The organism is Aliikangiella maris, assembly GCF_040719265.1.
GTDB lineage: Bacteria > Pseudomonadota > Gammaproteobacteria > Enterobacterales > Kangiellaceae > Aliikangiella > Aliikangiella maris.
The window spans coordinates 1-115,343 of the sequence record NZ_JBFDAH010000014.1 but is presented as its reverse complement, the minus strand read 5'-3'; the positions used below and the strand labels follow the sequence as shown (position 1 = coordinate 115,343).

Sequence of the window (115,343 nt, the reverse complement as noted above, 5' to 3'; positions counted from 1 at the left end):
TGCCTGTCAGCGATATGGGGCTATGAGTCTCAAGCAAATTGCAGTGTTATTTAACTTAAGTCATTGTGGAAGTGTGTCATTTTCTGTGAATAAGGTTAAGCGTGAGTTAGTTGAAGGCCAATGGTTGAGTGAGGTAAAGCAATTGGAAAGGGAGTTATATATTGTAAAATAGGCTTGACCCCTTGTTTTTTAGAGATACGTTTGCAAGATTACAGGAGCTAGTTGGAATTCTTGAGCACTCTGATATGCCTGACGGAGCACAAATCAAATTAAGGAACAACAGAGCATTTAGTCCATTACGTCGAGCTATTGAATCTAAAAAGATAACATCAGAATTGAACGATAAATCAGAGTCAGCGTTGTTGGATGATATGTCCAAGCTGTTGAGAGGTGGTCTTGGCTAAGCACTTAACAACTAGAGATGTTGAGGCAATACTCAATATTATTTACGCGCACGATGATAAGAAACTTACGTGGGAAGCTATTTGCGAGGAAAGTGAAGCTGTCGTTGGTAAAAAACCAACAAGGCAATCTTTGTACTCGAATGAAATGATACGAGAGGCTTACAAGACAAAAAAAGCTTCTCTAAGGCAAAGAGAACTTTCCAAGCCAAAACCCAGCAGTCTATATGCTGCCGCAGAGCGCATTTCTAAATTACAAAGTGAAGTAGAAATGCTCAAAAGGAAAAATGACGCTTTGTTGGAGAAATTTGTAGTATGGCAATACAATGCATACAAGCATGGGCTAACTGAGCAGCAAATGAATGAACCATTACCAAAAATTGATCGAGAAATAACCTAATAATTAAAGCAAATATTTCAAAAGTTAAATGAAGATTAAAAGGACTAAAGTTATGGAATTGCCAAAAGCACTAATTCAAGAAGTAAAAAAGGGAAAAGTAGTCTTATTACTTGGTTCTGGTGCTTTATATGGAGCCTCGCTACCCGGTAAAGATATCCCATTAGGTAATGATTTACGAGACATATTGTGCAAAGAGTATTTAGATGAATCATTTAAAAATGACAGTTTAGCCCATGTCGCTGCTATTGCTACATCACAAAGCGGTTTGGCAAATGTACAAGACTTTATTAAAGATTATTTTTCAGGTTTAACTCCTGCGCCTTTTCATCTCAAAATACCGGCGTTCAAATGGCGAGCAATGTTTACAACAAATTATGACCGCTTGGTTGAAATAGTTTATGAAAATGCTGAGACGAAACTTCAGGAGATTTACCCTCTTATATCCAATTCAGATAACTTTGATGAAACTAGAGTTACAAATGACAAATTACCTTTGGTAAAGCTTCATGGCTGTATTACTCGTACTCATGACTCAGAACTTCCATTGGTTTTAACAGTTGATCAGTATAACGATAGTCTAACAAACAGAGATCGATTGTTTCGCTATCTATACGAGTTAGCATATGACAATACAATCGTTTTTGTTGGCCATAGTTTACAAGATCCGAATATCAGAGCAGTAATGTTGGAGGTTCAACGTAATGCCCCTCAAGGGCAAAGACATTATTTGATAAAGCCAGGATTGAGAGACGCTGAGAATACTTATTGGGCAGAAAAGCGAATAACGGGTTTACAGATTACATTTGAGGCATTCATCGAGGAATTGGATAAAAACATAACTAGTGTTGAAAGAAGTTTATCTTTAGTAAGTTTGGATTCAACACACCCAATACAGGGGAAGTTTGTAACAAAAGCCTCACCTAGTGAAGAACTAATCTCTTTTCTTACAAATGATGTCGAATATGTTCATACCAATATGCCGATTCAAAATGGAGATCCCAAGGACTTTTATAAAGGGGGCGATTTAGGTTGGTATCCTTTAGATGAGAAGTTATCAATAACGCGAAGCATAGAATCAGAAATTTTTGAAAACGTAATTGAAAAGGCTGAAGTAGAAAGGTCCGGTGCCGAATTATTTGTAATTAAAGGAGAAGCAGGCTCAGGAAAGAGTGTCTTACTTAGAAATTTAGCTTGGTCTGCAAAAGACTCCAAGGTTGGAGTTTTCTTGTGGGTCAAGCAAGGCAGTAATGCAGATATTGACTTAATTGAAGAGATTATAAATAAAACTAACGAGCGTGTTTTTGTCATTTGGGATGATGCTGCTGTAAATGCGATAAATATTGAACGCTTTTTCAGTAAAGCAAAAAGTAGAGGTTGTAAAGTAACCATACTTACGGCAGAACGTTTTAATGAATGGAATATTCGTTGTGAAGAGTTAGATGAAATAGTTACTGACTTGTACAAAGTTAAATACTTGTCTGAAAATGAAATTGAATCTTTGCTCAGAAAGTTAGATGAGCATGATTCTTTGGGGCCGAATTTAGCCAGAAAGTCTTTTGACGAACGAAAATCCGAATTGAAGGAAATTCATGGGCGACAGTTGTTGGTAGCTTTACACGAAGCAACAATGGGCGAACCTTTTGAAGATATCGTTTTCAACGAATATTCAAATATCGTTCCTGAAAGCGCTAGAGCTATTTACTTGACTGTGTGTACGCTAAATAGACTCAGAATACCAGTTAGAGCAGGATTAATCTCAAGGATACATGAGATTAGTTTTACTGACTTTAAGAGGGATTTTTATAGACCTCTCGAAAAGGTTGTACTTGTGAGGGGGGGGGGAGATCAAGACGCGCACTACATAGCGAGACATTCTGAAATTGCGGAAATTGTTTTCAGTCGCGCTCTCGAAAATTCGGAAGACCGATATAGAGAATATATGAATATCGTGAGCCGTCTTAACTTATCATTCAGTAGTGATAAACAATCATTTCGTTCGTTAATTAGAGCGAAGGCCTTGCATGAGTTATTTACAGACTTTCAAGATGTAAGTGCTTTGTATAAGCATGCAAAAGAATATTTTGGTGATGAGCCCTATCTCTTACAGCAGATGGCCAATTATGAACGAATTAGACCGAATGGCAGTTTGGAAACTGCATTGGATTTATTAAATAGAGCTAAAGATAAAGCTCCTTATGACTCAAGTATAATACATAGTCTAGCTGTTGTTTGGAGAGATAAAGCTAAGAATAGCGAAGAGTTGCATTTACGAAAAAAATGCCGAGCTGAAGCTACAGCGTATTTGGATATGGCTGCTAGACGTTGGGGGGATTCTAGTTACATTACTTCTTCAGTCTTGGAATTAATGGTTGATTCGCTCTCTGATACGATTAATGACGAACTCGCAAGCCAGCGAGTTATAGATGATTCAATAAGAAAAGTTCAACAAGTTCTTTCGGAGAGTAAACAAAAATATCCATCTGAAGCACAGATTCATCTTATAGAATCCCAGTTTTCTAGTTTAATCAAGGATCATGCGCGAGCGATAAAAGCACTAGAAAACTCATTTTCAGAGAGAGATCGAGACCCTTATTTAGCAATACGTTTATCCACATATTATAAAGAAAAAAATGAAATTGAAAAAGCGAAGAATATTCTTCAGCTAGCCTTGGAGAGAAGGAGAGGGGATCACCGATTGAATTTTCACTATGCTGAACTATTAAGAGAAACTCAATTGCAAGATCCTGAGGAACTTTTCTATTACTATAGAAGAGCCTTTACCCCTGGAGATAAAAATTATCAGGCTCAATTTTGGTTTGCTAGGTATGCATTCATATCAAATGACAAAAGCCAATATCAGATCGCCTTAGACACGTTTGAAAATATTAGAAATGCAAAGCTATCACATTCACGGCGTGTAGAAATTTTGGATTATGATATTGCAAATGGCCAAAAGAAAAATTACTTTGGTGTCGTACACAAGAAACGTAGTGGTTTTGGTTTTATACGAATGGATGGTTCAGGAGTCGAAGTGTTTTTTCCTGCAAAATCAGTTGAAGATGACTTGTGGGATGCATTGAGAGAGGGGGACAGAGTCCTGTTCAACCTAGGATTTTCTTTTTCTGGGCCTGTAGCATGTGGGGTTCGTTGCAGTTAGAAATATTAAATCTGTAAAGTTTGAATAACAAGACTAGTTAAAAATTTACATTATACAGCTGAGGTCAGGATGTTATTTTCGGTAATATTGAATAAAATCAATAAGTTAGATTGGTCTGTTTTTACATAAACCAGTATCAGGTATACATAACTTTTCTAGAATTTACTTTTGAAATAGTGAATGATTAATTATTTAAAGCCCTTATCTTGAGGGCTTTTTTATTTTTGTTATCAGAAAAACTTGAAGTTTTTTAGCGCTTTAACTTGCTTGATTTAGTTTGGATGTAAAAAATATTCAAATTTTTAAAAGGATTTGCAACCTTGTTAGTCTAACTAAAATCTTAGTGGTTTTAGTTTGCCTGCTAATCATCAAAAACTTTTAATTAAAACGGAGAGAGGGAACCGCTCTATCACATACGTTAACATGAGTGAAACGCACCTTAAAAAATAAATAATTGCAAACTGGTTCACGAAATCAAATTAGTGAGAGAAATAATACTTTGGTAGGATGTATTCATCACTAATCAGGCAAGGTAATAATTGTTTAGTTACCCGTGATATTTTGAATGTAGAGAAAGTATTCAAATATCAAAAAAATTTGAAAAGTGAGTCAATTCTCAAAAAGGACTTAGCACCATGTTATTCGACCCATTCTACGTCAGATCGCGCAGCCGCAGGCGCTTTTTATTTGCCCCTTATTTTTTTGAAGCTAACCCGCTCGAATTTGAAATTAATACCGAATGTAAAACTCGTGATGATATTTTTATCAAGCAGTTTTTATGGCGACTGACCGACGAACAAAACTTCCCGCAGCACCTCTGGCGAATCGTCGAAAAGATTGGTCATTACCACGGCTTAACTATTCAGTCCTGGTATACCGAGGATGATGTCATCGATGACTTAGTCCACCTCATCAAAATTCAAACGATTATAGTGTATAACTGTTTAATTCGAGATGAATATGAATTAGAGGGCTTCCTTGGTGATTATGGTTGGGGCGATAATCAAATTGAATACTTAGAGCGGTATCGTGCTGAAAATGGTGAGTATGATCCCAATTATTTTTGGCCATTGGAAGAATATTATAAATTGCTCGATACGAATCCCACCGCGGCAGATATAGCCAAGAAGTTTCGTGAAAAGCATACAAGGCGGGTGGAAGCTGAGCGGCGATTGGTTGCTAATAAAGAACAGTTAAAAGAGAAAACAACTTATGATGCGGGTGTTGAACAATCAGAATATATTGGTGATAATGCTGAGGGTAATCGTACTGAACTGGGAAAGGTTGTTCCAAACAACATAACCTTCAGTCAAGGAGCTGTTAAGCATTCTAATATTGGAGATTTCCCCACACCTGGTAACCCAAAGAAAAATCCTTATCCGTCTTCGATGTCTGGTGGAGGTCACGGTCAAGCAAATATTGATTACCTAGAAAAAATAGGTATGAAGTATAATATTGAGCACACTTTTGATAATGGTGTAAGAGTAGGAAATATCCCTCAACATAAGCATAAGATTAAGAAAAGAGGCTTAGGGCAGTCTTGGTTCCCAGAAAAATGGACGGAAACTGATATCAAAGCTGCTGGTGAGTATGTTGTTAGCAACACTAAAAACTTTGATAGTGTCGCAGATGGCGTTCCTGTTTATGGAACTTATAACAATGTTAGAGTCGGTGTAATTAAAACAAATGGTCAGCCAGCGACTGTTTTTCCTGATGGCTCAAAACAACCATCATTAACAATCAAGGACTTTTGGGAAGTTATTACAAATAAATAAGGTTTTGATATGAGCTTAATATCTGAAATTAAAGTTATTGTTGAACAAGTAAATAAACTACATCCTGAAGATCCCAAGGTTTATGAGTATTGGGAAAAGCTTACTGAACTCTTGTCTAAGGATGAGTGTTCAACTATTTCTCTGTTGAACGATTTGGACGACAGTGAAATAGTTGAAGACTTGAGTTCAGTTTTTGACGATGTGTCAAAAAACTTACAAAGTAATGATTTTATTCTATGTATAGAGTCTCTTGAAAAGCGCTATCCTGATCTAATGCTTGAACATATGGTTCAAGCTGCGAAGGATGCTTTGATTGATTAACCACTTGTTGTTCCAAATACGGTTAATTCAGTTCAACAGCCGGGGTTAAGTCGTATAGCGTTACCAAGAACAGAGGGGCTTGGAGCAAAATCGACAACTCAAGAATTGTTGGATACAGGAGCTATACCGGGAACACCAGGTGTAATACTTGAACAACGGACAGTGGTTTTTGACGATATTTGGCAAATGTCTCAGAATTCAGGTGTTGAATTCATACTTACTAAAGAGAGCGGAAACTTTGTATTAAGGTCTGGTTCTCAAACACGTGCACCTATTCAATCTGGACAAAGGCCGATACTTCATACTCATCCGACTGATGAGTTTGGGGTTAACAGTCTTACTCCTTCATTGGCGGATATTGATGTTCTAAATGCTGCATGGGCGAGAAACCCAACTGGGCCAAGGCCTGTTTCTCAGATTCTCGTTGGGACAGAAAAGCCAACGGTGTTCCGTGCAACTGGTTTTGAACCTACGCCTAAACCAAACCCTAATAAGAGGAATTAAGTATGAGCTTGACGAACTCAAATGAAGTTGAAGTAATTCAATATTTAGAAAGTCTAGCTAAGCTCGAGGATTTCTATATGCATAAGTTTATAGAGAGTGGTAGACACTTAATTCACTATTTTGATGGGCAAGGGCAATCTTGGGCTTTAATGGAAGATGACGACCAGTTTGTAGAGCTGTGTATAGAATATTTGGTTAAGTATGGTGCACCGACTTTTGTTGATGTAGAGGAAATGAAGAGGTTTGAAGCAGGGAAATGTGCTGGCTAATTGTTAGAGCATATAAGTTGTTCCAGACACGGCACTGTCTAAATTGGCTATAAGCTGACTGTTTGTTCGTAGTTTAGTAAGATTTATACTTACCACTGGGCTTTACAAATCCTTAGGAAGGTGTGAATGACCGGACGCTCACCTTCAAATACCCTTTATTAACTCTGCGAACTTAATCTCAAAAAAGAATGTACAGAATAATTGGTTCTCGACTCGATATGGAGTTGGCATTAATTTAAGACGTTCAACTATTCAAAATAGTTAATTTTCAGGAGATTGGCGGAATTTTGCTAACATTTGTCCGAAATTTAACAGCATTTTTATTTCAGCTATATAAAATGACGGCTACTGAACAACCAGATAAGTAAAGCTTAATGTTCTAAAAATGCATATTAAGTCAAATGACTTATCTGTTTTATATTAAACAATATATAAGGAAGTTTTATGCGACTGTTAAACCCGCTTTTCTTGATAATTTTACTCACCTGCCCATTGCTTTCTTTTTCTGAAACAAACGATGACCTAATAAGACCATCGGTAGAAAAGAAAACTCTTTTCTACCGAGATAGTAGACATGATTTTTATGATACAACATTTGAAGCAATGTCAGCTCATGTTTGTGATGTTCATATCAGAGAAAACTATGATGTTAATGCTTCCAGTAGCTTTGTGGGGTGCGATAAGCCCCATATCAGACATGTCACGGAAGGCTCTACATGGTATTCAATGCGATATCAGCATACCAATTCAGGAATAATATTTGACAGCCTGCAAGGAAAAGGAAAAAAAACTAAATCAAACTTACACCAATCTAACTAACTTTTACCTGCGCAATCGGAAATAATTGCCGACTCGGTAAAGTTTTATCGAGTAAAGCGGTGTTTTCTACTTAAATATACGAGAATATTGCAAAAAATAAAGTTGGCATGAAACTCGCTTTACTCTTTGTGACTTAAAAAGAAAAGGAGATAGCATGAATATTTTTGAAGTTATTCGTCGAGATCATGAAAAACAACGTTCATTAGTTAAAGCTCTGGTTGAAACATCGGGGGATTCCGCATCGAGAAAACTATTTTTTAACGAGCTAAAAGAAGAGTTGGAAGCACATGCTGCTGCTGAGGAACGCCATTTTTATGTGCCTATTATGAAGGCTGATGCAACATTGCAACAATCACGACATGCAATTCATGAACATCATCAGTTGGATAAAATGATTGAAAAGCTTGAGCAAACAGAGATGAGTTCACCCGCTTGGTTGCAATACATGAACCAACTAAAAGATAAGTTACTGCATCACTTGGAAGAGGAAGAGCAAAAAATTTTTCAACAAGCTGGTAAAGTCCTTGAGTCAAGTGAAAAAAATCATTTGGCTAAAGCGTTTGATAAAGAAAAAGAATCTCTGATAACTGCATAAAATAAAATGTGATTAAGAATTCTTAACAGATATCAGGCTTAATGCAAATTATTAACTAAGTTGGTCACTATGGTAAAGTATTACTTAATTGGTTTAGTTGTTACGTTTTATTTGGGATTGATTGTCGACAACCTGTTTTTATCAAGCTTGTTGTTTTGGTTGTCGGTCAGTCTAGCTGTCGTTAGTTTTGCTTATTTAACTAAGGCGCCTCAAATATTTCGTAAGCGAGAAAATGGTATTATACCGTGGTATGTTCGTTGGTTATTAACGCCATTTCTTGCTGGTGCAACTTTATATAACTGGATTGCCAGGCGTTACGATAGTGTACCGGCTATTCAAAAAGTCGACTCAGCGCTATTTCTTGCTTGTCGACTTTTCTCGAAAGACATCGACGAACTGAAGTCGCATGGTGTAAGTGCCATTTTAGATATCACAGCAGAGTTTAATGGACTGGATTGGACTGCAGAAAGTAACAATTTGCATTATTTAAATGTTGCAGTACTAGATCATCAGTATCCATCCGAAGAGCAAACTAAGACTATTATTAATTGGTTGAATGATAGAATGAATAGTCAACAAAAAGTTGTTATTCATTGCGCTTTGGGGCGGGGACGATCGGTTTGGGTAATGGCTGCCTTTTTGATGCATCGTCATCCAGAATGGGATGTACAACATGCGCTGACTCATATTAATAAGATTAGAAATACTGCCAGATTAAATCGCTCACAGTATAAGGCACTTGAAAAATTTAAAAATAACGGACAGCTCAACATTACTGAAAAACTGTGTATTATTGCTAATCCTGTTTCGGGGGGAGGAAAGTGGCAACAACATAAAAGCGAAGTGATTGAGCGTTTGTCTACTCGATACCAGGTTGAAATAAAAGAAACTGAAGCTGATATATCTGCTGAAGTATTAACTCGCGAAGCGCTTCAACAAGCGTTCGATATTATTGTTGCAGCCGGTGGCGACGGAACCGTTGCCGAAGTGGCTAACATGTTGGTTAAAGCGAATAATCCTACGCCCTTGGCGATATTACCAATGGGAACCGCTAATGCTTTGGCACATCTATTTCTGGGGGCAACAACGAAAGTCGCACCGCTATACAGTGCTTGTGATGCGATTTTACAAAAATCTTGTTTGCCCATTGATGTTGCCAAATGTAATGATCGTATTGCGCTGTTAGTTATTGCTATTGGTAAAGGGTATGAAATGATTACTAACTCTGATAGGAGTAAGAAAAATGATAGTGGACAGTTTGCTTACCTTTCTGCTTTATGGGAATCTTTAGCCGATAATCGTAGTGTTGATTTGGTGGTAACAATCGATCAGGAAAAGTTACAGGTTAATGCAGCCAGTTTTGTTGTTGCTAACGCGGCTCCTTCGACAACCATACTTGCCCAAGGTGCTGGTAAAGTTAAATGGCAAGATGGCTTGCTCGATATCACTTGGTTTGAATCGTCTAAAGACTCAAATATTCAGCCATTTGTCAGTGTTTCCCAGTTAATTATTAGAGCGTTATGCGGCGCTAAAATTGGTAATGATGCGTTAGTCAAACACAAAACAGCTAAACAAATAACAATACAATCGAGTGATGTAATTAAATATGTTATTGATGGTGAGACTTACCAGGCTGATGTTTTGAATATTGAAACATTACCGCAAAAATTAACTATTATAGTTAACAAGCAACTTGCTCAACTGGAGGATAATTAATGAGCGTCCAAGTTCAAATTAATTATCTTCTTGCTGATACTTTTCAAGTTTATTGTATAAAGTTTTTACACTAATGCCAAGTTGTTCAGCGGTTTCGCCTCGATTGCCTTGGTTGGCTTTAAGTGTTGTTTCTATCGCTGTTTGTTCAATTTCCGACAAGGGAATACCTGGTTGAATACTCATCGAGTCGTTGGCTGTTGATGGCGAAAGTATATCTAATAAAATGTGTTCGGCATGAATTACTTTTTCGCTCAGTATAAATGCGCGCTCCATTGTATATTTTAATTCTCTGACATTGCCTGGCCAATTATGGCTTTTAATTTTTTCTAAAGCTTGAGCGTCGATTTCTTTTTGGTATTTTTCTTCTGCATTTCGATGTGCCAGAAAGTGTAATGCAAGTCCCAATATATCATCTTCTCTTTCTCGAAGCGGCGGAAGTTGGATGGGAAATTGGGCTAATCTGTAGTACAAATCTTCGCGTAGTAGTCCATCTTTAATCGCTTGTACAGGATCTCGATTAGTCGCCGCTATCACTCGTACATTGGTGTATTGGGTTGTTGTTGAGCCAACGGGGCGATACTCTCTGCTTTCTAATACTCGGAGTAATTTTACTTGATGATCTAAAGGCATTTCAGTAATTTCATCCAGAAATAAAGAGCCCCCTTCTGCTTGTGCAAATAGCCCTTGTCTGTCTTTGGTTGCGCCAGTAAATGCGCCTTTTAAATGACCAAAAAGTTCACTTTCGACCAATTCGGGACTTAATGCTCCACAGTTAACTGCAACAAAAGCATTTGCGCTTCTAGGACTGGCATTATGCACGGTATTGGCGACTAATTCCTTACCCGCGCCACTTTCACCAATAATGAATACATTTGATTCAGCTTCTGCAACTTTACGTAAAACTCGATACAGTTTGTGCATTACTTCACTTGAGCCGAGTAACAAACCAAATTGATCGAGTTGACTACTTTTAATGCTTTTCGCTTTAGCATTACGGGCTGCATACCCCTCATAAAAGTCACTTATGGTATCTTCAAGTAATCCCACATTGTAGGGCTCTCTAAAGTGAAAACCGGCGCTAGCGGCCATTAAAGCATCAATATTTGGGTTTGGGGTACCATCGCTGATAAAAATAAAGTCAACACGGTTAAAACATTGACTGTTGAGTAGGTCGTATTGGTCTTCTTCTGATAATGCACTGAGATAGATTAATGCCAGATCAATCGTTTCATCTTCATCAATTTGCTGAATCCAGCGCTTTTCTTTTTGTTCACTAAATACGCACTGAAAACGCTGAGTCGTTTTAGATGATTCGACGAGCGCCAGGAGTGAGGTATTTTCGGCATGAACAAATAATTTAGGCGTGTACATAGGTTTCTACTTGGTTAGTAGTCTGCAAGGGGATTATTGTCATGGCATAAACTTTGAATGTCAATCACCAAAATAGAGAAAGGAGGATTATCTATGGTGTTACCAAAATCCCAGGAGCTTTACCGGCAACACTTTATTCGGGATGTTTTGAACTTTAGCTATCGAGCTGTTCGATATTATCAACGCACCTTCTATCTGGTAGAAAGCTATTCTTTAAAAAGGCTATTAAGAAAATTAATAAATGAAAAAGTATTTACAATTAGAATCTTACTTTTTTTTTATAACCACAATCGAAAAAGCATACAAAGTGAAATAAGAACAACTACCAGTGTTGAACTGGCCTTTGCAAAAAGTTGCGCTTCGCTAGAATTCTATAATGATTATCAAATCTTAGAGCAAACGCTTTACCTCGAACAGCAAATATTAAATTGGAAAAAGAAAAAACATCAAGCATTACCGGCAGGGCATGATCAACATGTTTTTGCCAGTATTATTGCTCATCAACAAATGGCTGTAGATTGGCTACAAGAAAAAATACTACTTATTTAAATGTTCGTTGATTAATTTAAATATAGATTCATGGTCCATTTATGGTCCATTTATTTAGGATAGATTGAAAAAATATTTATTGTTGTGAATTTGAGTTAAATTTTCTACAGAGTACATTGCGAATTTGTAGATATTGCCGAATAGAGTTGAAAAAACTACCGATAGTTGGTTTGATATGCTCAAAAAAGTTTAGACTTACTTTATAATGCGTATATAACTGAGGCCGTAAAAGTTGGCACGCTATTCGCTAAGCTTTAATGTGAATTCATAATAAATGGAGAATCAAAATGAAAAAGACATTAATAGCAGTAAGTATCGCAGCGACTTTGACCACATCTTTTGCATTTGCAGCTAATGATTGGAAAGCGAAAACAAAAGACGCCTGGATAGATGGAAAAGCGGAAGCTACGTTGCTATTCAATGGTAATTTAAATTCGTTTGATATTGAAACTGATGTTCAAAATGGTACTGTTATCTTAACAGGAAAAGTTGATAGTGATGTAGATAAAAAGCTTGCCGAAGAGTTGGTTGAAGGGATTGAGGGGGTATCATCAGTTAACAATAAGCTTGATGTTGACAACGATAGTGTTATTTCTAAAGAAAGTAAACGAGAAATTGTTGATAGGAAAATTGCTGTTGTACTGACTTCACGGATACTATTTGATACTGACTTGTCAGCTTTCGACATTGATGTTGATGTTAAAAATGGCAAGGTGACACTTAATGGTCGCGTAAAAAGTGATTCAGAAAAAGATTTGGCCGAACAAATTGCGCATAATACTGACGATGTAGAATCGGTTATTAACAACTTAAAAATTAGTCGAAACTCATAGGTGTTATTTAGGAAAAAGCGTTCGAAAGAACGCTTTTATTTAAAATAAAGTGGGGAGATAGCGTATGTTAGGTTGGATAGTAACATTTTTAGTTGTTGCAATTATTGCTGGACTATTGGGTTTTGGCGGTATTGCTGGTACGGCTGCTGGTATTGCAAAAATTTTGTTTTTTATTTTTATGGCGTTGTTTTTAATTTCGGGAATTTTCAGACTCTTAACTGGAAAAACGCCTTCGGTATAGCTGATTAAAATGATGAGCTATGTCTAAAAGTTAGTTTAAAGGAAAAGTTCTGCTAGTGATACTTAAATCTAAAATGATGACAAAAAGGAAAAAGCTTTTTATTGGTTTATTGTGTTTAATACTATTGGGATACTTTGTGCCAGAAAGAAAAATCATTCCAGTGAAAAATGCAACAGTATTAAGTTGGAATGCAAACACTTTTTGGTATGAGCCTTGGGGAAGTTCTGGTGTACATAAAGGCATCGATATTTTTGCCGCACAAGGAACGCCAGTATTGGCTTCTACCGATATGTTGATTCTTTATAGAGGGATTTTTAGCAAGGGTGGTAATGTTGTTTTGGGGTTAGGTCCAAAATGGCGATTGCATTATTTTGCGCATATGCAAGGTATCAATAAAGATGTCGGTTTTTTGGCAAGTAAAGGACAGCTTATTGGAACAGTCGGAGATACTGGCAATGCAAGGGGTAAGCCGCCACATTTGCACTTTTCAATTGTCAGCATTATTCCGCTACCTTGGCTGATTGATAGAAGCACGCAGGGTTTTAAGAAGGCATTTTATTTGAATCCGATTGAATATTTGACTCAATAGATTGCTGAATAGATATGATTAAAACATTACTTATCCTTTTATTTTGCATGAACCGGTCAATGTTTTATGTATTATGCGTTAATTTAAAGAGTTCAAATTGAAGAGTCGTTACATTTTTGTCAAACATTTAGATTTATTGGTAAATTTTGAGTAGCAATGTAAAATGAGGCACATTTAATACAATGAGGATCTCAAAGAATGGAATTAATTGTTGGTACTGACTCAACCTGGTCGCTGCGTGCTTTGATTTGTGGTCAGCTTGCTGGAATGGTTTTTGATATTCGGGTGATCGATCTCACTGCTTGCGATTATCAAGAGCAACTTCTAGCAATATCACCCTCGGGATTAGTGCCTGCGTTGAAGTCTGGTGATTTGTCTATCCATGATTCTTTAGCAATTACTGAATATTTTAATGAGTGTAGTAACGGCTTACTTTATCCTTCATGTGAACACGAGCGAGCTTTGGCGAGAAGTTTATGCGCTGAGCTTCATGCCGGATTTATGCAGTTGCGTGCAAACTGTCCTTTTACGCTAGAAAATGTTAAGCCGCTTGGTAACATGCAAGATTATATTTATCGCGAAGTATTACGTGTAGAATCTATATTTGAAAATGCTCAACTACCATTTATGTTTGGTTCTGCAGGCGCAGTTGATGCTTTTTATGCCATCCTGGCTTTTAGACTAAATACTTATGGTATTGTGCTGAATGACCGTGCAGGGGAGTATCAAAAATCTCTGTTAGATTGGCCGATACTTCAAAGCGCGATTGAATTAGCTAAAAGCTGGAAAAATAACTGATTAGCTCGATAAAATTTAATGTTATCCTCGGTGAGAAAAATTATGCCGCGATATTGAAGGTAAAAAACAAGCTAAACCTAATGACCTAAAAATGGCTGTCTAGGAAAACTCCGTTGGAGTAACAACCTTTCTTTTTATATTTTGCCTATAGCTTTTATGCATTGCTAATTGTTGGTATTGCATGGGCTTTGTTATGTTTTGTATTTGATATTGAAAGTTTTCAATTAAGACTTGTTTCTTTGTTTGTTATGCCAAAGTGAAATTTGATAATTAGGTAATTATTGTCGTTGTAATTTTCAGCGATATCCCAATATTGAGTAAAATTGAAATGAGGATTTTTTTTTCGCCAGATTCAAGCCATTTTCAGATTGTCCGAATATTAGGATGATTAAAATTAATCCATGTTTAAATATTCAATCTAAAAGACATTTCAAATGTATCTGATGATAAATAGCGATAACGGTTTGAAATTAATAAGGTTAAGTTGTGTTATCGCGTTCAATAAAATGTCAAACTATTGATGATTTTCATTGGACAAACGGCAACAATTATCTAAAATTTGTCAGGTTTTAGTGGCAAAACTATTCCAATATATCATTTGCCACCTATAATTAAATGAGATTTAGAGATTTAGAGATTTAGAGATTTAGAGATTTAGAGATTTAGAGATTTAGAGATTTAGAGATTTATATCTAGTCGATATCTTTAGGGTTAATCAATGTCTGAGGGTGCAACAGCAAAACATGTTATGGTCATCGATGAGAGTCTTGTCTCACGTATGATTATGCGAGATATCATTTTAATTGAATATCCTGATTGGGAATTTATTCATGCGGCTTCTATTGAGAAAGCTTTCGAGTCTTGTTGGGAGCTGCAATTTGATTATATTTTTATTGATGCAGTAACATCTAATGTTTCTGATGCTGAAATTATTTCAGATATACTGGATGGACAAAAACGTGTCAAAGTGGCCTTAATGGCAAACCAAGTGCCACAGCACTTGCAAAAGAAAGTTGAGAAGCATCAGTTAGAGATAATTTCAAAGCCGGTCAATTCAGACGACTTAATCAATTTCATCAGTTAAACCAGACTCTGTTAAGATAAAATCAAAAGTTGTATATACTTTTGTGGGCTGTCATTCCTTTTCCAGCCCAATTTTTGCCGCTAAACGGTAAGTTTAATAGTATTGTTGCGTTAGATGATATTATTTTGTTTAGCAACAGGTTTCAGGTTAACTATCTTGCGATTTCTTTGTCGATTGATTTAATTTTTTAATTAATTGCAGTAATTCTTTTGAGTGTTTTTTAGGGGTTACTTCTGCAAAGTGATGTACTATTTTTCCTGATGGATCAACCAGGAATGTTTGTCTGCTAGCATGTGGCCAAGGAAGTAGTCGGTCAACTTTTAGCTTTTTACTTAAAGTCGCCTCGGTATCAGCTAATAGCGAAAATGGCATATTATAGAGATCAGCAAATTCTTTATGAGAATCTACATCATCATAACTCACACCAAGTATTTCAGTATTTAAACTCTTGAATAATTGATAGTCATCAGTAAAGTTTTGTGCTTCTACGGTACAGCCTGGTGTTTTGTCTTTAGGATAAAAATAAACAATTAACCAGCGTCCTGTATAGTCTTTATTTGTGCGTACTTCGCCATGTTGGTCAAGCAGGCTAAATTCAGGAAAAGGAACGCCTTGCCATTGGTTGAGTGTTGAAGCAAATGCCGAAGTGGTAATAAAGCACCATAACAATACTAAACGTTTCACAGAAGTTCTCCAGGTAATTGGCCTATGATAATTTGTTCAAGATCATACGCTGATTGCATGAATTAAACAAAACATATACGGCTTAAACAATACCCTTATTATCTCGATTTAAAATAAAAATGGTGATTACTTGTACTAAGCTTGGTTATATATGGGGAAGTTCCGGCGATATATTCTAGGCTTACAGGGTGGCGAGGATGATTAAAAGTCAGCTTAAGCAATTAATTCTATTATTGCTGATTATCGTTTCAATATTTATCTGGGTGATTAGTTCAGTTTTGCTTACTGAGTTTAAGCATACCGAAGTTAGCAGCGAAGCATCGAAGGCCGCTGTAATTTCTCGATTAAACCTATTAATTATTAATGCACAAATTGCAGAAAGGCAGGGGTTGGGCTGGTTTTTACAACAGCTTGATAATGAGAATAAAGTTGTTTTTTGGCAACTGTTCGATGCTAAAAATCAGCTGGTTAGTCAAAAGCTATCCGGCATACCTACCCATTCAACACAAAGCTTGTATTTATATGCCGACAAAGAGCAGCAGGAGTTACTGACTCTCAATATTTATTTTCCTCAGCTTGATTTAGGTGATTTATTTTGGCGAGTAGAAAATTTCATTATTATTTTTACTTTTATTGGTAGTATTTTAGTCTGTTTGTATTTGCTCTTTAAATGGGTTTTTCAGCTCGAACGTTTTGCCCTTTATCTATTAGCCGATTCAAACAATCTATCGCGTTCCAAGTTTGAAAAAATTACCAATCCTGTTGTCAGAGTAATCAATCAGTTAATTTTGAAAAATACCTTATTAAATAAAGATAAAGTTGAGCTGACCGATCAGATACGAAAAATTTCTTATGTTGATGAAGTCACTGAACTGGGAAATCAGATGTTTTTTAAAGCGGAATTTCAGGTTCGACTGCATAACCGAGAAGAAAATGAGTCGGGACTATTTATGTTGGTGAGTTTTCAGGAGTCGAGTGATCCGGATAATATAATATTGACAGCCGACAGGTTAAAGGAGGTTGCTAATTTACTAAAAAGTTATAGTAAAACCATTAGCCATTCGTTGGTGGCTCGACTTAAAGGTAATGATTTTGCGGTGTTGCTGCCGAATCAATCGAAAGAAAACACTGATAAAATCTGCAAAAATTTAATTGCTCAATTAGATAAAATTATATTTGATGCGACGCCACTAAAAGAGCATTTTGTCGATATCGGTATTTCGACCTACAAACAAGGATTTGATTACTACAAAGTGTTAGCCGAGGCCGATATGGCGTTGCGAAACTCTCAATTGCAAGGAGGGAATAGTTGGTATATCTATGGACAGCCGCTGTCAAAAAATCAGGTTAGGGGGCATTTGCGGTGGCGTAATTTTTTAACACACGTATTAGAAAAAAGAGAACTTCAATTATTTTGCCAGCCAATTCAATTGGTGGATTCTTCCAATGAAGTATTAGAGGTTTTGGTGAGAATTGAAGATGGTAAAGAATTACTAACTGCCGACACTTTTTTGCCAATGGCTCACGACTGTGGACTGGCCATTGATTTTGATCGGCAAGTAGTCGATGGTGTGATTAAGCATTGTTTATACAGTGAACAGGTTAATCCACAAATGATTTATTCAATCAATTTGTTTATTTCAAGTCTGCTTGATGATAGTTTTGTCAATTGGCTGATGAGAAAACTATCGAGTTACCCTCATTTATCTAAAAGAATGATTTTTGAAATTAAAGAGTCGCAAATTAATCCCAATTTACATCAACTAAAAACTGCGATGAATTTACTGGCACAGTTAGGCGTTGGTTGGTGTATTGAAAATTTTGGCTCTCCCGATGAGGATTTGGGTTTTTGTGAAATGTTACCAATTCGCGCCGTTAAAGTTGATCGTCGGATAATTTTTGATATTCATAAAGACAAACCACAACAACTGTTTTTACAATCGTTGATGATTAATCTAAAGAGTCGCAATATTAAGATTTATGCTGAAGGGGTTGAAAAAGAAAAAGATGCTGAATATTTAAGCCGTGCCGGTATTGATGGAATGCAAGGTTTTTATTTCGGTCAACCACAACGCATGAAAAGTATTGAAAAGCATTTGAAGGTGGTATGAGTTTCTTGAATGTCTAAATCTAAAGATAGAATATTCTTTGAATCATAAAACGGTTTAGCGTTAAAAATATAAGTATGTTTAAATCTGTAAATATAAAAACGCCAGTATAAAACTGGCGTCTTATTAGCCGAAGGTTACAAAATTGACTTTAAGATTTTTGTAATCGGATAATGTAAAATTAGAACTTTTGTACAAGTCCAAGACCAAAGACGGTATCTTCATCTTCGGTAGCGCCTTCTTCACTCAAAGTTAAATAAGTAAAGAAAGTTGTTTTCTTGCCAAGTTTTCTGTCCCAACCTAAAGAAGTTTGAGAGGTATATTTTACTTTAGAGCTAACACCGGCTTCCCAAGAATCTGATTCGATTACTTGTAATTTAAATGCATTGTCGCCTGAAGTAAATTTCACGCTACCCATTAAACCATCACCGTCAAGTGAGCCGTTTTCGGTATCTTGATACATCAAACCAAATTGCCATGCATCCATTTTGTATTGAGCAACTAAGCGAGTTGTATCGACATCAGTACCTTCAATATCTGAGTCGAATGAAACACCTACCGTCAGGTTGTCTGCTGAGTATTCCAGTGCAATCGAAGTTCCATCAGCGAGTCCATCATCACCACCGGTATCTTCACCAGGAACGAAAGCCAGTTTTGCTTTAAATCCGCTCATATTTGGAGTGCTATATTGAACGATGTTATCCGCGCGAACTTCACCGTTGAAAGCGTGTTTAATATCACCACTCAAGTCATTGAACAAATCAACTTTCTTTTGTAGTTTCTTAGTTGGCGTGTCATGACGACCTGCAAATACTTCACCAAATCCACCGCGTAAACCCACAATTTGATTGCGGCCTTTTATATGGTCTGAAGAAGATTTTGAATTGTCTGATACATCAACTTCCCACTCTAGTACATAGAAAGCTTCAATACCGCCAGCATCACCTTTGCCTTTAATACCAAATCTTGAAGCGTTGCTGTTTAGTTCCCATTGATCATCGCCATTGTCTTCGTCAACTTTGTCTAAAGTCAGGTTAATCTTTCCATAAACATCAACCCATTTATCTTCAGCTGCAACATTTCCAGCGGCCATAATGGCAAGTGCGATAGCAGATACCGCAAACGATTTATATTTCATTATTGTTACTCCGATAAGTTACATATATAAGTCGAGAGGCATTTTATTTGAGCTTTTTGACATAAATATGACAAACAAATTAAATATCTCAAATGAGATTTAATATTTTGAACAATGGCATAAATCTTTAGCTTTTTGTCTCTTCGATAATTTTAATAAATCATTGGAATTAAAAAGAAACTTGTTAATTTCCAAAATGACAAGTTTCAAGTTTTATCTGTATTTTCGATCCAATTATCCGGTTAAAGTTTGATTTTTGAGCAAATAGGATTAAAATTACAGAAATCGCTCGGCATAAATGGGTTAGAGTTCCGTTTGATTAAAAGGAAGCATGGATTCTTAGTATTACCAGGCGCTGAGATAAACTTACAGAAGAGGAACCTGTAATGGTTAATAAAGCATCAAAAGATGTGAACTTTGCGATAATTAACGGTGACAGAGCTTACATCGGCCCTGAACGACGCCAAGAAAGACGGCGCTCACACTGTAATGAACGAGTTGAAAGACTACTTAAAAATTTTGGATTGGATAGAAGAATCAGGGTTGATCGCCGTAGAAAAGATAGCTCGTGGCTTTTAACCTCGCAAAAAGTTGCCAATCACTAATTTTTAACATTTCTATTCAATCTGTAGATTTCACGTAATAGAGCCGTCATAATTGTGACCTGAGTATTAACTAGGTCACAATTATGAAACATTGTCGTTTAAGTGACTTTTCCGCACAGCTAAATGATTCCCCAATTGTTCCAATCGAATCTGAGTTGTTAAATTCTCTTCAGGTTCAGGTTTCAGTTAAGCGTGATGATCTAATCCATCCAATTGTTTCAGGTAATAAATGGCGTAAGCTAAAGCATTTGTTACATCATATTGAATCACGCGGATTAAATAATATTGCTGTAATGGGGGGAGCTTATTCTAATTTAATTCATGCTGTCGCTTATATTGGAAAGCAACTCGGTTGGCATGTAAACCTTCATGTGCGTGCACATCCTGGGCAAGCACTAACACCAACATTGCAAGATGCCTTAAACTGGGGCGCCAAAATAAATTATGTGAGTCGAAAGGATTATCGAGAACTGCGTCTTAAACCAAGCCTGGCTGAAGCGGGGGAATTTTGGATTGGTGAAGGTGGTTTTCATTCACTGGCATTGGCTGGCATGCAAGAGTTAATAATAGAAATTGAGCAGCACTTTGACTTTATTGTCATGGCAACTGCCACAGGAATCAGTCTGGCCGGGTTAGCTCTCGGTGCGATGCAGCAGCAGCTCTCTACAAAAATTGTAGGAGTTGCAGTACTGGATAACATTGAAACGCAGCAAATAGATATTCAGTCAATACTCAATGAACATTGTGCTAAAACTTTTGAAAATTTTTGTCCGATGCCACAAATTATTGAAAGCTATACTTTCGGTGGCTATGCAAAAGTTTCTACTGAATTAATTGATTTTATTCAACGGTTTTATGAACAATACCAAATTCCACTTGAACCTGTTTACAATGGAAAATCCTTTTATGCCGTTATGGATTTAATTCGGCAAGGTTTTTTTCCTGCTAACAGTCGAGTGCTGTTAATTCACTGCGGTGGGTTGCAGGGTTTACGAGGTCATTTAGCATTGCAGAAATTAACTGAACAAATAAATGGGATGTCGAGGGATTTACCAAATACTCAATAGTTGTTATGGTTAAACCAATATTGCCAAGTAAAATATTATTGATTCAATAGTAATGTTGCTTTATATAATCATCAGCGCCCAATAATCGAGTTTCAATACAATTTGAGAGTTGGGAATTAAAGTTTCTAATGAATCAGTGGCGTTGATTTGTTGTGGCTGAACAAGTAAATTTTTATAGCCGGTTAAAGCGATTCGAATCAAACCTACATCGTGACGATGTTCAATAGGCTGCTTATCTAAAATCGTGCTGTAACAATAAATGGTATCGTCTGCATAGGTTGGTGCTGTATGTTCTCCAGAATTGATTGCAACTAGCCAAATAGTATTGGCTAATCCGTTATAGCTGATCGCCCTGCATAACGAGATCACATGTCCGCCATAAACCAGCGGTGTTTGGTGATTCGTCTGTTGCATTTGATGCCGATTAAAATGGACCCGCGCATTGTTTTGATACAAGTGTGTTGCCTGCATATGATCGGCTGCATTAATCGTGATACCGTCTTGATGAAATAATTCATCACCAATATTTAAATCATTAATCGTAAACTGATAATCACTGACACTGGCTCGCCAAGCAGCAAAGTCGGTTTTTGTCGGAATTATTAACTGCTCTGCATGGAGACTGTTTTGGTAATGAGGAATCTTCTTGATGGCACTTTTGGGGTCAAAAAATTTTTTTATCCGTGTCGGTACCATAACCCAGCGTATCCAGCTTACAACTGTTTGCTGGGCTTGATTGGTTGCTAGAGAATGCACATAAACAATACCGCTTTGGCCGTTACTATTTTGTTTTAACCCAATAACTTCACTAGTCACTTCAATGGTATCGCCAGCAAAAACCGGTGTTTCAAATTTCACTTCGGCATAACCCAGGTTGGCAATTGCATGAAGTGAAATATCGGTGACTGTTTTTCCAAATGCGATATGAAATACGAGCAGGTTATCAATCGGTATCGCTTTAAAACCACATTCTTTACTGAGAACTTGCGAGCAATTTAGGGCAAATCTCTGTCCTGTTAGTGACAGATAAATAGACGCATCGGCTTGGGTGAGCGTGCGAGGAACGCCATGATTGAATTTTTGCCCGAGGTGAAAATCTTCAAACAGGTTGCCTGTGTTGACTTGCCGAATTGTCATTTTTCCGGTCCAATCAAATCTGTTTGTCCAACTTGATGGACTTGATTATAGAGCGCAATAATTCTTCTGGCCCAATGTTCTAATGACGGCTCAATTAGTCGATTATGTATTACTGCAACACTATTGCCTGATTCATGTGCCTGAGCAATAGCTTCGATAATTTGTTTCGCTTTTTTAACATCATCACCCTTGGGGGTGAATGCGTCATTAGTATAGGCCAATTGTGTTGGGTGAATAACCGCTTTGCCATCAAATCCTAGATCTCTTGCTTGACGACAGGAAAACTCACTGCTGGTAAAATCGGAAAGATCCAAGTGCGGGCCATCAATGACAAATTTATTATGAGCTCTTGCGGCTAAAACTGCCAGTGACAAACTGGTGATAAGTGCGAGTCTCTCTGTATTAAGAGTAACTCTTAGCGAATTAGCTAAGTCGGTTGTTCCTAAAATTATGGTTGAGAGTCGGTCGCTGGCAGCACAAATGGATTCGCAATTAATGATTGCTTTGGCGCTCTCAATATTTACCATGATATCGAGTTGGTTAGAACCTGATTCATCCAGAGTTGAAATAACAGCTTTGAGTTGCCCGGCACTATCAATATTTGGAAATAATATACCATCAACATCGGTGCTTAATACCATTTTTAAATCATCCATTCCCCAAGGTGAGTCGAGTGAGTTTATCCGGATAATTTTTTCTGCCTGATATATCTGGCCACCACTAAGCTGTTTTTGTAATAGATTACGCGCATCATTTTTATAATCGGGTGGTACTGATTCCTGTAAATCAAATATCAAACTATCTGCTTTGAGTTGTTTGGCTTTTTCAAGATAACGCATGCGATGTGCAGGTACATAAAGCATCGTGCGTCGAGGTTGATATTGAAACGTCATTGAGGGAGTTCCGTATAGTTAACTGGCGTGTAATTTATCATTTGCTGTTTAAGTTCACTGCGTAAAACCTTGCCGTTTTTTGTTCTGGGAAAATGATTAAAAAAGTAAATTTTTTTAGGAGCTTTATATTTGGCCAGGTTGGCTTCTCCAAAATCGAGTAATTGATTGGCTGAACATACCATTGGATTGACTAAAATAACGCATAAACTGACAATAGTTTTATCAGCGGTAATGTTTTCAGCCACCGCAACACAATCAGCAACTGCTGGGTGGGTTTTAAAGACTTGTTCAATTTCTAAAGGAGAAACTCGGTAGCCAAAAGTATTGATAATATCGTCTTTGCGACCCAAAAACCAAATATAACCCGCTTGATCCTGCTTAGCGTAGTCGCCTGTAAAAAAGTAGCCATCATGCTGGCAAGATTCGGTTTGCTCCGGTAGTTGCCAATAATTTAAAAACAATCCAGGGTCGTTTAGTGGAATGGCAATAATGCCTTCTTCATCAATGCCAACCGATTGATTATTTTTATTGAGTAATTTGATATCATGGCCGGGTTGAATAAATCCTGCCGAACCCGGAATGACCGGATGATTTTTATTTTGTGAAATGTAATAAGAAAATTCTGACATACCAATCGCCTCGTAAATAGTCAGCGAAAAACGTGCTTGCCAGCGTGCCAGCATTTCATCAGATAAATGTTCTCCCGCACTCATACAATGACGTAGTGACGGTAACTGTTGACCATTGAAAGCGGTTTTCTCAATAATTTGCCGATAGATAGTGGGCACCGCAATAAATATGGTACATTGATGTTTTTGTATCAGCTTAGGCCAGTTGGCGGGATCGTTCGGACCTTCATAAACAACTACAGTTTGCCCGTGAAACAGTGGGTCCATGAGTGCTGAACCTAAAACATAAGTCCAGTTAAACTTACCCGAATGTAAAATTCTTTCCTCACCTCGAAAATCAAACCAATAACGACTGGCGGGTAATCGGCCGATTAAAGCTCGATGCGCATGTAAAACCCCTTTGGGGTATCCTGTTGTTCCTGATGTATAAACTAGATAAGCTGGATCATTAGCTGCTGTTGGTTGGCAGTTATGATGACTGGATTGTTGATTCATTAAGTGATCAAAGTGATAGTGAGTTATTTTATTCACTGAATCATCTTTAATTTTAGAATTTTGTATATTTGGGTTTTGATTTTGGCAGTTAGCAATGTCATTTGTTAATGTGTTGGTTGATTGCCCCGTTAAAATAACGGTACTCATTTGACCTGAATTTGATAGCTCTGGTGCTAGATCTGGCCACATGGATTGATGTGTCACTAACATCCGCGCGCCTGAGTCTTGTGCAAGATAAGCAACTTCAACAGGTGTTAACAGTGTTGATGTTGGAACCGCTATTGCGCCATACCGCAAACAACCAAAAAATGCGATTGGATATTCCACCGCATTGGGTAGGCGAATTAATACTCGATCACCAACGCCAATACCTAGCGCGTTGAGTAAATTGGCAAATTGACAAGTTTTCAAATCGAGTGTTTGGTAGGTTAATAATGTGGTTCCTAATTGATTGTCCTCGACAATAAAAGCTGCGCGCTTACCTTGTTCTCCCGTAGCATGTTGTGAAATACATAAATCACAAATGTTTAGCTGTGTTGGAATATTCCAGTGCCACAGGTTGTGTTGATAAGATAAATATTTGTCAAATTGACTCGTCATTTATATTTTTCCATAAGGCCAATTTTCACGAATTACTTGAATGGGGAGTTTCTTTAATACTGACATGGCAAATGACTTATCTGCGCTTGATAAAGACTTAAGGGCGTAAGCTCGTAGCAAGGTTTGCAGTGCTTTACCAAACATGGGGGGATCTAACATTTCACCCTCAAATTTAATAGCCCCACCGAGTAACGCATCTGCCTCAATAGCGGCTTTTAAAATGTTGATATTGCGTTGAATAACCAACGGGGCGGGCGTAAAGGCAACCTTGCATAAATGAATGTGGTAGGGATGAATAACCTGTTTGCCGGTTAATCCCATTTGTGCCTCAACCGTCGCATGACCGTGGACCACATGAGTCTCATGATCACCGTGTAAATCAAGCCAGCGCCTGACATCATGAGGCTCGATATATTGTTCAGGCATGGGGGTGTCGTTAATTAAAACTTCCACACCGCCTATGACACCCGTTCCGCTGATCCGTGCCTCTAGTAAGAGTTGACGTAAATAGGTTTTGAGTTCGTCAATCCAACCTTCGGGAGTAAGATGAATTGCCATGGCTTTAGAAAAGTCATGAATACCAAATACAACATGTTTAACCGTTGAATACTGCATTAATTCTGGAGCAATTTTGAGTGATCGAGGGTGTTCGATTATCGGTTGAATTTCGATAGCTGGATTCACGCCAACTAACCATGCTGATAAATCACGGATTTCAGCGGCACCATAGACTTCGCCAGCTTTGGCTAAAATAATCACATCAATATGCTCAGCTACTTGCTGAATCATCTTTAAATCTGCTTCGTATTCTTCAGTACGAAAAGGATTGATACGAATAGCTATTTGAAAATCTCTTTCAGGAAAGACCGGTAACTCTTTTAATAATAGTGCTCGGCTTTTGATTTTTTGACGGCAACCATCTTCTAAGTCAAATAATAGCGTGTGTGCTTTGCACTGATGTGCATGGCGACGAAATCTTTCGGTTGCCTGCTCATTTGTTTCATAGGTCCCATCGTTGGGTAAATATTTTACGGGAGGATAATAAAGTTGAATGCCCGGCCAAAATCCGCCTAGTACATCTGCTTCGTTTACTTGTTCTAAAAATTCGCTATGATAGTTCATCAAATTATCCCAACAGATTAATGGTTTGGGTAAATCAAAAAACTTAAATAATTACTTATTGTATAAGTTAGTGTTATTATCAATGCACATGAATTATTTTTAGCTGGCAGTATTTTTTTAAGCCGCGAAAAATTGTTAATAAGATATTTTTTTGCTAGGTTTTTTGCCAGATACTTGCCAGATATTCGGCAAATAAAAGTCAGGCTAAATAATTACCTGTACAAACTTCAATCTACTGCAACCTCAGTATAGTAATCTTTTTTTTATTTTGCTGTTATCGCGCTAAAATAGTCGATGAAATATTGAACTTTATTGATTTAATCTAATCGATTAGCAAACCGATTAATTTACAAATCTCATTTATAAAAGCTAAGAGCAGGAGTTATTCATGTCAGGTTATGTGCACCCTTCGGCAGCATTATTCGATGGTGAGAAAGCTTTTCCGGTGATACCGGCTTGTGAGCATTTTGCAGGTAGTGAAAAGCTAATAATTAAAGCGCTGGAAATCCAACAGAAAATGGGCCCTGTATTTGATATTACTTGTGATTGCGAAGATGGCGCTGCAACTGGAAAAGAAGCCGAACATGCGCAAATGGTTGCCAGAGTCATTAATGATGCAAAAAATGAATATCAAATGGTTGGCGTGAGAGTCCATGATTTTACTCATCCTTGCTGGCAACAAGATATTGATATTTTAATGCCGCAAGTTGGTGATAAGTTGGCTTATATTACTCTCCCCAAGGCAACAGATACCTCTCAGGTTAAACAAATGATTGATTACATTCAGTCTGCTGCCAAGCGTCATCAGATTGAACGTGAAATCCCGATTCATGTGCTGATTGAAACGCATGGCGCGCTGCAGTCGGTTTGGGAAATTGCTGCCTTAGAATGGGTTCAAGTATTGGACTTTGGGATGATGGATTTTGTCAGTGGGCATTTAGGTGCGATTCCTGCGGTGAACATGCGAAGTCCGGGCCAATTTGAGCATCCGTTAATTGCGCGTGCCAAAACTGAAATTTCAGCAGCAGCCTTAGCCAACGGAGTTATACCATCTCATAATGTCACTCTCGATTTAAAAAATACTCAGCAAACCCAGGCCGATGCATCACGTGCAAAAAACGAATTTGGTTATTTGCGTATGTGGAGTATTTATCCTACCCAAATTGAAACAATAATCAATGCAATGAAACCTGATTATTCTGAGATAAAAGATGCAGAGCAGATTTTGCTTGCCGCACAAGAGGCCGATTGGGGACCGATTCAATATGAGGGAGAGTTACACGATCGAGCAACTTATCGTTATTATTGGCAATTATTGCAGCGAGCAAAAATCAGCGGAGTTATTTTGTCAGATAATTCACTTGAGAGATTTTTCGCTTAATTGTTTGTCATTTGAATAAATAATTTTTACCGTAGGGGACTATTTAAAATAATGTCATCATTTTAAATAGCAAGAGAGATTTTTTAATAATATATAACAAACATAACCAATAAATAGAATAAAGTAGAGGATATTCATGGGTATAAAATCAATAATTTTCATAATATTTTGGGGGCTACTTTCATGTTCATCGGTAGCGGGTAATTATGTGATACATGCGGGAACTTTGTTAGATGTAAAGAGCTTAACTCAACTTAATAATTATTCGATCCTGATTAAGGATAACCAAATCATTGCCGTGACTAAAGGTTTTGTTGAAGCGCAAGATGATCAGCAATTGATCGATTTAAAAACACATACGGTGATGCCTGGGCTAATGGATATGCATGTGCATTTATCAGGGGAAATTAACAAAACTTCCTATTCTGAAAAGTTTTTTATGAATGAAAGTGATGCAGCGCTGCGTAGTGTCGTATTTGCGAGCAAAACACTTAATGCTGGCTTTACTACGGTACGCGATTTGGGGGACTTTTTTCGTGGCGTTCCAGTCGCTTTACGCAAAGCCATAGAAAAAGGTTATATACAAGGACCTCGAATTTATGCGGCCGGAAAAAGTATTGCGACTACGGGAGGACATGCCGATCCAACTAATGGGGTAAAGCTCGATATGATGGCTGATCCCGGACCATTGCAAGGGGTGATAAATGGGGCGGATGATGCCAGAAAAGCGGTAAGACAACGCTATAAGGAAGGGGCTGATTTAATCAAGTTGACTGTTACCGGTGGTGTTTTGAGTTTGGCAAAAAACGGTAGTAATCCACAGTTTACCTTTGATGAACTACAAGCTGTTGTCACAACAGCTAAAGACTACGGTTTTACCGTAACTGTACACGCGCATGGAGCAGAGGGAATGAAAAGAGCGATTCAGGCAGGGGTTGATTCGATTGAGCACGGAACCTATATGGATGCAGAAGTTATCCGTTTAATGAAAAAAAATAAAGTATATTTTGTACCAACAATTACCGCAGGCAAATGGGTTGCCGAAAAAGCCGCGATAGCTGGGTATTATCCTGAAGTAGTCAGGCCCAAAGCGGCTGCTATTGGGCCAAAAATTCATGATACCTTTGCAAATGCTTATAAAAAAGGCGTAATGATTGCATTTGGAACGGATGCAGGTGTTTTTCCTCACGGATTGAATGCCCGTGAATTTGAATACATGGTCAGTGCGGGAATGCCGGCATTTGAAGCGATTCAAAGTGCAACTTTAAATGCTGCAAAGCTGCTGCGTATCGACAATATTTTGGGCAGTATCGATAACGGCAAATTGGCAGATATTGTTGCCGTAGAAGGTGATCCATTGGCTGATATTCGCTTGATGCAGCAAATTAGTTTTGTCATGAAAGATGGTGAAATTATCAAGCAATAGTTTTATTGGTATCTGTTTATTGGCACTGGATTTATTATGACTACCGTCATGAGGACTTAATGGGAGGCGGTAGTTGTCGCGTCTAGTTGAGTGCAAAGTAAGTTATTGCACTCACTCGATTTAAACAAAACAAATGGGCAGATTCAACAAGGTGCCAAATTCAACTAGCGATAAAATTAACAGCAGTGATTTTATTAAAATTGTCGATTTGATTTTGGTTTCAGTTCGAGTTTCAGTTTCTGTTTAATAGCCTATTCTATCGTTAAGTTGCGTCTCGGCAAATTGCTGCAATTTCAACTAACTAATTTAATTCTCAGCAAAAGTGAAAATTATCTGTAAAAAATCACTGATATTTGGACAACTTTCAGTAATTATTTTTAGGTAATATTCACACTATATCTGTGCAAATATTCACTTTAAACACTGTTTTGTTGATGTTTTTTGCTTGTTTACTTGTTCTTTATTTTATTTGAAGAAAAATAATTGTCTGAATAAAATTAAGTCGCAAAAGTCAAAAATTATTTTAATTTTTTACGACTGTGCTTTTGTTGATTAAATTTGAAACAGTTTAAAAATAGACATCTGAACTGCTGAAGATAGGATGGCACATCCTATCTGTCTCACCAATAAAACCCACCATCAGATTCCGTTTAATCAAACAGGGGGATTCTATTCATCGAATAATCTGTATGATATAAATTCTCTTACATTTAAGAATTTCCGAAAATAATTTCATCAAAAAAAGGGGCGTTCTTGATGTCTTGTTCTGTCTCTGAAGACAAAGCACTTCATAATAACTGGAGGAACAAACTCTCATGAAAAACAAATTAATAAAAAGATTTTGGTTTGGCCTGACTGCAATTGGTGCGGTGGTCAGCTCGATGAATGCAATAGCAGATAATAAGACCAATGCGCTTCAACAGCGGATTGACTCGATGAAAGCCAATGGTACTAGCTTTACAACTTACCATATGTTTAACGGTATTTCTAATACTGAGCAAGCTGCACGTGCGCTGAGTAAAGATTTGGATCGACGCACTACGGCCGGTGCTAAATTTTTTAAATTGGACAACCGTAGCTTAAAAAGATTACAACACAATCCTGAAGATGCAATCACTTTAACCATTCCTTATAACGAATCAGGATTAACCTCTTCGTCTAGCAGCATTAAAGTTAATTTGTTTCGCCGAGAAATTTATTCTAAAAATGCCAAATTTTTTATGAGCGAAAATCAAGAAAGTACGCCAATCCAACTGGATGCCAAGTCGATGGACCTTGGGGTACATTATCAAGGTGTTATTGAAGGTGAAGAAAATTCAATTGTAGCTTTAAGTTTTTACAAAGATGCAATAGAAGGGCGTTTACATTCACATCAAGTTGGCGATATTAATATTGGAAAACTCAAAGATAAAACAGGAAGTCTAAGTCAGTCGGGTAATAAACTGGCGGGCGCTCATGTCATGTATCGGGTTAACAGTCTTGATCATAAAAAACCTGAGCATCGATGTGGTAGCGATATTTCTAAACTATTACCCAATTTTGATCATGAGTCGATGAAAGCCGCTTCAATGTTAAATTCAAAAAGTTCGTTAACCTCAACTGAGCCAGCTGCTGATGGTAAAGTCCCAAATGCACTGAACGATTATTATTTTACGGTTTATACCGTGTTGTCTGGTTATTTAGTGAGTGATGTGGGCGAATCTTATCTGACCAACTGGGTTGGGTCGGTGCTTAATCAGGTTGCTGCTGTTTATAACGTTGATTATATGTATATGTATAGTGAGGGCTGGACCTGGTATCGCGATTCGCCTGTTTATGATTCGCGGCTAGGCACTGATTTAATGCAGCAGTTTGCTTATTATGATGGAAAAAATACGATTAATAGTGATGTTGGTATGCTGTTAACTTCTTCACGCTATTCATCAAGCAGTAGTTATGGATTAGCACATAAAATTGGTGGTGTTTGTAGTTATGAAACTATCGACGGCTTAGCTTACTCACCGGTATGGAGCACCTACAATTATTTTCCAACGTATTCCTGGACCGTGGATGTATATGCTCATGAAGCGGGTCATACATTGGGTTCAGCGCATACCCATGCTTGCGCTTGGTGGGGAAATAATACAGCAATTGACGGCTGCGCAAGACCAGAAGGCAGTTGTTACTGGCCTGCTTACCCTGCAAATGGCCAAGGAACTGTTATGAGTTACTGTGCTAATAATGTGGGTAAAAACCCTGGGTTGGGCTTTCACTCTCAAGTGGCCTCAAGATTACAAAGTTATATTTTGGGATGTGCTGATCGATAATTACATCATTTATGTTTAATGATGTGTTGTTATGCTTTTATTACATTTATTTTTTAAAAGTAATTAAATTTTAAAAGTGGTTATATCATGTAAAGTACTCTAGTAAATAGGGGAAGTTTAGCCGAAGTTTTTACTTCGGCTTTTTTTATTTTAGCAACTAATAAACTGTAAACTTACCATGTGTGTCAAGATTAAGCTTAAAGCTGGTAGGTTGTTGCTGAGCGTAATAGATTGTCTTTTGAATTACAGCTTTTGATATCTGAATAATCAAATACATGTATTTTATCTTCGTTGTTTTGGAAGTTTTTGAAGATGATTGTGACATACTCGCCTTTGTTTAAAGAGCGTAATGTTGCGCCATAGTCGCACAACGTCGAAAATATAATATCTGTTTTACGCTTAATATTTTCCGTCCGCTTTTTACTACGCTTGTCTCGATATTCCTGCATTGATTTTTTATAGCTTTCCATTTCTTGGTTGAGCTTATCCACTTGTTTTTGTAACTCGACTTTCATCGCTTTAATTTTTTCATTATTGACTGCACTCTCATTTTCTTTTCTACTTTCAAAATGCAGCTTTTCTCTTTCTAAAGAACGGATTTCACGCTGTAAGTCTCTTACTTTTTCGCGTTGAACATGATTACGCTCGCGTAACCTTTCGAGCATTTCCATATGTTCCTGGTAAGCTTCAAATTGTTCTACTTCGTCCATTTCCAATTCTGTCGGCGATATTGGCTGAGGTGGGTGAGGTATCGATACATCTGGAATATTAGCGATAGCATTACCCACTTCAGAGGCAACGGCTTCGACAAAATGACCTATTCCTTCTCCGAAATCCTCCCAGCTGTTGATTGAGTCAAAACTGCCTTTTGAAAAGTTAAAACTAAACACCATGCCTTGTTTGGCCAGATAAGTCGCTTCGGTATTTTTGCTACCATAGATAGCTGCCTTATTCTGATGTTGTTCTGCCAGTGAAGTATCAAATATTTTACTCATTATTTTGAGTTCTTTTTGCGCTCGCTCAAAGTTATCGGATTGCGCGGTCAGGGTGCCAGTTTGAAGTGCCAGTATACTGGAGAACGCAATAACCGATTTTTTTATAAGACAGTGTTTCATCATTTGTCTCCCTTAGTAAAGTTTGCAGACTGAATAATTTGATTAATGTACTGGTTGTTTTCAATCAGATTGTCAGCTAAATAAGATAATTGTTTATCGTATTTTTGTTTATCTTCATAACGCTGAGTCTGTATTCCGGTCACTAAAAAGTTGAGATCATCGCGTCTTTCATCCCGGGTTTTTTCTAGTATTTTTGACATTAATAGTTTGTTGGCCATATCTTGCTTGGTGGACTGATCAACCAACCGAGCATCGAGCAATAAAGCTTGTTGTTGTTTAAATTCTGTCAGTTTTTGTTCGACTATCTGGTTGATCTGCTGTTGATTAGAACCGCCAAAAGCAATTTGAAATCCTTGTTCATTGGTTGTAAATCGTACCTGAAACACGACCATTAAAATTGCTGCGGCTGAGGCCGCTAATGCAGTCCAGTTTAGCCATTGGCCGGTAGTTTTTTTGTTGCCTGTAATATAGCGGGTTCTATGCCAGTCGGGGACTGGTTCGTTTTGCCATTGAGTTGCTGCGTGGTGAATGCTCAGACTATGTTGATAAACTTTGCGGCAACTCTCACACTGTTCGATGGCTCGTTCAAATGCTTGACGAATCTCGGGAGATAGTTTGCCATCAATATAATCGGTTAAATGTTCGGTTACGATTTGATGATCACACAACATGTTTAATCTCCAATTGACCTTTAAGTTTTTGTAAAGAAGTATATAAACGGGTTTTTAGCGTGCTAATAGCAACACCAGTTTGTTGACTGATTTCTTCAAATGTTAAATGTTGAAAAAACTTCAGTTCGATAACTACTCGTTGTTCTTCAGAAAGCTGGGCTAACAATGATTTGATCTGTTTATTGGTCGAAAATTGCATATATTCTGATTCGGGCGAGTTACTGGAATGAAAATCATCATCGTCAATTTCACCTGCTTTAAATAAAGGATTGCGCCCACTGGCACGTAAAAAATCGATAGTTTTATTTGAAGCAATTCGCATCATCCAGCTTTTGAACTGTCCTTGACCTCGATAAGCGGGTAAATTACGGTAAATAGCGATAAACACTTCTTGCATCAGATCCATCGCATCAGAACTGTTATAAGTCATACGCAAACAGTAGTTATAAATCAGACCTTCGTAGCGCTTGACCAGCGTAACCCAGCTCGATTGTGAGCCAGCTAGTGCTTTCTCTATGAGTTTTTCGTCTTTTCGTTGGATAAACATCACTAACTTTTGGCTCTTGGTTAATTAATCAATTCATTCATTGGTCAGATATTCTTTAAGTCGATATGTTGTCATAAATAGTTTGGCCGAGAGGCTGAATTTCTTCATTTTATGCAATTTCAATGTGATTTGGTGAAAAAGTCACTGTAAACAGATTAAATATTATCGATGTGGATTTTTAACTGTTTGATATTTAGAGAAAAAACAATTGGAAATGATTCCCCCTATAAATTTTATTTGATCTTTTACTAAAATGATATCATTATGATATCACAATGTTTTGGTGAGGATTAGTAAGAATGAAAGAGAAGATAATCAATTGGCTTTAATCGCAGGATTGCTGCTATCGATTAAAAGTTCAATGGTTATGACAGTGGTTATATCACTGGTATCGGTGCTGGTGGTGGTTTGCTGGTTTGGGTTTTTTACGGTCAATCCTAACGAAGCTAAAGTTTTGCAGTTTTTTGGAAGATATATCGGAACGGTGCATGCCAATGGTTTACGCTGGGCCAATCCGTTATATAGCAAGCGAGCCGTTTCTTTACGGGTGAAAAATTTTGAAAGTGGCAAAATAAAGGTTAATGATAAAAACGGAAATCCCACTCAAATTGCTGCAGTCAATACAGGCAGTCTGTATTAAAATACTATGATCTTTACTTGGTCATATTATTTTATGTGCAACCTGTTGGCCCTGGCGGGGGAAATTATTCAATAAAACTGGAGTTTTAAGTGGCGAAAAAAGCGTACCCACTAAGAATCAATGAGGATATTTTAAAAGCTATGCAGCTTTGGGCTGATGATGAGTTGCGTAGTCTTAATGCGCAGATAGAATTCGTTCTGCGCGAATCTTTACGTAAACATGGTAGAATAAAATTTCAGCAAGCAGACAAAGTTATCGTTGATAAAGATGCCACAGAATCAACTGCTTCGCGGCCTGCTCAATCACAGTCTACTAAATAAGATTGAAAATTCATTGCCACACACTATTTAAAATTATCGATTTACTTTGTCTGCTCTGTTGATTGATTATTATCTTTAACGCTATAAAAAAACTGAAGTTATTGGTTCTCTAAAAATCGGTTTGCTATTTATTTTTATCTTAATTGCGGCAATCTGATTGTAGACCGATATGACTGCAGTTTGCTTATCATTAACGTCGGTTGATATATTGTTTGTTGATATGGGGTATATGTTAGGCGCCTATGTGGCCTGACTTCGCGGACAAATACTCCTGTTTGCTGCAATTGCAGCACAGAGCATAAATGCTATTTTTTGAGATTTTATAAGTTATTCAATTTCTTTATTTTTTTGATTTAGGATAGTTTCTGTTCTAAAACTAAGCTATAAGTCCCAAATTACGGTCAAAACAAATAGAATTGCGCAGATTATCTATAAAAAGATATTTTGTAAGAAGAAATAAGTCGTTATTATATGCCAATTATTTGGGGTGACTAATTTTAGTTAATTTACTCTTAACATTTTGACCATTCACCGATTTGTTGATTTGTTCATTATGCAAAGTAAAACTAGGAAGTATAGCGGACAACGTTATTTATGCTTAAAATTCAGTTCGAGGATCGACGTAAACCAGCCATGTGGCTGGTTGATTCAACTCTTAAGTTAGGTAGTGATCCTGGTTGTGATATTGTTGTTAATGAACCAATGGTTGATCCAGTGCACGCGGAACTGGTTATCCAGCAGGGTGAAATATTATTGCGCAATGTGAGTAATCATCGCAGTATTTTCATTAATGATATTCCAATTGTTAAAGAACAGACTCTACAGGCCTGGGATACAATTCGTCTGGGCTCTAGTGAGCTGGAGATTATTGATCCGTTAAAAGAGCGTGCAGGAGAACGTGCACCAAAAGCCGCGCAGGCAACAGTTGTAAGACCTGTTGTCAGTCCTTGGATGCTTAAAGCCATTTCGGCACCACTAGATGGACAATATTTTTCTTTGTCTGATGGCGCGATCATTGGGCGAGAAAAAGCTGCGGATATTGTTGTACCAATGAGCTTTGTGTCTCGGCAGCATGCCAAAGTTGCAATTCGCAAAGATAATTTATTTATTGAAGATCTGAATTCATCAAATGGTACTTATGTCAATGGTGAGCGTGTACTAAGTTGTGAACTACGCAATGGTGATGAAATCAAAATTGATGAATTCAAGTTTAGTGTATTAGGTCCTGCTAATCCTTCAGGCAATAAACCTCGAACACTGGTCAAAGATAAGAAAACTAAAAAATCTGTCGAAAAGTCCGCTGTAAAGTCAACCACCAATGGAAATGTTCGGGCGGCAGAGTTTAATAAAAAAGTGTTTTTACATGGTTTGTCAAAAGATGCGGAAGGCAAGGTTTTTGAGATTACCAATGCCGAAAACCATATTTCAAGAATGTTAGGTCATCACCTCTCGACTAGTGAAAAAAGTGTATCAGCTCGTCATGTCTATTTGATTGATACGGAGTTAGGTTGGGAAATAAAAAATAACGGCGCATCTGATGGCTTGCTGGTAAATGGTAAAATGCAGTCGCGTGCAGTTTTACAAGATGGCGATGAAGTGATTGTTGGCGGAACATTGTTAAAATTTCAAAGTGTCGGTGATCAACCACTAAACTATGCAAGCCAATCGGTTCAAAAGAGTCAATCAAATCGTATTGCTATTGGCGTAATTCTAATTGGTGTGATTTTGGCGGGTGTGTATTTTTCTGGTGTGTTTGGGAACTGAGCTTTAATACCGCCCTAGATAAAGTCTTTAGCGACTAGAGCGATAATACAAAGTACCGCTATTGCTAATAAAATACTCAATATTCGAGTGTGATCGGTTGGTGGGCGGTTAGCTCTTTGTCTTGGTCGAACGCGTGATTTTTTGACTCTGGCTTGTTGTTTTCCCATAGTAGAGCGACTGTTCTTATTGGCGTCGAGATCTGCAATTCGTTTTAATTCAATGAAACATTCCTGCGCGGTGGTTGGCCTGTTAATAGGATCTAATGCCAGCATTTTGTCCAACAGTTTTTGTAGCCGAAAAGATATTTTCTGGTGATTGCTGGGGAGTGGTTGATTAGGTGGTACACCAAATAACATATGATGAAAAATAGCGCCCATTGAATAGATGTCATACTGTTCACTAAAGGCTTGGTTTGCCGGTGGACGGTAAGCATTATTAACGGTTGACTCATCATTGGATGGAATGCCAAAGTCGCACACTTTAGGATTTTGTTTGCTATCGAATAATATATTATTTGGAGCCAGATTTTTATGGAGAATTTTATTCTGATGAGCATAGTCGATTGCTGAGCAAATGTTCATTGCGGGCTTGAGAAATTCCTGCTCACTAAAATCAACGATTAACTGATTACTTAAACTACCGCCAGCCAAATACTCCGTAATTATTGTTGCACTTTTATCTTTTTTTACCGCAGCAAAAGTATTGATAATATTAGGATGTTTAAGACTAATTAACATTTTTGCTTCTTTTACACCGGCCGAGTCTTTAAAGTTACGGCGAATAACAAAAAGCTGTTTATTACTTTTTTTCTGAAACAAATAAACGCGCTTGTTTTTAGATTCATCTAAAATATCCAGTAGATTAAAATTATTCGTCAAATCTTTATTTTCACTTTCGACACTTTGAATACTGGATTGACCCAAGTGACTACCTTGCGAAATTCTGAGTATTTCGTCACGGATTTGATCGACTGTAAAGTAGCGTTGAATGGGATCGGTAGCACAACATTTTTTAATAAGTTCAGCAAGGGCTTTAGTTGATGAGCGAAACTGTGAAGATTGTTCAGCAGCTGATTGATTAAACAAGTTATCAAATAAAATGCCAAGTGAATAAATGTCACTGGCAACAGTTGCTTTGGTATAATCGTGCTGTTGCTCGGGCGCAACATAACCCTGGGTGCCCATGACACTAGTTGCCGTTTGCGAGTCGTGACCTTCATCATTGACTAATGCAATGCCAAAATCCAGAATCTTGACGTGTCCATGCTGGTCGATGATGACATTAGAGGGTTTTATGTCTCGATGAATAACGCCATTTTTATGTGCGTAGGCCAGTCCTTTACAAAGTTGTACGGCAATATCCATTTTTTTGTTAAATGGTAATGCACCTTCTTCAAGTATCATGGCCAGGTCAAGCCCAATGATTTTTTCCATGACGAAAAAAGGTTGTGATTCATCGGTTAACCCTTTATCAATAATTTGAACAATGTTCGGATGATTGAGGCGTGCGATTATTAGCGATTCATGTTCAAACAGGGTTTGTGCTTCGGGGTGGGATAGAAGTTTACGACTTAAAAATTTAATGGCAACTGAACGGTTTAGCGACAACTGTATGGCATCGTATATTTTTGCCATGCCGCCAGAAGCGATTTCTTGTTGTATTTTATATCCATCCAGGACAGGTAGCATTTTATTAACTTAGTTTTATGGATTTTTTATTAGTTTAGTCCTAAACCCGCTATTTTTCCTGAAATTAACAACTAAGTGTCTAAATTTAAAAGCAATAACCATCACTCAAAGAGGTATGAGAAAACAATCTAGCTGGTATTTTAGTTATTTTTTTGAGTGAGTCATCTCTTTTATGGCACGTTTGATACGCCTGATTATTACATCTATTTTTTACTTTTTGTCGGCAGTTGAGGAGTCCATTGATAGCCCCATCTACTGATAAAAGGCTATTTCAAATTCTGTTTTGTAAAGGCAAAAAGTTTTCCGCTATCATGCAACGAGCGCTGCCGCCGCCGATTTTTTCGATTGTATCAATTGAGCAAATGACTAATTCGCCGTGCTTTTCCAGTTGCTGTTGCTGTGCTTTTTCAAAACCTTTAAATGCGGAGCTCGACATCACAATTAATGGCGATTGGGATTTGGATCGTAATTGTATAATGTTACCGCAAAAGTTTTGACCCATTTGCGCTTCAGAAATAATAATGACATCATCAAATGTTGCTTCTAGTTGCTTAAACAATGACTGCTTGCTTGTTTGAATGATTTCTTTAGTCACCAAACAAAAGTGCTGGCCACAAGACATCATGACATTTGTATGGTAAATCGGATTGCCGCGGCAGCTTTGCGTCTCAAAAGCAACAGGTTGGTAATCAAATTGCGTGGCAAACTGATTTAACAGATGAGCATCGCAACGCTCTGAGAGTGCGGCAAAAACTTGTCGAGAAGGGTGGTGAAAGACCAGGCTGCCGGTCCCTTCTAGCGCTTTGTGAGCAGGATTGTTTAAACGTAAGTCAACCTGTTGTGAAATTTGATAGCCTCGCTGTTTTAGCGCATTGGACAGATTATCGATTTGCACTTCATCTTGACGATTTGGTGTCTTCATTGGATAAATAATCAGTTTTCCATCTGCTTGTGTTGAAAACCAGTTATTTGGAAAAACGGCATCTGGTAAAGGGCCTGAGTTTTGCGGCTTTCCTAGTGTGATAATTTCAACGCCTTTATCTTGTAGGTGCTGTTGCATTTGTTGAAATTCTTCAAGGGCTTGTTGTCTGACTTGTTTATTGGTTAGTTGTGTCGGTCGCTGTTGGTACTCATTATCTTGTCCAGTTTGTTCATTAAAACCAAAATCGATAGGTTTTACCATGATAATTGAGTGGGTCAGTTGTGGTTGATTGAACATCATTGCAAGCAGCTTAAATTAAGAAGTTGCCTCAAAATAAACGGTATAACAAGTGAATGCAATAGCTGTTTTTGATAAATTTTAGATAAAAAAAAGGCCTGCATTTAAGCAAGCCTACTTAGTAACTAGCTGTGAAATATTAGGACCAAAAAAGGGGTAGGAGGTCACAGCTTTCCACTAATAAATTCTGTTGGGACAGAATAAAACAACTCTCAAAATAAGGTACAAAACACCACTAACACTATAACTTAAACAGAAAAATCAATAATTTAAGTACCCGTTAGCAAAAATTGCGCTAGCAAATAAAACTTTGTGTCAGACAACTGTCATTAATTAGACAATCTAATTAAAAAATGGATGATTCAGACAAAATCAATACCTTGTGAATATTGCCGTATCGTCTGTATCCAGCGTATTCCCTAACACAGGATGAACTATACAAAGGTAATTGTACCTTTTCAAACGATCATTTATAATGCTTCGCATTAGAAAAACTAATGTGGATTTTGGTATCTCAAAATTTTAGTTCATGTTACGTAAATTACCCCCATTAAAGAGTCTCAGGGCCTTCGAAGCTGCGGCTAGACACTTAAGTTTTACTCGCGCAGCTGACGAATTATTTGTGACTCAGGCCGCTGTCAGTCATCAAATTAAATCATTAGAAGATTTTTTAGGTGTTCAACTTTTTGTGCGCCGAAATCGTCAATTATTATTAACCGATGAAGGACAAAGTTTTTGGCCCAAAATTCGTGATATTTTTGAAATTCTGATTAACGCAACTGAGGAAATTAAAGCTCAGCGTGCCAGTGGCGAAATTACCGTTAGTGTCGTGCCGTCATTTGCTACTGTGTGGTTGGTTCCCAGGTTATCAAAATTTAAACAGCTTTATCCTGAAATTGAGGTGAGACTGAAGGCCAGTGATGAAAAGGTCAACTTTGTACGGGAAGACATTGATGTTGCTATTTATTATGACACGGGGGACTATCCTGGTATGCACTCGGTCACTTTATTAACCGAAAAATTGGCGCCACTGTGTTCTCCTTCGCTGCTAGAGGGTGATAAACCTCTTAAATCACCGCAAGATCTTAAACATCACACGCTATTGCATGATGGAACTACCGAAGATTGGCGCCGTTGGTTGCGTCATGCTGGTGTAAAAGGCGTCCCCTTAAATCAGGGACCTGTGTTCAGCCACTCGGTTATGGTGCAACAGGCAGCTATCTATGGTCAAGGTATAGCCATGGGACATCTTGTATTATCACAAGCGGACGTTCTTGCTGGACGCCTGATAAGACCGTTTGATTTGATGATGGAAAGCGATTATTCCTACGACATTGTATGCCCTAAAGAGTCGGCTGATCGTCCTAAAATTAAAGCATTTACCCACTGGCTGCTGGAAACTGTGCGAATTGAAAGTGAAGGGCTGATGTAATTGGCTCCATTTAAGCGTTTCCTTTTTAAATAGTGCGTTTTGTGTTGCTCCCTTAGGCTATTCACCAAATCCTTGTGCGAACAGGCGTTGCAATGCTTGCAATAATTGCGTTGCGTCAGGGCCTTCACTGGTAATTCGAATGTGTGAGCCTTTGGGGGCATTAAGTGTTAATAGCTTTAATAAACTATCACCTGGGGCACTGCGCTCATTGTGATGCAATATGGCATGACTACTGTATTGAACCACTTCGGCAACTATTCGGGCGGCGGCTCTGGCGTGCATGCCTTTTTGATTGATCACTTCGCAGGTAATTTCTGCCATAGCGGTTAGGTATTATTTTTTTTATGCGTTGTTTTTAATTAGTAGCAAAAAATAGCATACTCTGCGAATAATTTTTCTGGAATTTTACGCAGAGAATTAAAAATAACTGGCAGACTAAACGATTTGTTTAATTTCTCGATGGCGAATTTGAGTATTAGGATAAAGCGGTTTAAAGTTTTCAGCCAGTCGCTCCGCTAGATAAACCGAGCGATGTTGTCCTCCGGTGCAGCCAATAGCAATAGTTAAATAAGTTCGGTTGCCTTCTTCAAATCTGGGAATCCAGGTTTGTAAAAAGACTTTTATTTGCCAATAGAACTCTTGAACATCAGGCTGTTGCTCTAAAAATTCGATCACCGGTTGATCTTGCCCGGTAAATGGACGCAGATTTTCATCCCAATGCGGATTCGGTAAACAGCGCGCATCAAATACAAAGTCGGCATCATTAGGTGGTCCGTTCTTAAAGCCAAAGGATTGTATTTGAAGACTGATATGTTTTGAATTGGTGCCGAGTACCCGCTTAACGATCACTTCACATAATTCATGTGGTGATTTGGATGTAGTGTCAATAATCAGTTGGGCATAGCGAGTAATTGGCTCGAGACGTTCTTTTTCGCGTTGTATGGCTTCTGATAATGACAAGCCCTCTGCGGTTAAGGGGTGGCGACGTCTGGTTTCACTAAAGCGCTTAAGTAAGGTGGTGTCGTTGGCATCTATAAAAACAACATCTAAAGAGTATTGACTGGCTTCAATTTGTTGAATTAGTCGGTCAAACTCATCGACCGTATGCGATACATTGCGAGAATCTATGCCAATTGCTAACCCCGGATAATGTTCATCGATTTGTTCGAGCAACGCCGGAATCAATTTAACGGGGATATTGTCGACACAGTAAAAGCCTTGATCTTCAAGTGCGCGAAGCGCAACTGTTTTGCCTGAACCTGACCGACCGCTTACGATAACTCTTTTCATATTCCAATGAGCCTGTCTAGTTAGTTTGCTTTAGATAGTTTTGGTTAAAACGCGTACAATCGTATCTAACCATAATATATTGATTTAGTGAATTGTTTCTGACGCTTTAACTAATATTTCAATTAATGCTTCTCGGCAGTGTGCGTGGCGAATTTGTGAAACCAGAGTTGAGTCAGATAATATTTTTGCAATTTCGGCAAGACTGCGTAATTGTTCGTTGTCGGCTTGTTCTGGCACCATAATGGCAAAAATGATATCAACAGGTTGATTGTCTGGTGCGTCATAATCGACTGGCTCATCAAGCAAAATAAAGACAGCTGTTGCTTTTTGACAGGCCTTAACCCGACCGTGAGGAATGGCGATACCATGTCCTAAAGCGGTTGAACCTAGTTTTTCACGAGTGAATAGGCTTTCAAAAATATCTTCGACAGGGCAGTCAATTGATTGCGCCAATGTTTCACTGACTTTTTCAAGTATTTTTTTCTTACTCGATAGCTTGAGACTACAAAATGTGGCTTCCGGCGTAAGAAGTTGGTTGATATTCATGAGATGTTGTTTGTGTTTTATTCTACTAGAGCTGACTGTTAACTTTATCACAATCAGCCCTAATACTTTTAGTCCTTTTTTATAAAAATTTGTGTCATTTTGATGACTTGACTAGGACATTAATGGCGAATGAGCTTTTCTTTGTGTTTTATGACCTGACGATCAAGTTTGTCGACCAGATTATCGATTGCCGCATACATATCTTCTGACTCACTGTTGGCGAATATTTCACCACCATTTACATTGAGTTTGGCCTCAGCAATTTGTCGTAACTTTTCTACTTGCAAGATTACATGGACATTGTTGATGTGATCAAAGTGGCGGCCAATTTTTTCAAACTTTTCAAAAACATAGTTTCTTAATGAATCAGTAATATCTAAATGATGGCCAGTTAAGTTTATTTGCATAGTAGTATTCCTTCTTTAGTTGATGGAAAATTAAGATAAATGCCGTATGTTCAGATTACTGTCATCCGACATGGTTCTTAATGTCTTAGATCAATTTTTTCCTCTCATTTGAAGGAGGAATTGACATCGCTTCACGATATTTGGCAACCGTGCGTCTAGCAACCTTGATGCCTTGATCTTTTAATAAGTTTGCAAGTTTACTGTCGCTCAGGGGTTTTGCCTGATTTTCCGCGCTGATCAGTTTCTTAAGTACTGCGCGAATTGCTGTAGAAGATGCTTCACCGCCAGTTGTTGTTCCAACATGGCTTGAGAAAAAATATTTTAATTCAAAAATTCCTCGAGGTGTCCACATATATTTTTGTGTTGTCACGCGAGAAATGGTTGACTCATGCATTTCAACTTCTTCTGCAATATCATTTAGTACCAATGGTTTCATTGCTTCTTCGCCGTATTCTAAAAAGCCAACTTGTTTGTTGACTATACAAGCCGCCACTTTTAACAAGGTTTCGTTACGACTTTGCAGACTTTTAATAAACCATTTGGCTTCCTGCAAATTATTTTTTAAAAATACATTATCTGCGCTGTTATCTGCACGTTTGATTAGTGCAGCATAGTCATTATTGATTTTTAATTTGGGCGTGCACCCATTATTCAACTCTACGCACCAGATTCCTTTAGTGTCTTTTGAAACAAAAACATCAGGTGTAATATATTGTGCGGTATTTTGATTAATTTGATTACCGGGACGGGGATCGAGTGATTGAATCACCACCAGCGCTTCTTTCAACTGGTTTTCGTTAATGCCTAATTGGCGGGTGATTTGTCGATAATTGCGGCTAGATAGCTCATCAAACTGCTGTTGAATTATTAATTGAGCCAGTTCAGTAATGCTCGTTTGCTCTTTAATTCTTTTAAGCTGAATCAATAAGCATTCCTGGATGTTTCTTGCAGCAATACCGGCAGGTTCAAAACTTTGTAATAAATGTAAAACCGCTTCAACTTCTTCGACTTCGATGCAGTTTTCCGGATCATCAATTTCGTCAACAAACATTTCAACCACATCATTAATGTCTGCTTGAACAAAACCCCGCTCATCGATTGCGTCAATCAAAATAGTGGCAATAGTGCGATCAATATCAGAAATATTCATCATATCGATCTGCCATTGTAATTGATCTCTCAATGATTCAGATGTTTCTCCCTGATATTCAGTGTATTCATCATTATGGCTGTTAGAGGAGGGGCCTTGTGAAACATATCCCCAATCTTCCCATTGCGAATCGGTACTTAATTCATCACTTAACTGATTATCTTGCAATTTCTCACTAGTGTCTGATTCGTCATTGTTATCAGTGCGTTGTTCGCTTTGATTATCGAGTGACTCTGTCTGGTTAAGCTGGCCATCTTCATTAGCTTCAGCTTCCAGTAATGGATTGGAATCAAGGGTTTCCTGAATTTCACTTTGCAGGTCAAGACTTGAAAGTTGCAACAATTTAATTGCTTGCTGCAACTGGGGGGTCATGGTAAGTGATTGACCGATTTTAAGCTGTAAAGATTGTTTCATTAATATTATTTTCCAGAGACGATAACTAGTGCCTCTTAGTACCTTTAACTATAGCAGTTATTCTTAAATTTGATTGGAAAATATTCAAGAAAGACTGTGCTTATGAGTTTAATATGAAGCTGTTTAATCTCAGTTTCAAGTGTTAATTATAAGAAAATTATATTTTATTCTAATACCGATTAAAATTTAAACATGATCGCTATCAAAACCATAAAATTGCTGACTGTTTATGATCTTTTTGGTGTTATATTGTTTTGTATAGATGAGTGATTTTAAATTGAATTAGTTCTATTAAATGGTAAAGTTATCACCTAAATAGACTGCTTTAACCTGAGGGTTTGTTAAAATCTCATTGGGTGTTCCGTGGGCCAATAGTTTGCCCGAATCGACAATGTATGCTCGCTGACAAACATCAAGTGTTTCACGCACATGGTGATCGGTAATTAGAACGCCAAGTCCACGGGTTTTTAGTTGTTGAATTATAGCTTTTATTTCACCTACAGAGATGGGATCAACTCCGGCAAAAGGTTCGTCAAGTAAAATAAAACGGGGTTCATTAGCCAGCGCTCTGGCAATTTCAACGCGTCTTCTTTCACCACCCGATAAAGCCATGCCAAGACTTTTGCTAATATGCGTGATTTGAAACTCTTCGAGTAAATTTTGCATTTTTTGAAGGCGTTGTGAAGGTGATAATCGAGTATCAAGTTCAAGAATAGCCAATAAGTTTTGTTCAACTGTTAACTTACGAAATACTGAGGCTTCTTGAGGTAAATAGCCGATACCTAAACAAGCCCGTTCATGCATTGCCATGTGGGTTATTTCTTGTGCATCTAAAAAAATTTTACCACCATCTGCCTGAACTAAACCGACTATCATATAAAATGAAGTGGTTTTTCCTGCACCATTAGGCCCGAGTAAACCGACGACTTCGCCAGTGTTTACCGTCAAAGATACGTCAGATACTACTTTTCTTTTTGCATAAACTTTAGCGAGATTTTTCGCTTTCAATTGGCTCATTTTTTATCAAGTAATTAATTTTGTGTAGATTGAATAATTTCAATTTGTTTATCAGGAAATTTTGACATTTGCAAAATTTGTGTTTGTAAGTTGTAGCTTAACTGGTGTGCGCTGGCTTTTGCGTTATCGCGCAGCATAACAATATTGCCATTTAATTTAATCAGATTATTTGCTTCGGAATAAGTTAAATGGTCGGCAGTAATTACAATGGGCTCGCCATCAATTTGGGCAATATTCAAGGTTAATGGATTTCCGGTAACATTTAATTGATAAGTCGGTTGCTGCAAAATTGTCAGTATGTTTCCTTTCACTTCAAATGACTGTTGAGCAGATTGATGTTTTATCAAATGAATATTTTCTTTAGCGGTAATTTTATTTTCGTTAATATTGTAACGAATACTGGTCGCAGATAATTGCTCTATTGATTGCGATAAGCTATCTTTTTGTTCAATGTGAGCCGGTGAACCAAAAATTTCAAATTCAGAATATGTTTGTTTATCTTTTGATTGTGGTGTTGATTTTAAGAGTATTTTATCACCAGATAACTTTCTAAAATTATCAAAAATAACAACGTTACCTAAATAGATTGTTGTATTGTTTTTGAGATCTGTCTGGGTTTCATCACTTTTAAAATGCCAAGTATTTGTTTGGGCGAGAATCGCTGATGATAGCATTAGATTAATAGCAAAAATCAATACAATCAGTTTATTTTTAGTCATTTGTGTATATCTCACCTGAAACCTGTGATTTTAATTTTAGCTGACTACGCTTAAAGTCTATTTGCATGCCAATTGCACTGGTTAAGCTATGCTCATTTTTAATCGTTACAGCAACTTGATTTTCTGCAATTTGGCGGTTTAAATCAACGTTCAAGTGAGAAGTATCGATAGATATTTCCGGTTGACTTTTTTGAGGGGGTTGGGTTTGGACTATTTCCCTCATAATGATTTTTTTATCAAGTGTTAATTGATTCCTTAAATGATCAAACTCACCTTTGGCTGCACTGACTTGCCATGTATTTTGTGTCAACTGTTGAGCATTATTCGTTTTTTCCTGCGGATAAAAAATAATATTAGCGGTTTCCATAATGGACAAATTTTTGCTGGCAAAGTGTTCCATCAGTTGTGCATTCAATTGATTTTCAAGATTGCCCTCAGAGTTAAATTGGCGAATCTTTATATTTTTAAAATAGTAATCTGACTGCGGTGTTGCAATAGTTGATTGATTCATAGTTGATGGCGTATTGTTTTGCCAGTAGATAAGCGCTAACACCGCAATAACAATAGGGCTGCCGATAATAATTTTTGTTTTTCGTCTCATTATCAGTAATTTTATTTTAAGAAACTATTGCAGGAAACTGTGACAAATTGATTTGAGCTTATTTTGCGCAAATAAAATCAAATCAGCGGCATTTCTTACTGCACCTTGTCCACCAGCTTGTTCGGTAATCCAGTCGGCATGCTGTTTTACAAAAGGATAGGCATCGGCTACCGCTATACCCAATCCAGAGCGTTTCATTAAGGGTAAATCAGGTAAATCATCGCCAATGTGTGCGGCTTGTTCTGGCTTTAAGTCAAGTTGTGAAAGAATGTCGTGAAATGCTGCACGTTTATCTTTTTGTCCCTGAAAAAGTAATTGGATTCCCAGTTCTTTGGCGCGCTTAGTAACAATGTCTGACTGCCTTCCGGTAATAATAGCGACGTTAATTGCTTCGGCTTGTAGTAACTTGATGCCAAGTCCGTCTTTAATGTTAAAGTTTTTTAATTCCAGACCACTATCGGTAAAGTATACTTTTCCATCACTTAACACGCCATCAACATCACAAATTAAGAGTTTTATTTTTTCTGCTTTAGCTAAAATATCATTTGAATAATTCATTAATCAAACAACTCCGGCAATTAATAAGTCGTGCATATTTAACGCGCCGACAGGCTTGTTTTCATTATCGGTAACAACTAAAGCATTAATTGCATTTTGTTGCATAATTTGCAGCGCTTCAGCAGCCAGCCGATTGGCTTTGATGGTTTTGCCGCCAGGCGTCATCACCTGACTAATGGGCGTATTTCTAAAATCAATATTACTTGCCAATGTGCGGCGTAGATCACCATCGGTGTATATTCCTGCAAGCTTGCCATTTTTATCAATAATACAAGTCATTCCAAGACGCTTAGCGGTCATTTCAACAAGTGCCTTGTCTATGCCTGTGTTTTGTTGTACCAGTGGTATGCGATCGCCTTTGTGCATTATGTCGTCAACTTTGAGTAATAAGCGCCTGCCTAAACTACCGCCTGGGTGAGATAATGCAAAGTCATCTTCGGTAAAGCCTCTAGCTTGCAGCAGTGCTACAGCCAGTGCATCACCCATTACCAGAGAAACTGTAGTTGATGCTGTTGGAGCCAAATTTAGAGGGCAAGCTTCTTTTTCTACTGAGGTGTCGAGATTAACCGTTGCGAAGCGAGCGAGGGTTGAGTCAGTTTTACCTGTCATACTGATCAAGGGAACATTCAAACGCTTAATAACAGGCAAAATGCTGATTAATTCGCTGGTCTCTCCTGAATTAGATAATGCTAACACAACATCTTTAGGGGTTATCATCCCTAAGTCACCATGACTGGCTTCGCCAGGGTGCACAAAAAATGCGGGACTGCCAGTACTGGCAAGTGTGGCAGCAATTTTGCTACCAATATGACCTGATTTACCCATACCGATAACCACCACGCGCCCCTCACAGGTGAGCAATAATTCACAAGCTTGGGCGAAGTTATCATTGATTTTGCCCGCCAGAGCTTGTACCGCATTTATTTCTATTTCAACCACTTGGCGGCCGCGTTCGATGAATTGTTTCAAGTCAGGTTTTAGGTTAGACATAAATTTCCTAAAAATTTTACTCAGCACTAAGACTCTTTAATTAACCGTTGTTGGCTAGTAATTGGCTAAAAGCAGACAACCTTGTAAGTTGTACTCAAGTTGTCACGAGTCACAAGCTAGAGTATACCGTTTTTTCGCCAGTTTTTACTAATGCTCATTATTAGAGTGAGTTATTCTCTAGTTGGAATTCGAGGTGAGTGCTAAATAAAGTGGATTAACCTAATTCGAAAAAACAAGTTTAGACAAGTTAAATCAGTTAGACGCTGATAATTTTTGTGTTAGCTATTAATATTTGGTACTGGCTTTGCCTAAAGCTCTTTATTTGTCAGCTTTTAAATATGAAGGTTGGCTATGAAAGCAGTTATGCTTGTGAAGCCATGGCAAACTGGTAGACCTGATAGCCAATAAAGCAAGAAAGTAATATACCGCCTTCTATACGATTGATCTTCCCTGGTTGACCTTTTTTTCCCCAAGCCATAAAACAGACGGCAATAATGATTCCAACCATAAAAGCGTAATCAAACACTAAAATACTCTTATCGACATCGACGGAAACTATTAAAGCCGGGACACCAAGCACAGCAAGCAAATTAAAAATATTAGATCCGACCACATTACCGATGGCTAATTCATGTTCACCTTTCAATACGCCAGTAATTGATGCGGCCAGTTCTGGTAGACTGGTACCAACGGCCACAATAGTCACACCAATTAAAAAGTCACTAACACCGTAATCGTGGGCGATGGCTGTTGCACCATTTACCAGCAACTTTGAACTGAGCTGTAATAAGATCAGGCCCAGTACCACCCAGAAAACCGCACGCCAAGTTGGCATTTGCTCGGGAAGTTCTTCGATGAGTTCTTCAAGCATTAAATCACTTTGATTGCGATTTTTTAAGGCCGAATGGGTTAACCATGAAATATATGCGCCAAGGCTGATCAACAAAATTAAGCCATCTGTCAGTGAAAGTTCGTAATCGAGCATTAAGATAAAAGCGAGCAACATGACTCCAAACAACACTGGAATTTCTCTTTTGAGCATTTTAGAGTGGACATTAAGAGGGGTCACAAGTGCCGCAATGCCTAATACCATACCTACATTGGCAATATTAGAACCAATGGCGTTACCGATAGCCAGTCCGGGTGTGTTATTCATTGCGGCATTAAGGGAAACGATTACTTCGGGCGCGGAAGATCCCATGGCAACAATGGTCAAACCAACAATCAATGGAGAGATCCCCAGATTACGCGCAATTGCTGCTGCGCCATCGGTAAAACGATCGGCACTCCAGACGAGTAAAGAGATGCCTGATATGACCATTGCAAAATAAATCAGCATTTGTGTGATGTAAACCTAGTAATTCCTGAAAATAGCGTAACCAGCCTAGATCTTGAGAGCTAATCGCCTAATTCGCAAGTTTAAATTTGTTTCAATCCATTAAGAAACTGGCGTGTGGTTGTTATTAATTATTCGCCAATTTTGTCCTTGCATGGGTAAAGGCGAGACATTATACGGAAGTTAGGGCAAAAGTATTACTGTTTTTAGTTAACCTAGCACAAAAATTTATTGCTCGTCTGCTTATACATCTGGGTAGTTTCGATGTACAATCGCCGCATTTGCATAATTAACCTTTTTTTGAGCCTTAAAATGACAGAATTAGAGATTAAAAACTTAATTGAAGCTGGATTAAATACGCAATCAGTTGAAGTCAGAGGAGATGGCCATCACTTTGAAGCGATTGTTATTTCTGAGGAGTTCGCAGGAAAACGTCCCGTGGCAAGACAACAAATGGTCTACGCAACTGTTCAACCCGAGATTGCATCTGGCAATTTACATGCGCTGTCTATCAAAACACTGACCCCAGCAGAAGCAAATTAATCTGAATTTATTGCATTAAGCGCTACACTATATTGATAACCAGTTGATATTTGGCAAAAAATTAGCCATTATCGGCAAATTGTCTGACTGATTGATTGAATTTTTCATTAATAAAGATCGGTTGATTTAGATGATCAGTTGCCATTTGCCAACGCAGATTATGTAACCTGATGAGTAGTCTAAACTGCTCAAATCGGGCTAAAAATTTGTGACTGGAATCATCATGAATACATCATGAGATAGTGTAAGACAGCAGACTATTAACTAATATTTGGAGTCCTGATGGATAAATTACAAATTACCGGCGGTAGTAAATTAGACGGTTGCATCCGGATCTCTGGTGCTAAAAATGCAGCACTGCCGATTTTAATGTCAACTTTACTGGCCGAAGGGACAACATCTATCAGTAATGTTCCGCACTTGAATGATGTCACAACAACCTTGGAATTATTGGGCATTTTAGGCAACTCAATGACTTTAGATGAAAAAATGACTGTGCAGGTAGATACCAGCACAATTCATTCATTTGAAGCCCCGTATGAATTAGTCAAGACAATGCGTGCATCAATTCTAGTATTGGGACCATTATTGGCCCGGTTTGGACGCGCCGATGTTTCTTTGCCCGGTGGGTGTGCTATTGGCTCACGACCTGTTGATTTACATATCAAAGGAATGCGCGCCATGGGGGCCGATATTGATGTTGTTGACGGTTATGTCAGAGCGCGAGCCCCCGAAGGTCTTAAAGGGGCGAGAATTTTTATGGACACGGTGAGCGTTACTGGTACCGAAAATATTCTGATGGCTGCCACTTTAGCTAAAGGAACCAGCATTATCGAAAATGCGGCACGTGAGCCTGAAGTAGTGGATTTAGCGAATTGTTTAATTGCCATGGGGGCAAAAATCTCTGGTGCTGGTACAGATATTATTACGATTGAAGGTGTTGATAAATTATACGGGTGTCAACACCAGGTTTTACCTGATCGAATTGAAACCGGGACTTATCTGGTGGCGGCAGCTATCACCGGCGGAAAAGTTCGTTTGAAGGACACCAATCCCGAAATACTTGAAGCCGTAATATTGAAGTTGCAGGAGGCGGGGGCTGAAATTAATACTGGTCCAGACTGGATTGAACTGAATATGCACGGAAAGCGTCCGAAAGCGGTAAATGTAACGACTGCGCCGTATCCTGGATTTCCAACCGATATGCAGGCCCAATTTACGGCAATGAATGTCATTGCTGAAGGGACTGGCATTATTACCGAAACTATATTTGAAAATCGATTTATGCATGTAAGCGAAATGAAGCGTATGGGTGCGGATATTACTATTCAAGGTAATTCGGCAATTTGTCGTGGAGTAAGTGAGATTAGAGCAGCTCAGGTTATGGCGACTGATTTACGAGCATCTGCCAGTCTGGTATTAGCAGGTCTGGTGGCAAAAGGTGACACTTTGGTCGATCGAATTTACCATATCGATCGTGGATATGAGTGTATCGAAGAGAAGCTCCAACTAATGAAAGCTTCAATCAAACGAATCGCCTGATAGACAGGCGATTTGAGCGGTATTGTCAGGTATCTTGCATTTCTTCGAGCTTAACAGGAACGGCAAACTTTTTACCATCTCTAATGATTACAAACTCAACGGTTGCACCAATCGGCGTTCGATAGAACAGGTCGTAAAAATCATTTAGGCTATTGATAATTTCACCGTTATATTCAATGATTAAGTCGGTATAACGGATGCCAGCTTTATCTGCAGGACTATTTAATTCAATTTTATTGACGAAAACGCCTTTACCTTCTTCAACTTCTGGAAAATATTTACTTCTTTCTAAATCAGTTAATTCTCCTGCTGTAATTCCCAGCCAGTTGCGTTTATAACGTCCATCGAGAATGATGCCATTGACAATATCTTTGATTTTATCAATCGGAATGGCATAGTTAATTCCGGTTTGTCCACCACCACGAGAGTTAACTGAAACCTGATTTATTCCGATGATTTCGCCATGTGAATTAATTAATGGACCGCCTGAGTTACCACTGTTAATGGCAGCATCGGTTTGAATTCTCATTTGAGGCAGACCTGTAATTGCACTAACGATACCTAATGAAACAGACTGATTGCTACCGAATGGGCTGCCGATCGCCATAACAATATCGCCAACACGGACATTGCCGGAATTAGCCAGTTTAGCCGGTTTTAAGTCGGGTAAATCCGTTTTTAGTATGGCAATATCGGTGGTCCTGTCAAATCCAACTAAGTCAACCAGTCTGCGTCTGCCATCATAAAAGTTAGCACTAATTTGATCTGAGTTCATGATGACATGATAGTTGGTGACGATGTAACCGTTTTCAAGAATAATACCCGAGCCAAAACCAACACCCAGATCGAGAATTTTAGAATTGGCGTCTGAGTGATAGTTATCACGAATTCTTTTTGGTCGAAATACCGTGATGCTGACAACTGATGGATACGTTTTTTGAACGGCATCGGCGAAAGAAATGTCCTCAACCTGCAAATGCGGATCGGCTTGTTGATGCTGCAGTTCGATGCGATGTTGTTGATAAAAATCCCACATACCCTGGACTGATTGCCAGTTAAAAGGGAGTTTGCTCTCAGGCATAAAAAATAGAATTAATGCGCCAATGAATATACCCCAAAAAATAGATTTAATAATAAAAACGAGATTATTGATAATTTGCATAGCGTTTAGCCGTATTCTTTTAATTGTTGCTGGGGATTGGCGATTCAATTCCAATGGTAAGCACTGTTATCTTTTACTGCAAGTTTACTTTCGTTATTACCGTGAGAAGCGGTGAAAAATATGGTTTTTAGATAACATCCGGTAGGTTTTAAGGCGAAAATGATTGCTTTTGAGGAAAAAAACATAATTATCAATACGATGATATTTAAGCGTGAACATTAGTTATGGTGCGCATTCAATATCATCATATTGATGTGTAGTATTAAAATTGTTACTTATTCTCTAAAACATACCTAAAGGTATTGGTTGATTATTGAGTAATGCTTGTCCATTTTTAAAACTGAATTGATAAGTCAAGTTATCATTTTCACGCTTTAAATATTGTTGCGAAACCAACTGCTCAATATTGGCAGCCATGCCTAGCTCATTAAAAAATACTTCTGGTGCATAACCACTGGCTGTTGCATTAATAGCTGTTATCATGGTCATCGGGTTATTGGCGTCATAAATTTGCTGGTCAAACTGAACTTGTAATTGATTGTTCAATTTGCCTGAAGTCGTTGTTGCGCCAAGCTGAGTAATTTTAATAATTGGATTTTTAGCGATTAAGGCAGGCAACATGTCTTGAAACTGTACTGAAGATTGCATTGGATCGACCGTGCCAGCTTGAACTTTGGTGAGTAGCTCACTTATCGCTTGAGAGGTCTTAGTGTCAAAATTTTCAATTTGAAAATTAAAATTAAAATCTTCAAACTTTTGAAAAGCCGATTCGATTAACTGACTGGAAAGTGCAAATTTAAATCCGACAGTTTCAAGATTGGCATCAGATTGCGCATTGAGTTTCATATTCTTGAATGTCAGTTTTTCTGTGGGATCATTGCCAGATGCCACCATCGACTCAATGGATAAGTCCATCATTCCAGCAAAGATGGCATTCGGACTGAACATCTCTCCGGTAACTAGTGTCATATCAATATTAGTTGAGGATTTCTCTATTGCAATTTGTTGATTCAACTCATCTTTTAAAGATATTCCGCCCCAAGAGGATTGTCCTTTTAATTGACCATCTGGTGTTACTGTCAGTAAGCTTGTACCTTGTTTAACTTCAACCTCAAACTGGTTATCAATAATTTTAAAAGGCAATAATTCTAGATGAATCTTACTCGATAAATCAAAGCTGGTACGCGAAGTAATTGATAACGGCTCTTTGTTAGAGGTATTGACTTTATTTAATTGCTGCTGAATGTCTGCTGGGAATTCAAAGCTTATTGAGCTATCGACTAACCCAAAACCTAAACCATTTGTCCGCCACAGCAGTGGGCCATGTTGCAGGTTTTGAATTAATTGCAATTCAAATGGTGATTGCTCTTGTTCATTAAATGGTAAAACGGGTGTTATCTTCACTTTCGCATCAGAAGTTAACCAGCCTTTGTTGAATGCTGTAATTTCAATGTGGTAAGTGGGATCGGCATTCATGTTATCAATCAATATACGGTATTCAGTTTCCACTTTTAAGCCGATTAAAAATGGCGTAATTAAAACCAACGCCAAAATGATGATGATGAGTTTTTTCATTAAATAGTCTCTTGATAATTCAAATTCAAATGCCGAATTTGTCTGGGTTATATTGGCTCAAAAACCGATTATAGGCCGGCAAATTCTAGCATAATCTTCAAATGAACACTGCAAAAGAATATTCTTAAATTGAAGGTGTTAACAATTTTGTTGGGTGATTGAATTATTTATTGATTTATTTTAGGTAGACCAGCGTTAATAAATCGGTATAGTCAAAAGTAACAGCCTGATAGATAGGTGATAAATGTAGATAGATGATAAATAGAGTTGATGCGAATAGCCCACAAGCAACTAAGTGAAGAGTCGCGAGAATAAATATTTGTTAGCTTGTGCCAAATGTTAGAGCCGTCAGTAAGATAGTAGCCATTACGATACAAGTCACTGCAACATTAGCTAGCACAACGTTAGCAAGCACAACGGCCGTGACTACTATTCAAGATGATATCAAATTCGTGGATAAATGCTCTGTTAGTCGATAATCAGCCATAATTGAGGCTTAAGATTGATTTTTGACGTTTTCGTCGTTCAGACTATTATGGTTAATAACCCCTTTTGCTTTGACGGCATAATCTAGTGCAGGACCTGCGGGATCCTTTTTGTCCTCTTTGGCAGAACCAATATCAACAACTTTTGATGTATCCAATGTTTCTTCGGCGGATTCATCTTCTTCTTTTGGTTGATTGCGGTATTCGTGAGCATTATACATCCGGTTAGAATCAAATAACTGATTAGATGCTGTGTTTTGCTCATGAACTGGGTTTGGCGTAGGTGGTAAACTTTCTGCACTAACTTTTTGCTGTTCTTTCGCATTTTGCGGTAGCAGTTGAAAAGTTGAAGAAGCACATAATTGGTTCGAGCTTTTGGCTATGTGATCATATAGCGATTGATAACTGTCAGAAACCTGATTAAACAGATCAGCCGTTTTTTCAAAGTGGTTGGTAACTTTATTACGGAATGCATCGAGTTCATCCTGTTTTTCTTTTAGTGAATTTTCTAAACGGCTTTTTTCCTGAACAGAGCCAGAAATATTTCGGCCAATTAAAAAGCCGATAAAGCCTGCTACCGCAGCCGTAATTAACACATATAGATATTCCATAACGCTTCCCAAATTAAATTACCAGTGACCCTTTAAATATATAACAGATAGTAAAATGAGTCGAATAGCATTTAGTTAAATTTGACGCCTGTCATATTTTATTTATTTTCATTTTCCTCTTGCTTTTAATGATTACATGTGTAATCCTTGGTTTTAGATTACAAGTGTAATTAGAAAAGAAGCGCTATTATCTAATGCTGTATTGTGAAGCGTTGAGAAGCTTTCGCTGTAAAAAGGCCTTTTTTAGAGATAGCTAGCATGATGAGTAAAATTATTTTTAGCATAAATATTAACCCAAATCAGACAGTAAGTTATGAATAAAATCAGTGATTCAGAAAAAGTAATTATGGATATTTTGTGGCAATCATCGCCGCTGACCGCTCTTGAAATTATCGATAAAATCGATGCTGAGTTAAATTGGCAAGATAAAACGATAAAAACTTTGATCAATCGGTTGCTTAAAAAAGAAGCAATTGGTTTTAAAAAGCAAGGACGAATTTATCATTATTTTCCGGTATTACAGCAGGACGCATACATTCAGTCGGCAACAACAGGTTTTTTGCAAAGAGTCTTTGGTGGTAGCGTAACCAATTTGGTTGCCGCTTTTGCTAAACATGAGCAGTTATCCGATAAAGATATTCAAGAATTAAAAGCATTATTAAAAAAACTTGAGAAGTAATGGGTAATTCAACAATTGCTTGGCATTGCCGTTGAACGGACTGAGGAGAAAAAATAGTGACACCGCTACTTGCTTTTATAATGATGAAAGGTCTTGGTTTAAGTTTATTAATATTACTTTTGGGGATTTTTCGCAAGGCTATTGCTCGTTGGTTAACGCCTAAAGTTGCATATCAAGTCTGGTGGGTGATTCCAGTTTATTTATGTGTTCCCGCTCATTGGGGGATTTGGCATAGTGCGCCACTGAATGAATCAATGATGACCTTTTGGGCACAACTGTCGCTTCAACAAGAAGGTTTTTCTATCAATCAATCGAATACTGTTTCATTTTTTGTAGAATGGTGGGTACTAATTTGGAGTGCCGGTGCGGCAATTACGTTTAGTTTATTTGTTTTTCGATATGATGTATTAAAGCGCTCGTTCTCAAATTTATCAAATACGGCTGTTAGTACCTTAGTCGAAAAAGTTGCAGTGGAAATATTGTCTGATAATGAAGACTTTTCTGATCAACATAAAAGTAAGCTAACAACGAATAAACATTCAAAAACTCGACTCAAGTCACTTAAAATTGTACATAGCCATTTACTCAGTATGCCTGCCGTAGTCGGAATAATTAACACCTATCTCATTTTGCCAAAAAATTTTAGTGAATATAGCCCCAAACAGCAGCGAATTATATTAAGTCATGAATTGATGCATATTCGTCACGGCGATCTCCGTTGGAATTTGCTGAAAATGATCATCAAGATTCTCTTTTGGTTTAATCCATTGGTCTATTGGGGGGAAAAACAATTTGAAGCAGCTCAGGAAGTTGCTTGTGACTATCGTGTCATGCAAAAAATTGGATTAACTGAAGCGGGTTATTATGGCCGTGCTTTGGTGAATGCAATCAGTGGTTCTCATACACATCCGTTAATTAGCCACTGGAAAAATCAATCATTGTTAAAGGAGCGATTAAATATGTTAAAAAGTAAATCAACTAAAACTCGGCACACCGTTTTGGGCTTATTATTCGGTGCTGTGACGTTAACCTGTGTCAGCGGCTTTTCGATAGCTGAGGTCGAAGATAGTCATATTATTCCGGTTAATATCGTTAACCCCAGCTATCCGAGAAGTGCAGCTGAAAATAATATTGAAGGGTATGTTCAATTTGAATACAGTATCGATCACGATGGCAATCCCTATGATTTAAAGGTGCTTCAGTCGGTTCCGGCTGGTGTCTTTGACGAGGCTGCATTTGCGGCACTTAAGCAGTGGAAATTTCCAGCTAAAGAAGAGTTTAATGTGCGATATACCATGCAGTTTGTGATGCAATAAAGGTTTATACGCATTATTGTTTAATCTATCTGTATATAGACTACCAGCGATATCGATCAGTTCAGAAATGGGCTGGTCGATTAAACATTACTGGTAGATGAGTTAAACTTTGCGCTAAAATACTACTTAAATAACTAGATATTACAATTTACTTTTTAACATGATTGAAACTGACCGAATAATAAGTGCAAGCAGCCAGGGGACCGAAGAGCAGGTTGATCGCGCAATTCGCCCCAAAAAACTCTCTGACTATGTAGGTCAGGCAAAAGTCAGAGAGCAGATGGATATTGCGTTTCAGGCTGCACGCCAACGCCAAGATGCATTAGATCATACGCTAATATTTGGACCGCCAGGTTTAGGTAAAACCACTTTAGCAAATATCATCGCTAATGAAATGGCAGTTAATATTCGTCATACATCGGGACCCGTGCTGGAAAAAGCCGGTGACTTAGCTGCTTTATTAACCAATCTTGAAGAAAACGATGTCTTATTTATTGATGAAATTCATCGCTTAAGTCCAATGGTTGAGGAAATTCTCTATCCCGCGATGGAGGATTATCAACTTGATATTATGATCGGCGAAGGTCCGGCAGCTCGTTCGATTAAACTGGATTTGCCTCCCTTTACTTTGGTTGGTGCAACCACACGAGCAGGGTTGTTGACCTCTCCCTTACGCGATCGATTTGGTATCGTGCAGCGTTTAGAGTTTTATGATATTGATGATTTAACCGCAATTGTGGAAAGGTCGGCCAATATTATTGGGTTGATTATTGATTCGGCAGGCGCTCGTGAAATCGCTCGTCGCTCGCGAGGTACACCGCGTATTGCTAATCGTTTATTACGCAGGGTTAGAGATTATGCTGAAGTAAAGTCTGATGGCGTTATTTCCCAGCAAATAGCTGACTTAGCCCTCAACTTGCTTGATGTTGATAATCATGGTTTTGACAATATGGATCGCAAGTTACTACTGGCAATCATTGAGAAATTTGATGGTGGGCCGGTTGGGCTTGATTCACTGGCCGCAGCAATTAGTGAAGAACGCGACACTATTGATGATGTGCTGGAACCATTTCTTATTCAACAAGGGTTTATTCATCGTACGCCACGTGGACGAGTTGCCACGAAACTGGCGTATCAGCATTTCGGTATTAAACCCGTCGCAGGGGATTTATTTGACTAATCTCAGATAAATTTTAATCATTATGCGCTATTGAGCTTTTTTAGGGGGAGTGCCTGCTTCGATTAATTTTGCCTTGTTTACTCTAAATGGTGTGCCCCACTGATAGACAGTCATAACGTCTGTTGCTTTTTCGCCATTAAATTGAATATGGGCATTATCTTGTTTAAATTCTTCGGCAAGATTGATTGGTAATAATTTTTCGCCATCTTGGGTGATAATGCCAAAAAATCCACCTTCGTGAGAAAAATATTTTACGGTTCCTTGCAGGTTAAGCACGGGTTGCATGTCAGATGTCTCCGAACTGTTTTGTTTAACTTTAGGTGTCGCGTTAACACTTGTTGGCTGTTTCTCACCTGTTTTACCAAGCGAATCTGAGGATTGTTGACAAGCGGTTAAAGCGAATATTGACAGTGATATCAGAATCAGTAGTTTGCCGTATTGCATCGGATTTTATACCTTATGTTTATTATTTTTATGCCAATATTATTTTTATGGCAACTACCTAGTTTGCTTTATTGTTTTTTAACCCAGTACTCAATTGTCTCAACTATAAATTAAATTGTCTAATAAAGGTATGTGATAAATGCCTATTTTAGATATCTGCTCAATAGAAATAAGTTTAGAATAATCGTTAACCTTTTCAAGGTGCTAAGATTTTCAATTTAAACCGTAGCAATTATTTAGGTTGCTATTGAAATTGAAACGGTTAAATCTAATGTAAACAGCACTTCTTAAATTTTTTACCACTCCCACAAGGACACAAGCTATTTCGCCCAACACTGCGACTGGCACTTTTAATTGGCAAGTGTTGGGTTGGTTTGATTTGGGCCGCATTGTCAGTAGTGCTCAGGTTGCTATCTGAATTTAGATTGTCGTCAGAAGCTTGAGAGAGATCTTTTCCAAGCATACCTACCGCAGATATCAGTGTAGGCAGCGATTTAAAACACTCTTTAATGTCAGGCAATTGATTGTAAAGAATTGGCTCATTATCAGCTAAGGCTTTTTCATCGATAAAGCGAGCCAGAATAATATTTAAAACAGACAAACTCCTGCTGGCGTGTGAATCGTCATCGGGTAAGTATTTTTGCCAAACCTGTGAAAGCCAAGTGTTGCCAGCCAGATAACCCCGACAAAATTCTTTCAGTGCTTTATTGGCCTTACTGGTTGCGGTTAACGCTAATTTGTCAGGTAAGGTGATTTTTTGCCCATGGTCAAAAATAGTCAAACAATCATTCCACCAACCGACGAGATTGCTGCTAAAGGTTTTAATTTGCTCTTTTGATTCAAATTCGGGCGGTAACGTCGGGTCTTGGCGAATTCGGTCCATCCATTCCGCGGGTGGTATTTCTTCGGGGCTGGTAGCCACCGCAGTAATCAGTCCCAAACATTCGTAGAGTCCATTAAAAGCATTTTTAATAGAGGGATGATTAAAACAGATTTCAATTTCTTTCTGATTAAAATTTGACATTTAGTACTCGCCAGATAACTTGTAACAACTTAATTTATCATTAATCAGCAAATTTAACTTTGATGGAAGTATATTTTTTACGAATTATTTTATATCCATATTTCAATTGTATATTGCTGTTGTCATATTCTATCTATCTTGTCAGCTTAAAGATAGTTATAAACTAAAAACACGGTTTATGCCTGTCGTCTAAACCAATTGTGCTAGTATTTATCTCAGTAAAAAATGTATGATGTCAGTTATCCCTATTCCTTATAATGAATTATCTAACAGAATGGATGTTTTTATAAGCATGAATCGATCAAAGTCTGACAATGACTGCTTTAATTTGTTATATTGCTTTTGGTAATCGAATATCGGTGTTGCTTAGTATTCTAGTTTTGATGAGGTTATTAATGTTGCCAAGTGGAATAGCGGTTGATTAAAAAATGCTGCGTATAGGCTTTTGCAAAGCTATTCAAGTTAGCACGAAATCTTAAACGCTTAGACCGTATTAACCACTTAAAAAAGAGATTAAAAAAGCCTAAGTTGTAATCAACACCAAGTTATTATTACCTAAGTGTATTAGTAATCCAGGGAATCACGCGATTAGAAAATAATATTATGCCAAGATTGGCGCAATATATAACCTAATTAAGAATGTGTTACCTAATGATGTATAAATAACCAATATAGAATTAATTTATCTGTTGAAATGATTAATCAGTTGAATTAGGAAAAACAGATTTTAAAAATTATTTCAATATTGGTAATCAAAATTTACACGGACTGCGTTATCAAAATATATTTTTGTAAAAAGATAAAAAATTTCGGGGGTGTCATGAAAAAAACAACAATCAGCCTGTTTGCTTTTGTTATTTATATTACAGGGTTTAACTTATTTGCAGAGGAAAGTCGAACATTAACTTTAGCGCAAACGGTTCAAATAAAATCAGTTGGGCAAAGTACAATATCACCTGATGGAAAGTATATTGCTTACACGCTCAATATTCCTCGAGAAGTTTATAAAGCTAAAGATGGTGGTCGATATGCTGAACTCCATGTGGTCAATCAGCAAGGTGAATCGCGTCAGTTTATCACTGGAAAAGTGAATGTTTCGGCTATTCAATGGGATAAAAAAAGTCACTTTATTTACTATCTGGCAAAACGCAATGATGATAAATATAAATCGGTATATCGAATTGCCGTTGATGGTGGTGAGTCTGAAAAAATTGTATCAACAAATGCTGATATTAATGCTTACACACTAAACCATAGCGATCAGAAGCTGGTTTATTTGGCAAAGAAGAAAAAAGATAAGCATGATAAAAAACTTAAAGAAAAAGGTTTTAATGCAAAAATATATGAAGAGTCGGTCGAAAATACCTTGATTTATCAAGTTGATTTAACCAACTTGGAAAAACAGCATGAAAAAATTTTACTAGATTGGCATGTTATTTCCGCTGAATTTCATCCCAAAAAAGATCAGTTATTGCTTCAGGTAGCGCCTTCTTCCTTGATTGATGATCAATATACCAAGTCACAATATAAAATTTTCGATTTAGCGGGCAAACAAAAAGTACATTTTAAATCAACTGGCAAACTGGGGGCTGCTCAATGGTCCAAAGATGGCAAGTATGTTGCCTTTATTGGTGCGGTTGATAAAAACGATCCTGCGGCAGGTCGACTCTTTGTTGGAGATGTAAAGTCAGGACGTATTTCTGAGCCCGTTAAAAACTATATGGGGCATGTAAAAGGGGTGCAGTGGTTATCTGATTTTGAACTGGCTTATTTAGGCCATGTTGGTACACAAAGCGAAGTTGCGGTTGTTAATATTGATAGCGGTAACATTAAAACCAAAGTGCCAGCAGGAGAGGTGGTCATTACTTCGCTTGATAGTGATTCGTCGGGAAAAGCATTAATCGGGGTTGGGAGTAGTGATAAATATCCAGCTGAAGTTTTTGAACTTTCCAGTGGTAAAAATTCTCGTTTGACAGTAACTAATCCACAATTAAGTAAAATCAAGTTACCCGAACAGCAAACTATTACTTATAAAGCGCGAGATGGTCTCGATTTGCAAGGTGTATTAATTTATCCATTAAATTACAAAAAGAAAAAACGCTATCCATTGATTATGATGGTACATGGTGGTCCGGAAAGTCATATTAGCGATGCTTGGCTAGATCGTTACAGTTATCCGGTAAAGTATGCCGCAGAGCAAGGGTTTGCTGTATTTTTACCGAATTATCGAGGAAGTACTGGTCGTGGTGTCGAATTTTCAAAACTGGGACAAGCCGATTATGCCGGTGCAGAATTTAATGATTTAGTTGATGCGATTACTCATTTGTCAGACATAGGACTGGTTGATAAAAAGCGCGTGGGCATTACGGGCGGTTCATATGGTGGATATGCATCGGCATGGGGAGCGACAGCATTAAGTGAGCACTTTGCTGCCAGCGTGATGTTTGTGGGAATTGCTAACCAGTTATCTAAATTTGGAACAACAGACATTCCACAAGAGATGCACGATGTACACGCGCGGAATTATCCTTGGGAAAGATGGCAATGGATGCTTGAGCGAAGCCCGATTTTTCATACCGATAAAGCCAAAACCCCATTACTGATTTTGCATGGCGAAAAAGATACGCGAGTTCATCCTAGCCAATCGATGGAGCTTTATCGGTATATAAAAACTCGTACCGATACACCTGTTAGACTGGTGCTTTATCCAAATGAACCTCATGGTAATCGGCGAGTTGCTGCGCAGCTTGATTATTCTATGAGACTGATGCGCTGGATGAGTTTCTATTTACAAGGTGATAATAAAGGTAAAGCGATCCCACCTTATCAAATTCAGCATATCGATGAAATCAAGCGTCTAGAAAAGGAAGACTAACTATCTTATATACTTTGCTATAATGCAAATGATGATTAATTAAGCAGTTATTGAAAATCAATTATCGATAATCAATAAATCCCTCTGCACTGTGGAGGGATTTATTGATAGTTTACTCCGCAAAAAGAGTGATTTATGGAATCACAACCAATTAAATTCATATCTGCGCTTAGTGATACGCAACTTGATGCTGCTCGCGAAATATTCAAAGCTTATGAAAGTTCTGTTAACGCTTGTCAATGTTTTCAGAATTTTACCCATGAATTGAACAACTTAGCTGACTATTATCACTTTCCTATGGGTGAGATATGGCTGGCCATTTCGCAAGAACAGTCAAATCATGATTTATCCAGTTCGCCGAAACTACCATCCGTTTTACCCAAAAATGAGTATCAAGAGAAGCTATTCAATACATCGCTGGTTGCAGGGTGTATTGCACTTAAGCCTGTTGGCAATGAGGCTGGTGAAATAAAGCGTCTCTTTGTCAAACCTTCATTCCGGGGAATGTCTATTGGCCAACGATTATTGAAAAAGCTGGTTTTAAGTGCACAATCAAAAGGCATGAAGCAACTTGTTTTAGAGACTGTCCCGCAATTTGCCAGTGCAATTAAAATCTATCAAAGTTTTGGATTCGAACTTCAAGAACCCGATAGAAAATATCAATTGAATGAAATTATGCATTGGAAATTAACTATCGGCTAGGAGAATGTAGTTAATTATTATACTGTTCAAAATACTAAAAATTAAATAATTTTCAATTGCTTAACATCATTTCCTGAGAAATTACTCAAAATTGTAAGAATTTTTCCGATTGTGGTTAAATTTTTGTGGCTATTTAGTTATAGTTCTGTCCTTAAATAAGAAAGACAAAACCGATATCTTAAATGTCGACTGAATTTATTTGGCCTGTAAGGGTCTATTTTGAAGATACTGACGCGGGTGGTGTGGTTTATCATGCCAACTATTTAAAGTATTTTGAGCGTGCCAGAACTGAGTGGTTTAACCATTTAGGAATTGATCAGGCGTTATTAATGCGGCGTAATACTGTGTTTGCGGTTGGTCATATCGATATTGATTTCATTAAACCTGCCAGGCTCAATGAGCGGCTGGCTGTTATAAGCGTCATTTCGAAATCAAAAGGGGCTAGTTTTATTACTGAACAACAATTATTCCGCGAAAATGATCGGGAAAATATACTTTGTCGAGCTAATGTCCAAATCGTCTCTCTGAATCTGGATTCGTTTACCCCCTGTCGTTTACCGGCAGAAGTTAAAGAGGAGCTGCAGCGTGTCAGCTGATATGTCAATTCTAAATCTGTTTTTGCAAGCCAGTGTCGTTGTACAAATTGTCATGATTGGTTTATTGCTGTTATCCATCATTTCTTGGGGAATGATTATTGAGCGTAGTCGCAGTTTAAAATCGGCGATGTCACTTGGTAGTAAGTTTGAAGAGCGTTTTTGGTCTGGAATTGACTTGAACAAACTTTACAATGATTTAACCAGCCATCAGACACACCCAAAAGGTATGGAGCTCATTTTTCTGGCTGGCTACCGTGAGTTCGCGCGACTGCGCAAACAGGCGGGCACCTCGGCTCAGGCTGTGATGGATGGTACGCATCGTGCCATGCGGGTAGCTTACTCGAGAGAAATTGATAAAGTTGAAGTCAATTTATCTTTTTTAGCAACGGTCGGTTCAACGACGCCCTATGTTGGATTATTTGGTACTGTTTGGGGCATTATGAATTCATTTATTGCTTTAGGTTCAGTGAAACAGGCGACCTTATCGATGGTTGCGCCAGGTATTGCTGAAGCATTAATTGCGACAGCAATGGGGTTATTTGCGGCAATTCCCGCAGTAATTGCCTACAACCGGTTTACTCATCAGGTACAGCGAATCGAAACACAATATGAAAATTTTGTAGAAGAGTTTTCTGGTATTTTACATCGTAAAGCCCATAGCAGCGCGACGGCTTAATGGTAAACCTTTTATTAACTGGGTATTGTCAATTTTAATGTTTTGACGAAATTTTGCGCGACTAGTTAAATAACAAATTAACAAATTACAAGATGAACTCAATGCCGAGTGAAATGAAAATATGAACAGCTCACCGATTATACGCAAAAATAAACGTCGTCCTATGGCAGAAATAAATGTTGTGCCATATATCGATGTCATGCTGGTGTTGCTTGTTATTTTTATGATTACTGCACCGTTAATCACTGCGGGCGTTAAAGTCGATCTACCTGAAGCAGCGGCAGAACCAATACCTGCCGATCAAGAGCCTCCACTTATTGCAAGTATTGATGCTAGTGGTAATTATTATTTATCGGTTGGTGATAGTGCTGATCAGGCGCTAGAAGCACACCAACTGGTAGAACTGGTTATTGCTCATCGCAAAGTTAATCCAAATACACAAATTATGATTAATGGCGATAAAACGGTTGCATACGATAAAGTTGTTCAACTGATGGTTTTATTACAAACCGAGGCGGGCATTGAGTCGATTGGACTGATGACCGATCCGGAGTAGTCCATTAATCAAATAAATTATTTCAAGCAGTAAACACGATGAATTAATAAATTCAATTTAATATTAATCACTCACATATAACATCAGTCGATAAAAAGTCAGGAAATAATGAAGTTAAAGTTAGCCATACTCATCTCTGTCATAGCTCATGTTGGGCTGATTGCGTTATTGGTGGTTAATTATAAATTTTCAAAAGTTGAACTCAAACAATCTAGTGCGCCGGTTACGCAAATTAATGTTAAAGCAATCAATAGCCAACGAATTGAGCAACTGGTAAAAAATATAAAAGATGAAAAGTTGGAACAACAGCGTAAAGAAAAAAAACGATTGGAAGACTTAAAAAAAGCGGAACAAGAAGCACAACGTAAACGTAAAGAGGAAGAACGTAAGGCCAATGAAGCTCGATTAAGACAAGAGCAGGCTGAACAAAAAAGAAAAGAAGAAGAGAGTAAAGCGGCGGATTTAAAGAAGAAAAGAATCGCCGAAGAGCAAGAGCGAAAGCGTCAGGCTGAAGCAGAGAAAAAGCAAAAAGAAGCGGCTGAGAAAAAACGTAAAGCTGAAGCTGAAGCCAAACGCAAAGCCGAAGCAGAACGAAAACGAAAAGAAGAAGAGCGTAAACGCAAAGCACGTGAAGAAGCCGAACGAAAGCGCAAAGAAGCTGAAGAAAAAGCGCGTCAGGAAGCTTTGGAGCGCGAAATGCAAGCGCAGATGGAAGCTGAAGCCGCCGAGTTACAGGCTGCTCATCATGCACAGGTGATGAATGAAGTTGATAAATATATTACCTTGATTCAAGGCATTATAAAGCGTAACTGGATTGAACCTGAGCAGTTAGGTATGTGTAAATTTAAAATTAAAATTGCACCTGGTGGATTAGTTATTGATGTTAATGTGGTCGAAGGTGGTACGCAACACTGCGATTCGGGTCGGCGAGCGATCTACAAGTCTGAACCTTTGCCGCTGTCGAAAGATCCCGATGTATTTGAGCAACTCAAATCAATTAATTTAACTTTAGATAATCGAGACAATGAAGCAAAAAATTAACCAATTATTAAGGTTTATCATCATTTTCTGGCTGGGAATGCAAACTTTACAGGCTGAAATTAATATCGTTATTACTTCCGGCATGGATAGTGCCAGACCAGTGGCTGTTTTACCTTTTTCTTTTAAAGGCATTGCTGATCGACCAACCGAAGATATCGGTGCCATTATTGCTGCCGATTTAAGACGCAGTGGCCGATTTAACCCTATGGCACGTCATTTGTTGTTACAGCAAGTGGACAGCGCAGAAGCCGTCAATATTAGTCTTTGGCGTGAAAAAGGCATTGAGGCAGTTGTTGTTGGCCGTATTGTTGAGCAGGCTGATGGGCGGTTTGATATTAGTTATGCGCTTATCGATGTTTATATGCAAGAGCAAGAACTGGTCAATGGTGAGTTAGTTAAAGCGAATCGTCAGGTGCTTGATGAATATCGTGCAATCGTTAAACCTAACGATTTACGTTTTCATGCTCATCGTATCGCTGATAGAATTTACTTGAAACTGACCGGTGAACGCGGCGCATTTGCGACACGAATTGCTTATGTAAGCGTTGATAAAACCCGGGCCAAACCATACAGTCTCATGGTTGCCGATTCAGATGGATTTGCACCTCAAATAATTTTCCAGAGTACTCAACCCATTATGTCGCCCGCCTGGTCTCCAGATGCAAAGCAAATGGCTTATGTTTCCTTTGAAAATGGTCGCTCACAAGTATTTATTCAAGATATTTATAAAGCTAACAGCCGTAAGCGTATCGCGGCTTTTGAAGGAATTAATGATTCTCCCAGTTATTCGCCCGACGGGCGACGCTTAGCGATTACTTTATCTCGTGATGGCAATAGTGAAATCTATGTGATGGACTTACTTAGCCAACGTTTCTCACGAATTACCAATAATCCCAACTCAATCGAAACCGAAGCTAGTTGGACACCTGATGGTCAGTCACTGTTGTTTACTTCAGATCGAGGCCGTGGGCCACAAATTTATCGCCAAAATCTTGCTAGCAGTCGGGCACAACGCATTACCTGGGAAGGCAACTATAATGCCAGTGCTTCACTAACGCCAGATGGCAAAACGATGGTGTTTATTAACCGAACTAATGGTATATTCCACGTTGCGGTGCAAGACACTGAAACCCGAGCAATGCAGACTTTAACCGAGACTTCTTTAGATGAATCACCTAGTCTTGCGCCTAATGGCAGCATGGTGATCTATGCTACAGTGTACGGAAATCGGCGGGTACTTTCAGTAGTTTCGACTGATGGACGCTTTAAAGCACGTTTACCATCACGTGAAGGAGAGGTTAAGGCTCCCGTCTGGTCGCCTTTTCTAAATTGATGAAAGTCACGCTTTTTTGAAAATGTCATTGTTAATGACTATAAAAATCGTGGATAATGGGCAGAATTACATAATTTTAATTTAATAGCTAAAAAATAGGAGCAATCTTATGTCAATCACCAAATTGGGGAAAGGCTTTATCGTTCTGGCTTCGGCTGTATTCTTGTTTGCTTGTGCCGGTAAAGAAACCGTCTCAAATAATAATGCAGAACAAAGTCAAGAGACAGAAACTACTACTGTCACTACTACTACCCCTGCAGCAGATGTTGAAACTGCTGAAGAGCGTATGGCACGTATTAATACTGAAACTCGTCAAGCTCGTGTTGTTTATTTTGACCTTGATGATGACACCATTAAGCCTGAAGCGCGTGCATTGCTTGAAGCACATGCTTGGTTTTTGTCACGTAACAATGCCATCACTGTAGTTGTTGAAGGTCACTGTGACGAGCGTGGCACACCAGCTTACAACTTGGCTTTAGGTGAGCGTCGTGCAAAAGCTATTGCTCAATTACTAATGATTAATGGTGTTGCTGCTTCACAAATCAGAACCGTTAGTAAAGGTGAAGAAGAGCCTGCTATTGATGGACATGACGAAAGTGCCTGGTCACAAAATCGCCGTGGTGTTTTGGAATATGAAGGTTAGTCCTATCTATTTGGTGGCAGCTTTAGCTGCCACTACCTCCTTAAGCGTATTTGCCCAATCTCAACTTTCTGTTGAGCAGCGTCTTCAATATCTCGAACAACAGCTACAAACCAAAACTCAACTTCAAGCCCAGATGAATCAGCAGCTTTCTGCACTGCAGGATGAAGTAAAAGAACTGCGTGGATTAGTTGAAGAACATGGTTACCAGTTGAATCAGATACAGGAACGTCAACGAGACTTGTACCGTGATATTGAAAATCGATTAAGTGCGCTCCCGAGAACAGCGGTACCGACCGCACAAAGTAGCCCGCCATCAACAACAGCCAAAACGACCCGTCAGCCCTCCCAGTCTGTCACAACACCGACAGCCTCTGGTAGTGAAAGAGATGCATTTGAAGCGGCATTTAAATTGGTGAGAAACCGCCAATATAGTGAGGCAATCAAAGGATTTGAGGAGTTCTTAACTCAATATCCCCAAGGCTCATTTTCAGATAATGCCCGTTTTTGGATAGGTCAGGTTTACTTTGCTCAATCGAACTTGGTAGAAGCTGAAAAACAGTTTAATCTGCTAAGACAAGACTTTCCTGAGTCAACAAAATTATCAACCGCTTTGTTAAAGTTGGCTGAAATTAAGACTAAGCAGGGAAATTGGGAAGAAGCAAAGTCCCTATATAATGAAATAATCAATAATTATGGTGGTGCCCAGCAGCAACTTGCTCGAAAAGGTTTGCAAGAGCTCAAACAAGCTGGACATTAAACCTCACTTAAAATGATTGACTAATTAAAATTGCAAAAGCAGTGTAGACTAAACCACTTTTGCAATTTTTTTAACTGAGCAATAAAACTCTCCGCTGTTTTTAGCTGACGCAATGCTTTTTAAAAACAAGGTGTGATTTTCGATAGTGCCACTAACTGATTGTGTGAATGAGCACTTAGGCAAACGCTTGAATGAAAAAAATCTAATCACTAGCCGTCTATCTTACATAGCATCCATACGTTATTATAACTTTGTCAGGTAAAAATAAATTTTCTAATAATTACTTTGATGAGTTCAATCTAACCAATCAATATTTAGCATGAGTTGGTCGGCAATATTATCTGCCGCTCAACGTGATTGTACGCAGACATTTTAGGCAAAATTAGGTAAAATCCCTGTTTTTAACCTTTGCTGAATTAATTATTTTGTCGCGTCTGAAAATTACCGAAATTTTTTACTCCTTGCAGGGAGAATCTTCAACCATTGGCAAACCCACCTTGTTTGTTCGCCTCACCGGTTGCCCCTTGCGTTGTGTCTGGTGCGATACAGAATATGCTTTTTCTGGTGGAACCTACAGACAACTTGACGAACTAATAACTGAAATTGAATCTTATCAGCCACAGCATATTTGTATTACCGGTGGTGAGCCGTTGGCGCAAAAACAACCTTGTGAAGAATTGCTTAAAGCGCTATGTGATCGTGGTTATCTGGTTTCTCTGGAAACTTCAGGGGCAATTTGTATTGCCAATGTTGATGCGCGAGTTAATAAAGTCATGGATTTAAAAGCCCCCGGTTCTGGGGAAATGAGTAAAAATTTATATACTAATATTGCCCACTTGACCAAGCAAGATGAAGTCAAATTTGTATTAACGGATCGCCAGGATTACGACTGGGCTAAAATGCAAATAGACCAATACCAACTGGCAAAGAAAACCAATGTGATAATGTCACCCTGCTATGGTCAAATTAACGAGCGCGATCTAGCTGAATGGATTATTGCAGATAATTTACCCGTACGTTTTCAAATTCAGTTGCATAAATTATTGTGGAATGATGCTGCTGGACATTAGTGGTTTAATTTTAATACCACCGATTTGTGTGAAACTAGTTTGTTAATTCAGATTTTTACCTGACTAAATAGATTCAGACTCATCACAAGTGAATTAAGTTAGTCCTATTAACGCCTGAAAATATTTCAAAGCTAAGACGAGGTGAGCATTGCAAGCGCAGACCAATCATAAAAGAGCAATCGTACTGTTATCGGGCGGACTGGATTCGACCACTTGTCTGGCTATTGCTCAGTCGCAAAATTACGACTGTTACGCACTGAGTTTTAGTTATGGACAAAAGCACAATAGTGAATTAGAGGCTGCTAAAAAAATAGCGGCTCAGGCTGAGGTCAAAGCTCACCACATTATTCCGATTGACTTAGCTGGATTTGGTGGCTCTGCACTGACTGATGATAATATCGATGTACCAACGGGGGGTACACAGGGCATTCCGATTACTTATGTGCCAGCACGTAATACTATCTTCTTATCAATTGCGTTAGCTTGGGCTGAAGTATTGTCTGCGCAAGCTATTTTTGCTGGGGTGAATGCTGTTGATTATTCGGGATATCCTGATTGTCGACCTGAATACATCGCTGCATTTCAACAAATGGCTGATTTAGCAACAAAAGCCGGCATCGAAGGCAAAGGTGTTAAAATTCTTACCCCCTTAATTGATTTAACCAAAGTTGAAATTATTCAGTTAGGTGAGTCGCTTGGTGTTGACTATGCTCAAACTGTTTCATGCTATCAAGCTGATTTAGATGGTCAGGCATGTGGGCAATGTGACTCCTGTCTAATACGTCAACAAGCATTTATTGATGCCTTAAAAAATGATCCTACTCGCTATCAATCAACTCAAGTAAGGTAGTATTGCCGTGTTCTTTGAAGGCCAGCATCAAGAATTTTTCAAACCCTTGACCAGTAAATATCGAGAGCAGATTCTTGAGTGTTTACAATTGTTGTATAGTCGTCTTTATACTAGCCAGGCCGATTATTCACAGCTACTTTCTCGTGAAATGGTTATTGAATGTTTTGAAGAAGCTATCACGCGTGCGCCATTACTTGAGTCTCATGGCGAAGATGAATTTAACCAGCCAGTGCGCTCACAAAGAGAACAGGCTAACTGGACACTAAATATTTTATTAGAACATGCTTGGCTTGAAAAGCAGGTTGATGAGGCAACCTTACAGAGTTCTTATGGCTTTACACGAATTGGCCGAATGTTTACCCAGCCCGTGGTCGAGCTAAATCAGGGGCGATTTCGAACCCGTCACCGAAATACCCGCAATACCCGTAATGCACTGAAAGTATTTTCAGAACTGGGTGATATTTATGAATTACTCGATGCTTACGAATATTCAGAACGTATTATTAGTGACTTTAGTGATGTTATTGCTGAGCTTGAAGAGCGCAAAAGAGCGCTTATTCAAGAAGTTGAAGCACAACAGTTAGTGCAAAAAGCCAGTGACGAGTTTTTTGAATTTATGGAAAAAAGATTTGTCCCCGATCTTGCTATTCGACTATCTGTTGATAGTGTCGAAAAATATCGTGATGATATTGTAGCCACCATTGGTGTAGCGCGACGAAAACGAAAAGAATTTAAAGCACAGGTTGAGTTAAACCTAAGAAAAACGGCGCCCGAACTACTTGAGTCTGAAGATAAATCTATTTACCTGACACTGCTGGATAAAATAGAACGACGTATTCACAATGCCAGTAATATTATGTTGCCCGCATTACGTCAGGCTTTACTCAGTTTTACTCGGCGTGCTGATATCATTATGCGGCAATTAAGTTTTAGTCATCAAGGTGGTGGCGACCAACTCCTGGAAAATTTGCAACGCTTGAAAACATTGAGTGATAGTGATTTTGCTGAAAAAATGGATTTGGCTGGAGAGACGCTTTCTGGACTTAATCTGAATTTATTAGATCCTGCACAATTAAAAATATATGCCGGTAGAAAAAAGAAAATTGTTGATACACATGTTGAAGAAAGTGTCTCAATGGATGAAAAATCTCGTCGAGAGTTCTATTTACAGCAAGTGTTAGAAAAAGCTTTCATGGTGAACAATCAACAGTTGACCGATTACCTGATTGACGCTTTAGCGCAGGGCGAAAAAATCTTTTTACATGAACTGCCTATAAATAATGCACGAGATTTGATTTTGCGTAGTCATGCAATAGAAGCGGCGAGTGCAGGAGGACGTTCCAGTGAATATTTATTCAAGATTGAACCGACTGGCGAAAAAACCAGTGACGAATATTTTTTACAGGCTGATCAATTTTCATTAGAACTGGTCAGTAAATCTGAAAAAAGAACAGATGAAAAACACTCAAAAAAGCAGCCATCAATTGAGAAGCAATAAATGAAGTTTAATGAATATTTGGGGCAGCGGCTAGAAAAGCTGGACACAAGCGAGTTTGAATTTCAGGAACTGATATTACGTTTAATGAATTACTCGGTGATCTCGCGCGCAGAAAGTCAAACAGAGCAGCAATTATTTGATCGGCTGGTTCGCTGTCGAGAATTAATTGAAGAGTATCTTGCCGTCATTGGAATACAGCTATTAATTGAGCCTCGCTTTGAATATGCACGAATCTATCCGCCCTCTAGTGAAATTCCCGGAATGAAAGAAGCTGAGGATAATGCCTGGAGTGGATCACTACGCCAACGTTTAAACCAAACTGAAACGGCCTTAGTTTTGGTGGTAAGAGCACAGTATGAAAAAGCGTTAAGAGAAGGAAAAATTGACGAGCAAGGGTATGCATTAGATTCGATAGAGTCAATTACTATCGCTATGAAAAACCTACTAGGTCGAGGATTACCCGATAAAATTACAGAGCGAAAAAAATTGTTTTTACGTTTACGCCAATTAAGATTAATTGAATATCGACACGAAGAAGCATTTGAAAATGGTGAAGGGTGGATTAAAGTTCATCCAATGATTATGACATTTGTCAGTAATCAAGCAGTTGACGCTATTGCTTCACTTCCGTCTGAGTCGGTAATAACTGATGGGGCGGCAATAACTCAAAATGAAACTCGGGATAACGATAAATTTCAAATCGAAAACCCAGAAAATGAAGTATCAAATAGCGAACAAGCAAAAGTTGATAAAAATAAAAAATCTAGAAAAACAAAAAAAATGCAACCTGACAATGCCAGCTTGATCGAGGGAGATGCCTGATGTTTCTAAAAAAGCTTATTATGGTCAATTGGGGAAATTTGCCGAACAGTGAATTTGAGTTTGGTCCAATTAATTTGTTTTCTGGTGGTAATGGTTCGGGTAAAACAACTGCTGCAGATATGATTCAAACCATTATGACTGCCGCGCATGAAAATCTTTTTCAGTACAATCCTGGGCAAGATGAAACAACACAAAAGGGGCGAGGTGGAAAAAAAGTCAGAACACTGGCTTCTTATGTATTAGGTTGCGATGATGGTAGTTATTCGCGGTTGAACCCAACTGATGGCTATATGGCAGCTTCATTTTTTCCAACAGAAGGAGAAGTTGGCGAGCCGTTTACGGCGATGCTAGGCGTGAGAGCCTGGCTTGAAAATGCAGGTAGTAACCGGCTTGCGCGTCAAGAGGAGTTGGTCTTTTATATTTTAACCCAACAGCAAAATCGAACATTGCAACTGAGCGACTTGCAACCTGATAATGCAGTTTTAACATTAGATAACCTGCATAATAGTTTGATTGCTTTATTTGGTAAATCCGCGGTTGAAAAGTACGACACCAAGCGAGCCTATTTACGCCGACTTTATGGTGTACTTCGTGGTAAAAAAGATGCGGTAACTGATGTTGAAGCTATGGGAGCCGCTAAAGCATTTTCCCGTTTTATGGCTTATAAGCCTGTGCAAAGCATTAATCGGTTTGTTGCTGATGAAATTCTTGAGAAAAAAGATCTGGGTGAAGCTGTGCGTTCAATCTCTAGTCAGCTCAAGACGATACACGGTATGGAAAAAGATGCGGGTAAAATTCAAGAGTCGGTTAACGTGCTGGAGAGCGCTGTTAATTATAGTGAAGGTTATCTACAAACCTGGCGAGATTTCAAACTAAAAAAATATACTTTGGCCAGACATCACTATGTCATTCGTCAAAAGGATTATGTGGCTGCAAAAGATAAAGAGAAACAAATTAGAAATGAGCAAGCAGAACTTGATCAAAACATTCAAATTAATACGCAACGTGTTGAACAGTTGCACCAGCAGCGGATTGCACTTGAAGCGCAACGCATGGGTGTGGCCGCACTTCAAGAAAAAGATGAATTAGAGAAAAAGCGTGATAAAGAGAGTCAAGCGCTGGCTTTAAAAGCACAGCGCCTATTAATGGAAAGTCAGTTGCTTGATGGTAATCTACAAGCAACCCGACAGATTATCAAACAAATACAATCTCCGGGTATACAAACAGAATTACCAATGATTGCGGAACTGAAAACATTGGCTGCTGGTAAAAAAGTGATTGCCGGTATTAATGACTCTTCATTCGATATTCACCAGTTAATGGGAAAAGATTTACTAAATGACATTCAAGGATTGGAAAAGCAACTCGATGAAATTAATCAAATTCAAAGTATTAATAATGCCTGGGTTGAACATTGGGAAGATAATAATGAACAACGTAAATCACTTAAAGTTTTAGTTGACAATTATTTAGATCGACTAGAGCAGAATTTTCAACAGCTCGCTAAAGAGTGCCAGCAAAAAGAGTCAGTGGTGAGCCGACTTGAGCAACAACAGGTAGATTATCCTGACTATGTTAATAAAGCCATTACCGCAATTGAAAATATGTGTCCCAAAGCTGACCCACGAGTTTTATGTGACCATGTCGAAGTGATTGATGAAAAATGGCAGGCGGCTATTGAAGGATATTTAGGTGGTGCTCGCTATTCAATTATTGTTGATGAGGCGTTTGAGGCCGAAGCAATACGGGTTGTGCGAGGACTTCCAGGCAGAGCTAATAAAGCCAGAATTATTCAAGCCTATAAAGCGCAGCGTGATGCTCAGCGCATGGCGCTGGAAAAAAACTCTATTATTCATTTGATGGATTTTACTCATTCTACGGCGAAAAATTTTTTAATTGCCAGTTATGGCAGTGTGATTCAGGTAAACGACGAATACGAGCTGCGAACAACTCGACGGGGGTTAACGGTTGATTGTCTGGCATCTGGAAACTATGCACTGTTTCGCTGTGATATCAGTGAGAGTGAATTGGTATTTGGTGCAAAGGCCCGACAGAAAGCCTTTGTCGGGCAACAATATGAATTACAAAAGTTGACTGAGCGCTGGAATCAGGTAAATGAAAAAATTGGAGATGTTAAATTACTGATTAATAGTATCAGTAAATTAAAAAGTGTGGCATTGATTGAACCGTTGAGTGAAACGCTGGCCTATCATCGCGAATTACAAAAAATTGAAAATTTATTATCCCATATTGATTTATCTGATCATCAGGCATTGGAACAAAAACTGATTGATTTAACGCGAGAAGAGAAAACCCGTCGCGAAGAAGGTGAGTTGTTAATTGAAGAGCGAGGCAAGTTAAAAGGACGACTGGAAGCGCTAGTGAAAAGCTTTACCCGATTGAGTAATGATCAAGAGGAAACCCTGACACTGGTTGATGCGTGTGAATCTGAACTTAAACAGCTACAATCTATTTGGTCGAGTTTTGACTTGGAAAACTCTTTAAATATTGCCGATTCATTGGCTAATACTTTAAATGCTGCAACTGCAGAGACTGAAATTCAGGAGGTTGAAAGTAACCTGTTTAAATTGGAAAAGCAGCTCGATGATGCGATTAAGAATCACAATCAAATTTGTCAACCAGGTGATGCACTAATCTATACCGCTTTTAATGGTGAGTTTGACCTTAAACTATTTAATAGCATTATCAAGTTGCAGCGTCAGATTGACAATATTTATAATCGTTTAAAAAATAATATATTACTTGAAAAGCACCAACAGTTAAAACAATTGAAAGAAAGTTTTAATCATACTTTCGTCACTAACTTATGTCATTCTATTCATCAGGCGATTAACGATGGAAAACGTCAGATCGATTTGCTTAATCAGGAATTGACCAATCATAAGTTTGGTGATGATAGGGAAACATTTCGTTTTGATTACGAATGGATTCCAGAATATAAAGAGTATGCCAAATTTTTTGAGGATGTGATTAAACATCCTGATTTGACTGAAGGACAAACTTTATTTGACGTGAAGCTAACCAAAAAATCAGTTGAAGTTAGAGATCGTTTAATGGCGATGCTGCTTGAAGAAGATAGTGATAAAGCCTTACGCGAGCTAGGTAGAATAGCAGATTACCGCAATTATCGTCAGTATGAAATTTACAAAGAGGTTGACGGAAAACCGCCGATAGCATTAAGTGAATATGGAACAGGATCGGGCGGACAATTGGAAACGCCTGCCTATATTATTCGAGCCGCAGCCATTACATCGGCATTTCGTTTTGCCGAAGGTCGATGTCATTTGCGTACAGTTTTGGTTGATGAAGCTTTTTCAAAAATGGATGAAACACGCTCACGTGAAGTTATTAATTATTTAACAGAGTCTTTAGGTTTGCAGCTGGTTTTTATTATGCCCACCAGCAAATGTGGACCTTTTATGGATTTAATCAGTAATGAGTTTGTCTTTGCCAAAGTACCCAGTCCAGCCAAGCGAGGTGAATTGAATACGCGTGTTTTAGTCGACCGAAAAGTCTGTAATACCGACAAAATTAAGGATTTATGGGCCAATCATAAGCGAACCGTTTATCGACAGGCTGAGCTTGATTTTTTAGCGGAGCTTGAGGCAATTGATGAAAGTTAAAAATTTTATTATATAGGATTAAAAATACGTTAATGAAATTAGATCATATTGTGATTATGCTATCTGATATGGAAAATCATTTTGCATTTTATGAGGTATTGTTACCACAACTTGGATTTCGAAAAATTCGAGAGCATGTGTTTGTCAATGATGAAGGAAATCATTTAGATTTTAAACAAGCTCCCGATGCGGATTATTGTTATCGACGATATGCACCAGGTTTAAATCATATTGGTTTTACTGCGCACAGCGAAGCGCAGCTTATTGAAATTAAAAATATCATGGCTAATGCGCGATTCGACGTGCCTGAAATTCAAACCTTTGATGAAGGTCGCGCTATCTTTTTTAAGGATAGTGATGGAATGCGAATTGAAGTGGCTTGTTATCAATCCTGATTCAAATTGAGCTTGTGTTGATTACCAAAAATGAGTTTGCTGGTTTTTTTGCGCTGTATTGGCTTCATAAACCTCGTTAACCGAGGTTTATGTTAAGGGTAGTCTAAGTAACTATGTTAAGAAGCATCTAAATTATGAGGGCGCTTTGCTAAGCGCATTTTTTGGCTCAGTGTGCTATGGGTGAGCCCCAAAGCTAATTGAACATAACGATTTTTTACTTAAACACTCAAACTCAAGCGTTTGTTTTTGTTCATTAAAAATTAATGGTTCTAGCGTATAAATATTACGATATGCAGAATCGTTAACCCACTGTAACGGCTGAAATTCAGATTGATTTTTCAATTCAAGCTGTAGTTTTACCAAATTAAACATGCCGTTCATATCGTGCATTCTGGCAATGTAATCACTCGGTGACCAATTAATATTCTGGAGTAACAATTTTCCTCCGGGGTTATACAAATTACTAGGTGATAGGCTAAACCATTGCTCGGTGACGTGCTCAGTCTTTCCCTGTTGAACAGCATCATAAAAGGCACTGCTATTAAGCTTGGATAGCACTAACATTGGTGAAAGATACCGTTCAAAGTGTAAATTTTGAGTGGCATGGACTTGAATCATTGAATCAAAAAAACTGATTTTAATGCCATAAATTTCTTGGAGATTTTGGCGACTTAATTTGGCTAGTTGATTGTATAATGTTTGCGCTTCCAAGCGAAAAGCATTGCTCAAATCGAGCTCTTTGTTATTCAGTGGGCGTAAAAGCTGTTGAATGTTTTCTACTTGTACCGAAGATAAATGATGCTGACTTATAATATTCGATAAATATCGAACGTCATACCATATTGCGGCAATGGCAACCATTTTAACAATAAGAATATCACTCTTAAGCAATAAGGTTCGCCAGAAATTAATATCTTTTTCTATCGCAATTAAAAAACTATCAAATTCTAGTGTGCTAAATTGATGTGCCAGGCTAATTTGTTGAAGTGATAATGCGTATCCAAATGCTGGTATTGGACTGGCAAAGGTCATTTTATCTGGGGATTGGTAGTCCTGATAGTCGGTGAGTCTTGCATATCGTTTTAGCATTTGTATTAATCGCGGCGAATTAAAATCAAGCGCTTTAATATTGTTAAGGCTTTGCTGAAAACAAAAGTGTTGGGTTCGCGCATGGCATCTTTCAAACTGGGTAAACCAGCTTTCTGTTTCGCTAATCTGCAATATTTTTGTGGAGTCACTCGCTGATAGTTGATCCAGACCTAATTTTTCTCGGTTATCGACATATTTTTGCTGTAACTTCTGACCTGCTTCATGTGGATCCTGAGCATTACTGGCGAGTAATCCGAGAAAATAAAAATAAGCATTATATTGCGGACTGATGCGGTCTTGGGGTTGCATGACTAAATTAACCGCTGGCGAGCTTTTTTCATCAAATGCCTGAGTATTAATAAGTAAAACACTCAAGATGAAAATCAATGTGATAGCGAGTACATACAGGCTATATTTGGCAATTGGATGGTATTGACTAATTGGTTTCATAGGTAACTCCAGATAATGGCACACTCTTGAAAACAGAATATTTACAATGGATCAAACCGCACCACAAAATGTCGAGCCGATTGACCTAAGGGATTCTCTTGTCCTACCGGATTAATATTGACGCACTTACTGTTTTTTTCCCTGAGAAAAATATCTGAAAATTCTGAGTGCTTGATGTAGAGGGGTTTTTATCTGACGTTTTATTGATAAACTGGGACTAATTGAGTACAAACTGTTTTAAACACGAACTGTAAAGACCAAATGGAAATTTATCAAAGTGACACACTAAGCATTAACCCTGAGACGGGGATGGTAAATACCTCGGCAGGAAGTGAGCGGATTGGTCCGGTGAATATGCGTGTTCTAATTTGTTTAATCGAACAACAGGGCCAGGTTGTTAGCCGAAATGAGCTTTTTCAGGCTGTGTGGACCAATCAGGTTGTCAGTGATGATGTACTTACTCGCTGCATTGCCGACCTGAGAAAACTTTTAAGAAAACACAATTCGACGATTCAATATATTGAAACGATACCTAAGCGCGGTTATCGCTGGGTTCAGCAGACACAAAAAAGTAAGGTTTCAGCGCATTTGGGTGATTTAACCCAGCATACCAGTGCGTTGCAAAATGCCGGGAGAGAAGAGGGGGATGATGTTGCTAGCTTTGCAGCAGAATTTGAGCCTGTTACTGTTGACGATACATTGACCAAAAGTAAGGTTAGTAATAAGGCGCTCTCTACGGAAAACTCACCTTCGACAATCGAAGTGAATGCACAGCAACATGATTGGCCTGATGAACAATCGATGAGAGAAGCAACAGGTGAGCTTGATAAGGAAACCAAAAAGACTGACTTACCCGTAAAGTATAAAAATAAGACATCCTACAGTTTAACATATTGGCAGGTTGCTTTGATGGGCTTTGTAACAGTGCTTTTATTATCTACGGGGAGTCTTTGGCTGGTAAAACAATGGGTCGCGACACCAACGACCAAAGTTGCGCTACTGCCATTTACCTATGAAAATGATGAACTTAAAAGTTTGGCACTCGAAATCGAAGAGCAACTGACTGCCGCCTTGATTTCCCAATCTGGTATACAGGTGCTGGCGCGCAGTGCGTATTTCGATAATACACAAAGTCCTTATCCTTATTTGGTGGGAGAGTTTGGTACACAATGGATTCTGGAAGGAACAGCTCGTCATTATAGTGGTAAAAACAAACTGACCATTACACTGGTCGATGCGACAAGCGCGACGGTGTTTGCCTCATTTTCTCGCGAAATAACCACTGATAAAACGCAACAGGCTCAATTTGTAAGTGACTTTATTATTCAGTCAATTTTGCCAAACCAAACTAATTCAGATTAACTTCTTGCCACAAATGCCTTTAGAGCAACCCCGGTAAGAGATAAATGGGATAAATAAGTCGAATAATTGAATGTCACTTATACTTTAACTTGTTGCAATTTTGCTCAAAATGACATCATTAGAATTGAATCATTTCTACACCATCCATACTCAGCCGTGTATAATACGCGCCTTTAGCATCAGAAGATGCTTTTGTTTTATCTAACTTATTGATTTTTAAATTTTTATATTGGAGCCTATCGATGTCAATCGAACGTACTTTTTCTATTGTAAAGCCTGACGCCGTTGCCAAAAACCTGATTGGTCAAATTTATGCAAGATTTGAAAGTGCCGGACTAAAGATTATTGCCAGTAAAATGGTTCATTTAAGCAAAGAAAAAGCTGAAGGATTTTATGCTGAGCATAAAGAGCGTCCTTTCTTTAATGATTTGGTCGCTTTTATGACTTCTGGTCCTGTTATGGTTCAAGTACTTGAAGGTGAAAATGCAATTGCTGCTAACCGCGAAATTATGGGAGCTACTAATCCTGCTGAGGCAGCTCGTGGTACTTTAAGAGCCGATTTTGCCAATTCAATCGATGAAAATGCGGTTCACGGTTCGGATGCACCAGAATCAGCAGCACGTGAAATTGCTTATTTCTTTGCTGAAGATGAAATTTGCCCACGCACTCGTTAATTATTAAATTTGAGCGTGATGGCCAGACCTTAAATGAGACTGTCAGATAATTGCCTGACAGCATTTAAAATGATAACAATAATATCTGCCATTTGACGAGTTGTGAGCATATCAATAGCCCGTTGGGCTATGCTAACAAGCTGATGTGGCAGGTATTTTTAAGTCTCGTTTGGTCGCTCTAGCGTGTTCTTAAATTAAGAGCATGGTATACTGCTAGTCAAATGGCTGAGGTTAGGTGTTTTATTTCGATGTCTACTAATGTTTAACGGCTAAATGTGAATGTTGGTCTTAATATCCATATAAACACCCATACTTAAATATCAATCTACCCATTAAATATTGATTGTCATATTGATTATCGGTATTCGTAGTGGATAATGATATCTCAGTGACAAATGACTTTGAGTCAGTCGCTAGTCAAATACTTGATGCTGTTCTTTTTAATTCAGGGTTTAACGGTAATAACCTGAACTTTATAGAAATTTTGATAATAAATACTCAACAATTGTTATTAAAATCGAATAGAATTGGTTGAACAGCTCGAATAATTATATTAATACATGAAACTTATATTTTTAGGCAGATAACCTGTTTAAAGTATCAAGTTCTGATCGCAAAAAAGGTAGTGCAATGAGTGATAAAGTAAATTTACTCGACCTGAATCGCGATGATATGGTTCGATTTTTTGAAGAAATCGGTGAAAAACCATTCCGCGCGCCTCAAGTGATTAAATGGATCCACCAGTTTGGCGTTGATGATTTCGACGCAATGACCAATATCTCAAAGTCTTTGAGAGCAAAATTGAAATTGACCACCGAGATTAAAGGTCCGTCAATTATTTATGAACAAATTTCCGATGATGGCACTATTAAATGGGCACTAAAACTGCTCGATGGACAAGCCATTGAAACCGTATTAATTCCTGACGGAGAACGTGGCACCTTATGCGTTTCTTCACAAGTTGGCTGTGTGCTCGATTGTTCGTTTTGTTCAACTGCGCAACAGGGTTTTAATCGTAACCTTACGGTTGCTGAAATCATTGGGCAGGTGTGGTTTGCCATTCGTCGTTTGGGGAGTTTACGTACAACTGGCAATCGAGCTGTCACCAATGTTGTGATGATGGGAATGGGTGAGCCATTGCTAAATTTTGATAATGTCACAAAAGCAATGGACTTAATGCTGGATGATTTAGCGTATGGTCTGTCGAAACGTCGTGTAACCCTAAGTACATCAGGCGTTGTACCCGGGCTCGATAAATTGGCGGGACGCTCAGATGTTGCTCTTGCATTATCGCTACATGCACCTAACAATGAACTTAGAAATGAGCTGGTTCCCTTAAATCGCAAATATCCGATAGAAGTATTATTTCCTTCGGTAAAAAACTATTTAAATAGTGCCAAGGCGAGCAAAAAGGTAACCATTGAGTATGTCATGCTCAGAGATGTGAATGATACGCCAGAAAATGCGAGGGAATTGGCGCGACTATTAAAAGATATGCCTTGTAAAATTAATTTGATCCCTTTTAATCCTTTTCCAAAAACCCGATATCAAACTTCGACTCAGGAAGCCATTGATAAATTTGGTGATATATTAATGAAAAAAGGATTTGTTGTTGTCACTCGTCGAACTCGCGGCGATGATATCGATGCTGCCTGTGGACAGTTAGTAGGTGAAGTGAATGATCGTACTCGCCGTCAACAACAGCGACGCGAAAGAGAAATCAATATTGTTGAAATCAAGTCATGATAAGGTAGGGATCATTGAATCAAAGCAATATGAGGAACTGCCAATGCTAATAAGAAAACTCATAATCCTCTCACTGGGTTTTATTTTGGTGGCCTGTGAAACGACTCGTAAAACTGAAACAGGTAATATCGGTCGTACAGTAAAGCCATCAGCTGAAGGCCGATTTAATAAAATTGAAGCAGCCGAAAAACGCGTCGGTTATGGCTTAACCTACATTAAATACCATAACTACACGCGTGCGAAATTTCATTTAGACAAAGCGCTTGAATATAACCCCAAGTCAGGTAATGTGCATTATGGGCTGGGTATTTATTATCAGCGAATTAAAGAACGTGAAAAAGCCCGGGAACATTTTGAAGAGGCCTTGTCTATAGATAACAAAAAGCCCGAATATATGAATGCTTTTGGTGCGTTTTTGTGTGAAGGCGGTGAATATAAAAAAGCCGAAGCGGAGTTTCAAAAAGCAATTAAAGTGCCCACTTATACTGATATAGCCTCCGCTTTTTATAACATTGGACTTTGTGCTTTAAAACAAAATAATATTGATAAAGCCGATGATTATTTTAGAAAAGCACTTAATCGTGATAGACACAGACCTGATGCTTTGATTGAAATGGCAAAAATTGAATTTATTAAAAAACGTTATAGCCGAGTGCTTGATTATGTTCGCCGCTTTGAATCGAGTGCGGCGACAACTTCAGAGTCAGCTTGGCTAGGATTAAAAGCCGCACATTATTTACGTGATAAAGATACGATTGCTAAATATGGGGTAATTTTAGAAGAGCGTTTTCCTGACAGTGAAGAAACCGCTGAATACCTGGATAATAAAAGACAATGGATGTAGTAGAAGATAATATTTCAGCTGAACCCTCAGCATCGCTTGATATAGGCGCGTTACTGGTTGAGGCGAGAGAAAATAAAAATTTAACTGCGCAAGATATTGCTAAACAAATGCATTTAACTTTGTCGGTCATTAACCAGTTGGAAACGAATGACTTTAAACAAGGTATTCCATTGGCATTTGTGCGTGGCTATCTGCGATCTTATGCACAAAAAGTTGGTGTCGATGTTGAAACGATTTGTGCCGAATTTGATCGACAAACCGGTAACACCAGCGAGCCAATTCAATCAATAAAAGTCATCTCTGGTTTTGGTCGTAAGCCACGTAAAGAGCTCAATTCTAATAGCGGAATAGTTAAACTCATCAGCTTTATTATTTTCTTCTCACTACTTGCATTAGGTGGATACGAAGTCTGGAATCGATTTCTATCGCCAGTCGCTGATGATGTGAGCAGTAGTAATCAAATTCCGTTGACACAATTGCAGTCAAATTTATCTACTACAGCTGAGACTGAAAGTACTCAACTCACAGAAACGGTTCAAACGAATGAAGATAATCGACAAGCTGCAAATCTTTCGGAAAAAATTGATTTGGCAACCGATGATATGGTTGGCACAGCATCAAAGACTCAAACAGTAAACGAAACAGATAATAAAAGTAATGCTGTTAATATTCGTGACACGAATCAACCACAAAATACACCTTCGAATCCGTCATCGGAATTAACCAGCAGTTCAACTGATACTCTACAACAGTCATCAAGCGAGCCGACTGTAATTGCGAATTCAGATGACAATTTACAAGCAAATCAAACTGATGTTACAAATCAACCGGTTAAACTGCCAAAAATTGAGGGGTCACTGGTTGCCATGCGTTTTGAATTTTTTGCTGACTGTTGGGTTAAAATAACTGATGCTAATGATGAAGTATTAGCGGTTGGTGTTAAAACTGAAGGTAAAATTATGCCGCTACAAGGCGTTGCTCCAATAAAAGTCATATTGGGGGAGCCTTCGGCGGTAACCTTGGATTTTAAGGGAGAAGCTTTCGATCTCTCTCGTTTTAAAGCTGGGCGTCGAGCGACTTTTGTTTTGCAGTAAGGTTAATTGCAATGAGTTTTCAATTCTTATTGCCATGAGAGTCGTCTTGTCACAAATGGACAATTAACTGATTAATAGAAAAGTATTATGAAAGGTGAATCCTGGATCAAACGACGTAAAAGTCGTCAAATTATGGTAGGTAACGTGCCTGTTGGCGGTGATGCGCCAATTGCCGTACAAAGTATGACAAATACTGAAACTTGTGATGTTGCCGCGACTTTGGCACAAATACACAAAATAGCCGATGCTGGTGCCGACATTGTGCGTGTTTCTGTTCCGTCAATGGAAGCCGCTGAAGCATTTAAAGCAATAAAAGCTTCATCACCGGTTCCATTGGTTGCTGATATTCACTTTGACTACAAAATCGCGCTCAAAGTTGCTGATTATGGTGTTGATTGCTTGCGTATAAACCCAGGCAACATTGGTAATGAAGCACGTGTCAAAGCGGTCATTGAAAAAGCCAAAGAATATAACATTCCTATTCGCATAGGCGTCAATGCTGGTTCACTTGAGAAAGACTTACAAATGAAATATGGTGAGCCAACGCCAGATGCATTGGTTGAATCGGCTTTTCGACATATCGATATTCTCGATCGCCATGATTTTCAGAATTATAAAATCAGCTTAAAAGCTTCTGATGTATTTATGACAGTATCGGCTTACCGAAAGCTTGCTGGGCAAATTGATCAGCCATTGCACTTAGGCATTACTGAAGCCGGTGGATTACGCGCAGGCGCGGTAAAATCAGCGGTTGGACTGGGTATGTTATTAGCCGAAGGGATTGGTGATACTATCAGAGTCTCATTGGCGGCAGATCCCGTTGAAGAAATTAAGGTTGGCTACGATATTCTGAAATCATTGGGATTGCGCCAACGTGGCATTAATTTTATTGCTTGTCCTTCTTGCTCGCGACAACAGTTTGATGTGATAAAAACTGTTAATGAATTAGAAAATCGTTTAGAAGATATTAAAGAAGCGATGGATGTGGCGATCATTGGCTGCGTTGTTAATGGACCTGGTGAAGCCAAAGAAGCGGATTTGGGATTAACTGGCGGACAAAATGCCAGTCTGCTTTATGAAGACGGCAATAAAAGTCACAAAATCGATAATGACAAACTGGTTGATTCGATTGAAAAATCGATTCGTGATAAATTAGCCAAGCGAGCTAAAGAGATTGAAGGCAAATCGAAAGGTGAGTCTTTAATTAATATTAGTGGTGGTGTTTGATTATTAATTTTTATTTGAGAATAGTTAAAGACTCAGTTAATTGTGACGTGTGGTATAGGATCACTTATTAAATAATGAACCAGCGACTTCCCGAGTTTATTTCACCTGATGACAAAGTCATTTTATTCGATGACGTTTGTCATCTGTGTAATGGATGGAGTCGCTTTATTATAAAAAATGATCGTTCATACAAGTTTAAACTGGTGAGTGTTCAATCTGATAAAGGACAGCAGTTATTGAAATACTTCGGTTTCCCTACCGATCGATTTGACACGATGATCTATATTGAAAATGGTCAAGCTTTTGAAAAAAGCAGCGCCTTTTTTAACATTATTTTTCAACTAGCCTTTCCCTATAAATTACTAATTATCTTTAAAATAATACCCAGGTTTATGCGTGACTCTGCCTATGATTGGTTTGCACGAAATCGTTATCGATTTTTTGGAAAAAGTGATCACTGCCTGTTACCTAGTTCAGAAAATCAAAAACACTTTTTATAAGTCTATATTATTCAACACTAAGAAAACCCTCAATATTAACCTCGTAATATTTCATTTGTATTAAAAAGTAGTTTAACAATTATTAAAGTTTTACGACAAAAAATTATTATCTTATCGAAGTTTGTAAATCTATATTAGAGATAATTGATTACCTGCTGAATTGATTGAAAAAATGCTATTCGTGTAAGTTTTACGCACATAACTGTAAGAATATACAACTAGATGCCTATCTTGGTAATCGGAATAATGTACACGTTTTTTATCAATTTAATTATAGGCTTCACATGTTTTCTTCGAATTATTTTAAAAATATGTCTTTTGAACAGTTTAGCAAAAATAAACTTTCTGTAACGATCGCGACTGCTTTGCTAGGCGGAGTGAGCTCTTCAGTTATTGCTCAAGTTAGCGAACAGTATCGAATAGTTGAACACAGTTTCAATGAGCAAGCTTTACATGCGCAATCTTTTAAACAGCCAAATTCAAATGATCAAATCTTAGATGTACAAAATTCAGATAAACAAAATACTGATCCCGACAACTCTGATGTCTCTGATGATGAAAGCCAGGCAATCGTAATTGTTGGGACGCGTTTTGTTGGACGCACCATTGCTGACTCACCAGTGCCAGTTGATTTAATTTCAGCAACAGAGATCAGTTCTGTTGCCGGCGGAGGTGACTTAACTGACAATATGAGAACTTTAGTGCCTTCTTTTAATGCAACACCTTTAACTGGTGATGGGAGTGCATTTGTTCGGCCGACTTCGTTGCGAGGATTATCTTCTGACCAAACCTTGGTGATGATAAATGGAAAAAGAAGACATCGTTCTGCATTAATTCAATTTGATGCGCCAACATTTTCATCTGGTGCACACTCTGCTGATATTGGATTAATTCCTGCTATTGCCATCGAACGTGTTGAGGTACTACGCGATGGTGCTGCTGCTCAGTATGGCTCCGATGCAATTGCCGGAGTAATTAACATTCGCTTAAAGGATAATCCGCAAGGGGGGGAAGTCAGAGCAGTATACGGCCAACATTTTGAAGGTGAACAAAATTATCAATTGTCGGGTAACTTTGGCGTTGAGTTCGGCGAGTACGGATATTTTAATTTTAGTGGCGAATATTCTGACGCTGAAGCATTAAGTCGAGGATATCAAAACACACTGGCTCAACAATTAATTGATGAAGGGGCTGTTGGTGTTGGAAGCGATTCTCCTTTTGATGATGCGCCGCTGGTGCAATCCTGGGGTAGACCTGAACAAAAAGGTTTACGCAGTATTTTTAGTGGTGGTTATAGCCTAGACAATAATAAGCATGAGATATACTGGCATGGTAACTATGCCGATATCGAAGGGATATATCGATTCTTTTATCGTGAACCTGGTAAAAGTGGTGTTATTGATGCGTTCGATTCACCAAGCGATGAGTATCCCGCTTTTGATTTTAATTCTTTATTTCCTGTTGGATTTACACCGTATCTGTTAGGTGAACAAACAGATTTTTCTTTAGTTGGTGGCATTGATGGGAGCTTATCTAGTCGACTTAACTATGACGTTAGTGTAGGGATGGGAAATAATGAAATTACTTTTAATTTGTTTAACTCTATTAATCCGAGTTTAGGTGCGGCAACACCTTTTGATTTTTATTTAGGTAAGCAACAGCAAAAAGAATTCATGGTTAATGCCGACTTCATTTATGATTTAAGTACTAGTGTACAGTTAGCATTTGGTACAGAGTGGCGCAAGGAAACATTTGATATATTAGCAGGTGAATCTGCATCTTATATCGCAGGACCGTATGCTGCTGTCGGTGCATCTATTGGTTCAAATGGATTCCCGGGGTTTCATCCATCATCAGCAGGGAGCTTTGAGAGTCAAAATTATGCACTTTATACTGATGCAGAATGGGAAGTTTCAGCAGACTGGCTAATTCATGGAGCACTACGCTTTGAAGATTATGACGATTTTGATAGTGAAATAACCTGGAAATTTGCAACCAGATTTTCTGCAACTGATCAGTTAACACTCCGTGGTGCTGTTTCAACCGGTTTTAGAACCCCTACGCCAGGTCAAGCTAATGTTGCCGTTATTAATACTAGCTTTAATGGAACAACCGGATTACAGCAAGATGAAGGTCAGGTTTCACCTACATCGCCTTTAGCATTGGCCAATGGCGGTGCGCCTTTAACTAATGAAACTTCTTTTAATATTAGTGCGGGGTTTAATTTGGCATTAGATAATGGATTAAATATTGCGACCGACTTTTATCGGATAGATTTAGACAATCGCATTTTTAAGACTTTTGATATTGCTGTTAATGATCTCGCGTTTGATTCAATTTCTTTTTTTACTAATGCAGTCGATACGCGAACGAAAGGTGTTGATATTATTGCCAGTAAGCAAAATGATTGGGGAGAGTTTTCAACTTACTGGACATTTGGTTACAACTATACCAAAACCAAAATTATTGAACAGCATCTGGTAAACGGTAAGAATCCGGTTGGTGAAACGTCTGTTGCCAACATCGAAGAAAATATTCCTAATCATAGTTTTGTTACCAGTATTAAAGTAGAGTACGACAAAACTGATGTATTATTAAGAGCGAGATATTTCGGTGAGCATATTGATGAACGAGCATTGAGAGAAGAAATTGATGCAACAACTTATATTGATATAGAACTAAACTATAAAGTCAATGAGCGTTTTGTCGTAACTCTTGGTGCAGAAAATGTGCTTGATGAATTTCCCTCAAAAATTACTGCACGAGAAAGTGTTGGTTTACCTTATCCACGCCGTTCTGCTGCGGGATATAATGGTGGTTCTTTTTATCTAAAATCTTCAATGACATTTTAAGTTTTGGGATGAAATAACCTTAATGCACTGAGAATCCAATTTTATATAAAGCGCTAACCAGTTCGGTTAGCGTTTTCATTTTATAGTGATAAAAAATTTATTTAATGATAAGTGTTGAATATGTTGCTCTATATAATTTTTTTGTTAGTTGTTTCTACTTTTCTTGGCTATCTGTTAATTAAACGTCATCCGCTTTGGCAGCAAATCATTATTGCGATTAGCTTTGGCGTGCTAGCGGGTACGCTGTTTGAGAGTGAGTTTATTCAGTCAATTAGTTGGACAGGGGAAGTTTTTTTAAGACTAATAAAAATGCTGATAGCACCTGTTGTCTTTTTTACATTGATTGCTGGAATTTGTAGTCTTGATAATGTGCAATCTTTAGGTTTAATTGGTAGTCGAGCAATTAGTTTATATTTATTGACCACATTAATGGCTGTAAGTATTGGGTTAATTGTTGGTAGTATATTAATGCCGGGAAGTGGAGTTGATAGTCAAATCATACTTTCAACTGAACCAATAAATGTACAAAGCTTGCCTGCTACGCAATTATCCTTATCACAGCGTTTGATCAATATTATTCCGGTTAATCCATTTTACGCTTTATTGACAGGTAATATTTTAAGTATTATTTTTTTTGCAATTGTTATCGGTATTGGAATTATTGCCAGTGGTGACAAAGCAAAGCCATTTGCTTTAATAATGAAGTGCGTTTCTTCAGTATTTATTGAAATTACTAAAGCTATTATGATGTTAGCACCTATTGGCATTTTTGGTTTAATCGCCGTTAATGTTGCGCAACATGGTTTTGCGGTATTTGAAATATTATCTAAGTTAGTAATTTGTGTATATTTGGCTTGCTTTGTCCAAGTTAGTCTAGTTTATGGTGGGATTTTATTGCAATTAAAACGAGTCAGTGTTCTTACATTTTTTAGAAAAATTGCCAGTCCGCTAGGAATTGCTTTTTCTACTGCATCTAGTTCAGGTACTTTGCCCGTTACACTAACAACCGTGCAGGAAAAACTAAAAGTTAATCCATCAGTTAGTGGTTCGGTACTTCCATTAGGTGCTACTATAAATATGGATGGCACAAGTATATACATTGGTCTTGTCGCTATTTTTGCGGCTCAAGTATTTAATATTCCTTTAGGGCTGAGCGAATTTTTAATGATTGCGCTTACCACCACAATTTCATCGATTGGTGCCGCAGGTGTGCCTTCTTCTGCTTTATTTATGGGAATTAGTGTACTGACAGTTATGGGATTGAGTGTTGAACAAGCGATGATAGTGGTTGCATTTATTCTGCCTTTCGATCGAATATTCGATATGATTCGTACAATGACCAATGTAGCCGGCGATTGTGTTGTTGCTTATACCGTTGATCGACTATTGATTAATAGAATAGACTTAAGCTAGGAATAGTTTAAGTTATTTTAATATCGCAATAAAATAAAGGCTAACTCAATTTAAACTGGTCAGTAAAAAATACTGACCAGAAGATTATTCATTGTGGTTCATTAATTGATTTCGATTTAACGTAAATATTGCTTTTCATTGACTTTTACCCAATCCATATTTTGTAATTCAAATATTTCTTTGACGCTGGCGATATCTTTTTCAACTGATAACATACCTTGCTTTAAAATTTTTTGAAATGTTGATTGCATCGCTGCAGTGCATGCGCGAATTGCATGATTACCGTAAATAACAATAGCTATTTTTTGTAAGGCTTGAATTTCAGCCAGCGTTAATTCAGGATAAGCCGTTGGAACAATAACTAAAGGTATATTGCCTTGCCAGGCATTAGTAAAATTAATAATTTCTTGAGGTGATTTTTGTTTGGAATGAATCAAAATCAAATCTGCTCCCGCTGCTTCGTATGCCATTGCTCGCTTAAGTGCTTCTGCTTCGCCAAGCCCCGCGATTAGCGCTTCGACGCGTGCAATAATTAAAAAGTCAGGATTGATTCTATTCGCACAGGCTGCTTCTATTTTACCTTGGAACTCTTCAATTGGCAGTAGATGTTGGCGTCCACCTTCGAGTAAGCTGGTTACTTTTGGGAAATGCTTATCTTCCATGACTACCGCAGAAGCACCGGCCTGTTCATAGCTGATAATCGTGTGAATAACATTAATTGCATTGCCATAACCCGTGTCTATATCGGCAATAATTGGAATTTGTGTTTCACTGGCAATGGCGCGTAGCATATCTAGATGTTGAGTCATGGTGATCATGCTCATATCGGGCAGACCATACATTGCCGATAATTCAAATCCAGATGCCCATAAAGCATCGAACCCTGCTTTTTCTGCAACTTTTGCTGACAGTGGACTATGGCAGCCCATCGCTTGAATAACTTTTTTTTGTGTAATTTTTTTGCGTAGTGATTGTAAATGTTGCATAAGTAGTTAACCTGATAAATTATTGAAGTAATGCTAAGGCGAGTTTAATTCGCTCGCAAGCGGCTTCTAGTTGCGATTCTGCTGCAGCAAATGAAAGTCTTAAATGACCTGGTGCCATAAATGCACTACCGGGTACCAGACCAACTCCGAATTCCTCTAGTAGGTAAAAAGCGACATCAATATCGTTATTGAGTTTTTTTCCTTGTGGTGTTGTTTTTTGAAAAATACCTTCACAATTGACAAATAAATAAAAAGCGCCTTGAGGTAGAGTGCAATCTAATTCGTCGAGTGAATTTAATTTACCAAACATGAAATTACGACGTTTTTCGAAGGCCATTGTAAACTGTTGTAAATAATGCTGTGGTCCGGTTAAGGCTGCTAAGGTCGCATATTGCGCGATTGAATTTGGATTGGAAGTCGAGTGGCCTTGAATAATGCTCATCGTTTTAATTAAAGCTTTTGGACCTGCGCCATAACCAATACGCCACCCGGTCATAGCATAAGCTTTAGAAACACCGTTAATGGTTAATATTCTGTCTTTTAGATCTGGTGCAATTTGAGCCAAGGTATAAAAGGCTTGATTGTCATAGATTAATTTCTCATAAATATCATCGCACAAGACCATTATTCGAGGATACTTTCTAATGCACTCTGCTAATGCGCTTAATTCTGCTTTGCTATAAACTGAACCAGTTGGATTAGATGGCGAATTTAATACCAGCCAGCGGGTTTTCGGGGTTATTGCGTGTTCAAGTTGTTGTGCCGTTAATTTATAATTGGCTTGACGATCACAGTAAACCTCGATTGGATTGCCTCCTATTAATTTAACCATTTCAGGGTAAGAAACCCATGCTGGGGTAGGAATAATAACTTCATCGGCAAAGTTTAGTGTAGCTAAAAATGCATTAAATAAAATTTGTTTGGCACCAGTTCCAACTATTATTTCGCTAGTTGAATATTCGATTTGATTATCGGAGAGAAATTTATTTTTGATTGCTTCACGCAGTTCTATGATACCACTGGTTGGTGTATAGCGAGTTTTTCCCGCATTAACTGCCTCAATAGCTGCTTTAGTAATATTGGGTGGAGTGTCAAAGTCTGGTTGGCCTTGGCTGAGTGAAATAATACTTTTACCTTCGAGTTTGAGCGCATGCGCTCGTTCGGTCATGGCTTTGGTTGCAGATGGTTGTAAATTAGCCACTCGGTTTGCTAAATAGTTCATTACTGTTACCTTAATTAAATGATTACGTGAATTAAATCGTTTTTTGTAATCATATTTTTGAAATACTTTAATGGTATGCTAGGTAAGAGTTGAGCGACCAGTAGAAATAAATAAACCTCGTGTAAGATTTTTAAACAATTGTCCAAAGCCCAGATTGAAGAGTGTTAGAAATAGTTTATAAAAGACATGACTTATTTAAGATGGGACTATACAAGAGAAAGGGTTGTACAAAAGCAGGGATTGTACAAAAGCAGGGATTATATAAAGTATAGTTAATCGCGCTTAACTGAAATGCAAATTACTAATAAGTTTAAGTTGAGAAGTTCAGAGATCCGGCTGCAATTAGAATGAGAAAGTTACCACCATTGAATTCGTTAAAAGCTTTTGAGGCAGTTGCTCGTTTATCGAGTATTACTGAGGCGGCAAATGAGCTTTATGTGTCTCACAGCTCAATTAGTCAGCATATTCGTCAACTCGAATCCTACTTTGATCAAAAGCTGTTTATTCGAGAGGGGCGAGGATTGCGACCCACTGAGCAAGCTAAAGTTTATTTAAAATATGTGCGTTCCTGTTTTGATCAGTTGGCTGTTGCTTCGGAATTATTAGCTTACCGGGGAAATCGAAAAATAATCAGTGTGAACGCGACCCCTTCGTTTGCTTTACGTTGGTTCATTCCACGATCATCTGAATTTCAAATAAATCATCCTAATATAGAGTTACGTGTATCAGTATCAAATAATGATGGTGTTGCGCATTTAAACGAACCTTTTGATGTTATTTTTAGGCGTGAGCCTATAAGATTAACTGACTATCAGTCATTTTTATTATTTGCTGATCAATCAACCCCGGTAATGTCGCCTACTTTGTATGACTCACTACGCCCTGAAAGTGTTGAAGATTTATTAAAAGGAAATCTAATGCATATGCGCTCGCGGCCACAGTTATGGCATGACTGGTTTAATCGATTTGCAAAAAAAATTGATAATAATAAAGTAAACTTTGGTCCATTCTATGATCACTTCTTCTTATCTTTACAAGCTGCGATTAGTGGACATGGAATTGCAATTGGCCCTTATGCTTTAATTGAAGATGATTTAAAATCAAAGCAATTGGTTGCGCCATTCCCAGATAAAGTTGTTGATAATCATGGATTTCATGTTGCAATCAGGGAAGAGTTATTAACACATCGATTGAGCTATGAATTTTTACAATGGTTGAATCAATTCAGTCATAGTCAAGTTGTATAAATAAACAATGTGAATTAGAATGTAAAGATAAAAGTTCAACTATTGAATATTGATTACTTGATATTATTTTTAGGCCATTGAATAATAAATTTTGCGCCACCTAGGTCTGATTTTTCAACTAAAGCTTTTCCCTGGTGGAGTTGCGCAATTCGCTTTACTATTGCCAAACCAAGACCAAATCCTTTATGCTGTTTTTGCTGATTGTTATTTAAACGAACAAAGGAATCAAAGATCCGCTGGCGTTTATTGCCTGGTATTCCTTCACCATCATCTTCAACAATTAATTGATTATTTTGATTTTTCTGTTGAAATGTAATTTGCACTTGATGACAACAAAATTTTTGGGCATTTAAAATCAGGTTTTGCAGTGCTCTTTCAATTAAATAACTGTCGCAGTAAATTTCTTCAATTGGCGAGTGTATGTTGATTGCAATTTGTTTATCTGGTGAGTTACGTTGCAGTTTTTCTGTCAAGTTAGCGACTAGATATTTAATATTACCTTTTTCCATATTAGCAGTAACTGAATGTTTTTCGAGTGTGGCATATCCCAGTAATTCATCGACCAGTTGCTGAATCTCATTAATATCGTCAGAAATACTCAGAATCTGCTGCTGAACTTCATGAGTGTCGGTCGTTTCTTTAGCTATTTCAATTGAAAATTTTATTCGCGCAAGTGGCGTGCGTAATTCATGTGAAATGGCATGCGACATTGCCTGTTGGTCTTTGAGTAATTGTTTTATTTTAAAGAGTAAATGATTATAGGCTCTTGCTAAATGCCTAACGGGTGATCCTTTGGCAATATCTACTTTAGCATCCCACTTTGACTGCGAAAATGCTTTAGCCGCGTTTTCGATTTTTTTTAAATCATTACTGAGTGGTAATGTCCAAAGGTAAATAACACCGGCAATAATTGAATAAAAAATAAATAGCCAAATGGTTTTAGCGACTTGATGGACTTCAACCTGTGGTGTTTCAATAGCAATAAGTTTTTGTTGACCACTTAATTGAATATAGCTGGTCTTGCTGCCGGATTCGTTATTTAAGGTAATGATTTCGCCATGTTGAAGCGCCGTTAACAGTTCATTGGCCTGAATTTGCGAAATATCAATCAAGGCAACCTGATGTTCGCTGGTTTGATTAATATAATCCAATACCTGTTGTTTCTGCAAATCGGGAGATTGCTCAATCAATTTGGCGGTCAGTAGTAGATTTTTTTCGAAAGAGGTTGTTTCCGTTTGGGTTGAATAATAGCTTTGCCAAATATAGTCGACACCTAAACCTGCTAAGATAACTGAGGCAACAACTATCAGATATAAACGGATAAAAAGGCGATTTGAAATGCTCAAACGGGCTTCTCTATGCAGATTTTACCAGGCATCAGGTACAAATAAATAGCCCTTTCCCCAAATGGTTTTAATCCTAAAAGGTTCTTCTGGATTGTCACCAAATTTTTTTCTTAATTGCGAAACTCTAACATCAATTGAACGATCCATACCATCATAAGGTCGGTTATATAAATGCTTGAATAACTGATCACGACTCAAAATGTTACCAGCATTTTCTGCTAATAATAATAATAAGTCGAATTCGTGACTGGAAATATTAGTGGCTTGGTTTTCAAAGGAAACCGTGCGCGATAATACATCAATTTGTAAACAGCCAAATTGATAGTTGTCGGTAACTTTTTCGGTTTCGCGATAGGTGCGGCGTAATAATGCATTAATACGTGCCAGCAAAACTCGTGGTTCGACTGGTTTTATTACATAGTCATCTGCACCAAACTCAAGCCCTAGTACTTGATCGAAGTCTTCATTGCGCGCGGTTAACATTAATATCGGTCCATTGAAAATTGGCCGCACTTCTTTACAAATGGTTAAACCATCTTTACCCGGTAACATGATATCTAAAATAATCATATCGGGTTTAAATTCATTGAATATCGCGAGTGCTTTGTTGCCATCAGCAATTACTTTTAGAATGAAACCGGATTGTGTCAGATAGTTTTGGGTTAACTTCGCCAGTTTATCATCATCTTCAATAAGTAATATTTTCTTTGAATCTTGTGACAAGGTATGACTCCTAATAAAAGCGCCAAGGGTTTTTTCGCCGGGTTCGATAAGGGGGGGATTGACGTTGCAAGCGAATAATTTGCTGGTATTTTATTGTTTGACCTGGATTTTCGACCAGATATAACGTGGCATTTTTAGTGAGCTTAAGTTCAAAATAATCTTCTGCCTTGCTGCTATTTTCCCAGCATTTTAATGCGGGTTCTGCCAATGATTGCATTAAACAATAGTCGGCTGCCAAGCTCGTTTGCCAACGAACATGAAGTTTTATTTCGCAATCGGCTTCTGATTGAGATAACAAGCATAAATTAGGAGACAAAAATAACCCATATTCGTTGACTGGCTTTTCTGAAGCTTGTACCAAGCTGTTAATTGAAAAGCCCCAACAAATGACAACAAGACAAACTATTTGTTTTATCATTCGACAAGAGCGACTTGTCTTTGTTATTAAAAAGATAACTGTTTTCCTATAAACGCGGTAATGACATAATCTTTGTTAACTAACGGGCTATTGCTGATTTCTTCACTTAGCTGTTGATATTCAAAACCAAAGCGCCAAGCGCTTGACGATTCTGATTTCTCTCGCCAACCAATTCTTACAAACGGATTAAAACTGCTTTTGGCGTTATAAACTCTCAGTGTGGCTGAGGTTTCATCAGGATCGACCCCATAGTAGTAATTCGTCATTGATTTATCTTTCCACGAAAATCCTACTGTAGCGCTCCATCCTTGTTTGCCAAGGCTTTTCAAATAGGCAAAACGTACTTCGCTTCCCGAATGTACATCGGATAAATCGTTCAGTAATTGCATTTGCAATTGTCCTTGGTATATGTCAGTGCTGATTTCCATTCCACCTAACAGGCTGAATTGGCGCTTTTTTAATGGATAGTTGTTTGTAGTTGATGGTCCTTGATAATCTTTATTGGGGTCAAGTACCGGTTCAAACACTTGATCATTGGCATAAATGGCTTCGTTATCGATAATGTTGGTTATATCCCAGCGTGAGAAAAATGCTCGGTCATAACTCGGCGTAACCAGTAAATTAAACATCCACGGAGTATCATCAATCAACGTATAGCCAACATCGAGATTTTCAATAAAAAAACGTTCACCGTAATAGGAAATAGAAGGCAGTACAATCAGAGGGATATCGTTATTTTTAATTAGTGGGTTGGTGCGAACACCCAGTCCAAGTCCGAGTCCGAATGACCATTCGCCAACCGCAACACAGTCGGCTGATTCGGCTTGGCAGTCTTCTTCGGCCAACACGGACTGGCAGAATATCGACCAAATACAAAGCATTAGAATCTGGCGAAAACAATAAACAGATAACTTAACCAACAATTTGCTCACTTAAAGTAGATATTTTTAAAATTTCCCAAAGTTACGTCGCTATCAAGGTGTTGCTGTTGAGACTACCACACTTAAATGACAGAAACAGTGATAATTGTGACGTTTTTCAAGGGTTTTTTCATATAGTAATCAGTGATTTTCTGTGAATTTATGTAAGACCTGTCGTTTTACAGAATTTCACAAAAATAATCAATTGCCGCATAGATATTTGCAGATGCACTGAATAAACTTTTGAGCATATTTTCAGCATTCTAGCGTGTTTACGCTGAGTGTTTTAACGAATGTTTTAGCTCTACTCTCAAAGAGTTACTACTCAATAGGGAAAACTTATGGTCATGCTTGTGCACTTAACTCGGTGGTTGGCTTATCATCTCTCTGCTTGGTTAATTTTAGGGATTTTATTCGCCTGTGGTGGGAGTAAAAAACCGGTTGAGAGCGAGATTAACACCGATTATTCTGCTTTGCATTTGGCAAAGGTTAAAGATAGCAAATTGGTGAAAGTCAGTGATGAAAAGTTTACCCACTATTTGAAAAATGGATTGCGTTTACAGTTAAAAAAACAAGCTGAAATACTAAAATTGGCGGAAACTGATCTGGCTGGTGATTATCAATCCCGATTCTCGATTACCAACACGCACGAAGCTGGCGTCGATGAAGCTGATCGCTTGAAGTTTGATGGTGACTACTTGTATGTCATGAATGACGATTATTTCCCGGCCGATATTGAGCAACCTGCAAATTCCAGTCAATCAACAAATTCTGGGATTCGTATTGTTAAGGTGAACTCACAAACAGCTCAACATGAAGAAATTGCGTTCCTTCCTTATGATAATCAGGATTTACGTTTGCAGGGGATGTATTTAAATCAAAATAATGCTAGTCGTTCGCTGGTTACCATTGCTGCTTCACGGCTGTATATATGGAATGACGTATGGGCTGATATTGATTGGCGATGGCGAACAGGCAAAAGTGAGTTACGTTTATATCATGTGGACACGCCTGAAGATTTGGCTGGCAACCCGCAAGAGAGTTGGAAACTGGAGATCGAAGGAAACTATGAAGGTAGTCGTCGAGTTGGTAACCGATTGTATTTAATTACTCACTTTATTCCGCAAATTGAGTCACTTGTGTTAGGGGCTGTCTCTGAGGCGGATAAAAAATTTAATGAAAAGGAAATTTTAAAAGCGAGCTTGTTCGACTTATTGCCACATTATCAGATTAACGATGGCCCTTTAACTCGACTCGTTGAGCCGGATGATTGCCTGATATATGACAATGTTGGTGAAAATGAAGGGTTTGCCGACTTTGTTACCGTTAGCGAAATAAACCTGCAAACACGGACTGTCGAGTCATCTATTTGTGTTAACACCCAACTGGATGGAATTTATGCTTCATCGAATAGTTTGTTTTTAGGGGCGAGTCAGTGGATTGATGGAAATGCGGAAGGAAATAGCCAAGCCAATGAGCAAACTAGTGACCAGACAGAATTACAGATTCAAAATCAGCAGATTTCGAGCTTTCATCAATTTGATTTAGATGAAGCTGGATTGCGGTATCGTGCGACCGGTATGGTCAAAGGTGCGCTGGGCTGGAATGATCCGTCATTTTTTATGAGCGAGTATCAAGGGGATTTTAGGGTGGTGACTTCCACCTGGCAAGATGATGAACAGGTACATCATTTGACCGTGCTACGAGCAAATGCTCAGCATGAACTTACCGCAATTGCACAAATACCTAATGACAGCCAGCCTCAGAAAATAGGCAAACCTGGTGAGTCCATTTTTGCCGTCAGATTTATTAACGATAAAGCCTATATTGTTACTTTCGAACAAACAGATCCTTTATACCAAATCGATTTATCCGATCCGCACCATCCAGAAATTATTAGTGCACTCGAAATGCCTGGCTTTGCTCGCTATTTGCATCCATTGAGTGAAGAGTGGTTATTGGGGATTGGCCATCAGGTAGAAAATGAGCAGGTTGGTGGTATTAAACTTGAACTCTACCAAATCCCTTTAAATGGTGAGCCTCAAATCAAAGATACGCTAGTCATCGGTGAACAAGGAAGTTGGAGCGAAGCGCTACACGATTTGAGAAGTATCAGTTTGTTGCGCATTAATAGTGACAAGTTACGAATAGCGATTCCGGTTAATCGCAGCGAAAAGCAGGGTAGCGGGATGACACAATGGGCTGATTCGGGACTGTATGTATTTGATATTGATGGATTTGATAATTTGACTCTACAACTTAATTTAGCCGGACGTTTGATTACTGAAACACGCTCGACAACACAGCAATATGCTAAAAATTGGGGAGTTGGGAGAAGCTTATTACTACCTAAATCCGTCTATTATTTGCAGGGTAATCAACTGACGGGAAGACTATATTCAGAAATAATGTTAACTGGTCTGACAAAATAGGTAAAAATGATTTTAATGCGTGATGATTTACTCTAAAATTACCGAGCTCTCAATATCACAAAAATGTGATATTTGTGTGTCAAATATCAGAATAATTGTTAAATATTACAGAATTTCACATTTGTTACATTTATAATACGGCCCCAACAAATAATAACAATTTGATTAAAGCGTGGCGTGTTTGATGGATGCTAATCATAAAACGTTAACAAAGGCTTTTTTAGGATTTAAATTTTAACCTTAATAAGCCAAAAGAAAGATAATTTTAAGATAAAAATATTTTAGGGTAAGTTGGTCAGTGCTTAAAGTGTTGCCGAGCTTTTATGTATAACACAACGACTCACCAATTTTTGGGTAGTGATTGAACCAGGAAGAATGTATGGGTGTTTTAAAAGTCAGTTTATTTATGTTAACCAGTGTTAGTTTAGCTGGATGCAGCAACCTCCCTTTTGTTTCTGAAGTTAGTTTAAATGATTCAGAATCTGAAGACCATGAAGTTGCTGTACTAACCGATTATCAAGTCAAAGATGGTTTTATTACCATTCAAGCGGTTGGATATGGGTGTACTTTTTTTAATAGTTTTTCGGTAGAAGTTGCCGATAAACAATCAAACGCATTAGAAATTGTTCGACTTCAACCCGATCAGTGTCGCATGAAACCACGTAATGTTTCATTGCAATATTCATTCAAACATTTGGGATTGGATTTGAATAAAAATGTCAAAGTGGTTAATCCTGTCAGTATCACCTCCAATGCAAATACGGCTGCCAATTAGCCAATATCTTTTTGGCCTGATTAATTAATTGGGTCAATAATATCCTCTTCCTCAAGTATTTCTTTGTTTTATTAGGTGTTTTAATCAGTTATTGTGATAAAAAGCTGACTAAAAGATTGCCGGGTCAATTAGAGCTCTTATTTTATTCTATAGTTGGTGAATTACTGAACTACTGGCCGGTTTGTTAAACCATTTATTGAATTTGAGTGGGGTTTGGGATTTAGTGAGTAGGTTAATCAACAGTCATCTCTTTAAAAACGATTGGTCCAAATTAACCAGACTCTTCTTGTTAGTTATAGTGTGATTTAATCTTATAACTTAGTACAGCAACTGGTATCGTCACCCAATTGCTAATTGTCATAAATATTATGCTCAATTAGACTATTTAAGCTCACCTAGTTGTTTAAGCTATTTTTCATTACCCCACCAAACTCAAAGCAAGCTATGATTAAACTATTAGAAGGAGTTTTAGTTCAGTTGAGGAGTGAGTTGTTCTTGTTGTCGTTGTAAGAGGAGCGAACCATCTATGCCCGATAGTCATGCGTTTGAGCAGTCATCAAGACTTGGAAACCTGATTGTTAAAAAGGGTTGGATAAGTTTAGCGCAACTGGAAGAAGCATTAGATTATCAGGTCGAACATCATTGTAGACTGGGACAGAGTTTATTAGAGTTAGGCTACATTTCAGCCGGCCAACTAGACTGCATTATTAAGCGCCAGCAATGGATGCGTAAAATTCTAGCAGGTATTGTTTTGGTAACTACACCAATTTGCCCGGTGTTAGCCAATGAAAAAGCCGGTACAATCAGGTTTACTGTCAAAACACAAGAAACCCCATCAGATAACTTATGGCAACAAGCCCCTTTAAATTCACCTCAGGAAATATTACTGAATCAATTTAACAAGCTTGACTATCATGTAGGCATTACTCACCAATTTTCTCATCGTTCAGGTATATCTTTTGAATTAGAAAAGCGTGACATGGTTAATCAAGCGCACTTGGCTGAAGCTTACTACCCACAAATTTCAATTTTTACTGCTTCATCAAAAGTCACTGCGCAAAACTCGCTGGACTCGGTAAATGATACCGCTAAAATAACCCGTTCTGACCGCTATAAAGATACTCTACCTGTGGTGTATCGGTTAACTTTGAAAGGTTATTGTATTTATGAGCAAACAGACGAGCATATTAAGTACTGGGCGATGGAGCGTGTTAAAGATAGCCCTTATAAAAAGTATGAATTAATGTTTTCAATTACCAAAAATTTTTAATTAGCTATCGCTTGTAACTTGTAGTTTCGTTTTAATAAATTCACTATGTGGAACAAAGAGTAAGTCTGCAATTTTCCTGACATAATGCTCTTCATGATGATCGATTTTTCCATCAGAAATTGCCACCTTCCATAGCTGACTGATCATTTTAATTTTATTGTCCAATGAAAAGTGCTGATTAATTAACGAAGTAAACTGATAATAATCAGTTGCTTGATTAAGTTCCTGATTAGCGAGCTGCATGACGGTATCTAATTCGCTGTTAGTAAGCTCATAGTGTTCAACTAAAATCTGGCGCAATGCGGCTTGTTCATCATGGGATATTTCATTGTCAATAAGAGACATTTCAATTAACAGCGCTGCGACGGCAAGATTAAGTCGGTGAGACTCATCTTCTGGCTTGGCCGCATCAAACTGAATAAACTGTTCAAAAAACTGACTGATTTTATTAAGCATATTTATCTTGAGCAAATATTAAAACATTTAATGTAAGTTCTATTATCAAAATAAGAAGCTAAGTTAAACTTGTTCAAGCTTGCTTGCTCTCCCTATTTAAGTGTAACAGGCTGTTTTGTGCCAGTTCCAATATTTTTGGACTAGGCGTTGCGGTATATAATAGGGTTTCTAAATAGAAATCGAGACTACTAATAATGTCAGCAAAGTGATTGATCGCATTTGCTGTCGTGGTATGTGGGTTTCTTGTCAGGTGATGAACAATAAAAACCAGACAGCCATCAATAATATTGACTGCGTCATCAACTTTTAATTGACTAAAGCTTTCGCGAATTGTTTTCAGCAATACTTGAATATCTTTTAAAAGTAAAACTTTACGGTTTTTATTGTTAAACTCTTCAAACTGCTTGATCAATTGATGAATATTTTTACTGGTATTTTCGCATATTTCCTGCTGCATTTTTGAAATTCGTCCTCGACGAATAGAAGCTTTACCCGAGTATTTTGCTAAATCTGATTCGTTGACAACTTTCGATATATTTTGTAAAACCATTAATAATATTTTAATGTCTTTATCGCCGATCTTCTGGTGTTGTGTGATAGCTTTATCAACTAACTCAATAACAACATTTAAACGGACGCGTTGGTCTTCAACCTGCAAAATACTCAATAGATTACTTAAATTAATTAATTGCTTTTGTGTTTGACTTAAATCGAGTGGCTCAAACTCATTTTCCTGACTGATTTTAATTGCTTCAGTAATTGATTTGATTTCATCGAGTAATGCTTCAGAAATTGAATTGTAATCCTGATCGCTAGGACCTCGCATTTCTCGGGTTTCTTTGCGTAATAAAGTATCGCTGATTGTTGCATGTTGTAAGTTAAAGTGTGTTAATAATTTTTCCACTCGTTTACTGGATGCACCACCTATCATGGTTAAATACAACATTTCTTTGGCCAAAATAGTGGCTTCAGATTTTTTATGTGCATTAATATTAACAGGTTTGTTTTCCACTAATCGAATTTGCTGGTCGAGTTTTGAAAAGAGCTTTAAGCGATTTTTGGTTAAAACCAGTGTACCTTCAATTATACCATCGAGCATTGCGCCTGCTATCCACCAGAGATTAGGTGAATTAGGGCGAGGACATTCGCTATCCAATTTATGAATGGCTCTTTGCATCATTTTCAAACCTCCAATCAAGTTGGTTTGGCGTAAAACTTCAATTAATCCAGCTTGATACATCTTACGATAATAACGAGATTTTTCAGCACTTTCTTCACTGGTAATCAATACCAGATTTCTATCGGCTCTTGGCTTGTTGGGCTCACAGGTGAAAAATACAGATTCGACCAGTTGGGGAGCATTGACACAACTTCGCATATTATTGATTGCCGGAAGTAATAGTTGAGGCAAGTCATAGGGTTTTTGATTAACATGCTCGGTATAGCGCATTAATCTGGCCAGTGCGGTCGAGACAACTTCAAGTAATTTTGACTGTGTATCTGTTTGCTTCTTTGGCAGACTTTTCACTAGTACGCCGGCGTCTTTAACCAGTTGCTCCGCGCCTTTCATCTCTAAAATATAAAAGACACCTTTGAGTTTTTTAAGGTGGGTGAGTGACTTTTTAATCGGTTGCAGATTGTCTCTGGCACGCGAGAATTGTTCTAAAGCGTTGATGGATAAATTAATTTCGGCTGATACATCTTCAAGGATCAAATCAAGTGATTGTAAAGCGCTGGTTTGAGACATAAGTATTATTCCAAATATCAAATACAAATACAGACTAACATATTGGGTTATTGTAGATAAATCTGGTTTTATATTCTGGTCATATATCGCACAAATGAGTAAATAATCTTGCTAACTGAATTTTAAGCGTGATTTTCTATTTCAAAATAACACGGAATGTGAACGGGATGACAAAGTTTTCTTCATTGGAAAGTGACCGATACTCTCCTGTAAACACTCATTATTCATAACAAGCTGTGTTGTATTTAATACCTGGTGTCATGACTCTTTGGGTTAATTAAAGTTAAGGTAATCAATTTTGAGGAAATTATTAAAATAGTCTTTATTAACAAACACTAAAAAATATAAGTTAACAGAAATTATTTTTTATTTAGTACGATTTTTATCCTTTGTTTATGTTTTGAGATGATTTATTATTGTTTTATCTCATCCGATAACATGTTAATCAAATAAAAAGTGTGCTCTGGTTAACGAAATATATTATTGATTTATTGTTATCATTGTCGGCTCGAGCAGATTTTTATTATGTGAGGCAAAAACATCGGTGTGATTTGAGGGCTGGTGACTGCTAGGGATTTTTCAGCTAACTGATAATAAAAAATGGAAATAGTTGTTTTTTCTATTGTTTTATTTATTTTATTTGACTTTCATAGAATAAAATTAGCAATCAATTGTTGAAAGATGAATGATTAATGCGCAAATATTCATTGTTTTAAGGTATACCAATGTTAATGACGCCTGATGAAGGATGGCAAAATTTTTCTCAAAGTGATGAGCTGGTAGAGCTGGTGGCATCGAGTCTGGTTTTGGAGGAAAATCAGGGAATTTGGCAATACTATAATTTTTCTGCTTGTAGTTCTGTGTGGTGTTCCGATGAAACTTGCGGTACTAATCAACTACAAATTATTTTTACCTCAGAAGATTCAAAAGCAACGATCAAATCTTTAGGGCTTGAATTAACGAATAATGCCAGTGAATTTTTCAAACAACTTTATCGTTTAAAGCGTACTTTAAAGTCTCGGTATAATATTCAAGAGATTTAACTGTCATTCAAGCAATAATATTGCTGATTCTGTTATCCAGATCTACTGCCGGTAATTTGCCAGTCATACAACAAGCGCTTAAATGGTTTTGCTTTAGTTCGCAAAAAATTTGTAACACAATTATTATCCAACTTGTCTGATAATGAATTCCACCCCATAATTTGGCGAATGCTGAAAAGTCTTTATTGAAATCTATATATTAAACAATCTATTCAATAATCTGCTGTGCTGAGGAGCAAGTGTGGAAAAGCTAAAGATATTTATACGTAAAGCGCTAATTGGTGGCGTATTGGTTTTGTTGCCTGTAGTGGTTATTGGCTTTGTATTTCGCTGGTTATTCTTTTTAATTACTGATTTGATTCAACCTTTAACTAATTATACGGTCCAGCAGTATGGTCTTCCTGAACTGGTCGCAGATTCTCTCGTCATCTTATTAATTATTGCGCTTTGCTTTGTCGTCGGGACATTGGTTTCTACCGGAATAGGTCGCTGGCTGCATAATCATTTCGATCAATATCTGGTCAAACTGGCCCCTGGTTATCGGCTGGTAAAAGAAATTGTAATTCAAATATTTGGTGATAGCGATAAGTCACCATTTGCAAAAGGGGAGGTTGTTCGCGTAAAACTGTTTGGCGAACACTGCGAAACAACGGTAACCGCCATCGTCACTGATCGATTAGCTGATGGTAATGTATCCATTTTTATGCCGACAGGCCCAAATCCTACGTCTGGTAATATTTATCATGTACCTGAAAATTTGGTGACCTATTACCCGGATGCATCGGTAGAGCAAATGATGAAATCAATCATTGCTTGTGGTGCCGGTAGTGAAAAGTTATTTGCGCAAAGTTCACAAAAAGAAAAGACCAAGACTTCTAAACAAAAGATATCTTGAGTATAAGCAAGCAGTCTGTACCAAGTAATTTTTATTTTATCTGGAATAAAAAAGCGTATCACATAGGATACGCTTTTGTTTAGTCAGTTGCTAACTGACTAATTAGATAATCTTTTTTAGCGCTGTCATGTAGGCGCGTAACTCTTTACCGATAATTTCTACCGGATGGCTACGGATTGCATCGTTCACCGCGACCAACTCTTGGTTATCAACAGAAGCCGACTTAATTTCTAACCCGTGACCAATATCCTCGGTAGAAATTTGACTCATTAACGCTTGCTGTAATAAAGGCACGGCGGCATTAGCAAACAAGTAGTTACCATATTCAGCGGTATCTGAAATAACAACATTCATTTCATATAATCGCTTGCGTGCAATCGTGTTAGCGATTAATGGGGTTTCATGTAGTGATTCATAGTAAGCTGATTCGGGTAAAATTCCGGCTTCAACCATGACATCAAATGCTAATTCAACACCAGCCTTAATCATGGCGACTAAAAAGATACCTTGATCAAAGTAGGTTTGCTCGTTAATTTCACCTTGATATTCTGGGGCTTTTTCAAAACCTGTTTGACCAGTTTCTTCACGCCATTTTAATAAGTTTGCATCGTTATTTGCCCAGTCTTGCATCATTCCTGATGAAAACTCACCAGCAATAATATCATCCATATGCTTTTCAAACAGTGGACGCGTGATTTGCTTGATTTGAGATGATAAAGTATTTGCGCGAATTTTAGCTGGGTTCGATAAACGATCCATCATATTGGTAATACCACCGATTTTTAGTGCTTCGGTGATGGTCTCCATACCTTGCTGAATTAGTTTTCCTGCGTAAGCTGGCTCAATTCCTTCATTGACCATTTTATCAAATCCAAGAATAGAAGCAGTTTGTAACATACCACATAAAATGGTTTGTTCACCCATCAGATCAGATTTAACTTCGGCAACAAATGAAGAAGCCAGTACGCCCGCGCGATCACCGCCAGTGGCCGATGCCAGTGCTTTGGCTATTTCAAAACCTTCTCCGCGCGGATCGTTTTCAGGATGAACCGCAATTAAGGTTGGTACACCAAATCCTCGTTTGTATTCTTCACGTACTTCTGTACCCGGACACTTAGGGGCACACATAACAACAGTAATGTCTTCACGGATTTGCTGACCTTCTTCAACAATATTAAAACCATGTGAGTAGGCTAGGGTAGCGCCTTGTTTCATTAATGGCATAACTGACTCAACAACATTGCTGTGTTGTTTATCAGGGGTCAGGTTATAAACTAAATCGGCCTGCGGTACTAATGCTTCGATACTGCCGACATTAAAACCTTCGCCATTGGCTTTTTGCCATGAAGCTCGCTTTTCGTCGATTGCCGCTTGTCGCAATGCATAAGAAACATCCAGACCTGAGTCACGCATGTTTAAGCCTTGATTAAAACCTTGAGCGCCACATCCCAAGATAACAATCTTTTTGCCTTTTAAAAAATCGCACCCATTAGAGAATTCTTCTTTTGCCATGAAACGGCACACTGACAACTGAGCAAGCTGTTGTCTTAAAGTCAGACTGTTGAAGTAATTTGCCATGATTATTCCTCGTTTTAAAAATTAACAGCAGTTTAGCTAAGTATTTTTGTTGCGTAAATTGATATAAACGAAATAATATATTGCGCAAAGTGGAATATGGTTGTTAGAGTGGTAATACTTGAGTGTTCAAGTGAAGTGAGCCGCGTTGGGACACGTTTGTGGATATGACAATATTTATCGTTAACTCTCTGATTCAATTGTTTTTCCCATCATTTAGCGTCATAAAGCCAAAGTTTTACAAGACTAAAGAGGAGCCGCCGTGAATATTCGAGATTTACAAGCTTTTCTGCATTTAAGCCAAAGCTTGCATTTTAGCCAGACTGCTAAAGCTATTCATGCCAGTCCATCGACACTCAGTCGCATGATTCAGCGACTGGAAGGTGAATTTGGTCAAGCGCTATTTGAGCGAGATAACCGAAGTGTTCGCCTGACCTATGCAGGAAAACGCTTTATCCGGTTTGCTGAAGTTGTGGTACAGGAATGGCATCAACTCAGGCAGGAGTTTACCGCTAACTCTCAGCAATTAAGTGGTGAAATTACGATTTACTGTACGGTGACCGCCGCGCATTTATATCTGGCCAACTTAATCGAACGATTTCGCCGACTTTATCCTGAAGTTGAAATTATTCTCGAAACCGGTAATGTTTCTGTGGCTTATGATAAAGTCGAGCAGCGTGCCGTTGACTTTGCTTTTGCGGTTGCTCGTGAGAATACCCCCGAAAAATTTGCTTTTCAGCATTTGCACCATGTGCCATTCAAGTTAATTGCGCCAAAGCAAGTGACGCATTTTTCTCGCTACATTCAGCCGACGCATATTGATTGGCAACAGCTTCCTTTTGTTGTACCCGAATCTGGGCCTGCATCTGAGCGCTTAATTGAGTGGTTTAACAAAATGAATATTCAACCTAAAATTTATGCACATGTTACCGGCCATGAAGCAATTGTCAGCATGACGGCGCTGGGGTGTGGGGTTAGTGCAATTCCACAACCGGTACTAGAGTTGAGTCCGGTAAAAGATAAGGTGCAGGTGTTACCTGTTCCTTTTAATCCACAACCATTTGATTTAGGTGTTGTGTGTTTACGTAAGCGACTGGATGTTGCATTGGTTAGCGCTTTTTGGCAACTGGTGGTTGAAAGTGCTAGTGAATAATTATTAAACTGAAGGTTTTTATAAGATTTAAAAAAGTTTCACTTGACTTTTTACTACTTGTTTAACTAGTATTTGGCTAGCTGATCTTTAAATAAGAGGAATAATTCCAATGGCCGTAGTGAGTTTATATATGTCTGATCGTGATGAAAGCAAAACCTTTACCGATAAAAAAGAAGCCGACAATTACGATAAGATGCTTGAATTAGCTGAGAATGTCAGCTTGTGGATGGAACGGGAAATTAGCGGGTTAAATGAGTCTCAAATTGAAGCAATTGGAATGTTAGTTGCTGAAAATAAAGATACGGTGTTAAAAGCTTTAAAAGGTAATTCTGGTGTATTACTGGAAGAGAGTGCCGAAGGTGAAAATGTAACGCCAATAAGCGCTACTAATAAAAAGAAAAAGTAACCTGATTAAACGCTTACTAATCGAAAAGTGAACTAATTCAAATAAATCATTGATTGGCAGCGCTATTTTGCTTGGTGTTGCCAAATAAATTTATTGTATTATCGCGTTGGCAGTTGAATTCTCGCGAAGTGATAATAATCTCTGGTAGATTTTAAACTACTCAACCTTTGAGCCAATCAGTCTTTAAGCCATTCCATCCGACGGATTTGGACATTCAAATAAACGACTTGAGTTAGGATAAATTGAGGCCAATTAGCTGATTTTAATCCTGACAACTTTCATATATTCAAATTCTAGCCCCGCAATTTTTTCTATTTCGGGATAGTAGGTCAAATTGACCCGTTGGCCCTTTGTGAGGGTTTTATAGCGTTTTTTGCGTTTATATTTAAAGGGAACTTCGCAGTTTTCAATCATTATACTGTTAATAAACCAGTCATCTTTTTCACGCTGAGTGTGGCTGATAACTTTCATGTTATCTGAATGAATTAGCCGAGATTGCTTTTTTAAAAGTTTATCAGGATCTGAGTGCATAATATAATTGATGGTATTTGAAATAAATTAAAAATAATCCTAACCTGACTTAAGCAAATAAATTAGGAAAAAATGGAGTTAAAGTCAGATACAAAATAATACATACAAATATCACTGCTGCAGCCAGTCGAATGGGTGACTGCTTAAATGCCCGCCAAAGTGTTATGTGTTGATCGGCTTGCTTGAGTGAGGCAAAGTGCTCACGCGCTTTTGCACTGCGTTTGAGTTGATAGTCTTCAATCAGTTGATTAGCTTGATCATATTGTTGCTCGTCTTTTAGCCAAATAGCGGCGAAAGACAGTCCTAAAAGACCTGGTGATGTTTCATAATAATCAAACTTTCCTTCGTCGAGCAATTGACGAATTTCATCTGCTTCATCATCAGGAACCTGATTGAGTCTGAATAATAATTTAGCCATAAGTGATTAAATAACCGGGGCAACCTATATTGAAGCCTGATATTGTAACAGCCATAATTAAGACAATTCAAATGACATGCCTAATGACCCAAAGATTTAGTCATAAAAGTTAATTAGCGATTTTTTTCTCACTTAAAGCCCTCTACAATAATGGTTACAACAATAGTACATAATAACTGACTACCAAGATCAAACTCATGAATAATCCTGCCGTGAATGATTGCCAAATAAAGCAAACGACACCACAACTTTCTGATGACCAACTATTAACCTTCGTTAAAAATCATTATGACCTGGAAGGCATTTTGGAAAAATTACCTGGGTATGCCGATTATAATCGAAAGCTGTTAACTGCAACTGGCCAAGCTTATGTGATTAAAGTGGCTAACTCGCAAAGACATCAGAGTGAATTGACGTTTGAAAATCAACTCATGCAACAGTTGGAAAAATATGCAGCACTGTCGATTGATATACCGCAACTAATGCCAGTTTTACAGATACCGGCTAAGCAAACGCAACTCCCAGAAAATGACTATCCCTTGGTGATGCTTGAAATTAAAGACAATAATGGCAATCGTTGTTGGTTGCGGGTGATTAATTTTATTGAGGGACAACTGTGGGCAGAAAGCAAAATTGATAATGTGCACTTCTATCAATCGCTTGGACAGGTTTTGGGACATATCGATAAGGCGCTGGTCAATTATTCCCACCCTTGTGCACACCGATATTTTGAATGGAATATGCAATATGCCAATTGTGTAATGCGAGCTAATGAGCAATACCTTCGCGATTTGCATGGCCGTGAGTTAGTAACTCGCGTCATCGCGCTTTTTGAAAGTCAGGTTTTACCTTTTTCAGATATTTTACCAAAGCAAGTCATCTATAATGATGCAAATGATTATAATCTGTTGGTTAATTCAGATCAAAAATGCCTTAGTGGTTTGATCGATTTTGGCGATGCGTGTTTTTCGTGGCGAATTGCTGAACTGGCAATAGCTTGCGCTTATGCAGTATTAGCGCCAAGTGATATCGTTTTGCATCATCAAGTGAATAATAAGACGAATACTAATACTAAATTTAATACGATTATTCGTGCCATTACTTTGTCTTACCACCAAATTAATCCTTTAAAATCTGAAGAAATTGATGTTTTACTACCGTTGATTTGTGCTCGACTGGCAACCAGTGTTTGTTTATCAAGTCGAGAATTTGCAAAAGATCCTGAGAATGATTATTTGTTGATTTCACAAAAAGGGGCCTGGCAAGCTTTATCAACACTAATGCAACTGGATCAAACATCAATCATTCTATCATTAAAATTTGATTGTGGTTTTGCATCTAAAAACGAGCAACAACTGATTAATGAACGCCAAACTTTATTAAGTGAAAATTTAAGCCTGGCATATCGGACTCCTTTAAAAATTGTTCGTGGTAAAAGCGTTTACTTATATTCTGAATCGGGTGAACGCTATTTAGATATGGTCAATAATGTTTGCCATGTAGGACACTGTCATCCGCATGTGGTTAGTGCTGGCCAAAAACAAATGACGTTACTTAATACTAACACCCGTTATTTGCACGATAATATCATTCAATTTGCTAAAAAATTAACAGCAACTATGCCAGCGAAATTGTCGGTTTGTATGTTTGTTAATTCAGGTAGTGAAGCTAATGAGTTGGCTATTCGATTGGCCAGAGCACATACACAGCGCAAAGCAATGGTAGTGGTAGAAGGCGCATATCATGGCAATAGCAATGCCTGTATTGATATTAGCCCATATAAATTTGATGGTCCTGGCGGAAATGGTGCACCTGATTGGGTTAAACAAACGATTGTGCCGGATCCATACTATGGTCGTTATCAAGGGAGTGATGAAAAAATTGGCGAGCAATATGCGTTAGATGTGCAACGAGTGGTTAATGAATTTGCGGCTGAAAATAATCCCGTGGCTGCTTTTATTTGTGAATCTATTCAAGGAGTTGGTGGACAAATTGTTCATCCGCAAGGATATTTGCAGCAAGTTTATCGTATAATTAGACAAGCGGGTGGAGTGTGTATTGCTGATGAGGTTCAAGTTGGAATGGGGCGAGTTGGGACACACTGGTGGGCGTTTCAAACCCAAGCTGTTATTCCAGATATCGTTACTATTGGTAAACCTATTGGTAACGGTCATCCATTGGCTGCGGTTGTAACGACATCAGAAATTGCGAGATCATTTGTCTCCGGTATGGAATATTTTAATACCTTTGGCGGTAATCCGGTTTCCTGCGCTATTGGACTTGCGGTGATGGAAGTGATTGAAAATGAAAAACTGATGGCCAATGCGCTTTCTGTGGGCGATTATTTAAAACAAGGTTTAAAAGCGCTGGGAGAAAAATTTTCAATAATTGGTGATGTCCGAGGCACAGGATTATTTATTGGCGCTGAGTTCGTCATTGATAGAAAGACAAAAGCGCCTGCTGCTGAACAGCTCGCTTATGTTATCGAAGAAATGAAAGCCTGCGGTATTTTGTTATCGACTGAAGGACCACGTCATAATGTTTTAAAAATTAAACCACCAATGGTTTTCTCTCGAGACGATGCCGAGCACTTTTTATTGACCTTAGCAGAAGTGCTCAGTAAGTTATAATTTATGTATGATTTATCTAACATAGATTGATTGGAATAAATTATCATGAGCAATCACGGAATAATTTGTCTGAGTCATCTGTCAAGAGTTAATTGAGACTCACTTGTTGTGAGTCATCAATTGTACAACTTTATCAAGGTGCCGGTTAATATTTAAATTTATTAACGTATTGTTTTAGCTCATCAGCTAAATGAGATTGTTCTTGAGATGCGTCAGAAACCTTTTGTGAACTCGATACTGTATGGCATTTTTGTAAATTAATTCACGGTTTATGTGTCGACAAAAAAATACGGGATTGTTAGCATGGGTAGGTAAAATTTTCTACCCGACCAATCTGAATACGGATTAATTTTTAAGATAACTCAAAAAACAAAAAATGAACACCTATTAAAAGGACTTATCACCATGTTATTCGACCCATTCTATGTCAGATCACGCAGCCGCAGGCGTTTTTTATTTGCCCCTTATTTTTTTGAAGCTAACCCGCTCGAATTTGAAATTCATACCGAATGTAAAACTCGTGATGATATTTTTATCAAGCAGTTTTAATAGTGACTGACCGATGAACAAAACTTCCCGCAGCACCTCTGGCGAATCGTCGAAAAAATTGGTCATTACCACGGCTTAACTATTCAATTAGACATGGAGGTCCGAATAGGGTCACTGACTTACAGCTTGAAGATAGAGCTATGAGAGGAATTGATCCTGCTTCCGGTACTACATTTGATGCGTTTAATAAATTTCCGGATGGTACTCCTAAACCACATAAAGTTGGACGAAATGCGACTGCATTTGCATTTGTAAGTGACGAAGCTCTGCTACATGCGGACCGGATGACTTTGCTAGAAAGTCTACTCAGTTCCAACAGAATGTTGCTGCTGCTCGTGCAAATGGAGATTTGTTCGTTGATCCAGTCGAATTATCTTTAAAAGATGTTTTTGGAAATAATTATAATGACTATGTACGCGGTGTGATTCGGCTGGGAAGTAAGAATAATCCAACAGGGCATATCCCAACTAACTTTATAGATTGCACGATTAAGGCAATTTATAGACTTGATCCTGGTGGCAATATTAAATTACACACATTATATCCGAATCCTAAACCGTGAGAAAAGAAATGAGTCAGATTAAAGAACCATTAAAAACGATTTTAAGAAAGTACTGTCATGTTGAATGTTATGATCCTCTATTAATGAAGAATGCTATTAGCACTGGCAATGGATTTCCTTACGATGCTGAGTTGTTTAAATCTCAATTGAGAGAGGCAATTGATAATAAACTTATTTCGCCTCAAGAGTATGAAGAGTTAACGGAAGAAGATTTTGATTCCCAGGCTGATTTGCAAGTTTGACTAGAGGAGTTATGGTCAGAGTTTCCATAAGTTAGATGTTTACTGTTTGAAACAACTAGTGTTGTTCGAGGTGATGGAGATTATGTTCACAACACTCAAAACGGAAAATACTGGGAGATGTTAGATTTTGAGTTAGGAACAGGCGACAGCATCAACTGGGTTGCATGAAAGTATACATGCTTTGAGAGTTGGCAGTTCAAGAAGTGCTGAAGCATTAGTTCGTTTAAAGGACAGTGAAACGGAATAGCCGCAAATCATTTGATGAGTAAAGTATTTAATCCAATACAGATAACTTTTTTCAGTTTAAAGGAAATAATTGAGTGTTCGAATGGGAGCGCGAACTTGTGTTATGAATCTGGGGGGCCCCACATAACATGTTTCCCTGATGAATCTGTATAAGTAGTTTTTTGTCAAGTGTTTATGCTTACTACGTTTTGTAGTCGGTAAGTTGCTGATTTAATGAATAAACACAAATGACGCTTGTATTTATATTCAGTAAAGCGGAGTAATTACATCTTGATAATTACCTTATTCGTTGTAAAATGCTGATATTAAAAGTAATTTGGAATCAGTAAATAACTCGCTTGAAGATTAATGAGATTTACTGCATAGAATATGATGTTATATTTGGAAGCTAAAATGACAAAAACATTACGAAAAACTCTAGTCACCGTCGCGGTTGCGGTAGTGTGTGTTGGTATAGCTGTACTAATTGAATCGGGGGCACTTTCGAGAATGAAAATTGATATGGGTGGCATGTTGTTTGGTGCTCTTATTATCGGTGGCCCAGTTTTACATGCACTAATTGCTCACCCAAAGAAGATGCCATTTTACTGGGTGTTTATCAATTTATTCGGTAGTCTTGTTGGATATGCTTTCTTTTTATTCTTCCTATTAAATCGAGACAAATTAAGTAAATCCAACCAAAAATATAACCAGGAATCGGTGGTTGACGCAAAAGACGCGCAACACAATTAGGCGTTAAATCACAATTATGAAAATCATCTCAAGAATATATTTGTTAATAATTTTGTCTTTAGGAAGTGCTGCGGTTATGTCTAGTGAAGTCCCGGACTGGGGAGGATTGGAA

General features: G+C 38.0%; 107 protein-coding genes (1 of these 107 running past the window's edge). 67 read left to right on the top strand and 40 right to left on the bottom strand.

Annotation, left to right across the window (positions count from 1 at the left end):
• From ABVT42_RS13880 to ABVT42_RS13835, 10 genes are all read left to right on the top strand, one after another.
• On the top strand, positions 1 to 172 hold the 3' portion of the coding sequence (locus tag ABVT42_RS13880) for a hypothetical protein (RefSeq protein ID WP_367023946.1). 32 nt of this gene lie to the left of the window's left edge; 172 of the gene's 204 nt are visible here — the last part of the coding sequence; the start codon falls outside the window, past its left edge; its stop codon occupies positions 170 to 172.
• 224 nt (positions 173 to 396) lie between these two features.
• Complete coding sequence (locus tag ABVT42_RS13875; RefSeq protein ID WP_353896830.1) at positions 397 to 801, top strand: hypothetical protein; 405 nt, start codon at positions 397 to 399, stop codon at positions 799 to 801.
• 52 nt (positions 802 to 853) lie between these two features.
• Positions 854 to 3,958 (top strand): P-loop NTPase, encoded by a 3,105-nt coding sequence (locus ABVT42_RS13870; protein ID WP_353896829.1) that lies wholly within the window; start codon positions 854 to 856, stop codon positions 3,956 to 3,958.
• 635 nt (positions 3,959 to 4,593) lie between these two features.
• Entirely contained in the window at positions 4,594 to 5,733 is a 1,140-nt protein-coding gene (locus ABVT42_RS13865; RefSeq protein WP_367023943.1) for an EndoU domain-containing protein, read from the top strand.
• Positions 5,734 to 5,742: 9 nt separating this feature from the next.
• A complete protein-coding gene (locus ABVT42_RS13860; protein ID WP_353896419.1) occupies positions 5,743 to 6,054 on the top strand; it encodes a hypothetical protein in 312 nt (103 codons plus the stop codon).
• Positions 6,055 to 6,240: 186 nt separating this feature from the next.
• Complete coding sequence (locus ABVT42_RS13855; protein WP_353896418.1) at positions 6,241 to 6,558, top strand: hypothetical protein; 318 nt, start codon at positions 6,241 to 6,243, stop codon at positions 6,556 to 6,558.
• 2 nt (positions 6,559 to 6,560) lie between these two features.
• A complete protein-coding gene (locus ABVT42_RS13850; RefSeq protein ID WP_353896417.1) occupies positions 6,561 to 6,827 on the top strand; it encodes a hypothetical protein in 267 nt (88 codons plus the stop codon).
• 444 nt (positions 6,828 to 7,271) lie between these two features.
• Complete coding sequence (locus ABVT42_RS13845) at positions 7,272 to 7,646, top strand: hypothetical protein (RefSeq protein ID WP_353896416.1); 375 nt, start codon at positions 7,272 to 7,274, stop codon at positions 7,644 to 7,646.
• Between the two features lie 154 nt (positions 7,647 to 7,800).
• Positions 7,801 to 8,241: a hemerythrin domain-containing protein gene (locus ABVT42_RS13840; protein WP_353896415.1), complete on the top strand. Its 441-nt coding sequence runs from the start codon at positions 7,801 to 7,803 to the stop codon at positions 8,239 to 8,241.
• Between the two features lie 69 nt (positions 8,242 to 8,310).
• Positions 8,311 to 9,957, top strand: coding sequence for a diacylglycerol kinase family protein (locus ABVT42_RS13835; RefSeq protein ID WP_353896414.1), 1,647 nt, complete (start codon positions 8,311 to 8,313; stop codon positions 9,955 to 9,957).
• 18 nt (positions 9,958 to 9,975) lie between these two features.
• Here the strand turns inward: ABVT42_RS13835 and ABVT42_RS13830 are convergent, their stop codons facing one another.
• Complete coding sequence (locus ABVT42_RS13830) at positions 9,976 to 11,328, bottom strand: sigma-54 interaction domain-containing protein (protein ID WP_353896413.1); 1,353 nt, start codon at positions 11,326 to 11,328, stop codon at positions 9,976 to 9,978.
• Positions 11,329 to 11,385: 57 nt separating this feature from the next.
• On the opposite strand from ABVT42_RS13830, the gene ABVT42_RS13825 reads away from it, so the two are divergent.
• The 6 genes from ABVT42_RS13825 (at position 11,386) to ABVT42_RS13800 (ending at position 15,422) form a co-directional block, all read left to right on the top strand.
• Complete coding sequence (locus tag ABVT42_RS13825; protein ID WP_353896412.1) at positions 11,386 to 11,877, top strand: hypothetical protein; 492 nt, start codon at positions 11,386 to 11,388, stop codon at positions 11,875 to 11,877.
• 287 nt (positions 11,878 to 12,164) lie between these two features.
• Positions 12,165 to 12,710: a BON domain-containing protein gene (locus ABVT42_RS13820; protein WP_353896411.1), complete on the top strand. Its 546-nt coding sequence runs from the start codon at positions 12,165 to 12,167 to the stop codon at positions 12,708 to 12,710.
• A gap of 64 nt (positions 12,711 to 12,774) precedes the next feature.
• Entirely contained in the window at positions 12,775 to 12,951 is a 177-nt protein-coding gene (locus tag ABVT42_RS13815) for a DUF1328 domain-containing protein (protein WP_353896410.1), read from the top strand.
• A gap of 136 nt (positions 12,952 to 13,087) precedes the next feature.
• Entirely contained in the window at positions 13,088 to 13,540 is a 453-nt protein-coding gene (locus ABVT42_RS13810) for a M23 family metallopeptidase (RefSeq protein WP_353896409.1), read from the top strand.
• A 198-nt stretch (positions 13,541 to 13,738) separates the two neighbouring features.
• Positions 13,739 to 14,338: a glutathione S-transferase N-terminal domain-containing protein gene (locus tag ABVT42_RS13805; protein WP_353896408.1), complete on the top strand. Its 600-nt coding sequence runs from the start codon at positions 13,739 to 13,741 to the stop codon at positions 14,336 to 14,338.
• 718 nt (positions 14,339 to 15,056) lie between these two features.
• Positions 15,057 to 15,422, top strand: coding sequence for a DNA-binding transcriptional response regulator (locus tag ABVT42_RS13800; protein ID WP_353896407.1), 366 nt, complete (start codon positions 15,057 to 15,059; stop codon positions 15,420 to 15,422).
• A 147-nt stretch (positions 15,423 to 15,569) separates the two neighbouring features.
• Here ABVT42_RS13800 and ABVT42_RS13795 read toward each other — a convergent pair whose 3' ends face one another.
• Positions 15,570 to 16,106: a peroxiredoxin gene (locus ABVT42_RS13795; RefSeq protein WP_353896406.1), complete on the bottom strand. Its 537-nt coding sequence runs from the start codon at positions 16,104 to 16,106 to the stop codon at positions 15,570 to 15,572.
• 197 nt (positions 16,107 to 16,303) lie between these two features.
• On the opposite strand from ABVT42_RS13795, the gene ABVT42_RS13790 reads away from it, so the two are divergent.
• Entirely contained in the window at positions 16,304 to 18,217 is a 1,914-nt protein-coding gene (locus ABVT42_RS13790) for an EAL domain-containing protein (protein ID WP_353896405.1), read from the top strand.
• Positions 18,218 to 18,395: 178 nt separating this feature from the next.
• Here the strand turns inward: ABVT42_RS13790 and ABVT42_RS13785 are convergent, their stop codons facing one another.
• Entirely contained in the window at positions 18,396 to 19,352 is a 957-nt protein-coding gene (locus tag ABVT42_RS13785) for a porin (RefSeq protein ID WP_353896404.1), read from the bottom strand.
• Between the two features lie 386 nt (positions 19,353 to 19,738).
• Between ABVT42_RS13785 and ABVT42_RS13780 the strand changes: the two genes are divergently transcribed.
• Complete coding sequence (locus ABVT42_RS13780; RefSeq protein WP_353896403.1) at positions 19,739 to 19,957, top strand: hypothetical protein; 219 nt, start codon at positions 19,739 to 19,741, stop codon at positions 19,955 to 19,957.
• 83 nt (positions 19,958 to 20,040) lie between these two features.
• Complete coding sequence (locus ABVT42_RS13775; protein WP_353896402.1) at positions 20,041 to 21,024, top strand: 1-aminocyclopropane-1-carboxylate deaminase/D-cysteine desulfhydrase; 984 nt, start codon at positions 20,041 to 20,043, stop codon at positions 21,022 to 21,024.
• A 60-nt stretch (positions 21,025 to 21,084) separates the two neighbouring features.
• On the opposite strand, the gene ABVT42_RS13770 is transcribed toward ABVT42_RS13775, so the two are convergent.
• The 4 genes from ABVT42_RS13770 to ABVT42_RS13755 are packed head-to-tail and all read right to left on the bottom strand — an operon-like array spanning position 21,085 to position 25,900.
• Positions 21,085 to 22,161, bottom strand: coding sequence for a MaoC family dehydratase (locus tag ABVT42_RS13770; protein WP_353896401.1), 1,077 nt, complete (start codon positions 22,159 to 22,161; stop codon positions 21,085 to 21,087).
• Positions 22,158 to 23,054, bottom strand: coding sequence for an HpcH/HpaI aldolase/citrate lyase family protein (locus tag ABVT42_RS13765; protein WP_353896400.1), 897 nt, complete (start codon positions 23,052 to 23,054; stop codon positions 22,158 to 22,160). Before ABVT42_RS13765 ends, ABVT42_RS13770 begins: the two co-directional genes overlap by 4 nt.
• Positions 23,051 to 24,778 (bottom strand): acyl-CoA synthetase, encoded by a 1,728-nt coding sequence (locus ABVT42_RS13760; RefSeq protein ID WP_353896399.1) that lies wholly within the window; start codon positions 24,776 to 24,778, stop codon positions 23,051 to 23,053. Before ABVT42_RS13760 ends, ABVT42_RS13765 begins: the two co-directional genes overlap by 4 nt.
• A complete protein-coding gene (locus tag ABVT42_RS13755; RefSeq protein ID WP_353896398.1) occupies positions 24,779 to 25,900 on the bottom strand; it encodes an HpcH/HpaI aldolase/citrate lyase family protein in 1,122 nt (373 codons plus the stop codon). It abuts the gene before it with no gap.
• Between the two features lie 388 nt (positions 25,901 to 26,288).
• Here ABVT42_RS13755 and ABVT42_RS13750 point away from each other — a divergent pair, with 388 nt between their 5' ends.
• The 3 genes from ABVT42_RS13750 to ABVT42_RS13740 all read left to right on the top strand — a co-directional run bounded on the left by ABVT42_RS13750 (position 26,289) and on the right by ABVT42_RS13740 (position 31,013).
• Positions 26,289 to 27,281, top strand: coding sequence for an HpcH/HpaI aldolase/citrate lyase family protein (locus ABVT42_RS13750; RefSeq protein WP_353896397.1), 993 nt, complete (start codon positions 26,289 to 26,291; stop codon positions 27,279 to 27,281).
• A gap of 136 nt (positions 27,282 to 27,417) precedes the next feature.
• Positions 27,418 to 28,707, top strand: coding sequence for a metal-dependent hydrolase family protein (locus tag ABVT42_RS13745; RefSeq protein ID WP_353896396.1), 1,290 nt, complete (start codon positions 27,418 to 27,420; stop codon positions 28,705 to 28,707).
• Between the two features lie 815 nt (positions 28,708 to 29,522).
• On the top strand, positions 29,523 to 31,013 hold the full coding sequence (locus tag ABVT42_RS13740; protein ID WP_353896395.1) for a M12 family metallo-peptidase: 1,491 nt from the start codon (positions 29,523 to 29,525) through the stop codon (positions 31,011 to 31,013).
• Positions 31,014 to 31,210: 197 nt separating this feature from the next.
• On the opposite strand, the gene ABVT42_RS13735 is transcribed toward ABVT42_RS13740, so the two are convergent.
• The 3 genes from ABVT42_RS13735 to ABVT42_RS13725 are packed head-to-tail and all read right to left on the bottom strand — an operon-like array spanning position 31,211 to position 33,346.
• The gene (locus tag ABVT42_RS13735; RefSeq protein WP_353896394.1) at positions 31,211 to 32,128 is read right to left on the bottom strand and encodes a hypothetical protein; all 918 of its coding nucleotides are present in this window, start codon (positions 32,126 to 32,128) and stop codon (positions 31,211 to 31,213) included.
• Positions 32,128 to 32,799, bottom strand: coding sequence for a zf-HC2 domain-containing protein (locus tag ABVT42_RS13730; RefSeq protein WP_353896393.1), 672 nt, complete (start codon positions 32,797 to 32,799; stop codon positions 32,128 to 32,130). Before ABVT42_RS13730 ends, ABVT42_RS13735 begins: the two co-directional genes overlap by 1 nt.
• Entirely contained in the window at positions 32,789 to 33,346 is a 558-nt protein-coding gene (locus ABVT42_RS13725) for an RNA polymerase sigma factor (protein WP_353896422.1), read from the bottom strand. Before ABVT42_RS13725 ends, ABVT42_RS13730 begins: the two co-directional genes overlap by 11 nt.
• 319 nt (positions 33,347 to 33,665) lie before the next feature.
• Here ABVT42_RS13725 and ABVT42_RS13720 point away from each other — a divergent pair, with 319 nt between their 5' ends.
• The 3 genes from ABVT42_RS13720 to ABVT42_RS13710 all read left to right on the top strand — a co-directional run bounded on the left by ABVT42_RS13720 (position 33,666) and on the right by ABVT42_RS13710 (position 36,070).
• Entirely contained in the window at positions 33,666 to 33,986 is a 321-nt protein-coding gene (locus ABVT42_RS13720; protein WP_353896392.1) for an SPFH domain-containing protein, read from the top strand.
• A gap of 89 nt (positions 33,987 to 34,075) precedes the next feature.
• Positions 34,076 to 34,306, top strand: a complete 231-nt coding sequence (locus ABVT42_RS13715) for a type II toxin-antitoxin system antitoxin (RefSeq protein ID WP_353896391.1) — start codon at positions 34,076 to 34,078, stop codon at positions 34,304 to 34,306.
• 594 nt (positions 34,307 to 34,900) lie between these two features.
• A complete protein-coding gene (locus ABVT42_RS13710; RefSeq protein ID WP_353896390.1) occupies positions 34,901 to 36,070 on the top strand; it encodes an FHA domain-containing protein in 1,170 nt (389 codons plus the stop codon).
• A 14-nt stretch (positions 36,071 to 36,084) separates the two neighbouring features.
• On the opposite strand, the gene ABVT42_RS13705 is transcribed toward ABVT42_RS13710, so the two are convergent.
• Entirely contained in the window at positions 36,085 to 37,758 is a 1,674-nt protein-coding gene (locus ABVT42_RS13705; RefSeq protein ID WP_353896389.1) for a serine/threonine-protein kinase, read from the bottom strand.
• Between the two features lie 271 nt (positions 37,759 to 38,029).
• A complete protein-coding gene (locus tag ABVT42_RS13700) occupies positions 38,030 to 38,980 on the bottom strand; it encodes an arginine deiminase-related protein (RefSeq protein WP_353896388.1) in 951 nt (316 codons plus the stop codon).
• Positions 38,981 to 39,506: 526 nt separating this feature from the next.
• Between ABVT42_RS13700 and ABVT42_RS13695 the strand changes: the two genes are divergently transcribed.
• Positions 39,507 to 40,409 carry a transcriptional regulator GcvA gene (locus ABVT42_RS13695; RefSeq protein ID WP_353896387.1) on the top strand — a complete coding sequence of 301 codons (903 nt, stop codon included), beginning with the start codon at positions 39,507 to 39,509 and terminating at the stop codon, positions 40,407 to 40,409.
• A 57-nt stretch (positions 40,410 to 40,466) separates the two neighbouring features.
• Here ABVT42_RS13695 and ABVT42_RS13690 read toward each other — a convergent pair whose 3' ends face one another.
• From ABVT42_RS13690 to ABVT42_RS13640, 11 genes are all read right to left on the bottom strand, one after another.
• On the bottom strand, positions 40,467 to 40,730 hold the full coding sequence (locus ABVT42_RS13690; RefSeq protein ID WP_353896386.1) for an HPr family phosphocarrier protein: 264 nt from the start codon (positions 40,728 to 40,730) through the stop codon (positions 40,467 to 40,469).
• 114 nt (positions 40,731 to 40,844) lie between these two features.
• Positions 40,845 to 41,699: an RNase adapter RapZ gene (gene rapZ / locus ABVT42_RS13685; RefSeq protein WP_353896385.1), complete on the bottom strand. Its 855-nt coding sequence runs from the start codon at positions 41,697 to 41,699 to the stop codon at positions 40,845 to 40,847.
• Between the two features lie 84 nt (positions 41,700 to 41,783).
• Positions 41,784 to 42,245, bottom strand: a complete 462-nt coding sequence (locus tag ABVT42_RS13680; protein WP_353896384.1) for a PTS sugar transporter subunit IIA — start codon at positions 42,243 to 42,245, stop codon at positions 41,784 to 41,786.
• A gap of 119 nt (positions 42,246 to 42,364) precedes the next feature.
• Positions 42,365 to 42,652, bottom strand: coding sequence for a ribosome hibernation promoting factor (hpf, locus tag ABVT42_RS13675; protein ID WP_353896383.1), 288 nt, complete (start codon positions 42,650 to 42,652; stop codon positions 42,365 to 42,367).
• Between the two features lie 85 nt (positions 42,653 to 42,737).
• The gene (locus tag ABVT42_RS13670; RefSeq protein WP_353896382.1) at positions 42,738 to 44,216 is read right to left on the bottom strand and encodes an RNA polymerase factor sigma-54; all 1,479 of its coding nucleotides are present in this window, start codon (positions 44,214 to 44,216) and stop codon (positions 42,738 to 42,740) included.
• Between the two features lie 291 nt (positions 44,217 to 44,507).
• A complete protein-coding gene (lptB, locus tag ABVT42_RS13665) occupies positions 44,508 to 45,233 on the bottom strand; it encodes an LPS export ABC transporter ATP-binding protein (RefSeq protein WP_353896381.1) in 726 nt (241 codons plus the stop codon).
• A gap of 14 nt (positions 45,234 to 45,247) precedes the next feature.
• Positions 45,248 to 45,952: an LptA/OstA family protein gene (locus tag ABVT42_RS13660; protein WP_353896380.1), complete on the bottom strand. Its 705-nt coding sequence runs from the start codon at positions 45,950 to 45,952 to the stop codon at positions 45,248 to 45,250.
• Complete coding sequence (lptC, locus tag ABVT42_RS13655; RefSeq protein WP_353896379.1) at positions 45,945 to 46,553, bottom strand: LPS export ABC transporter periplasmic protein LptC; 609 nt, start codon at positions 46,551 to 46,553, stop codon at positions 45,945 to 45,947. Before lptC ends, ABVT42_RS13660 begins: the two co-directional genes overlap by 8 nt.
• A 24-nt stretch (positions 46,554 to 46,577) precedes the next feature.
• Complete coding sequence (kdsC, locus tag ABVT42_RS13650; RefSeq protein WP_353896378.1) at positions 46,578 to 47,111, bottom strand: 3-deoxy-manno-octulosonate-8-phosphatase KdsC; 534 nt, start codon at positions 47,109 to 47,111, stop codon at positions 46,578 to 46,580.
• A gap of 3 nt (positions 47,112 to 47,114) precedes the next feature.
• A complete protein-coding gene (locus tag ABVT42_RS13645; RefSeq protein WP_353896377.1) occupies positions 47,115 to 48,101 on the bottom strand; it encodes a KpsF/GutQ family sugar-phosphate isomerase in 987 nt (328 codons plus the stop codon).
• Between the two features lie 361 nt (positions 48,102 to 48,462).
• The gene (locus ABVT42_RS13640) at positions 48,463 to 49,440 is read right to left on the bottom strand and encodes a calcium/sodium antiporter (protein ID WP_353896376.1); all 978 of its coding nucleotides are present in this window, start codon (positions 49,438 to 49,440) and stop codon (positions 48,463 to 48,465) included.
• A 309-nt stretch (positions 49,441 to 49,749) separates the two neighbouring features.
• Between ABVT42_RS13640 and ABVT42_RS13635 the strand changes: the two genes are divergently transcribed.
• Positions 49,750 to 49,980 carry a BolA family protein gene (locus ABVT42_RS13635; RefSeq protein ID WP_353896375.1) on the top strand — a complete coding sequence of 77 codons (231 nt, stop codon included), beginning with the start codon at positions 49,750 to 49,752 and terminating at the stop codon, positions 49,978 to 49,980.
• 282 nt (positions 49,981 to 50,262) lie between these two features.
• A complete protein-coding gene (murA, locus tag ABVT42_RS13630; protein WP_353896374.1) occupies positions 50,263 to 51,522 on the top strand; it encodes a UDP-N-acetylglucosamine 1-carboxyvinyltransferase in 1,260 nt (419 codons plus the stop codon).
• Between the two features lie 25 nt (positions 51,523 to 51,547).
• On the opposite strand, the gene ABVT42_RS13625 is transcribed toward murA, so the two are convergent.
• The 3 genes from ABVT42_RS13625 to ABVT42_RS13615 form a co-directional block, all read right to left on the bottom strand.
• Complete coding sequence (locus ABVT42_RS13625; RefSeq protein WP_353896373.1) at positions 51,548 to 52,684, bottom strand: S1C family serine protease; 1,137 nt, start codon at positions 52,682 to 52,684, stop codon at positions 51,548 to 51,550.
• Positions 52,685 to 52,966: 282 nt separating this feature from the next.
• Positions 52,967 to 54,259, bottom strand: coding sequence for a DUF945 family protein (locus ABVT42_RS13620; RefSeq protein ID WP_353896372.1), 1,293 nt, complete (start codon positions 54,257 to 54,259; stop codon positions 52,967 to 52,969).
• Between the two features lie 496 nt (positions 54,260 to 54,755).
• The gene (locus ABVT42_RS13615) at positions 54,756 to 55,355 is read right to left on the bottom strand and encodes a Z-ring associated ZapG family protein (protein ID WP_353896371.1); all 600 of its coding nucleotides are present in this window, start codon (positions 55,353 to 55,355) and stop codon (positions 54,756 to 54,758) included.
• Positions 55,356 to 55,668: 313 nt separating this feature from the next.
• Here ABVT42_RS13615 and ABVT42_RS13610 point away from each other — a divergent pair, with 313 nt between their 5' ends.
• The 3 genes from ABVT42_RS13610 (at position 55,669) to ruvB (ending at position 58,530) form a co-directional block, all read left to right on the top strand.
• Positions 55,669 to 56,034, top strand: coding sequence for a BlaI/MecI/CopY family transcriptional regulator (locus ABVT42_RS13610; protein WP_353896370.1), 366 nt, complete (start codon positions 55,669 to 55,671; stop codon positions 56,032 to 56,034).
• A gap of 56 nt (positions 56,035 to 56,090) precedes the next feature.
• Positions 56,091 to 57,350, top strand: coding sequence for a M56 family metallopeptidase (locus ABVT42_RS13605; protein ID WP_353896369.1), 1,260 nt, complete (start codon positions 56,091 to 56,093; stop codon positions 57,348 to 57,350).
• A 160-nt stretch (positions 57,351 to 57,510) separates the two neighbouring features.
• Complete coding sequence (gene ruvB / locus ABVT42_RS13600; protein WP_353896368.1) at positions 57,511 to 58,530, top strand: Holliday junction branch migration DNA helicase RuvB; 1,020 nt, start codon at positions 57,511 to 57,513, stop codon at positions 58,528 to 58,530.
• 27 nt (positions 58,531 to 58,557) lie between these two features.
• Here ruvB and ABVT42_RS13595 read toward each other — a convergent pair whose 3' ends face one another.
• Both ABVT42_RS13595 and ABVT42_RS13590 read right to left on the bottom strand, forming a co-directional pair.
• On the bottom strand, positions 58,558 to 58,974 hold the full coding sequence (locus ABVT42_RS13595) for a hypothetical protein (protein ID WP_353896367.1): 417 nt from the start codon (positions 58,972 to 58,974) through the stop codon (positions 58,558 to 58,560).
• 268 nt (positions 58,975 to 59,242) lie between these two features.
• Positions 59,243 to 59,998, bottom strand: a complete 756-nt coding sequence (locus tag ABVT42_RS13590; protein ID WP_353896366.1) for a UPF0149 family protein — start codon at positions 59,996 to 59,998, stop codon at positions 59,243 to 59,245.
• 820 nt (positions 59,999 to 60,818) lie between these two features.
• Between ABVT42_RS13590 and ABVT42_RS13585 the strand changes: the two genes are divergently transcribed.
• From ABVT42_RS13585 to ABVT42_RS13515, 15 genes are all read left to right on the top strand, one after another.
• A complete protein-coding gene (locus ABVT42_RS13585) occupies positions 60,819 to 62,873 on the top strand; it encodes an alpha/beta hydrolase family protein (RefSeq protein ID WP_353896365.1) in 2,055 nt (684 codons plus the stop codon).
• A gap of 135 nt (positions 62,874 to 63,008) precedes the next feature.
• The gene (locus ABVT42_RS13580; protein ID WP_353896364.1) at positions 63,009 to 63,575 is read left to right on the top strand and encodes a GNAT family N-acetyltransferase; all 567 of its coding nucleotides are present in this window, start codon (positions 63,009 to 63,011) and stop codon (positions 63,573 to 63,575) included.
• Positions 63,576 to 63,757: 182 nt separating this feature from the next.
• On the top strand, positions 63,758 to 64,171 hold the full coding sequence (locus tag ABVT42_RS13575; protein WP_353896363.1) for a YbgC/FadM family acyl-CoA thioesterase: 414 nt from the start codon (positions 63,758 to 63,760) through the stop codon (positions 64,169 to 64,171).
• Positions 64,161 to 64,847: a protein TolQ gene (gene tolQ / locus ABVT42_RS13570; RefSeq protein WP_353896362.1), complete on the top strand. Its 687-nt coding sequence runs from the start codon at positions 64,161 to 64,163 to the stop codon at positions 64,845 to 64,847. The genes ABVT42_RS13575 and tolQ overlap by 11 nt, the downstream gene beginning before the upstream one ends.
• A 121-nt stretch (positions 64,848 to 64,968) precedes the next feature.
• Positions 64,969 to 65,403 carry a protein TolR gene (tolR, locus tag ABVT42_RS13565; protein WP_353896361.1) on the top strand — a complete coding sequence of 145 codons (435 nt, stop codon included), beginning with the start codon at positions 64,969 to 64,971 and terminating at the stop codon, positions 65,401 to 65,403.
• Positions 65,404 to 65,511: 108 nt separating this feature from the next.
• Entirely contained in the window at positions 65,512 to 66,444 is a 933-nt protein-coding gene (gene tolA, locus ABVT42_RS13560; protein ID WP_353896360.1) for a cell envelope integrity protein TolA, read from the top strand.
• Complete coding sequence (gene tolB / locus ABVT42_RS13555) at positions 66,428 to 67,777, top strand: Tol-Pal system beta propeller repeat protein TolB (RefSeq protein WP_353896359.1); 1,350 nt, start codon at positions 66,428 to 66,430, stop codon at positions 67,775 to 67,777. Before tolA ends, tolB begins: the two co-directional genes overlap by 17 nt.
• Positions 67,778 to 67,886: 109 nt before the next feature.
• A complete protein-coding gene (gene pal, locus ABVT42_RS13550; RefSeq protein WP_353896358.1) occupies positions 67,887 to 68,420 on the top strand; it encodes a peptidoglycan-associated lipoprotein Pal in 534 nt (177 codons plus the stop codon).
• Entirely contained in the window at positions 68,410 to 69,177 is a 768-nt protein-coding gene (ybgF, locus tag ABVT42_RS13545) for a tol-pal system protein YbgF (RefSeq protein WP_353896357.1), read from the top strand. The genes pal and ybgF overlap by 11 nt, the downstream gene beginning before the upstream one ends.
• Positions 69,178 to 69,602: 425 nt before the next feature.
• Positions 69,603 to 70,247, top strand: coding sequence for a 7-carboxy-7-deazaguanine synthase QueE (gene queE / locus ABVT42_RS13540; protein ID WP_465251062.1), 645 nt, complete (start codon positions 69,603 to 69,605; stop codon positions 70,245 to 70,247).
• 148 nt (positions 70,248 to 70,395) lie between these two features.
• The gene (queC, locus tag ABVT42_RS13535; RefSeq protein ID WP_353896356.1) at positions 70,396 to 71,097 is read left to right on the top strand and encodes a 7-cyano-7-deazaguanine synthase QueC; all 702 of its coding nucleotides are present in this window, start codon (positions 70,396 to 70,398) and stop codon (positions 71,095 to 71,097) included.
• Between the two features lie 7 nt (positions 71,098 to 71,104).
• On the top strand, positions 71,105 to 72,595 hold the full coding sequence (locus ABVT42_RS13530; RefSeq protein WP_353896355.1) for a Wadjet anti-phage system protein JetA family protein: 1,491 nt from the start codon (positions 71,105 to 71,107) through the stop codon (positions 72,593 to 72,595).
• Positions 72,596 to 73,417, top strand: coding sequence for a DUF4194 domain-containing protein (locus tag ABVT42_RS13525; protein ID WP_353896354.1), 822 nt, complete (start codon positions 72,596 to 72,598; stop codon positions 73,415 to 73,417).
• Positions 73,417 to 77,061 (top strand): ATP-binding protein, encoded by a 3,645-nt coding sequence (locus ABVT42_RS13520; protein ID WP_353896353.1) that lies wholly within the window; start codon positions 73,417 to 73,419, stop codon positions 77,059 to 77,061. The genes ABVT42_RS13525 and ABVT42_RS13520 overlap by 1 nt, the downstream gene beginning before the upstream one ends.
• Positions 77,062 to 77,093: 32 nt before the next feature.
• On the top strand, positions 77,094 to 77,456 hold the full coding sequence (locus tag ABVT42_RS13515) for a VOC family protein (protein ID WP_353896352.1): 363 nt from the start codon (positions 77,094 to 77,096) through the stop codon (positions 77,454 to 77,456).
• A gap of 174 nt (positions 77,457 to 77,630) precedes the next feature.
• Here ABVT42_RS13515 and ABVT42_RS13510 read toward each other — a convergent pair whose 3' ends face one another.
• Complete coding sequence (locus ABVT42_RS13510; RefSeq protein ID WP_353896351.1) at positions 77,631 to 78,995, bottom strand: hypothetical protein; 1,365 nt, start codon at positions 78,993 to 78,995, stop codon at positions 77,631 to 77,633.
• A 261-nt stretch (positions 78,996 to 79,256) separates the two neighbouring features.
• Here ABVT42_RS13510 and ABVT42_RS13505 point away from each other — a divergent pair, with 261 nt between their 5' ends.
• From ABVT42_RS13505 to ABVT42_RS13465, 9 genes are all read left to right on the top strand, one after another.
• Complete coding sequence (locus ABVT42_RS13505) at positions 79,257 to 80,357, top strand: transcriptional regulator (protein WP_353896350.1); 1,101 nt, start codon at positions 79,257 to 79,259, stop codon at positions 80,355 to 80,357.
• A 242-nt stretch (positions 80,358 to 80,599) separates the two neighbouring features.
• Entirely contained in the window at positions 80,600 to 81,031 is a 432-nt protein-coding gene (ndk, locus tag ABVT42_RS13500) for a nucleoside-diphosphate kinase (RefSeq protein WP_353896349.1), read from the top strand.
• Between the two features lie 630 nt (positions 81,032 to 81,661).
• Positions 81,662 to 82,777 (top strand): dual-specificity RNA methyltransferase RlmN, encoded by a 1,116-nt coding sequence (rlmN, locus tag ABVT42_RS13495; RefSeq protein WP_353896348.1) that lies wholly within the window; start codon positions 81,662 to 81,664, stop codon positions 82,775 to 82,777.
• A 43-nt stretch (positions 82,778 to 82,820) separates the two neighbouring features.
• A complete protein-coding gene (gene pilW / locus ABVT42_RS13490; protein WP_353896347.1) occupies positions 82,821 to 83,621 on the top strand; it encodes a type IV pilus biogenesis/stability protein PilW in 801 nt (266 codons plus the stop codon).
• Positions 83,612 to 84,715, top strand: a complete 1,104-nt coding sequence (locus tag ABVT42_RS13485; RefSeq protein WP_353896346.1) for a RodZ domain-containing protein — start codon at positions 83,612 to 83,614, stop codon at positions 84,713 to 84,715. Before pilW ends, ABVT42_RS13485 begins: the two co-directional genes overlap by 10 nt.
• A gap of 87 nt (positions 84,716 to 84,802) precedes the next feature.
• Positions 84,803 to 85,942, top strand: coding sequence for a flavodoxin-dependent (E)-4-hydroxy-3-methylbut-2-enyl-diphosphate synthase (gene ispG, locus ABVT42_RS13480; RefSeq protein ID WP_353896345.1), 1,140 nt, complete (start codon positions 84,803 to 84,805; stop codon positions 85,940 to 85,942).
• A 74-nt stretch (positions 85,943 to 86,016) separates the two neighbouring features.
• Positions 86,017 to 86,442 carry a thiol-disulfide oxidoreductase DCC family protein gene (locus ABVT42_RS13475; protein ID WP_353896344.1) on the top strand — a complete coding sequence of 142 codons (426 nt, stop codon included), beginning with the start codon at positions 86,017 to 86,019 and terminating at the stop codon, positions 86,440 to 86,442.
• 284 nt (positions 86,443 to 86,726) lie between these two features.
• The gene (locus tag ABVT42_RS13470) at positions 86,727 to 89,294 is read left to right on the top strand and encodes a TonB-dependent receptor plug domain-containing protein (protein WP_353896343.1); all 2,568 of its coding nucleotides are present in this window, start codon (positions 86,727 to 86,729) and stop codon (positions 89,292 to 89,294) included.
• Positions 89,295 to 89,414: 120 nt separating this feature from the next.
• Complete coding sequence (locus ABVT42_RS13465) at positions 89,415 to 90,707, top strand: dicarboxylate/amino acid:cation symporter (RefSeq protein ID WP_353896342.1); 1,293 nt, start codon at positions 89,415 to 89,417, stop codon at positions 90,705 to 90,707.
• 116 nt (positions 90,708 to 90,823) lie between these two features.
• Here ABVT42_RS13465 and ABVT42_RS13460 read toward each other — a convergent pair whose 3' ends face one another.
• A complete protein-coding gene (locus ABVT42_RS13460) occupies positions 90,824 to 91,693 on the bottom strand; it encodes an isocitrate lyase/phosphoenolpyruvate mutase family protein (protein ID WP_353896341.1) in 870 nt (289 codons plus the stop codon).
• 19 nt (positions 91,694 to 91,712) lie between these two features.
• On the bottom strand, positions 91,713 to 92,915 hold the full coding sequence (locus tag ABVT42_RS13455; protein ID WP_353896340.1) for a pyridoxal phosphate-dependent aminotransferase: 1,203 nt from the start codon (positions 92,913 to 92,915) through the stop codon (positions 91,713 to 91,715).
• Positions 92,916 to 93,262: 347 nt separating this feature from the next.
• On the opposite strand from ABVT42_RS13455, the gene ABVT42_RS13450 reads away from it, so the two are divergent.
• The gene (locus ABVT42_RS13450) at positions 93,263 to 94,162 is read left to right on the top strand and encodes a LysR substrate-binding domain-containing protein (protein ID WP_353896339.1); all 900 of its coding nucleotides are present in this window, start codon (positions 93,263 to 93,265) and stop codon (positions 94,160 to 94,162) included.
• Between the two features lie 53 nt (positions 94,163 to 94,215).
• Here the strand turns inward: ABVT42_RS13450 and ABVT42_RS13445 are convergent, their stop codons facing one another.
• The 4 genes from ABVT42_RS13445 to ABVT42_RS13430 are packed head-to-tail and all read right to left on the bottom strand — an operon-like array spanning position 94,216 to position 97,572.
• A complete protein-coding gene (locus ABVT42_RS13445; protein ID WP_353896338.1) occupies positions 94,216 to 95,508 on the bottom strand; it encodes an ATP-binding protein in 1,293 nt (430 codons plus the stop codon).
• A gap of 21 nt (positions 95,509 to 95,529) precedes the next feature.
• Positions 95,530 to 96,231 (bottom strand): response regulator, encoded by a 702-nt coding sequence (locus tag ABVT42_RS13440; protein WP_353896337.1) that lies wholly within the window; start codon positions 96,229 to 96,231, stop codon positions 95,530 to 95,532.
• Positions 96,232 to 96,241: 10 nt separating this feature from the next.
• Positions 96,242 to 96,649: a DUF3019 domain-containing protein gene (locus tag ABVT42_RS13435; RefSeq protein WP_353896336.1), complete on the bottom strand. Its 408-nt coding sequence runs from the start codon at positions 96,647 to 96,649 to the stop codon at positions 96,242 to 96,244.
• A 26-nt stretch (positions 96,650 to 96,675) separates the two neighbouring features.
• Positions 96,676 to 97,572: a MipA/OmpV family protein gene (locus ABVT42_RS13430; RefSeq protein WP_353896335.1), complete on the bottom strand. Its 897-nt coding sequence runs from the start codon at positions 97,570 to 97,572 to the stop codon at positions 96,676 to 96,678.
• A gap of 338 nt (positions 97,573 to 97,910) precedes the next feature.
• On the opposite strand from ABVT42_RS13430, the gene ABVT42_RS13425 reads away from it, so the two are divergent.
• The 3 genes from ABVT42_RS13425 to ABVT42_RS13415 all read left to right on the top strand — a co-directional run bounded on the left by ABVT42_RS13425 (position 97,911) and on the right by ABVT42_RS13415 (position 102,046).
• Entirely contained in the window at positions 97,911 to 100,001 is a 2,091-nt protein-coding gene (locus tag ABVT42_RS13425) for a beta-propeller domain-containing protein (protein ID WP_353896334.1), read from the top strand.
• Positions 100,002 to 100,380: 379 nt separating this feature from the next.
• Positions 100,381 to 100,776, top strand: a complete 396-nt coding sequence (locus ABVT42_RS13420) for a hypothetical protein (RefSeq protein ID WP_353896333.1) — start codon at positions 100,381 to 100,383, stop codon at positions 100,774 to 100,776.
• Between the two features lie 526 nt (positions 100,777 to 101,302).
• Positions 101,303 to 102,046, top strand: coding sequence for a hypothetical protein (locus ABVT42_RS13415; RefSeq protein WP_353896332.1), 744 nt, complete (start codon positions 101,303 to 101,305; stop codon positions 102,044 to 102,046).
• On the opposite strand, the gene ABVT42_RS13410 is transcribed toward ABVT42_RS13415, so the two are convergent.
• Both ABVT42_RS13410 and ABVT42_RS13405 read right to left on the bottom strand, forming a co-directional pair.
• Positions 102,047 to 102,502: a tellurite resistance TerB family protein gene (locus ABVT42_RS13410; protein ID WP_353896331.1), complete on the bottom strand. Its 456-nt coding sequence runs from the start codon at positions 102,500 to 102,502 to the stop codon at positions 102,047 to 102,049.
• 73 nt (positions 102,503 to 102,575) lie between these two features.
• Positions 102,576 to 104,249, bottom strand: coding sequence for a hypothetical protein (locus tag ABVT42_RS13405; RefSeq protein WP_353896330.1), 1,674 nt, complete (start codon positions 104,247 to 104,249; stop codon positions 102,576 to 102,578).
• Between the two features lie 725 nt (positions 104,250 to 104,974).
• Here ABVT42_RS13405 and ABVT42_RS13400 point away from each other — a divergent pair.
• Positions 104,975 to 105,292 (top strand): hypothetical protein, encoded by a 318-nt coding sequence (locus ABVT42_RS13400; protein WP_353896329.1) that lies wholly within the window; start codon positions 104,975 to 104,977, stop codon positions 105,290 to 105,292.
• 241 nt (positions 105,293 to 105,533) lie between these two features.
• A complete protein-coding gene (locus ABVT42_RS13395) occupies positions 105,534 to 106,187 on the top strand; it encodes a DUF502 domain-containing protein (RefSeq protein ID WP_353896328.1) in 654 nt (217 codons plus the stop codon).
• Between the two features lie 102 nt (positions 106,188 to 106,289).
• On the opposite strand, the gene ilvC is transcribed toward ABVT42_RS13395, so the two are convergent.
• Positions 106,290 to 107,765, bottom strand: a complete 1,476-nt coding sequence (gene ilvC / locus ABVT42_RS13390) for a ketol-acid reductoisomerase (RefSeq protein ID WP_353896327.1) — start codon at positions 107,763 to 107,765, stop codon at positions 106,290 to 106,292.
• Between the two features lie 259 nt (positions 107,766 to 108,024).
• On the opposite strand from ilvC, the gene ilvY reads away from it, so the two are divergent.
• Both ilvY and ABVT42_RS13380 read left to right on the top strand, forming a co-directional pair.
• Entirely contained in the window at positions 108,025 to 108,915 is an 891-nt protein-coding gene (ilvY, locus tag ABVT42_RS13385; RefSeq protein WP_353896326.1) for an HTH-type transcriptional activator IlvY, read from the top strand.
• A gap of 109 nt (positions 108,916 to 109,024) precedes the next feature.
• The gene (locus tag ABVT42_RS13380) at positions 109,025 to 109,321 is read left to right on the top strand and encodes a YebG family protein (protein WP_353896325.1); all 297 of its coding nucleotides are present in this window, start codon (positions 109,025 to 109,027) and stop codon (positions 109,319 to 109,321) included.
• 252 nt (positions 109,322 to 109,573) lie between these two features.
• On the opposite strand, the gene ABVT42_RS13375 is transcribed toward ABVT42_RS13380, so the two are convergent.
• Positions 109,574 to 109,792 carry a hypothetical protein gene (locus ABVT42_RS13375; protein ID WP_353896324.1) on the bottom strand — a complete coding sequence of 73 codons (219 nt, stop codon included), beginning with the start codon at positions 109,790 to 109,792 and terminating at the stop codon, positions 109,574 to 109,576.
• Positions 109,793 to 109,901: 109 nt separating this feature from the next.
• Positions 109,902 to 110,270, bottom strand: a complete 369-nt coding sequence (locus ABVT42_RS13370) for a DUF6164 family protein (RefSeq protein ID WP_353896323.1) — start codon at positions 110,268 to 110,270, stop codon at positions 109,902 to 109,904.
• Between the two features lie 197 nt (positions 110,271 to 110,467).
• Between ABVT42_RS13370 and ABVT42_RS13365 the strand changes: the two genes are divergently transcribed.
• The 4 genes from ABVT42_RS13365 (at position 110,468) to ABVT42_RS13350 (ending at position 115,231) form a co-directional block, all read left to right on the top strand.
• A complete protein-coding gene (locus ABVT42_RS13365) occupies positions 110,468 to 112,900 on the top strand; it encodes an aminotransferase class III-fold pyridoxal phosphate-dependent enzyme (RefSeq protein ID WP_353896322.1) in 2,433 nt (810 codons plus the stop codon).
• Positions 112,901 to 113,305: 405 nt separating this feature from the next.
• Positions 113,306 to 113,449 carry a hypothetical protein gene (locus tag ABVT42_RS13360; protein ID WP_353896321.1) on the top strand — a complete coding sequence of 48 codons (144 nt, stop codon included), beginning with the start codon at positions 113,306 to 113,308 and terminating at the stop codon, positions 113,447 to 113,449.
• A gap of 570 nt (positions 113,450 to 114,019) precedes the next feature.
• Entirely contained in the window at positions 114,020 to 114,253 is a 234-nt protein-coding gene (locus tag ABVT42_RS13355; protein WP_353896320.1) for a hypothetical protein, read from the top strand.
• A 639-nt stretch (positions 114,254 to 114,892) separates the two neighbouring features.
• Complete coding sequence (locus ABVT42_RS13350) at positions 114,893 to 115,231, top strand: hypothetical protein (protein ID WP_367023917.1); 339 nt, start codon at positions 114,893 to 114,895, stop codon at positions 115,229 to 115,231.
• The last annotated feature ends 112 nt before the right edge of the window (positions 115,232 to 115,343 follow it).

What these genes read in the sequence shown, in the direction of transcription:
- ABVT42_RS13435 (WP_353896336.1), bottom strand. Translation starts at nt 96,649, where the DNA reads ATGATAAAACAAATAGTTTGTCTTGTTGTCATTTGTTGGGGCTTTTCA.
- ABVT42_RS13690 (WP_353896386.1), bottom strand. Translation starts at nt 40,730, where the DNA reads ATGGCAGAAATTACCTGCGAAGTGATCAATCAAAAAGGCATGCACGCC.
- ABVT42_RS13660 (WP_353896380.1), bottom strand. Translation starts at nt 45,952, where the DNA reads ATGACTAAAAATAAACTGATTGTATTGATTTTTGCTATTAATCTAATG.
- ABVT42_RS13615 (WP_353896371.1), bottom strand. Translation starts at nt 55,355, where the DNA reads ATGGAATATCTATATGTGTTAATTACGGCTGCGGTAGCAGGCTTTATC.
- lptC (WP_353896379.1), bottom strand. Translation starts at nt 46,553, where the DNA reads ATGAGACGAAAAACAAAAATTATTATCGGCAGCCCTATTGTTATTGCG.
- lptB (WP_353896381.1), bottom strand. Translation starts at nt 45,233, where the DNA reads ATGAGCCAATTGAAAGCGAAAAATCTCGCTAAAGTTTATGCAAAAAGA.
- ABVT42_RS13815 (WP_353896410.1), top strand. Translation starts at nt 12,775, where the DNA reads ATGTTAGGTTGGATAGTAACATTTTTAGTTGTTGCAATTATTGCTGGA.
- ABVT42_RS13745 (WP_353896396.1), top strand. Translation starts at nt 27,418, where the DNA reads ATGGGTATAAAATCAATAATTTTCATAATATTTTGGGGGCTACTTTCA.
- ABVT42_RS13780 (WP_353896403.1), top strand. Translation starts at nt 19,739, where the DNA reads ATGGTTAATAAAGCATCAAAAGATGTGAACTTTGCGATAATTAACGGT.
- hpf (WP_353896383.1), bottom strand. Translation starts at nt 42,652, where the DNA reads ATGCAAATAAACTTAACTGGCCATCATTTAGATATTACTGATTCATTA.
- ABVT42_RS13460 (WP_353896341.1), bottom strand. Translation starts at nt 91,693, where the DNA reads ATGCAACATTTACAATCACTACGCAAAAAAATTACACAAAAAAAAGTT.
- ABVT42_RS13455 (WP_353896340.1), bottom strand. Translation starts at nt 92,915, where the DNA reads ATGAACTATTTAGCAAACCGAGTGGCTAATTTACAACCATCTGCAACC.
- ABVT42_RS13370 (WP_353896323.1), bottom strand. Translation starts at nt 110,270, where the DNA reads ATGGCTAAATTATTATTCAGACTCAATCAGGTTCCTGATGATGAAGCA.
- ABVT42_RS13620 (WP_353896372.1), bottom strand. Translation starts at nt 54,259, where the DNA reads ATGAAAAAACTCATCATCATCATTTTGGCGTTGGTTTTAATTACGCCA.
- ABVT42_RS13860 (WP_353896419.1), top strand. Translation starts at nt 5,743, where the DNA reads ATGAGCTTAATATCTGAAATTAAAGTTATTGTTGAACAAGTAAATAAA.
- ABVT42_RS13845 (WP_353896416.1), top strand. Translation starts at nt 7,272, where the DNA reads ATGCGACTGTTAAACCCGCTTTTCTTGATAATTTTACTCACCTGCCCA.
- rlmN (WP_353896348.1), top strand. Translation starts at nt 81,662, where the DNA reads ATGAGTGATAAAGTAAATTTACTCGACCTGAATCGCGATGATATGGTT.
- ABVT42_RS13625 (WP_353896373.1), bottom strand. Translation starts at nt 52,684, where the DNA reads ATGCAAATTATCAATAATCTCGTTTTTATTATTAAATCTATTTTTTGG.
- ABVT42_RS13510 (WP_353896351.1), bottom strand. Translation starts at nt 78,995, where the DNA reads ATGAAACCAATTAGTCAATACCATCCAATTGCCAAATATAGCCTGTAT.
- tolA (WP_353896360.1), top strand. Translation starts at nt 65,512, where the DNA reads ATGAAGTTAAAGTTAGCCATACTCATCTCTGTCATAGCTCATGTTGGG.
- ABVT42_RS13735 (WP_353896394.1), bottom strand. Translation starts at nt 32,128, where the DNA reads ATGAAACACTGTCTTATAAAAAAATCGGTTATTGCGTTCTCCAGTATA.
- ABVT42_RS13640 (WP_353896376.1), bottom strand. Translation starts at nt 49,440, where the DNA reads ATGCTGATTTATTTTGCAATGGTCATATCAGGCATCTCTTTACTCGTC.
- ABVT42_RS13705 (WP_353896389.1), bottom strand. Translation starts at nt 37,758, where the DNA reads ATGCTACCTGTCCTGGATGGATATAAAATACAACAAGAAATCGCTTCT.
- ABVT42_RS13740 (WP_353896395.1), top strand. Translation starts at nt 29,523, where the DNA reads ATGAAAAACAAATTAATAAAAAGATTTTGGTTTGGCCTGACTGCAATT.
- ABVT42_RS13775 (WP_353896402.1), top strand. Translation starts at nt 20,041, where the DNA reads ATGAAACATTGTCGTTTAAGTGACTTTTCCGCACAGCTAAATGATTCC.
- ABVT42_RS13380 (WP_353896325.1), top strand. Translation starts at nt 109,025, where the DNA reads ATGGCCGTAGTGAGTTTATATATGTCTGATCGTGATGAAAGCAAAACC.
- ABVT42_RS13365 (WP_353896322.1), top strand. Translation starts at nt 110,468, where the DNA reads ATGAATAATCCTGCCGTGAATGATTGCCAAATAAAGCAAACGACACCA.
- ABVT42_RS13645 (WP_353896377.1), bottom strand. Translation starts at nt 48,101, where the DNA reads ATGTCTAACCTAAAACCTGACTTGAAACAATTCATCGAACGCGGCCGC.
- ndk (WP_353896349.1), top strand. Translation starts at nt 80,600, where the DNA reads ATGTCAATCGAACGTACTTTTTCTATTGTAAAGCCTGACGCCGTTGCC.
- pilW (WP_353896347.1), top strand. Translation starts at nt 82,821, where the DNA reads ATGCTAATAAGAAAACTCATAATCCTCTCACTGGGTTTTATTTTGGTG.
- ruvB (WP_353896368.1), top strand. Translation starts at nt 57,511, where the DNA reads ATGATTGAAACTGACCGAATAATAAGTGCAAGCAGCCAGGGGACCGAA.
- ABVT42_RS13730 (WP_353896393.1), bottom strand. Translation starts at nt 32,799, where the DNA reads ATGTTGTGTGATCATCAAATCGTAACCGAACATTTAACCGATTATATT.
- ABVT42_RS13515 (WP_353896352.1), top strand. Translation starts at nt 77,094, where the DNA reads ATGAAATTAGATCATATTGTGATTATGCTATCTGATATGGAAAATCAT.
- ABVT42_RS13725 (WP_353896422.1), bottom strand. Translation starts at nt 33,346, where the DNA reads ATGTTTATCCAACGAAAAGACGAAAAACTCATAGAGAAAGCACTAGCT.
- ABVT42_RS13790 (WP_353896405.1), top strand. Translation starts at nt 16,304, where the DNA reads ATGATTAAAAGTCAGCTTAAGCAATTAATTCTATTATTGCTGATTATC.
- ABVT42_RS13585 (WP_353896365.1), top strand. Translation starts at nt 60,819, where the DNA reads ATGAAAAAAACAACAATCAGCCTGTTTGCTTTTGTTATTTATATTACA.
- ABVT42_RS13505 (WP_353896350.1), top strand. Translation starts at nt 79,257, where the DNA reads ATGGAAATTTATCAAAGTGACACACTAAGCATTAACCCTGAGACGGGG.
- ABVT42_RS13465 (WP_353896342.1), top strand. Translation starts at nt 89,415, where the DNA reads ATGTTGCTCTATATAATTTTTTTGTTAGTTGTTTCTACTTTTCTTGGC.
- ABVT42_RS13710 (WP_353896390.1), top strand. Translation starts at nt 34,901, where the DNA reads ATGCTTAAAATTCAGTTCGAGGATCGACGTAAACCAGCCATGTGGCTG.
- ABVT42_RS13590 (WP_353896366.1), bottom strand. Translation starts at nt 59,998, where the DNA reads ATGTCAAATTTTAATCAGAAAGAAATTGAAATCTGTTTTAATCATCCC.
- ybgF (WP_353896357.1), top strand. Translation starts at nt 68,410, where the DNA reads ATGAAGGTTAGTCCTATCTATTTGGTGGCAGCTTTAGCTGCCACTACC.
- ABVT42_RS13695 (WP_353896387.1), top strand. Translation starts at nt 39,507, where the DNA reads ATGTTACGTAAATTACCCCCATTAAAGAGTCTCAGGGCCTTCGAAGCT.
- ABVT42_RS13865 (WP_367023943.1), top strand. Translation starts at nt 4,594, where the DNA reads ATGTTATTCGACCCATTCTACGTCAGATCGCGCAGCCGCAGGCGCTTT.
- ABVT42_RS13870 (WP_353896829.1), top strand. Translation starts at nt 854, where the DNA reads ATGGAATTGCCAAAAGCACTAATTCAAGAAGTAAAAAAGGGAAAAGTA.
- ABVT42_RS13360 (WP_353896321.1), top strand. Translation starts at nt 113,306, where the DNA reads ATGTTATTCGACCCATTCTATGTCAGATCACGCAGCCGCAGGCGTTTT.
- ABVT42_RS13635 (WP_353896375.1), top strand. Translation starts at nt 49,750, where the DNA reads ATGACAGAATTAGAGATTAAAAACTTAATTGAAGCTGGATTAAATACG.
- tolB (WP_353896359.1), top strand. Translation starts at nt 66,428, where the DNA reads ATGAAGCAAAAAATTAACCAATTATTAAGGTTTATCATCATTTTCTGG.
- ABVT42_RS13415 (WP_353896332.1), top strand. Translation starts at nt 101,303, where the DNA reads ATGCCCGATAGTCATGCGTTTGAGCAGTCATCAAGACTTGGAAACCTG.
- ABVT42_RS13450 (WP_353896339.1), top strand. Translation starts at nt 93,263, where the DNA reads ATGAGAAAGTTACCACCATTGAATTCGTTAAAAGCTTTTGAGGCAGTT.
- ABVT42_RS13760 (WP_353896399.1), bottom strand. Translation starts at nt 24,778, where the DNA reads ATGACGAGTCAATTTGACAAATATTTATCTTATCAACACAACCTGTGG.
- ABVT42_RS13830 (WP_353896413.1), bottom strand. Translation starts at nt 11,328, where the DNA reads ATGTACACGCCTAAATTATTTGTTCATGCCGAAAATACCTCACTCCTG.
- ABVT42_RS13825 (WP_353896412.1), top strand. Translation starts at nt 11,386, where the DNA reads ATGTCAATCACCAAAATAGAGAAAGGAGGATTATCTATGGTGTTACCA.
- ABVT42_RS13475 (WP_353896344.1), top strand. Translation starts at nt 86,017, where the DNA reads ATGAACCAGCGACTTCCCGAGTTTATTTCACCTGATGACAAAGTCATT.
- ABVT42_RS13770 (WP_353896401.1), bottom strand. Translation starts at nt 22,161, where the DNA reads ATGACAATTCGGCAAGTCAACACAGGCAACCTGTTTGAAGATTTTCAC.
- ABVT42_RS13855 (WP_353896418.1), top strand. Translation starts at nt 6,241, where the DNA reads ATGTCTCAGAATTCAGGTGTTGAATTCATACTTACTAAAGAGAGCGGA.
- ABVT42_RS13580 (WP_353896364.1), top strand. Translation starts at nt 63,009, where the DNA reads ATGGAATCACAACCAATTAAATTCATATCTGCGCTTAGTGATACGCAA.
- ABVT42_RS13800 (WP_353896407.1), top strand. Translation starts at nt 15,057, where the DNA reads ATGTCTGAGGGTGCAACAGCAAAACATGTTATGGTCATCGATGAGAGT.
- ABVT42_RS13575 (WP_353896363.1), top strand. Translation starts at nt 63,758, where the DNA reads ATGTCGACTGAATTTATTTGGCCTGTAAGGGTCTATTTTGAAGATACT.
- tolR (WP_353896361.1), top strand. Translation starts at nt 64,969, where the DNA reads ATGAACAGCTCACCGATTATACGCAAAAATAAACGTCGTCCTATGGCA.
- ABVT42_RS13820 (WP_353896411.1), top strand. Translation starts at nt 12,165, where the DNA reads ATGAAAAAGACATTAATAGCAGTAAGTATCGCAGCGACTTTGACCACA.
- ABVT42_RS13670 (WP_353896382.1), bottom strand. Translation starts at nt 44,216, where the DNA reads ATGAAACAATCTTTACAGCTTAAAATCGGTCAATCACTTACCATGACC.
- ABVT42_RS13375 (WP_353896324.1), bottom strand. Translation starts at nt 109,792, where the DNA reads ATGAAAGTTATCAGCCACACTCAGCGTGAAAAAGATGACTGGTTTATT.
- ABVT42_RS13835 (WP_353896414.1), top strand. Translation starts at nt 8,311, where the DNA reads ATGGTAAAGTATTACTTAATTGGTTTAGTTGTTACGTTTTATTTGGGA.
- ABVT42_RS13750 (WP_353896397.1), top strand. Translation starts at nt 26,289, where the DNA reads ATGTCAGGTTATGTGCACCCTTCGGCAGCATTATTCGATGGTGAGAAA.
- ABVT42_RS13840 (WP_353896415.1), top strand. Translation starts at nt 7,801, where the DNA reads ATGAATATTTTTGAAGTTATTCGTCGAGATCATGAAAAACAACGTTCA.
- ABVT42_RS13400 (WP_353896329.1), top strand. Translation starts at nt 104,975, where the DNA reads ATGTTAATGACGCCTGATGAAGGATGGCAAAATTTTTCTCAAAGTGAT.
- ABVT42_RS13525 (WP_353896354.1), top strand. Translation starts at nt 72,596, where the DNA reads ATGAAGTTTAATGAATATTTGGGGCAGCGGCTAGAAAAGCTGGACACA.
- ABVT42_RS13520 (WP_353896353.1), top strand. Translation starts at nt 73,417, where the DNA reads ATGTTTCTAAAAAAGCTTATTATGGTCAATTGGGGAAATTTGCCGAAC.
- ABVT42_RS13805 (WP_353896408.1), top strand. Translation starts at nt 13,739, where the DNA reads ATGGAATTAATTGTTGGTACTGACTCAACCTGGTCGCTGCGTGCTTTG.
- ABVT42_RS13350 (WP_367023917.1), top strand. Translation starts at nt 114,893, where the DNA reads ATGACAAAAACATTACGAAAAACTCTAGTCACCGTCGCGGTTGCGGTA.
- ABVT42_RS13765 (WP_353896400.1), bottom strand. Translation starts at nt 23,054, where the DNA reads ATGACGTTTCAATATCAACCTCGACGCACGATGCTTTATGTACCTGCA.
- ABVT42_RS13680 (WP_353896384.1), bottom strand. Translation starts at nt 42,245, where the DNA reads ATGAATATCAACCAACTTCTTACGCCGGAAGCCACATTTTGTAGTCTC.
- ABVT42_RS13700 (WP_353896388.1), bottom strand. Translation starts at nt 38,980, where the DNA reads ATGATGTTCAATCAACCACAACTGACCCACTCAATTATCATGGTAAAA.
- murA (WP_353896374.1), top strand. Translation starts at nt 50,263, where the DNA reads ATGGATAAATTACAAATTACCGGCGGTAGTAAATTAGACGGTTGCATC.
- ABVT42_RS13425 (WP_353896334.1), top strand. Translation starts at nt 97,911, where the DNA reads ATGGTCATGCTTGTGCACTTAACTCGGTGGTTGGCTTATCATCTCTCT.
- ABVT42_RS13410 (WP_353896331.1), bottom strand. Translation starts at nt 102,502, where the DNA reads ATGCTTAATAAAATCAGTCAGTTTTTTGAACAGTTTATTCAGTTTGAT.
- rapZ (WP_353896385.1), bottom strand. Translation starts at nt 41,699, where the DNA reads ATGAAAAGAGTTATCGTAAGCGGTCGGTCAGGTTCAGGCAAAACAGTT.
- ABVT42_RS13355 (WP_353896320.1), top strand. Translation starts at nt 114,020, where the DNA reads ATGAGTCAGATTAAAGAACCATTAAAAACGATTTTAAGAAAGTACTGT.
- ABVT42_RS13755 (WP_353896398.1), bottom strand. Translation starts at nt 25,900, where the DNA reads ATGAACTATCATAGCGAATTTTTAGAACAAGTAAACGAAGCAGATGTA.
- pal (WP_353896358.1), top strand. Translation starts at nt 67,887, where the DNA reads ATGTCAATCACCAAATTGGGGAAAGGCTTTATCGTTCTGGCTTCGGCT.
- ABVT42_RS13850 (WP_353896417.1), top strand. Translation starts at nt 6,561, where the DNA reads ATGAGCTTGACGAACTCAAATGAAGTTGAAGTAATTCAATATTTAGAA.
- ABVT42_RS13420 (WP_353896333.1), top strand. Translation starts at nt 100,381, where the DNA reads ATGGGTGTTTTAAAAGTCAGTTTATTTATGTTAACCAGTGTTAGTTTA.
- ABVT42_RS13785 (WP_353896404.1), bottom strand. Translation starts at nt 19,352, where the DNA reads ATGAAATATAAATCGTTTGCGGTATCTGCTATCGCACTTGCCATTATG.
- ABVT42_RS13470 (WP_353896343.1), top strand. Translation starts at nt 86,727, where the DNA reads ATGTTTTCTTCGAATTATTTTAAAAATATGTCTTTTGAACAGTTTAGC.
- ABVT42_RS13485 (WP_353896346.1), top strand. Translation starts at nt 83,612, where the DNA reads ATGGATGTAGTAGAAGATAATATTTCAGCTGAACCCTCAGCATCGCTT.
- ABVT42_RS13405 (WP_353896330.1), bottom strand. Translation starts at nt 104,249, where the DNA reads ATGTCTCAAACCAGCGCTTTACAATCACTTGATTTGATCCTTGAAGAT.
- kdsC (WP_353896378.1), bottom strand. Translation starts at nt 47,111, where the DNA reads ATGAATTATTCAAATGATATTTTAGCTAAAGCAGAAAAAATAAAACTC.
- ispG (WP_353896345.1), top strand. Translation starts at nt 84,803, where the DNA reads ATGAAAGGTGAATCCTGGATCAAACGACGTAAAAGTCGTCAAATTATG.
- ABVT42_RS13610 (WP_353896370.1), top strand. Translation starts at nt 55,669, where the DNA reads ATGAATAAAATCAGTGATTCAGAAAAAGTAATTATGGATATTTTGTGG.
- ABVT42_RS13595 (WP_353896367.1), bottom strand. Translation starts at nt 58,974, where the DNA reads ATGCAATACGGCAAACTACTGATTCTGATATCACTGTCAATATTCGCT.
- ilvC (WP_353896327.1), bottom strand. Translation starts at nt 107,765, where the DNA reads ATGGCAAATTACTTCAACAGTCTGACTTTAAGACAACAGCTTGCTCAG.